Here is a 114102-nt window from a genome sequence, read left to right as displayed (position 1 = left end):
GGGCTGGGATCCCGATACCGCGGTGCTCTGCGTGGCGCCGGGACTGGAGACCCAGCAGGTGCTGGGTTTCCTCCGGCTGATCGACGGACTGAACAGCAAACCCGCGATCATCTGGCGGGCCCGCTCGCTCGGGTTGGAACCCGCGCAGGCCACCGCCCTGTTCGAGATGATCGATACCGCGGGCCTACTGGTCCACCCGCCCCGCCCGGCCGGTCGTGTGCGGTCGATCCGGGTGCACGGCATCGGTCCGCTCACCGACGCGATCACCGCGGGTCTGCGTGATCTGGGAATCCGCCCCCAGCGCTCGCGCGACTACCGCGGTGAGATCGACGGCCGGGCCCGGCCCGCCGACCTCGTGGTGCTCGCCGACGCCCTGATCCCGGATCCCCGGCTGGTGCGCGATCTGTCCCATGCGCGGACCGCCCATCTCGTCGTGCGGCTCCGTGACGGGAAGGGGATCGTCGGACCGCTGGTCCAGCCGGGCCGGACCAGCTGCCTACGCTGCGCGGACCTGACCAGAGTCGACCACGACGCGGAATGGCCGCGACTGGCCGCGCAACTGCTCGGACGGACCGGGCATGCCAGCCCCGCCGGAATCGCCGCGGTGGCCGCGCTCGCGCTGGGCGAACTCGAGACGATCATCGCCTGCGAGCCGCGTTTCCCGCCGGAAACGCTGAACAGAACCCTCGAGCTCGATCTCGATAACCGGTCTCTCGATCGCCGGTTATGGGCGCCGCATCCCCGCTGCGGTTGTCTCGGAAGCACAGTCGGCGAGACCGTGTGATGACATTCACATTCGGTGACGAGGGTAATTCTCTCCGGTTTTCCGTGGCAGTGAAGCGGGGTTGTCGGCCATTATGGGGGAGTGTCTGAGATCGTGCGCCGGCCCATGTCCCGCAATGCGAAGTTGGCAAAGATCCCGCTGGGAGTAGCGGGGCGCGCCGCGGTCGGTTTCGGCAGGAAGCTCGCGGGTGGCGATCGTAAAGAGATCAACACGGAGCTGAACCAGAAGGCGGCCGAACAGCTGTTCGCCGTACTCGGGGAACTCAAGGGCGGCGCGATGAAATTCGGCCAGGCCCTCAGTGTGATGGAGGCCGCGGTACCGGAGGAGTTCGGCGAGCACTATCGCGAGGCGCTCACCAAACTGCAGGCCGCCGCGCCCCCGATGCCCGCCGCCACCGTGCACCGCGTCCTCGACCAGCAGCTCGGTACCGATTGGCGTAAGCGGTTCCAGTCGTTCGAGGACACCCCGGCCGCGTCGGCGAGTATCGGCCAGGTACACCGGGCGGTGTGGTCGGACGGGCGGCCGGTCGCGGTGAAGGTGCAGTACCCGGGAGCCGACGAGGCGCTGCGCGCCGATCTGCGCACGCTGAACCGGATGACCGGCCTGTTCGCGAAGGTCATTCCCGGCGCCGATGTGAAACCGCTGCTGGCCGAGATCACCGAGCGCACCGAAGAAGAGCTGGACTATCGCAACGAGGCCGCGAATCAGCGGGCGTTCGGCAAGGCCTATGACGGGCATCCCGAATTCGTGGTGCCCAAAGTGGTCGCCAGCGCGCCGAAGGTGATCGTGAGCGAATGGCTCGACGGCACTCCGGTTTCCACGATCATCAGCGCCGGCCAGGCCGATCCGGAGGGGACCCGTTCCCTGCGCAACCGGGTGGCCGGCCTGATGGGCCGGTTCCATTTCTCCGCTCCGGAAACGGTGGGTCTGTTGCACGCCGATCCGCATCCGGGCAATTTCATGATCACCCCGGAGGGCAAGCTCGCGGTGATCGACTACGGCGCCTGCGCACCGCTGCCGGGCGGGTTCCCGGAGCTGCTGGGCCGGATCCTCGCGCTGGCGGTCGCCGAGGAGTACGGCGAACTCACCGAGATTCTGCACGCCAACGGCTGGGTGCAGCCGGGCCGGACACTCACCGAAACCGAGATCGAGGAGTACCTGCGCCCGTTCACCGACCCGATCCGCACCGAATCGTTCCACTTCACCAGGCGCTGGATGCAGCGGGTGGCGGGTAAGGCGACCGATTACTCCTCGCCGGAGATGAAGACCGCGCGGGCGATGATGTTGCCCGCCGAATACGTGATGATCTTCCGAGTACTGGGTGGGTCCATCGGTATCTGCGCCCAGCTCGATGCCGAGGTGCCGTTCATGCAGTTGGCCGCCACCTGGCTGCCCGGTTTCCGGGAGCAGCGGGACAGCGCCTGAAAAGTATTACAGCGCCGGACTTTTCCTGATCCCGGCGATCACCGCGCGCATATCGTTACCGGTACAGAAGCGAACGAGCCGCTCATCGACGAAGCGATGAGCGGCTCGTTTCCGGTGTGGGTGGATGTCCGCGAGGGACACGGCGTGCCGGTCAGACACAGCTGGCGACCTTGCGCGGCCGGCCCCGCGGGCGCTTACGGGCGATGACGACCCCCTGGTCGAAGATCTCGCCGCCCCAGACGCCCCACGGCTCCCGCCGATCGATGGCCGCGGTCAGGCAGCCCTTACGGATCGGGCAGGACGCGCACAGCGCCTTGGCCTCTTCCAGCTGGACCGGGCTCTCGGCGAACCACAGGTCGGGATCGCCCGCTCGGCAGGGCAGGACGCGCTGCCGCTGGCCCCCCGGATCGGTTGCCACGGTGCTACACGCCACATCAGTGGTGGCCGACGGCCAGCTCTGGGTGGTGGTGACCACGTCGTTCTCCTTCAGCTTGTTGTGCAGCGGTTCGGTGTTCGTGCTGCGAAACCGATGCCTTGTGGGCTGAAGGCCAAAAAAATTCTGGCCACGGTTTCGCATCTGCGTCCCGTGGCCAGGAGGTGTGGGGTTGATCCCTACCTTGGTCGGCTGTGGGGCCGCCTGTTCACGGTCGCTCGGTGTCCTTTGCGAAGGCTTTCCGGTCGCTTATCTGCCACTGCGGGTGCTGCGGCGGGATCGATAGCGAAGGAGCCGACGGCTGCCAGAGCAGCCCCCGGGTGCCAGTTCACGATGGACTGGTCCTGCGATTCGACGATGTTCGGCTGATGCGAATAGCGGATACGTGCCTGCTCACCGGCAATATCGAGGCAGGACAGGCCGGTCCCCTGCAAAGCGAGGAACCCCCGGGAAGCAGCGGACGACCGCATATTCGGCGCTACGGTGACGAAGCCGTAGTTCGTTGTGCCGTTCATCTGACTGCCTCCCTCCTGTACTCGTGGTCGTGATCTCAACTGTGTGTCAACTGTGCGCGTGGATGTACCCTCCCGAGCGCGATTTCCACCTTAAGCAATCTCGCGGGAGTCGACAACCTATTTTCTACCTGCAGTTTTGCCGATTTGTGGTTACCGGCCGGCGATCGAACGGCGCCGGGACCGGATGATGGCCAGCACCTCGGCCCCGTACTTGCGCATCTTGCTCTCGCCGATACCCAGTGCGGCCAGCGCGGCTTCGTCCTCGGGCAACTGCTCGGCGATCGCGGTGAGCGTGTTCACACCGAGGATCCCGCGCGGATCCACGGCGAGTTCGGCCGCCTTCTCCCGGCGCCAATCCTGGAGTGCGCCGAGCAGTTCCGTATCCGGTTGTCCCACACAGTTCTTGCACCGGCGCAGCAGCAGTGTCTCCGAATCGAGCAGCGCACGACCGCATATCCGGCACGCCGGCCGGTCGGCGTCCGCGGCGGGTCGCGCCGGGGCGGCGATCCGGGAGGCGGGGGAGCCGTCGGGCACCAGCCCGGCGAGGAACCGGGAGCGCCGCCGTGGCCGGCGGTCACCGTCGCCTCGGCTCAGCGCCCACGACAACCGCAGGTGGACCCGGGCCCGGGTCACCCCCACGTAGAGCAGCCGGCGTTCCTCCTCCAGTGCCGCCACATCGGCGACCGACCCGTCACCGTTGAGTGCGTAGGAGATCGGCAGGGTGCCGTCGGTGAGCCCGGCCAGGAACACCGCGTCCCACTCCAGGCCCTTCGCCGCGTGCAACGAGGCCAGGGTCACACCCTGCACGGTCGGTGGATGCCGGGCCTCGGCCCGTGCGGCGAGTTCGCGCAGCAGCCCGGTCCGTTCCAGACCCGGTTCGTGCTCGACGAGTTCCTCGGTCAGCCGGACCAGCGCCGTCAGGGACTCCCAGCGCTGGCGGGCCTGCGCGCCCGCCGGCGCGGACGTGGTGAGGCCGATCGGTGCCAGCGCGGCTCGCACGAGGCTCACCAGGTTCTTCCCGGAGCGCGACGCCTCGGGCAGATCGTCGCGGGCCGCCGCCTTGCGTAACTCCTGCACCGCCTGCCGTACCTCCGGCCGCTGGAAGAAACCCTCGCCGCCGCGAACCTGGTAGGCGATCCCGCGCTCGGTCAGTGCCTGCTCGTAGGCCTCCGATTGCGCGTTGATCCGGTACAGCACCGCGATCTCGGCCGCCGGGGTGCCACCGGCCAGAAGTTCCTCGATCCGGCGGGCGATATCGGTCGCCTCCGTGGCGAGCTCGTCGTATTCGGCGAACTCCGGCTCCGGTCCGTCCGGCCGCTGCCCGATCAACTGCAGCCGGGTCCCGGCGATCCGGCCCTGCGCCATCCCGATCACCCGATTGGCGAGATCGACGACCTGTGGAGTCGACCGGTAGTCGCGTTCGAGCCGCACCACGGTCGCCTCCGGGAACCGGCGGGAGAAGTCCAGCAACTGGCCGGGCCCGGCTCCGGTGAACGAATAGATGGTCTGGTTGGCGTCCCCGACGACGGTGAGATCGTCGCGGTCCCCCAGCCAGGCGTCCAGGACCCGCTGCTGCAGCGGGGTGATGTCCTGGTATTCGTCGACGACGAAGCATCGGTAGCGTTCCCGGAACTCGTCGGCGACCGACGGATAGTCCTCGAGCGCGGCGGCGGTGTGCAGCAGCAGATCGTCGAAATCGAGCAGCAGACCCTCCGGCGTGGTCTTCACCGACTCGTAGGCGGCGTAGACCTCCGCGACCCGGGCGGCCGCGAACGGCGTGTCCCGCCGGTGGGCCTCGGCTGCCGCCGGGTAATCCTCCGGCGCCACCAGGGAGGACTTTGCCCATTCGATCTCGCCGAGCAGATCCCTCACACTCTCGGTCCCGGAAGCCAGCCCCACCCGGTTCGCGGCCTGCGCGACCACTGGGAACTTGCTGTCCAGCATTCGCCACGGCACCTCCCCGACCACCTGTGGCCAGAAATACCGCAGCTGCCGCAGCGCCGCGGCATGAAAGGTCCGGGCCTGCACGGTCGAGGCGGCCGCCCCCAGCCCGAGCGCCCGCAGCCGCGCCCGCAACTCCCCGGCAGCCCGGGCGGTGAACGTGACGGCCAGCACCTGATCCGCCCGCACCTGACCCGCCGCCACCAGATGCGCGATGCGATAGGTGATGGTGCGGGTCTTCCCGGTACCCGCGCCGGCCAGCACACAGACGGGCCCGCGCGGCGCGCGGACGGCGGCGGCCTGCTCCGGGTCCAACTCGGATAGATCGACTGCGCCCACCCGGGGAAGTCTATGCGCGGGCACGAGTGCCCGGTCGGCGGCGCCGCGAAGTACGGACATGACGGGGCAATAAACGTGGGCCGATGCGTGTTGCTCTGTTCGTGACTGACGTGACCCCTGATCTGACCATGTACTCGACCACCTGGTGCGGTTACTGCCGGCGGTTGAAGACCCAGCTGAAAGAGGCCGGGATCAGCTATGTGGAGATCGATATCGAGGACGATCCGGCGTCGGCGGAGTTCGTCGGCAGCGTGAACAACGGCAACCATGTGGTGCCGACCGTGAAGTTCGCCGACGGTTCGACCGCCACCAATCCGTCCCTGGCCGAGGTGAAGCAGGCGCTCGCGCGTCTGGCGTGATCTCGCCGGGCCCGGACGGGGCCGGGTGGTGGGTGATCTCGTGGATCGCGCGCGTGCCTGTCCCGCATTGTGCGGGAGCCGATGGCTAGTGTTGGCCGGGTGAATCGTCGGATCATCACGCTCCTGGTCGCCCTTGTCCCGGTTGTCTTGTTCGGTGTGGTGGGCAGTGTGTTCACCGTGCCGTTCGTGGCGCTGGGGCCCGGGCCCACCGTCGATACGCTCGGCGAAGTGGACGGTCTCGAGGTCGTGCAGGTGTCGGGGGCCGAGGTCGATCGGACCGCCGGGCATCTGAACATGACGACGGTCGCGGTGCGGGACGGGCTGACGATCTTCGAGGCGCTCGGTTTCTGGGTGAGCGGCCGGCACGGGATCGTGCCGCGCGCCGAGGTGTATCCGCCCGGGGTGTCCCGGGAGGAGGTCGACAAATCGAACGAGCAGGAGTTCACGACCTCGGAGAGCAACGCCGAGGTCGCGGCGATGCGTCAGCTGAACCTGCCGACGGCGGTGTTCGTGCACAAGGTCACCGAGGGCGCTCCGGCCCAGGATGTGCTGCGGGCCGGGGATCAGCTCGTCAGCGTGAACGGTAAGCCGGTGGCGACCACCCAGGATGTGCTCAATGAGGCGTCGAGCCGGGCGCCCGGGACCGTGGTGCCGGTGGTGTACCGCCGCGACGGCGCCGAGCAGACCGCGAACATCACGCTCGGGGCCCGGCCCGACGATGCGGCCAAGGGGTTCCTGGGGCTGACACCCACCGAGTCCGCGGCGCCGCCCATGCAGATCGATTTCAATCTGGCCGATATCGGCGGTCCGTCGGCCGGTTTGATGTTCAGTCTGGCGCTGGTGGAGAAACTGAGTCCGGGCGACCTCGACGGCGGGTCCTTCGTGGCGGGGACCGGCAGCATCGACGAGGACGGCAAGGTGGGCGCGATCGGCGGGATCCAGTACAAGATGATGGCGGCCCGGGAGGCGGGCGCGGAAACGTTCCTGGTTCCGGCGGGTAACTGCAATGAGGCGAGTCAGCGGGTCCCCGACGGTCTGCGGCTGGTGCGGGTGGAGACGCTGGCGGGCGCGGTGCAGTCGCTCGAGGACCTGTCGGCGGGGCAGGAAGTCGTCGGCTGCGGCTGAGGCACCCGAGGATGGCGGAGTTCGTGCGCCCGGGCCCGCGGGCCCGGGCGTTCTCCGTTCAGTCGGCGGATTCCTCGAGCGTATGCCGCAGCGCGTCCACCAGGTTGGGCGCCAGGTTCGGGTAGGTGCGCAGGTCGAGGTCGGCGCCGTCCTCTTCGCCTTCTTCCGGCCGTAGCTGCAACAGGCACAGACTGTTTCCCGAACGCAGCACGGCCGCGAAGAGCCGGGCCTCGCGCCGTCCCGGGTGCGCATGGGCGGCGGCCCGGCCGGCCGCGTCGGCGGCGTCCGCGTCGGCCAGCAACGGAGTGAGGGCCTCGTCGAGATCCTCCTCGGCGTCCGGTGGGAGCACCACGATCTCCTGCACCAGGACACAGCCCGCCACCGCGGGGGGCCAACTGGTGGTGGCGAGGAATTCGTCGAGTGCCATCGACCCGCCGGCCACGTGATCGGGCAGGGGGTCCTGGGCGATCGGTGTCAGTTCGTCCGCGGCGTCGACCTCGTCGATGAGCGCGGGTTCGGCGGCCACCAGATCCGCGGTTCGCACCAGCGCGAACATCTGCGGTGATCTTCCCCAGCCCTCGGCGTCCACGAACTCCGCGACTTCGTGGACGGAACGGGCAAGGACGATTTCGGCATGCAGATCGGCGCTCACCCGACCATCCTCGCATCCGCCGCCGCGACACCGCCCGAACCCTGCGGTCGCGAAGATGTCCGTTTTCCGTAGAGTGGGCCCAGAGGGTCCGTACGGGCCCGACCTCAACAATTCGGACTGCGGCGCAGCGGCCGGTGGCGCTACCGGCTCACTCGTCGCCGGACCCTGGAGAGTGGCATCGTGGGCATGCGCCCCCCCGCCGGTTTACCGTCGCTGTCCCGGCGCAGCCGTCTGCTGCTGGTGGCTGCGGTGGTGCTGGCCGCACTGCTGTTGGTAGGGCCCCGGCTCATCGATACCTATACGAACTGGCTGTGGTTCGGGGAGGTCGATTTCCGCGGCGTCTACCTGACCGTGCTGCTGACCAGGATCGCGGTGTTCGCGGTGGTCGCGCTCTTGGTCGGGGTGATCGTCTGGCTCGCCCTGTTGCTGGCCTACCGATCACGCCCGGTGTTCGTGCCGACCTCGGGCGCCGGTGATCCGATCGCCCGGTATCGGACGACGGTGCTCGGCAAGCTGAAGTTGTTCGGGCTCGGTATCCCGGTGTTGCTGGGTGTGCTGTCCGGGCTGGTCGCCCAGTCGAACTGGGTCACCGTGCAGTTGTTCCTGCACGGCGGTTCGTTCGGCCGCACCGATCCGCAGTTCGGTCTCGATGTGGGCTTCTACGCCTTCGATCTGCCGTTCTACCGGATGGTGCTGAACTGGTTGTTCGTCGCCGTGGTGATCGCGTTCGTCGCGAATCTGGTGACCCACTACATCTTCGGCGGTTTGCGGCTGACCGGGCGCGAGGGCGTGCTCACCACTCCGGCGCGGATCCAGCTCGCGGTGCTGGCCGGGATCTTCGTGCTGCTCAAAGCCGTCGCGTACTGGTTCGACCGCTATCAGTTGCTGATGAGCAGCCGGAAGGAACCCACCTTCAACGGTGGTTCGTTCACCGATATCAACGCGGTGCTGCCGGCCAAGCTGATCCTGATGTCCATCGCGATCATCTGCGCGCTGGCCTTCTTCGCCGGGATCGTGCTGCGTGATCTGCGGGTGCCCGCGATGGCGGCGGCGCTGCTGGTGCTCTCCTCGGTGCTGGTGGGTGCGGTGTGGCCGCTCATGGTCGAGCAGTTCTCGGTGCGCCCGAACGCGGCGGAGAAGGAGAGCGAGTACATCGAGCGCAATATCGCCGCCACCCGGGAGGCCTACGGGATCACCGACGACAAGATCGAATACATCGACTACAAGGGGGAGAGCAGCAAGAATCCGGTGAATGTGCCGGTGGACCATGCCACCATCGCCAACGCTCGCCTGCTGGATCCCAATATCCTGTCCCCGACGTTCACCCAGCTGCGGCAGCTGAAGAACTTCTACGGCTTCCCCGAGGCGCTCGATATCGACCGGTATTCGCTCAACGGCCAGGTCCAGGACTACATCGTGGCCGCCCGCGAACTGTCGCCGGCGACCCTGAGCGGTAACCAGACCGACTGGATCAACAAGCACACGGTCTACACACACGGCAACGGGTTCGTCGCCGCGCCCGCCAACCGGGTCAACCGGCCGCAGTCCGAGGATCCCAACGCCGCCGGCGGCAGTAGCGATTCGGGTTATCCGATCTTCCTGGTCAGTGATCTGTTCACGCCGAAGGATCAGCAGCGGATCAAGGTCGATCAGCCGCGTATCTACTACGGCGAGCTGATCTCACAGTCCGATCCCGACTACGCCATCGTCGGCGCCGAGGAAGGGCAGAACCCCCGGGAGTACGACACCGACCAGGCCCGCTTCACCTATGACGGCGCCGGGGGTGTGCCGATCGGCAACTGGTTCAACCGGCTCGCGTTCGCGGCAAAGTACGCCGAGCGCAATATCCTGTTCTCCTCGGCGATCAGCGGTGATTCGAAGATCATCTACAACCGTTCGCCACGCGACCGGGTGGAGAAGGTCGCGCCGTGGCTGACCCCGGACGGCAACGCCTATCCGGCGGTCGTGGACGGGCGCATCGTCTGGATCGTGGACGCCTACACGACGCTCGACAGCTACCCCTACGCCCAGACCACCTCGCTCGAGGGTGCGGTCGAGGACAGCGTCGATCAGCGCACCGGCCGGCTGCTGCCGCGTAAAGAGGTCAGCTATATCCGCAACTCGGTGAAGGCCACGGTCGACGCCTACGACGGCACGGTCAAGCTGTACGAGACCGACCCCAGCGACCCGGTCCTGCAGGCCTGGCGGGGAGTGTTCCCGGACGCGGTGATCCCGGAGAACGAGATCAGCCCCGAGCTGCGCGAGCACTTCCGGTATCCGGAGGATCTGTTCAAGGTGCAGCGCGAGATGCTGACCAAGTATCACGTGGACGATCCGCGCGAGTTCTTCACCAACAACGCCTTCTGGTCGGTGCCCGCCGATCCGACGGTGGAGGGTGTGTCGGCCAGCCAGCCGCCGTACTACGTACTGCTCGGCGATCCGGAGACCGGTAAGCCGGTGTTCAATCTGACCAGTGCGATGGTCGGGTACAACCGGCAGTTCCTGTCCTCCTATATATCGGTGCGCTCCGATCCGGACGGTTACGGCAAGTTCCGGATCCTGCAGCTGCCGACCGATACGCAGACCCAGGGTCCGCAGCAGACGCAGAACACGATGACGACAGCGCCGCAGGTCTCCCAGGAGAAGACGCTGCTGTCGAACTCGAACAAGATCAGATATGGCAATCTGCTCACCCTGCCGGTGGCCGACGGTGGCATCCTCTATGTGGAGCCGTTCTACAACGAGCGCAATACCGGCCAGAACACCGCGACCTTCCCGCAGCTGCTGCGCGTGCTGGTCAGCTACCGCGACCAGGCCGGCAGCGTGAAGGTCGGTTACGGTTCGACGCTCGCCGACGCGTTGAACCAGGTGCTTCCCGGCTCCGGCGCATTGGCCACCCCGTCCGGCGGTGATCCGGCCACCAGACCCAACCCCGGCACTGCGCCGCCGCAGCCCCAGGGCGATAATTCGCAGGATCAGGGCGCGTCGACTCCCAACGGTTCGACGCCGCCGCCCGCCGCTACCGGTTCGGCCGCGCGGGATGCCGCAGCGGCGGAGCTGGGCCGCAAGATCGAAGAGGTGCGCGCGGCCATGCGTACCGGCAACTTCGAGGACTTCGGCCGGGCGCTGGACGAGCTGGACGCCGCAGTGAAGGCGTATCAGGACGCCGGCGGGGGTAGGTAGCAGCCGGGTCCCGGCGCGGAGCCGATCCCGGTCGGCTCCGCGCGGTGAGCGGCCCGCGGGGCTTCGGTCGGATTCCGGGCCGGAAAGCAAAGAAGAGGCGCTGCCATCCGGATGGATGGCAGCGCCTCTTCGTATGCGCTGGATGGCGACGCGCTCAGAGCGCGCCGGGCCGGGTCACAGGTACTGGCCGCACACCGGCCACGCGCCGGGGCCCTGAGTGGCGAGAACGTTCTCGGCTACGCGGATCTGCTCCTCACGGCTGGCGTGCGCGGCGCTGCCGCTACCGCCGTTGGCCTCCCAGGTGCTCTGGGTGAACTGCAGGCCGCCGTAGAAGCCGTTGCCGGTGTTGGTGGACCAGTTGCCGCTGCTCTCGCACTCGGCGACGGCGTCCCAGTTGCCCGAGGCAGCCGAAGCGGTGGCGGTGGAAAGACCGAACGGTACGGCAACGAGGGCCCCGGCGATAGCGGTCATGCCGAGAACGCGGGTGCTGAACTTTCGGGTCTTGGACATATGCGAATCCCTGCCTGTGCCCACCGGCAGCGCGTTGGAAGCTTGCGTGCCCCTGTCCCCAGGTGATGTGTCGGGGTTTGATCCGAACCGTGGGACAGGGTTGCCGGCGTTCTCCGGTTCGGTCGGCCCGTCCCGGTCTGGTCGGGGCCTGCGAACGACGGTAACGAAGAAATCTCGTCAGATCACGTATCGATAACTATCAATACGTCGATTGGTGCGAAGGGGGAATATGTGGAAAAGTCCAGGTCATAAATGGATTTCTCCCGTACCCATGGCGGTCGGCGACAACACGGAAATGTGACCGGGATCACCGAGAATAGGTAATTCGTGTCACTCGTATAGCGATCGGGACAACCGGCAATCGCACCGTTAACGTTCTGAGCCCTGTTGACCGGTCGCCGCTGCGGAGCCCGGGGCGCCCGAGGGCCGATGGTTGCCGAGGCGGTCCGGTGCGTGCCCGGCGGCCGCCGGCTCGGCCTGAGGGTTCGCCGGCCGATACGCACGTTGAGCTGGCGATTTGGCAGTCTTCGGGAGCCGTGTGTAATGTTGTGTTCACCCAACGCGGGGTGGAGCAGCTCGGTAGCTCGCTGGGCTCATAACCCAGAGGTCGCAGGTTCAAATCCTGTCCCCGCTACTAACGGAGAAGGCCCCGGAACCACGGTTCCGGGGCCTTCTCCGTTTCTGTGCTCCGCCCGGGTATTGCCCGGGCCGGCCGGGCGTCGCGGGCCGGCTGCTCGGGGGTCGCCGCCGCGCGATCGGACGCCACCTCGGTTGCTCGGGGCCGCCTGCTATCGACGCAAGGCCAGCTCAGCGGCATGTTTTGGTGTTGCGGCAGGTAGTGCGTAGTGTTGGAGACACCCAACGCGGGGTGGAGCAGCTCGGTAGCTCGCTGGGCTCATAACCCAGAGGTCGCAGGTTCAAATCCTGTCCCCGCTACTACAGGGAAGGTCCCGGAGAGATTCTCTCCGGGACCTTCCCTTTTCTGTGTCGGGGCATCGCCGCCCGGTGGCCGCTTCCGCTGTTGGGGCCGAGCCGACCGGGGCCGCCGTGGAGCTCGCCGGCTGTGTGGGGTTCTCCGTGGTCTGATCCGCCGGCGGTAGTGGCATAGCCGAGCCGAGCCGGCAACCAGCTCTCGCGCGAGCTATCGTCCTGCCCGAATCGTCTTGGGTCGGCGGGTGTTCGGCGCGCGGCCCGGGGCGGTGGGCCCGCCGGTGGCCGGATGTGTTGCCGCAGCAGAAGAATGGGCAATTATGTGGCTATTCCATCAAAGAAAGTGCCTCTGGGCCGGTTACGGGCAGCGAATATCGTTCGAAATGGGTGGTCGAAACGCATTTACGATCGGGTGAATCATTGATAGCGGATATGCATCTCATAAATTACATCGGTGCAATTCAACGGCCTCGCGGGCGGCGATGCCGATGATGCGCAGCCGCCCGCCGGCTGCCCTCGATGGGCATTGGCGTGATCGGATTCGAGTACTCCCGGGCGGGTTTCGACGGCGGAACCCGGTGGCGTCACGAGCTCCGGGGGTAGCGGTGACCCCCTCCGGCGGAGGGCGCGACGTTGCCGGACGCCGACCGAGCTGCTTTGCTGGATCAACTGCCGCGAACCGGAGGGGATGAGCTGTCGTGCCATCTGATTTCACGCTGAAGGCCGTCAACGCCGTGCATCGAGCTCTGCTGCGTATCAGCTTCGGCCGCCTGGGCACCGAATACTTCGGGATGCCGGCGCTGGAACTGACCACTGTCGGCCGTAAGAGCGGGCAACCGCGCTCGGTCATGCTGACGGCTCCGGTCGTCGAGGGCGACGACTACATCATTGTCGCGTCCCGGGCCGGCGACCCGACCCACCCGGCGTGGTACTGGAACCTTCGCGACAATCCTGCCGTCGAGGTCTCGTTCCGCAACGGCCCGCGCCGGTCGATGACCGCACAAGTCCTCTCCACGGAGCAGCGGGCGCCGCTGTGGTCCCGGATCGCCGCCGCCTATCCCGTATACGGGGATTATCAGAAGCGCACCGACCGGGAGATCCCATTGGTCCGGCTCACGCCCACAGCGGAAAACACTTAGCCGCGGGCGGCCGCGACGAGTATCTCGATCAGGCGAACCGATTCGACGGGTGTCCATGTGCGGGTGTGGCGATGCCCGGGTCATACCCCGCCGGATCGCGTCGGTGCCGGATCACCGCCGCGGTGCGCCCAGGTGCCGGAGTGTATGAGGACACGGCGGTTCGCGGGGAGTCCGGAGACCGCGGGACGTTGCCGTCGGGGGCGCGCGACCGCGGACTCTCGTCCGGCGTGGTCGATCGTCACCGAGGACGGGCGGGCGATTCGAATTCCACCTGGCCGATCCGCCGCGGTGGAGTGCGGGGTGCCGGAGGGTTCCGGCGGCTCTCGCCGAGGGCGACGTGGGCCGACCCATCCGGCGGCGTGACCCGGTGCGATCCGCGGATCCCGTCGCCGCGGCCCCGCGAGAAGCTGCACTCTCGCGGGATCGATCCGGGGACCCGGCCGCCGGCAGCGCTGCCCGGGGTCGGCTCCGTCGCCGTCACCTCCGCCGTGGGGCACGCCGGGATGTTCGAGCGACTGGTGGACGTGGCGAACGAACCGGTGCGCGGTATCGCCTGCTGGTCCGGTGCCGGATGTCGGCGCGTTGCGGCGCCGGGTCCGGGGGGCCGGCTCAACCGTTGCGAGTGAGGCTCGGAGGCGCCGGTTCGGACTCCGCGACGGGGGCCGCGGCGGTCGGATCGGTCATGATGTCGCGCCACCAGGAATCCAGCCGGCTGGGCTCCGGCCAGATCACGGGTGCGTGCTCGGCGGTCGATTCCACGTCGTTCTCCTCGGGGCCGGTGTTGTCGGGCATCCTTGCCTCCTGTACGCGTGGTGCGCCGGCGGGTCGCTGCGCGTATGCGTACGCTGCTCCGATTGCGCCGCCCCCCGTAACCGGTGTCGCCGGGAATTCCCGCGACCGAGCAACGTAGTGACAGCAGATCGCCGGACCCGCCCGGTACCAATGTGCCGCAATTCTAGCGTTTTTCGTACCGGCTGCCCATGGATTGGAATCCGTGGGCAGCCGGTGAGTTATTCCTGGTGGAACCATCTGTCCGCGCGGTATTCTGGATGTGTCTGTGCGAGAACATCTTCCGATGCTACGCGACGCCGCGCCGCTTCCGGAGTCGACAAAACGACCGGTTTGTAATATATCGCGAATGTATTGCGTAATGTATCCGCGCAATCCCGAATTAATGCCGGTGTAAATGTACTTTCATTTGATCGTGCAGAACGGGGCGGCTTATGAAATCCCGGTGAAGAAATCCCCGGTCGGGCGGTCGGTGGAGCGGAACGCCGCGGGAGCGGCCGCTCCCGCGGCGGTGCTGAGTACACTGCCAGACATGTCGGTGGCGTCGTCGCGATCGCGGATTCCGGGGGAGGTCAACGGATACGAGGCGCGCTGGGAGCAGCACAATACCGAGCGTCAGTTGCGCATCCTGCGGGCCGCGGTCGAACTGCTGGAGGAGAAGCCACTGGGCGCGGATGTGCCCGTGCGGCAGATCGCGGAACGGGCCGGGGTCGCCAAATCCGTGGTGTACCGGCAGTTCAGCGGCCGGGAGGATCTGGACCGGCGCATCCGGTCGTACCTGATCGACGATCTGGGGGCCGCGCTGGACGCACAGCTGGACGTCTCGTCCGGCTCGGTGCGCGAGATCATCACGCGAACGGTTCGCGCGGTCGCGGACTGGATGGGCGACCATCCCAATCTGGCCGCGTTCGCCCGGACCGGCCCGCCCGTCGGCGGGGCCGACAGTGTGGACGCCATCTCCAGCCTGAAGATCCGGATCGCCGAGCGGTCACGCGAGCTGATCGATGCGATCGCCCGCATCATGGAGGTGGAGTCGGCCGCGCTGGAGCCGGTGCCGTTCGCCGTGGTGACCATGGTCGAAGGGGTGCTGGCCGCATGGGTCGCCGATCCGGTGCCGAGCCGGACACGAGCGGAAATGGTCGCGGATCTCTCCGGCTACGCCTGGTACATCCTCGACGGCGCGGCCCGGACGGTCGGTGTGACGGTGGACCCGGACCGGGAACTGGCGCAGGTGGTCGCCGGACTGCGTGGTTCGGCCCCGTGAGTGTGCGGGGTCGTCGACCGGACCGAACGTCGTCGGTCGGCCCGGCCGTCCCGGGTCAGGCCACCGAGGCCCGAACCCGGCGTTCCGGTTCGCTGCGGTAGCGCGAGCGGTCGCCGTCGATGCCGAGTGCCCGCCACAGCCGGGAGGTGACCGGGTTCATCAGGCCGAGCTCGTCGGCGAGGGCCCGCATATCGCCGAAGTAGCCGGACAGGATCCGCCGCGAGTGCGGGCTCCGCCAGAACGCCTCCGCGATGACCTCGCGTGGCACGTCGAAGCGGCGCGCGAACTCCGGCGGCGGCGCCATGATCTCCCCGGCCAGCCAGCGCAGTGCCAGCGGGAAGGACAGCCCGCACAGCGCGGTCGAGACCGGGCCGAGCTTCGCGATATGCGCGCGCAGGAATTCTCCGGCGAAGGAGATGTGGCGCGCCTCCTCGGCGATATGGATCTCCATCGTCCGCACCACCAGCGGCGGTAGGTGCGCGCCGTTGCGGATCATCGCCTTCTGGTAGTGGTCGATCGGCTCCTCGCCGCCGAGGATACCCAGGAACAGCACCACATGCGCGTAGCCACCGGCCACCCCGATGAACGGGGAGAGCGCCCGGAAGATCGGCCGCATCCCGGGGACGTCGTCGCCGATCCGGTTCACCAGCTCCTGGAACATCTGGATGTGGTTGCACTCTTCGGTCATCTCGTGCAGGCAGTAGCGGAACTCCGGCGACCCGTTGGGCAGTTTCGCGATGTACTGCATCATCCCGCGGATGAGCACGGTTTCGAAGGCCGCGCCGACCTTGATGGCATTGGCGATACGCCAGCGGCCGATCTCGATCTGTTTCGCCGGCGGTAGTTCCCGGTACCAGCGGGTGGCGCCGAGCGGATCGTAGTCGGGGGAGAGGATCCATCGGGGATCGTCGCGGTCGAGTGCGAATTCGGGCGCATCCCAATCGATGTCCAGATACGGATCGAACCGGCGGCGCACCGAGCCCTCCGACAGTGTTTCCAGCGTCTCACGGTACCGGGTGTCCAGCTTGGGAGCCCGCGGCAGAGTCGACGGCGTCATCGGTGCCTCCTCGTGCGTATGGCGTACATCTCTCTACGGATGAATTTACCGGGACTCGGCGTCTCAGTAAATAGAGCGGGCGGAGCCGGTGCGCAATCGTGCCCTGTGGGGATAAGTGCGGATATGTGCCCCGGGGGTGTGCGCGAATGTGTCACCGGGGGTGTGCGCGAAGGCTGCGCCGCAGGTCGTACCCCCGTCGCGCGGGGGATGCGCGCCGTGGCGCGATGCGGTGCGCCGACCGGGCGGCGCGACCTGGAGTGCCGATATCGCCGATACGCAGCCACCCCTGCGCGTCGAGTGCCTCCGCGGTTCTCTCCGGCATACCGCGGTAGCCGTAGGTGACGATCTCGCCGCACACGAGAACCTGGCCGCTACCGCGCGGCGACAGTGTCCGTGTGTACCCGCAGGGTCTCGATCCGGTCCAGGGCGGGGTGGAAGTCCAAGATCAGCAGCGCCGGACCTGTCGGCAGATCGGCGCTGATCGTGACCGAGCGACCGGCCGCCAGTGTTTTGCCCTGCCGCAGGCCGCGCGCTCGTACGGCCAGCTCCGCGCTGCCGATCGATTCGCCCGCCCACAGCACCACCGTGTCGCGGTCGCCGGTCAGCGCGGTGACCGTCGCGGTATCGCCGGCGGCCGCCGCCGCGCACAGGCGGTGCGCGATCCGTTTCCCGGCGGCGCCGATACCGGTGCAGGCCCGGGCCATACCCGTCAGGCCGCGCACGCCCTGATTGCGCAGCAGCAGACCACCGAGCCGAGTGCCTGCCCGCCACCCTTTCGGTCCGGTGCCCATGAGCTGCCCGACCATGGGCACCAGTTCCCAGTACGCGGCCAGATATCCGATTCGCAGGGCGCCGTCCTGCTCGACCACCTCGTACCGCAGATGCATCGGCACCCGGACCCGGGCGCCGGTCGACATCGTGATGGTGATGGTGAGATCGCGCAGCACGGTCGCCGGCCCGGCGAAATCGTGGGCGACGTCGAACACGATGTCGTTGGGCGCGATGAAGGTGTCGTAGAACCGGGCGATCGCGTCGTAACCGGTATGCGGGTCCGAGCCGACCGGATCGTTGACCACCGCGCCGGTCGCGAACAGGCCCACCCACGCCGCCCGGTCGTGGGCGGCTACGGCGCGAGGAGATGCGAGAACGGCCTCGCGCAAATCCGCGGCGGTCGGGTCCAGCGGCACGGTGACTCCCTTCGGGTGGCCGGAATTCGCTCCCACAATAGAACACGTTCTACGGGTGGCCGAGTGTCCTAACCCTGCCTGCTTGTGAAAATGTCGGTGCGGTGCGGCATCATCTGTGCACGCAGCTATTCGACGAACAAGTGAGATTGCCCGGAGTGCCCCATGCCGTCGCGAACACCAGCGAACGCGAAGCCGAAACCCCTGTCCGACAATGACCTCGAGCAGATCGCCGCGGAGATCGAAGCGGGGCGCCCGCCGATGGTCTGGTTCACCGCCGCGGCGGTGGGGGTCACCGAGGGGCGGTCGGGCAAGGTGGTCTCGCTCGGCGATCCCGCCGACGGCGACTTCCTGCAGATCCGGCCCACCGGGTCCAAGGATGTGCTGTCCTTCGGCCCCACCGAGGTCACGATGGTAAAACCCCAGCGTGACAAGCCGGCTGCCGCGCCCCCCGCGTCCCCTCCCGCCCCCGAGAAGAAGGAACCGCCCGTGACTCCCGCCGCGTCCCCGTCCACCTCCGCCCCCCCGGCCGCGGAGCGGAAACCGGCGCCCGCCCCGGCGAAGAGTGCTGCCGCCGAGACGAAACCGGCCGCGGCGCCGCGAACCCCCGCCGCCGCCAAGGCGACCAAGGCACCGGCCGCGCGCAAGGCCAAGACGCCGGAGGTCACCGTCATCATCAACGGCACCGCCGACGGTGAGTGGACTGTCGATGTCACCGCGGGTAAGAAGCGGACCGCGCGGGCGATCCCGGTCACCGGTACAGCCGTGGCGCAGGCGGCGAAACTGTTGCCGCCGGAGGTTTCCGAGGTGGTGGACGGTCTGCTGGACTCGGTGCGGGGCGCCCAGGAAGCGAAGGTCCAGCAGCTGCAGGCCGAACTCGAGCAGGCGCGCAAACTGCTGGAAGAACTGACGGACTGATACGAAGTCGCCGGTAGGCCCGTCCCCGGAGTCGACTCCGGGGACGGGCCTACCGGGTTCCGGAGCGCGTGCAGGCGAACGTCCAGGGACCGGCGACAGTCGAGCACTGATGGTGTTGTGGGCCTATCCGGGTTTGCCTGGGCATGCGGCAGCGGGTTCTTACACCGCTTCTCCGGATGTCCTGTGTTCCGGGTCGGGCGGGTCCGCCCGCCCGCACGGCGCCGGCGGCAGTGCAGCTCACACAGCTGTTTCCCGCGGTCGCCAGCCGTGGCGGCTCGGTTCGGCCGGGGTGTACCGGATCGAGTCGTGGAACATATAGCCGAAGCCGCGCCGTTTCGCCTGGTACATGGCTGCGTCTGCATCGCGGATGAGATCGTAGATACTGGCGTCGATATCGCGGGGGCCCCCACAGGCCAGCCCGATACTGGCCGTCAGCGGTACTTCGCCGGTACTGAGCTGGAACGGCTTCATGAACACCCCGAGCAGGCGTTCGGCCATTTTGGTCGCTTCCATCCGCTCCAGCGGCGCCAGGACGACGAATTCGTCTCCGCCGTAGCGGGCCACCACATCGTCGCGGCGCACGGTGGAGCGGATCCGGGTGGCGGCCTCGGCGATCAGTTCGTCGCCGACGGTGTGCCCGTAGCTGTCGTTGATCGCCTTGAACTCGTCGAGATCGATGAACAGCAGACAGAGCGCGCGTTCGGCCCAGTCCCGGTGCTCACGATGCAGTACCCGCAGCAGCGCGGAGCGGTTGAGCAGTCCGGTGAGCGGATCGTGGTCGGCCTGGTATTGGGCGCGCCGTTCGCTGCGGGCGCTGTGGCCGATCGCGCGTTCGCTGCGGATCAGCAATCCGATGAGCAGCAGGGCGAGCACCGAGGACACGATGATCTGGTCGAGCGGGCTCAGCGGGGCGCGGGCCACCGGCACCAGCGAGGAGAGCACCAGGGCGACGGCGATGACGCTGGCGCGCTGGCGGGAATGATGGATCCGGATCGTGCGCGGCGCACCCAGCGTCACCATGGTCGGGTGCAGGGCCGCCGCCCCGGCGGCCAGGTACGCGCCGATCAGCGGAAGGACCAGCACTTCCGGCGCCGTGTCCAGGGTGCCGGCGGCGACCAGCCGGTACCCCAGATCGGTCGCCAGCACCCCCGCCAGGGCTGTGTGCAGCAGGCGCAGCGAGGTTTCCGAGCGGCTCGAGGTGGCCAGCGAATGTGCCAGCAAGGTGAGCAGCAACGCATCGCAGACCGGCAGCGCCACCGCCGTGACCGTGTTCACCCCCGGGGTCTCGGAGTGCAGGACGGGTGCGATGAGGAAGATCCAGGACGCCAGCAGCGCGCCGAGCCCGATCAGTCCCGAATCCAGGATGACATCGGGATGGGCCCGGGCCTGCCGCGGCCGCAGCCACATCAGAGCCGCCAGACCGGAGCCGAGGTAACCGGCGAGTGTGCAGATCTCGTCGAGAGGGGTGGACGCGTAGCCGGTGAGTTCCCGCAGCACGGTTCCGGTCGCGAAGGGGAGCGCGGCCCCGGCCAGCAGATACCACGGCAGCGGATGTGACGGGCGGTGCCGGCGCAGGCCGAAGCCGATCATGACGACGGTGCCGGCGGCCGCGATCAAGGTGGCCGCCACCGACAGCGGACGGGACCCGAGTATCAGATGCACCAGGAGCGGCGCGCCCACCATCACGGAAAACGCTGCGCCATACCGTATCCGGTGGATACCGTGCCGCCCTGCTCCCTGCGGTTCGCTGATGATCATCAGCCCCCCTTTGATCGCTCCATTCCCGGTGAAATCGAGCCGCGTCGCAGGCCTGGGTCCTTATCTGTCTGTCGTGCTCTACCTGTCCATCGAGCGGCGGCTGACGCAAACCGAGTGTTCCTGTACGAGGGGATGTCCGAGCCGTCCGCGGTGCGTCCGGCCCACCAAACCTGGACTATGGATCCGATGATGACACGCACTGTCGAATTTGTCGCTCTCTTGGCGCAACAACGTCGTAACAGGTGTCTCGATGGTGGCGGCGCGGCGGATCTCGGGCACCGGCGGGCGGCTCGTACGGTGGTCCGGTGACCGAACGCGAGGAGTACATCACGCCCGGCGGGCGTCGTCGATGGTCGGCGCCGGGCCGGGTCAACCTGATCGGCGAGCACACCGACTACAACGACGGCCTCGTGCTGCCGATAGCGATACCCCTGGTGGTCACCTGCGAAGGTGTCCGGCACGCCGACGATCTGGTCCGGGTGGGCTCGCGCCAGCGGCCGGGCGAACCGGTGCGGCTGCCGGCCGCGGCGCTGGCCACCGAGCGGGACCTGCTGCCGGGCTGGGCGCGGTACCCGCTGGGCGTCGTCGCGGAGTTCGGGCGCCGGGGGCACGGGATCGAGGGCTTGGAACTGGATTTCGACGGCGCGGTCCCGGCCGGGGCCGGGCTCTCCTCGTCGGCGGCGCTGTGCTGCGCCGCCGCGGTGGCGGTCCGTGATCTGTGTGCGCCGGAGGTCGGCGACCGGGAGTTGATCGATATCGCCCGGGCCGCCGAAAACGACTATGTGGGCGCGCCCACCGGGATCCTGGATCAGGCGGCGTCCATCCTGTGCACCGCGGGACACGCCCTGTACCTGGACGTGCGTGCCTTCGGTGCGGCCGATTCGGGTGGTTTCGAACAGATTCCGTTCGATCTCGCGGCCACCGGCCTGCGGCTGCTGGTCATCGATACGGGGCAGACCCATGAGCACGTGGCCGGGGGCTACGGCGCCCGGCGCGCCGAATGCGCCGCCGCCGCTGCGGCGCTCGGGGTCGCATCGCTCCGCGATATCGATGACGCGGGGCAACTGTCCGGGCTCACCGATCGGGTGCTGTACCGGCGGGCCAGGCATGTACTGAGCGAGAACGACCGGGTGCGCACAGTGGCGGAACTGCTGCGCTCGGGCGCCGACCCGCGCGAGATCGGTCCGCTGCTCGATGCGGGACACGATTCGCTGCGTGACGATTTCGAAGTCTCCACCGAGGTGCTGGACGAGGCGGTGGACGCCGCTCGCGCGGCCGGCGCCTACGGGGCACGGATGGTCGGCGGCGGTTTCGGGGGCAGCATCATCGCCCTGGTCGATACCGCTGCCGCCGGACGGGTCGAGCGGGAGGTCCGGGAACGTCTCGCGAGCAAGGGTTTTCCCGACGCGCGGACCATCGAGGCCGTGGCCGGTCCGGGAGCCGGCCCGGTCGGTTGAGGAGGCTCGGTCGGGCGAGAAGGTTCGGTGCCGCGGCGATCACGACACCGAACCCACTTGCTCAGGCCGCCGGACGCGCGCGGCGCAGGGCGCCGACGAGGACGTCGACCACGAGGAAGGCCAGCAGGCTCAGGCCGAACACCGGAGCGAACCAGCCGATCAGGGCGGCCGCGCCCAGCGCCGGCACCGCCAGGACCGCCGATCGGCGCAGCGCCCCGCGGCGCGGCGGCCGGCCCACCGCCAAGATACGGGCCGTCGCGGTGGGCCGGCGCTGCCACCACATGAGATATCCACGCACGATCACCGTGATCAGCCCGATCGCCGCCGCCAGCAGCAACAACTGGTTGAGCACGCCGAACATCAGACCCATATGGAGCTGGATGCCCCAGTTGGCCATCTTGGCCATGAACGGCCACTCGGAGTAGGGGAGCCGATCGGTGACGGTGCCGGTGGCCCCGTCGACGGCCGCGGCATCGGCGGTCAGCGTGCCCGACAGCCGCCGTTCCTTCACCGCGAACGCCGTCCCGTCGCCCGCCGGGATCGTGATTTCCGCGGGGCGGGTGACTCCGGCCGCGCGTGCCGCGGCCAGTACCCGGTCCAGTTGCTGGATCCGGTCCGCCGGCACCGAGTGGCCGGCCGGCCGGCCACTGTGATGGTCGCCGTGCCCGGTCTCGGCCGGCGCCGCCGTCCCGGGCAGCGCGGTCGTCACGGCGGGGGTGGTCCAGCCGAGGTTCTCCCGCAGTGTCTCGATATTGGCGCCCGCATAGGTCGACCAGGTCAGGCCGGTGGCCGAGAGCAGCAGCGCCGCCGGGAGAATCCACACCCCGACGACCGCGTGCCAGTTCAACCGGCGTTCCCGCGCGTTCGCGAGGTTCGGGACGAACAGCCATCGCGCCGCATCGCGCTGCCGTCGGCCGCGTACCCGCCGGATCCACAGGGCGAGCCCGGCGAGAGCGATCAGCCACAGCCAGGACGCCGCCAGTTCGGAGTACAGCCGGCCGGGTTCACCGAGATGCAGGTGGCGGTGTACCTGGGACACCCACGCCCGGAACGGCAACGCACCGGAACTGCCGTACACCACCGATTCGCCCACCGGCTGTGCGGTCACCGGGTCGACGAAGACGGCCCGCCGCTCGGATTCGCCGAGGGCGGGATCGCTGAACAGCACCCGGGTGGTGTCACCCGGTGCCGGCGCGGGCGCGACCGCCACCAGGGTGAGGTCCGGCCGGACCGCGGTCCCGGCGGTCACCTGTTCGGCCAGGGGCCGCTCGGGTCCGCGGGAATCCACGGTCAGCAGATCCCGGTTCACGAAGGATTCGATACTCGGTGCGACGGCGTAGAGCCCGCCGGTCACCGCCGCGATCAGGAGGAACGGCCCCACGAAGAGGCCGGCGTAGAAATGCAGCCGCAGCGCGAGCGCGCGGAACGCGCCTCTGTTCGGCCGGGGTGAACTGGTCGCCGGGGTAGCGCTGTCGGGCGCCGCGGGGACCTCGGTGGTACTCATCGGTGTTACCTGCGTCCTGTGCCGGCCCGGCACCCGTCCCGGAGGCGGGCGGGTGCGCGGGGACGCGGCGCGCACCGAGAGCTCGGGTCGCCGCGCTGAAAGAACCGGTCGGGGCCACGGGCGCGGGCGCGGGCGGAGATCACTGCGGCGCGCCCGGCCGTGACGGCCGGGTGGGAGATCAGATCAGCACGGCCCGGGGCGGTGCCCGGGTGCGGCCGGTATCGGCCGCGAGGATCCACGCGACGACCCGGTCGCGATGCAGCAGGCGCAGCGGCGGCGGGTCCGGGAGAGCCGGTGGCGGAGGCGCGACCGGCACCAAGCGCGCGAGGGCGGTCGCGACGACCCGGTAGGCGAATTCGGCTCCGCGCACGACCACCGCCGCGGCGCAGGCGACGACGACGTGCGCCGCGAACATGGCGGGGGTCGGCTGGAGATCACCGTGGTGCAGATGTCCCGAACCCCAACCGAGACTCAGATGGCCGAGCAATTGCCCGGCTGTCAGTGCCGTGGCGAGTCCGGTGGTGCCGGTGCGCAGTGGGCGCAATCCGGTGACCAGGGCACCGACCGCGGCCGCCGCCAGTGCCAGCAGAACGACCGCTGTTCCGTCGGGCGAGCTCGTCCGGTCCGCCCAGCCGTGTGCGGCCACCGAGACGGCCCCCGAGATCAGGCCGGCCGCCGCACCGCGGACGCGGGCGGCGCCGAGCTGGTCCACCACATGGGTGGAACCGAACCTGATACGCACCAGGGGATGATATCCGACCCCGCCCTGCCTGCGGCGCCGCCGATATCCGGTCCGGCCTGCTCCGGGGGCGCGTGCGTAACACCGGGCGGGGCCGGCGTCGCCCGATCACGCCGGCGAGGGACCGGTGCGCTCGGAACTCAGCTGCCGGGTTCGAGTTCCATCAGCGGTTTCCGCAGCAGTTTCCCGGTGGCGTTGCGCGGCAGTTCGTCGAGGAACACCACTTCGCGCGGGACCTTGTAGCGTGCCAGATTCGCCTTGACGTAGTCCTTGATCTCCTGGGCGTCGCGTGTGGAATCCGGCCCCGGGACCACCACGGCGCGCAGCCGTTTGCCGAACTCCCGATCGTCCACGCCGACCACCGCGGCCTCGAGTACATCGGGGCGTTCGGCGATGAGGTGTTCGACCTCCTGCGGGAACACGTTCTCGCCACCGGAGACGATCATGTCGTCGTCGCGGCCGTCGATGAACAGCAGGCCGTCGGAATCGAGATGCCCGACATCGCCGCTGGACATCATGCCGTCGACGGTCTCCTTGGTACGCCCGTCGGTATAGGCCTTGAAGGCGTGCGGGTTGTCGATGAAGATCGTGCCGGTGACATTCGGCGCGGTGATCCGCTTGCGGTTCTCGTCGTAGAGGGCGATCCGCACCCCGACCGGCGCCCGGCCCGCGGTGGTCGGCGACTTCTTCAGCTCCTGCGGCGTCGCCACGGTGATCACCGCGCATTCGGTCGAGCCGTACAGGTTGTACAGCACATCTCCGAAGTATTCGCCCGTGCGCACCACGACATCGGGCTGGATGGCCGAACCCGCCGCGAAGATCACCCGGAGCGAGGAGACGTCGTAGCGGTCGAGCACCTCTTTCGGCTGGTCCAGGATGCGTTGCAGCATGGTGGGCACCACGACCAGCGAATCCGCCCGATAGCGGGCGATATTGGCCAGGGTGAGCTCCGGGTCGAACCGGCGCTGCTGGAATACCACCCGGTTGCCCAGCGCCAGGCCCAGGGAGAACTGGGACAGTCCGGTGCCGTGGAAGATGGGCGCGGCCATCACCATGGTGCCGTCGGTCGGCAGCGGCACCCGGTCGATGAACTGGGCGGTGATGAACGGGCTGACCTTGTCGCGCGGGGCGCCCTTGGGCGTGCCGGTGGTACCGCTGGTCAGGATGACCGTCCCGCCCGGTGTGGCGGGTGCCGCCAGCGGTGCGGTGGACCGGCCCGCCGATACTGATTCGACCGTCGGGATCGCGGGGTCGGCACCATCGGATTCGTCGACCCAGGTGAGGATGCGCGGGATCGTGGCGGGGATGGCGCTCATCAGGTCGAAGAACTCGCTGTCGTGCAGCACCGCTTTGATCTTCTCGCGTTCGGCCACGTCGGCGAACTGCGGTTTGGCGAAGCCGGTGTTCATCAGGACCGCGCGCAGGCCGAGTTTGCCGGCCGTCAGCATACTCAGCACCATGCCGCGGTGGTCGCGGGCCAGGACCGCGACCACATCGCCGGGCCGCAGTCCGCGTTCGGTGAGACCGCGGGCGAAGGCGTTCGAGCGGTCGTCGAGTTCGCGGAAGGTGAGTTCCCCCGCCTCGTCGACGATGGCGGGCGAGTCGGGGCGGGTCTGCACGGCATGCATGACCACCCCGGCGAACGGGCCGTACTTGGTCGCGTTGCTCATCGACCGGAGGGCGTGGTCGAGCCGCAACGGGTCGAAGAGACCGCGTTTGCGCATCACGTTCACGGCCGAGGCGATATCGCCGGCTCTGCGAATGGGGCCGGGCAGCGACAATGTCATCGGCGACAACCTTCCGCGGTGTACCGCCGGGAACGGCGGCTACCTCCTCGAACTCCTGTGCACCGCCCACCCTAGCAACCATCGCGGGGACTGCCGGCCCATTGTCTCGGACAGTAGGGAAACCGGGACACTACTGTGAGATTTCCCGGTTTCGGCGTCGAGAAAGGTTGTCAGACCTCGTATTCCACCAGCACCCGGCGCAGCAGTTTGCCGGTCGGGTTGCGCGGCAGATCGTCGAGGAAGACGACCTCGCGCGGCACCTTGTACCGGGCCAGGTTCTCCTTGACGTAGGTCTTGATCTCGGCCTCGTCCGGAGTGTGCCCGGGCTCGGGCACGACGAACGCGCGCAGCCGCTTCCCGAACTCCACATCGTCCACGCCGACCACCGCGGCGTCGAAGATGTCCTCGCGCTCGAGCAGCAGGTTCTCGACCTCCTGCGGGAAGACGTTCTCCCCGCCGGAGACGATCATGTCGTCGTCGCGGCCGTCCACCATGAGCAGGCCGTCCTCGGTGAAATGGCCAACGTCGCCGCTGGACATGTAGCCGTCGATGATCTGCTTGTGCCGGCCGTCGGTGTAGCCCTCGAAGGGCGCGCCGCTGCGGACGAAGATCCGGGCGGTGACATTCTTGGCGGTCACGGCCTTGTCGTTGTCGTCGTAGAGGCGGACATCGCAGGTGAGCGGCGGGCGGCCGACCGTGCCGGGGGCCTTGGCCAGGTCGGCCGGCTGGGCCACGGTGGCGATGGCGACCTCGGTGGAGCCGTAGAGGTTGTACAGCACGTGCCCGAACGTCTCGGTCGCCTTGACGCACAACTCCGGCGACAATGCCGAACCCGCCAGGATGATCCCTTTCAGCGAGGACGTGTCGTACTTCGCCCGGACCTCGGCGGGCAGTTCCACCATCCGGTGCAACATGGTCGGCACCGCGACCAGCAGCTGGGCCTTGTGGTCGGAGATCATCTTCAGCGTGGCCTCGGCATCGAACCGGCGCCGCATGACGATCTTGTTGGTGAGACCGATGCTCACCAGGTACGTGCCCAGACCGGTGCTGTGGAAGATCGGCGAGACGATCACGACGGTGCCGCGCTTCGGGAACGGCATGCGGTCCAGGAACTGCGCGGTAGCCACCGGGCTGGCCTTCTCCCGCGGCGCGCCCTTCGGCAGACCGGTGGTGCCGCTGGTGAGGATGATGAAACCACCCGGTTTGGCGGGTACCGGCAGTGTCTCGGTGCCGTTCTCGGCGATCAGATCGTCCAGCGTCCGGGCGCCCGCGGGGACCTCGGTGCCCTCGTCGACCCAGGTGAGGAAGCGGGGCATATCCGCGGGCAGCGCGTCGAGCAGGCCGAGGAATTCGCTGTCGTGCAGGACCGCCTTGACCTGCTCCCGTTCGCACACCTCGGCGAACTGCGGTTTGGCGAAGCCGGTGTTCATCAGCGCGATCTTCACGCCGAGCTTGCCCGCGGCGGCCATGGAGAGGATCAGTCCGCGATGGTCCCGGGCGAGGATGCCGATCACGGTGCCCTCGGTGATCCCCGCGTCGCGCAGCCCGTGGGCGATCTTGGTGGACTGCTCGTCCAGTTCGCGATAGGTCAGCTCACCGCGTTCGTCGGCCAATCCGGGCGCGTCCGGCGCGATGCGCGCGGAGTGCATGATCAGGGTGGCCTGCGGGATGTAGGTCTTGGAATCCTTCAGCGTCCGCAGCGTTTCCCCCGGATTCTTCAGATCGATGAATCCGCTGGACTGCAGCAGCCCGTATGCCTTGACGACTTCCAGCGTGTGCGCCAGGTTCACCTTCGAACACCTCCACAGATCCTCGCGTCGGCACTCGACCTAGCGATTCCGAACGGCATATCGGTGGTCACCGTAGCAGTGAAAGTGTATTCGCTCACAACGTACGCTCCGGACAAAAAAGACATCCTCGAGCGCCCGCCGAGATGGCCGGTGCGGGCGGGCGTCGGATATTCGACGCGCTCGCAAGCACCGGCCCCCGGCGCATCGGGTCAGTTGTAGATCGAGCCGAGTGACGGGAAAGTGATGTCGCCGCGCACATACTGGAACCCGTCCGGATGCTCCTGGCTCACCGGCACCGGCCAGCGGTGCCACAGGTTGCCGTACACCGCGGCGACGATCAGGCCCGGGCCCGGATCGATCGGCCGGGTGCGGATCGTGGTGTCGGCGATGATGTCCCGATGCTCGGTGAGCTGCTCGATACCGCTGCGGCCGTTGTTGAGGTTGAGCCATACGACATCCAGCCGCGCGCCCGTCTGATTCGGGGCGATCGTGCCCGGTCCGCCGAAGAACGCGAACCGGAAGCCGTCGATGTTCAGCGACAGGCCCGAGCCGTACATTCCCGGACCGCCGCCGCGGCCCACAGTGGATTCGGCCGGGATCTGGAACGGCTGGGCGGGCAGCGCGGCATCACGGGCGGCCGCGGCGACTCGCGCGTCCCCGAGCAGCCGGGATACCGCCTGTTCGGCGGCCGGATCACCGCTCGCCGCGGTGTGCAGGGCCTGCGTGGCCGAAGCCCAATCGACCTGGGCGGGCTCGGCGGTCGCGTGTCCGGTGAACAGAACAGTGGCCGCGGCGGTCCCCACGGCAGAGGTGAGGAGCCGACGGGTAAAGGCCGATATACGCATAACCAGTCTCCTTGCAGGGGTGATATCCGGGGTACTGCTCAGTGACTCGGTGTGGATGCTGCGTGGTGGTACTCGTGCCGGCGCGGCGGGAGAACGGATCCGGCGGCGCGGCACCGATCGGGACGGGCCGATCGAACAAACACTGTCACTCGGCCCCGGTGGTGTCCAGGACCGCCGCGCGGCCGGTCGGTCGCGGTTTCGTATCCGGTTCGCAGCTCATTCGCTCGGCCGGTTCGCGTCCTCGGGAGGCGACCACGACCGTGCCCGGTCGGCGCGGGGGCGGCGCAGCCGGGTCGACGATCTCGCGGCGACCGGTGACCTGGCCTTCGGGAATCATTTCCCCGATATCGTCTTCGGCACGGTCGCACGGAACGGTGCCGGAGAGACCTCTCGGGTGCCACTGCCCTGACCTACGGTCCCGGCGCTTTCGGCATCGGATGGCCGGATCGATGGAGTGGTGGGCGCTTCGTACCGCTCCGGATACGGGGGAGCGCGGTCACTCGGTCGAGACAGAACTCGTTGCCCTCGATGTCCTGCATCACGAGGCACGACTCGTTGTGTTCGTCGGCGAGCAGTACCCGCACTCGTACCGCGCCGAGCGCGACCAGTCGTGCGCATTCTGCCTCGAGTGCGGCCACGCGCTGTGCACCAACGAGCCGGTACCGACCCGCACGTCGAGATGCAGCCGATTCTTGACGACCTTGCCCTCGGGTACGCGCTGGAAGTACAGGCGTGGGCCCGCACCCGAGGGATCGACGCATGCCGAACCCTGATGCTCGTAGCCCAGCACCTCGGACCAGAATCGAGCGACGCGCTCGGGTTCCGCGCAGTCGAAGGTGACCTGGATCTGTTTGACCGATGCCATCGGTCCACGATAGAGGCGGTATTCGTCGTCCAGACGGTTCCGGACGCGAAACCGTCACTCCGGCAGGTCGATATGAGTGGCGCAGCGGCGAAAATCGCAACGGTGTCGGCGGTGCGGCCGGCGCGGTTGCGGGCAATCGTCCGGGAGCCGGCCGAGGCACTCGAGCCGAACAGACGGAACCGGTGTGATCCCCCCAGCGGACCACACCGGTTTCTCGCGTCTGACCTGCTTATTTGAGTTCGGCGCTGGTCTTGCCCAGGACCCGGCGGGCGACGATGAGCTGCTGGATCTGCTGGGTGCCCTCGAAGATGTCCAGGATCTTCGAGTCCCGGCCCCACTTCTCCAGCAGCAGCCGCTGCGAGTATCCGACCGCGCCGGCCAGTTCGACCGACTTCAGCGTCACATCCGTACCGGTGCGCCCCGCCTTCGCCTTGGACATCGACGCCTCGAGCGAATTGGGCTTCTTGTTATCGGCCATCCAGGCCGCCCGCAACGCCAGCAGGTAGGCGGACTCGTAGTCGGCTTCCATCCGCAGGAACTCGGCCGCCGCCGCGTGCTGGTTGTTGGGCGGGGTGTCGTAGGAGATCTCGATACCCGCGTCGGTGAGGATGGTGCGCAGTTCCTCGAGCGCGGCGCGGGTGACGCCGATGGCCATGGCCGCGACCATGGGGCGGGTGTTGTCGAAGGTCTGCATGACCCCGGCGAAACCCTTCTCCACGTTCACTTCCGGGCTGCCGAGGATATTGTCCTTCGGGATCCGGCAGTCCTGGAGCAGCAGCACCGCGGTATCGGAGGCCTTGATACCGAGCTTGTGCTCGAGCCGGGCCACCGACAGGCCGGGAGCGTCCCGCGGGACCACGAACGATTTGATGGCGGCGCGGCCGAGACTGCGGTCCACCGACGCCCACACCACGATATGGGTGGAACGCTGCCCCGCGGTGACGAAGATCTTCTCGCCGTTGAGCACCCATTCGTCGCCGTCGAGGACAGCGGTGGTGGTGACCGCGGCCGAATCGGAGCCGAAGCTCGGTTCGGTGATGGCCATCGAGGCCCACACCTTGCCGAACCGTTCCAGCTGTTCGTCGGTGGCCACCGCCGCGATCGCGGCATTGCCCAACCCCTGGTAGGGGATGGACAGCATCAGCCCGACATCGCCCCAGGAGGTTTCCAGGGCGTTGAGCAGCGCCGACATATTGCCGCCGTTGGCGTTGAGGAGCACGTCGGTGGAGGGCGCCTCGTCGTCGGAGCGCCCGCCGCTGGCCCCGCTGATCTTCTGCGTGCCCGAATCGCTGAGCCCGTCGACCATGGCGGCCATGGTGTCGAGTTCGACCGGGTATTCGTGCTCGCCGAGGTCGTATTTGCGCGAGATGGGCCGGAAGATCTGCGCGGCCACCTGGTGCGCCTGGTTGGCGCTGGCCCGCAGCTTCTTGGGAAGTTCGAGATTGATCATGAAAGTCTCCTGGTGAAAGAGCTGTGACGACGCCGAGAACTCAGACCAGCACCACGCCCTCGGCGACCGCGATACCCCTCAGATCGCGGTACCAGCGTTCGACCGGGTGTTCCTTGGTGAAGCCGTGGCCACCGAGCAACTGGACGCCGTCCAGCCCGAAGCGCATACCCTTGTCCGCCGCCAGCTTCTTGGCCAGCGCCGCTTCCCGGGCGAAGGTGAGGCCCTGTTCGGCGCGGGCGGCGCCGCGCAGCGTGACCAGGCGCAGACCGTCGAGTTCGATCGCGATATCGGCGACCATGAACGCGACCGCCTGCCGGTGGCTGATCGGTTCGCCGAAGGCTTCCCGCTCGTTGACGTAGGGGATCACGTAGTCCAGTACGGCCTGCCCGGTGCCGGTGGCCAGCGAAGCCCAGCCGAGGCGGGCGAGCTGGACGGCATCGCGGTAGTCGGCCGCGTGCTGCGCGGCATCGCCCTCACCCAGCACGGCGTCGCCGGCGACGGCCACATTGTCCAAGACCAGCCGGCCCAGCCCGGCCGCGCGCAGGCCCATGCTCGGATCGGCTTCCACCGACAGGCCCTTGGCATCGGATTCCACCACGAACAGGGCCGGGCGTCCGTCGAGTTCGGCGCCCACCACGAAGATCTCGGCGTCGGCGGCCGCGGGGACCAGGCTCTTGACACCGTTCAACCGGTATCCGCTGGGGGAACGCACCGCCTTGGTCTGCAGGCTGAAGGGGTCGAACAAGGCCCGCGGTTCGCTGATGACCACGGAGGCCTGGGGCACGTTCTCGCCGGTGAAGGCCGGCAGATAGGTCTGCTGCTGGGCGTCGGTGCCCCACTGGGACAGCGCGACCGCGACCCCGCTCGGCGCGAGCAGCGGCAGCGCCAGACCCATATCGCCGTGCGCGAGCGCCTCGGCGACCAGCGCATTGGTGACCGCGCCGCGTTCGGTGGCCGCGCCCTCGAGCTCCTCGGGCACGTTGATGAGGGTGATACCCAGTTCCGCGGCCCGGCCGAGCAGATCGGCCGGCGCGGCGGCCGCCTCGTCGGCGTCGTGCGCGGCCGGGCGCAGGATCTCGGCCGCGAACTCACGCACCGTCTCGACGATCATCTGCTGTTCGTCGGTGGGGGTGAGGTCGAAATAGTCCTTGGTCTTGGACTCGTTGTCCGGTAGCCGCTTGGGCGCACCACCGCCCGCGACCTTGTTGAAGGCCCGGGTGGCCGCGCCGAGGGTGCGGAATCCGGTTTTGGTGCTCTGGTAGGTGACCCGGTCGATCGGCTTGCGCAGGTTGTATTTCTCGGCCAGCTCCGAACCGGTGATGGTCGACATGACCCGCATGGCGGCGCCCATCCAGTCCCGTTTGGGTTGGTGCAGGCCCACCCCGTTCTCCTGGCGGGCGCCGTGGTGCGACCGCCGCTCGGTAGCGCTGTCTCGAATGCTCATCATCACCTGTTTCTCGCGCGGGGGTGAGGGTCGGACCCCGGGGATCTTACTGCGGAGTAAGGCTATCTTACTGCGGAGTAAGAAAGGCGTCGAGTGGTCCTTACGTCCTGGTGAGCGGACGGGTGCGCGGAATCGGCAGGTGATGAAGCCGAGAACGCCCGCCCCGGAGTCCGGGGCGGGCGTTCTCGGTCACCGGAGTTACCGCGGGTGGGAGTTGTCGTCACCCGGGCCGCGGACTCCGGCCGGCTATTCCCGCACGTACCAGCGCAGGGTCGCGTAGGCGGTGAGACCGGCGAACAGTACGCCGACCGGCATCACCATGAGGGCGGTGGTGAAGATGTCGTCGAAGGTGATCTGCGGAAACACATTGCTGGCGAACAGATCGCCCAGGGCCCGGTCGATCACCAGTGGCCGGGCCACGAACAGGCCCACCGTGGCCAGCAGGCCGCCCGCCAGCGCGGCGGCCACCGCTTCCAGGAGGAACGGCAGCTGGGTGTACCAGCGGGTGGCGCCCACCAGGCGCATGATGCTCACCTCCGTACGCCGGGTGAAGGCCGCGATCTGCACCATGTTCGCGATCAGCAGCAGTGCGGCCACGGCCTGCAGCAGCGCCATACCGAACGCGGCATTGCGGAGTCCGTCGAACAGGCTGACCAGCCGGTCCACGATGTCCTTGTCATTGCGGACCATGCCGACGCCGGGCCGCTCGTAGAACTGCTCGTAGATCGTCGGGTACAGCGACGCGTCGGTCATCTTCACCCGCAGTGAGGCCGGCAGCGGCGTCTCGCTCACGTACTCGGCCAGTTCCGGCTGATCCTTGAAGGTTTTCTCCTTCGCCTCCCGGACCGCCGCGTCCCGATTGAGGTACTGCACGTTCTCCACGCCGTCGACGGCCTCGAGATCGGCCATGAGGGTTCGGCACGGATCGTTCACACAGTCCGGATCGGTGGCGGAGACGTCCTCGGTGAGGTACAGCCGCACCTCGAGCCGGTCCAGGAAGTACTGCTCGGTCTTGTCGGCGATCCGCACCGCCAGCAGACCGCCGCCCAGCATGGTCAGCGAGACCGCGGTGGTCAGGATCATCGCGATGGTCATGGTCACATTGCGGCGCAGCCCCTCGGAGACCTCGCCGAACAGGAATCCCGCCCGCATTACCGGCGCACCTCGTAACCACCGTCGGCCTGATCGCGGACCAGATGGCCGTCGTAGAGTTCCACCACACGCCGGCGCATACCGTCCACGATCAGCGGATCGTGGGTGGCCATGAGCACGGTGGTGCCCATCCGGTTGATGTGCTCGAGCAGCAGCATGATCTCGTAACTCGTCTCGGGGTCGAGGTTGCCGGTGGGTTCGTCGGCCAACAGGACCAGCGGCCGGTTGACGAAGGCCCGGGCGATCGCGACCCGCTGCTGTTCGCCGCCGGACAATTCGGTGGGCAGCCGGTCGGCCTTGTTACCCAGCCCGACCAGTTCGAGCACTTCGGGCACGGTCCGGTCGATGAACTGCCGGCGTTTTCCGATCACCTCCAGGGCGAACGCCACGTTCTGGGCTACGGTGCGCTGCTGCAGCAGCCGGAAATCCTGGAAAACACACCCGATTCGCTGCCGCAATCGCGGCACCCTCCGCCCCGGCAGCCGATCGACCCGGAAATCCGCGACCGAGATCTCGCCCGCGGTCGGTGTCTCCTCTTTGAGCAGCAACCGCATGAAGGTCGATTTGCCCGAACCCGACGGACCGATGAGGAAGACGAACTCACCCTTGTCGATATGGACGTTGATGTTTTCCAGCGCTGGTCGCGTAGCGGTCGGATACGACTTGCTGACGTTGCGCAGGGTGATCACGAGGAGACAGTGTAACCATTCGATAACGAAGCGGCCCGCGGGCCGTGTCGCCGCCGCTACCGGACGGGAATCACCTGGACAGGGACCTGATGGACGGCGGGTACGGCGGGAGCGGGCGCCGGCTTCGCGGGGGCGATCTGATCCGGCTTCACGAACAGGTACAGCACGAAGGTCGCCACCCAGCCGCACGCCAGGACCAGCGTCGATCTACGGGCGCGCATTCAGGCCCTCCCGGCGCATGGCCGCGGCCACGCGCACCCGTAGCTCGCGACTCACCTCGAACTGTTTACCCGGCAGCGTCCGGGCGACCATCCGAATGTTCATCTGGTCCACGGTCAGGTCCTCCACACCCATCACCGTCGGCTCGTCGAGCAGCAGTGGTTCGAGGCGGGGGTCCTGGTAGGCCTGGCCGCCCACCTCGTGCAGCACTTCGTTGATCCGGATGATATCGGCACTGGCCGAGACCGGGACATCGATCGCCGCGCGGGCCCAATCCTTCGACAGATTGGTGACTTTCACGATCTGGCCGTTCGGGACGGTGATCACCTCACCGTCCGGGTTACGCAATTTGGTGACCCGCAACGTCACATCCTCGACCGTGCCCTCGGCCGGATCCTGGATACCGGTCACCGCGATCCGCACCACATCGCCGAATCCGTACTGCCGTTCGGTGATGAGGAAGAACCCGGCCAGGATGTCCTGCACGATGCGCTGCGCGCCGAAACCGAGCGCGGCACCCAGGACCGCCGCCGGCGCGACCAGGCCCGACATCGAGAAGCCGATCCGCCCCAGGACCTCCATGGCGACCAGCACATAGGCCACGGTCAGCACCACCCAGGTGAGCACCTGCGCCAGCGCGTGCCGGTGCTTGGCCTCCTCGGAGCGGACCAGCGCGTCACCGCCGCGGAACCCGGAATCGATCTTCTGCGTCACCCGGTCGCGGACGTAGGTGGCGAAGCGGGCGAACAGCATCGCGCCGAGGACCAGCAGCACGATCTCCAGGCCGGACGACCGCAGCCATGAGGTGACCTCCGAGGATGCCGCCAGCGACAGCGCCAGGGCCTCCGCCCCCTCCGAATGCATCAGACCACCTGCTCTCCCGTGCATCACCGAAACGGCTTGCGGCGACCCGGAATCGGGACCGCTAGCTCTCCTGCAGCACTGTACTCATCCGCCAGCGGATTCCGGATTCGATGAATCCGTCGATATCGCCGTCGAGTACCGCCGAGGGGTTGTTGACTTCGTAGTTGGTGCGCAGATCCTTGACCATCTGGTACGGGTGCAGCACATAGGACCGCATCTGGTTGCCCCAGGACGCGCCCTCGTTGGTCTTGAGCGCATCCATCTGGGCGCGCTCCTCCTGCCGTTTGCGTTCCAGCAGTTTGGCCTGCAGCACCCGCATGGCCGACACCTTGTTCTGCAGCTGGGATTTCTCGTTCTGGCAGGTCACCACGATCCCGGTGGGGATATGGGTGATCCGCACCGCCGAGTCGGTGGTGTTGACGCTCTGGCCGCCGGGCCCGGAGGATCGGTAGACATCGACCCGGATATCGGTTTCCGGGACCTCGATATGGTCGGTGGTCTCCACCACCGGCAGCACCTCGACCTCGGCGAAGGAGGTCTGGCGGCGGCCCTGGTTGTCGAACGGGCTGATCCGGACCAGGCGATGGGTGCCCATCTCCACCGAGAGGGTGCCGTAGGCGTACGGCGTCTTCACCGCGAACGTGGCGCTCTTGATGCCGGCTTCTTCGGCGTAGGAGGTGTCGTAGACCTCGACCGAGTACTTGTGCCGGTCGGCCCAGCGGATGTACATGCGCATCAGCATCTCGGCCCAGTCGGCCGCGTCCACGCCGCCCGCGCCGGACCGGATATTGACCAGCGCGTCACGTTTGTCGTACTCGCCCGACAGCAGGGTGCGGACCTCGAGGGCCTCCACATCGGTGTGCAGTGCGGACCGCTCGGCGTCGGCGTCGGCCAGTGCGCTGGTCTTCGCGTCGCCTTCTTCTTCCTCGGCCAGCTCGTAGAGCACCGGCAGATCCTCGAGCCGCTGCCGTAACTCCTGGACCCGGCGCAGTTCGCCCTGGGCGTGCGAGAGCTCACTGGTGACCCGCTGCGCGTGATCCTGGTCGTTCCAGAGCTCGGGATCGGCGGCCTGGTGCTCCAACTCGTCTATGCGGCGGCGCAGCTCCTCGATATCGAGGACCGATTCGACGGTCTTGAGGGTCGCGTCGAGTTCGGCGAGGTCGGCGGTCACGTCTGGATGCACGGTGTTCAAGGCTACTAGGAGCGTCGGCCGGGGTGTACCGCGCGGCCCGCGGAGACCGCCGCCGGTCAGCTCGGGACGGCCCGCAGGTTGCCGGGGTGGTGGCCGGCCAGGCGGTCCAGAGCGGCGGCCGTGGCCGGATCGGCGGGCAGGTGGACGATCAACTGCTGATCGTCGTCGGCGAAAAGGTCCAGGGTTTCGAAGGCCAGCCGCAACGTCCCGGCGGTGGGGTGCGCCATCCGGGTCACGCCGGTGGCGGCGGGCAGATTGGGCACCGTGGCGACCCGGTCGGTGAACGCCGCGCCCGCGGTGATGGTGAGCTGGTCGGCCAGCGCCGCGATCTCCGGGTCGGCGCGGAAGGGGCCCTGTTTGAGGGTGGCGACCAGGTGGTCGGCCAGATGACCCCAATCCGGGTAGACCTCTCGGGCCCGCGGATCGGTGAAGGTGAAATGAGCGAGATTGGACCAGTGCTCGCCGTCCAGCGCGCCGGTCGGCTCCATCAACCTGCGGTAGCCCTCGGTGCAGGCCAGCACCTCGGTCAGCCGGTTGACCACGACCGCTGCCGCCGGTTCGAGCTGATCGAGCAGCGCCCGGATCGTCGGCCGGATCTCGCGACCCGGCCGGGCCCGGCCCATGCAGTTGAAACCGGTATCGGCCTTGGTCAGCCGGTACAGGTGGACACGCTCCGCGGAGGTGAGTCCCAGTGCGTCGGCCAGCGCGGCGAGGACCTGGGGCGAGGGATTACGGTCCCGGCCCTGCTCGAGCCGGGTGATGTATTCGACGCTGACCCCCGCCAGCGTGGCCAGTTCCGCCCGGCGCAGTCCGGGCGCCCGGCGGCGTGCCCCGGTGGGCAGCCCCACCTGGGCCGGTGTCACCGCGTCGCGCCTGCTGCGCAGGAACAGGCCCATCTCGTTCTCGCTCACGGTCCCACGGTAGCGGCGGGCCGGCCGCGCAGGGTGGCCGTGGCAGTACCACTCTCGGCGCGGTCTCCCACCGCGGCGTCCGGCGCGGCAGATTCGACCTCGGGCGGCCACCGGGCCGCCGGAGAAGAACGGAGCAACACCATGACCACAATGCCGCTGCGTCTCGCGGTGATCATCGGCAGCGTCCGCGAGGGCCGCTTCGGACCGGTCGTCGCCTCGTGGATCGCCGCCCAGGCCGCCCGTGACACCGGGTTCGAGATCGACGTGATCGACCTGGCCGAGGCCGAGATCCCGCTGGCGCTGCCGGCTGTTCCGCCGGCGATGGAACCGAACCCGCCGCGCCCGGCCGGTATGCGGGACCTCTCCGAGCGGCTCGGCGCCGCCGACGCGTTCATCATCGTGACCCCCGACTACAACCGCAGTTTCCCGGCCTCGCTGAAGGCCGTCATCGACTGGCATTTCACCCAGTGGCAGGGCAAGGCCGTCGCGTTCGTCGGCTACAGCGGCGCCAGCGGCGGCCTGCTGGCCATCGAACAGTTGCGCCAGGTGTTCAACGAACTCGACGCCCACACGGTGCGCGAGTACGTGTCGTTCCCGCGCTATTACCTGCTGTTCGGGGAGGATGGACAACTGCACGCGCCCGAGGAGCCCGAAGCACAGGCGCAGGCGATGCTGGACCGGTTGCGATGGTGGGCCGAGGCGCTGACGGCGGCCCGGGCGGTAGCGGCCTGACCCGGGGTGCGCACAGCGAGCGCGACGGCACGGCGCGCGGCCGCATCCGGACCGACTCGATAGTGTTCGGGTGTGGCTGCTCACTCCTCTGACCTCGAACTCGCATTGCGGCTGGCCGACGAAGCGGACGCGATCACCCGGGAACGGTTCCGCGCGCTGGACCTGAAGGTCGATGCCAAACCGGACCTCACTCCGGTATCGGATGCCGATCTGGCCGTGGAGGAGGCGATCCGCCGGATCCTGCGGCACGGCCGCCCCGAGGACTCGGTCCTCGGCGAGGAATTCGGCGGCACAGCCGAGTTCACCGGCCGGCAATGGGTCGTCGATCCGATCGACGGCACCAAGAATTTCGTGCGCGGCGTCCCGGTGTGGGCCACTCTCATCGCCTTACTGGAGGACGGTGTGCCGGTGGTCGGTGTGGTGAGCGCGCCCGCGCTGGCCCGCCGCTGGTGGGCCGCGACGGGGCAGGGCGCATGGTCGAGTTTCCATCCCGGCGCGCCGCAACCGATCACTGTCAGCGCCGTCTCCGATCTCGGCTCGGCCAGCCTCGCGTTCTCCAGCCTGTCCGGCTGGCGCGACCGCGGCCTGCGTGAGCAGTTCATCGATCTCACCGACGATGTGTGGCGGGTCCGCGGTTACGGCGACTTCTTCAGCTACTGCCTGGTCGCCGAGGGGGCGGTGGATATCGCGGCCGAACCCGAGGTGTCGCTGTGGGATCTGGCCGCGCTGGACATCCTGATCCGCGAAGCCGGCGGTACTTTCACCGCCCTCGACGGTCGCGACGGCCCGCACGGCGGGGACGCGGTGGCCTCCAACGGGCGGCTGCACCAGCAGGTTCTGCTTCGTCTCCGCGGCTAGTCCGCCGCTCCCGCTCGCGACCGCACACCGCCGTACGGGCTCGGCACCGTGCTCCGCCCCCGGGCCGCGCCGGTGGACGCGAGCTGCGCCGAGGGCCGACGATGGGTTGATGTCGCTCAGTACGCACGAAGCCGACCTCTTCGAGGGCGCCCGGGGCCGTCTGGAGGCGATCGCCTACCGGCTGCTGGGGTCGGCCGGCGATGCCGAGGACGCCGTCCAGGAAACGTTCCTGCGGTGGCACGCGGTGGACCGGGAGCGGATCGAGACACCCGAGGCATGGTTGACGAAGGTGCTCACCAACCTGTGCCTCAACCAGCTCACTTCCGCGCGGGCCCGGCGGGAGACCTATGTCGGACAGTGGCTTCCGGAGCCGGTCCTGGCGGGGAACCCGATGCTCGGTCCCGCCGAGACCGTCGAGCAGCGCGAGTCGGTCTCGCTCGCGATGCTCACCGTGATGGAGCGGCTCACCCCCAACGAGCGCGCGGTGTACGTGCTGCGCGAGGCATTCGGATACCCGCATCGGGAGATCGCGGAAATCCTCGATCTCACCGAATCGAATTGCCAGCAGATCTACCGGCGGGCCGCACAGCATCTCGGCGGCCGGTCCCGGACCGAGGTAGACGCGGGGGCGGGCCGCGCGGCGGATCGCCGAGGAATTCCTCGTCGCCGCCCTCAGCGGCGATACCGAGCCGCTGGTCCGGCTGCTCACCGGTGACGTGGTCAGCGTGGCCGACGGCGGCGGCGCCGTTCCGGCCCGTCGGACCCCGGTGATGGGGGCGGCCGCGGTGGCCCATTACCTGCGCAATCTATTCCGTCCGACCGGCGCCGAACGCGCCTTCGTCGGCGCCGACCTCACGTTCTACGCGGCCGTCCTCAACGGCGATCCCGCGATCGTGATCGAGGCCGGCGGCCGGGTCTACGGCGTCCTGTGCCTCGAAATGGCTCCCTCGGGGATCGCCGCGTTGCACGTACAGGTCGCGCCCGCGAAGCTGGCGCATCTGACCAGGGAATGGGTGGCTGCCGGGCCCCACTCCCCGCTCGACGTACGGTGGTGACCCGCCTAGCCCATGGTCTTGGCGCCGTCGATCGCCTCGCGGATGATGTCCGCGTGACCCGCGTGCTGCGTGGTCTCGGCGATGATGTGCAGCAGCACCCGGCGTGCCGACCAGTGGGTCTCCTGGAACCAGGGGGCCTTGGGCAGCGGGCACTTCGTGTCGAGATCGGGCAGGGTGGCCACCATTTCGTCGGTCCGCCGTGCCACCTCCTCGTAGGCCGCGAGCACCCCGGCGAGCGTTTCGCCGGGCAGCATGCGGAATTCGTTGTCCCGGGCCGCGAAATCCGCGGCGGTCATATCGTCGAAGTCCTTCGAGACCGCGGCGCCCGCCACGAAGAAATCCGCCCAGCCGCGTTCGACGCCGGTCACATGCTTGATCAGGCCGCCCACGCACAGTGCACTGGGAGTGGGGCGGGCCGCGGCCTGTTCCTCGGTCAGCTCACGGGCGGTGAAGCGCAGGAAGAAGCGCGCGGCCCGCAGTTCGGCGAGCAGGTCGGCGCGTTCGCCGGACAGGGTCGCGGCGGTATCGGTCCGGGGGAGGGTGGAGTTCTCGCTCAAGGTCATCGCCTTCCGTCAGGGGTTCGGTGGATTCCGTGCTCGAGAAGCACCGTATGACCCCTAGCGGTCACTTTCCGACCTCAATTGAGCCGGTAGTGCGGATTGTCCATAAATTGGCTCTGAGCGGGCAATGTGTATCAGCGCCGAGTGGCGTCGGCTGGTGTGAGGTCGACACCCGGTGGCGGGCTCAGCCGCCGCAACGCCCCATCCATCCCGGTCACGAACAGTGCCCACGATCCGCCGTCGCGGGCGATCCGCACCGAGGTGGTGCCATCGGGCACGGTCCGGACCGGGTCGGGCCGTCTGATCAGGCCCGTGATGATCGCGCATCCGGTCCCCGTGGCCGGGTCCACCCGATAGATCGCGCCGACTCCGTGATCGGCGACGTACAGGTCACCGGCGCGGGTGGCCTCCATATCGTCGGGAACGGTGAGCAGGTTCGGCGGCCCCGCGACCACCTGGGCGTCGGCGGGCGAACCCAGGGGGATCCGGAAGATCCGCATGGTGAGATTGTCCGTGTAGATCGACTGCCCGTCGGGAGCCAGAGCCAGGCCGTTGGTCAGCGGGAGCGGTGACCACGATTCGGTGAACTCGCCGGTCGACGGCCGGTACCGGGCGATTCCGGTGGGCGCCCGCGAAAGCCCGATCGTGCTGATCAGCAGGTCCCCGTCGGGAAGCAACAGCAGGCCGTTCGGGCCGTTGAGCCCGGTGCGGAGCACGCTCACCGCGCCGGTGTCGAGGTCGTAGCGTTGTAGTGTGCCCGGCGGATCGGTCACCCCGTCGCCGGTCAGGAAGTACACCGAGCGCCCGGCCACGCGGACGCCCGCCGGATGCTGCAGCCCGGTGACCAGCTTCTCGAATTTCCCGTCGGCCGATACGTGGGCGAGGTAGCCGTCGACGAGGCCGGTGACATAGAAGCCGCCGGCCCCGTCGGAATCCAGGTTCTCCAGATTGCCGACCCCCTCGACGATCGTGGTCGCCTGCCAGCCGTCGGCGCACATGGCCGGGAACTCCTGTGCGTGCGCGGGCGCCGCGCTCACACAGGCCGCTGCTGCCGTAATGGCGGTGACCATCGCCCACCGGGCACGCGATCGCATTCTGGATGCCATATCGGACAACCTAAGTGATCGGCGGCGGTACCGCGGGATTCGCGCGGCGCGTGGTCACGGTGTCGGCGGCCGGAGCGGGACCCGGTTCATCCACATGTGTGCACTACGCGCGCGACCTCGGCGTCCGCGCCGGACGCCCCCCGGGTTGTCCGGCGGTGCTCGTAGGATGGGCCGCGTGGAAGCCCCCGAAGCCCCGACCGTGCCCGTTGCCGAGTCCGGTGCCGAATCCGATGCGGCACAGCGGATTCTGAACCGGGTCTTCGGTTACGACAGTTTCCGGGGCGAACAGCGCGCGATCGTCGACCAGGTGATCGGCGGCGGCGACGCACTGGTGCTCATGCCCACCGGCGGCGGCAAATCGCTGTGCTATCAGATTCCCGCGCTGGTCCGCGACGGCGTCGGAGTGGTGGTTTCCCCGCTGATCGCGCTCATGCAGGACCAGGTGGACGCGCTCAGCGCGCTCGGGGTGCGGGCCGGCTTTCTGAACTCCACCCAGTTCCCGGACGAGCGCCGCACCGTGGAAGCGCAGTTCGCGGCCGGCGAACTCGATCTGCTGTATCTCGCGCCGGAGCGGTTGCGCATGGAATCGACCGCCCAGCTGCTCGACCGGGGCCGGATCGCGCTGTTCGCGATCGACGAGGCCCACTGCGTCTCGCAGTGGGGTCACGATTTCCGGCCCGACTATCTGGCGCTGTCCATGCTGCACGAACGCTGGCCCGACGTGCCCCGGATCGCGCTCACCGCGACCGCCACCGAGAAGACCCGCGACGAGATCATCACCCGGCTCGACCTGGGCGGTGCCCGGCGCTTCGTGGCCAGTTTCGATCGGCCGAACATCCAATACCGCATCGAACCGAAGAACCGGCCCGATCGGCAGCTCCTAGAGTTCCTGCGCGCCGAGCACCCCGGCGATGCCGGCATCGTCTACTGCCTGTCCCGCAACTCCGTCGAGAAGACCGCTGCGTTTCTCACCGAGAACGGTATCCGGGCGGTCCCGTACCACGCGGGCCTGGACAATCGCACCCGCGCCGAGAACCAGGCACGCTTCCTGCGCGAGGAAGGCCTGGTGGTGGTGGCGACCATCGCCTTCGGTATGGGTATCGACAAACCCGATGTGCGTTTCGTCGCCCACCTCGACCTGCCCAAATCGGTCGAGGGCTACTACCAGGAGACCGGACGGGCCGGGCGGGACGGGCTGCCGTCCACGGCCTGGATGGTCTACGGCCTGCAGGACGTGGTGCAACAGCGCAAACTCATCGAAACCTCCGAGGGCGATGCCGCGCACCGCCGCCGGTTGCAGCTGCACCTGGACGCGATGCTCGCCCTCTGCGAGACGGTCGACTGCCGCCGGGCCCAGCTGCTGGCCTACTTCGGTCAGCCGCCGCAGCCGTGCGGGAACTGCGACACCTGCCTGAACCCGCCCGAATCGTGGGACGGCACCGTCGCCGCGCAGAAACTGCTCTCGGCGGTACTGCGCCTGAAACGGGAGCGCGGGCAGAGCTTCGGCGCGGGTCATCTCATCGATATCCTGCTCGGCAAGAAGAACCAGAAGGTGCAGCAGTACGACCACCACGAACTCAGTGTGTTCGGTGTCGGCACCGATCTGCGCGATACCCAGTGGCGCGGGGTGGTCCGGCAGCTGCTGGCCCAGGGGCTGCTCGCGGTCCACGGGGATTACGGGGTGCTCACGCTGACCGAGGCCAGCGAAGCCGTCCTCTTCGACGGCCGCACCGTCGCGCTACGCCGCGAACCGGAGCGGCCCACTCCGGCGCGGGCGGCGCGCAGCGCGAAAACCGGCCGGGCCGCACCCGCCGATCTCGATACCGCCGACACCGCGCTGTTCGAGAAACTGCGGCAGTGGCGGGCCGATACCGCCAAGGAACAGGGTGTCCCCGCGTACGTGGTGTTCCATGACGCCACGCTTCGCGATATCGCCGCCCGCAAACCCGCCGATCTCCGGGAACTGGGCACGGTGAACGGCGTCGGCGAGAACAAGCTGGCACGTTACGGAGAGCAGGTTCTGGAGGTGCTGGCGGCCGGATGAGGCATGGGCGGGCGGAAGCCGCTGTGGCAGAACCGCTTTCATCCGATGATTCCTCCCGTCAGTGACGATAGGGGCCTGGACAGAGGACCTAACCTGGCAGTATGTCCAACAAGCACACTCCGTGGTCGCGGTCACGCCACCGCGCGGGCTTGTCCGCCGAGCAGTTCGGCGGTGTGGACCCACGGGTTATTCGGGCCGCGACCAATCGCGCGCCCCGGAATCGCCCGGCGGTTGCCGGGGCCCTCGGATCGGTGCGGCTACTCGGAGCCGCCGCGTACGACTCGGGTCTCGGGGCCGGTATGTGGGACGAGGACGTCGCGTCCGACAGCGAGGACGATCTATCCGAATGTCCGCCCGGCCGTGCGCCGGCCGCCGCGTCGGGTGGATCACCCACGGCGGCCGGGCGACCGGAACCCTATCCGGAAGGATCTGGGTCCACGGATCGTCCCCCCGGCCCCGCCCCGGAGAGATACCGGCCCGCGGAACCCGCTGCCGACGACGGCGGCCGGCGGTGGGTTGTGCCCGATCCGCCGGCGGGGCACCCCGCACGCATACCGGCCACCCCGGCGGCGAGCGCGCAGAGCGCCCATTACGCGGCTCCGCCTCCCGCGCCCGCGAATCCGGCGTGGACCGTACCGAAGACCCAAGTGCCGGAATTGCTTCCGGTCGGGGGTCACGCACTGCTCGGCCTGTGTCTCGGGATTGCCGTGCTGCTCGCCGTGGGGTTCTTCTACCTCGGGCGGACGACCGATACCGACCAGGCCGCCGCCCCGACCGCGGCCATCGCCGCCTCGACCATGGCACCCCGCGAGAGCGAGGCTCCGACTGCGAAATCCCCCGATATCGGGGCCGGTTTCGTCTGGGGGAAGGTGCTGACCAACGACGGCACCACCCTTACGGTGAAGAGCGAGATCAGCCATTCCGAGGTCGTGGTGCACACCGACGACCACACCAAGGTCTACGTGCTGATCGCCACCACCATCGAGGCAATCGCCGAGGGTGCCCCGATCATCGTCTACGGCCGTAAGCACGCCGATGGCTCGGTCTTCGCCGACACCATCACCGGCGTATCACTCCGGGCGCTCGGAACACACTAGCCGGGGCGCGGGCGGCCGGAATCACCGTGAATCCGTGCCCTCCGGCCGGGCCCTCCCCGGAAAATACGGAACCAGCGGCCATTAATCGACCGCAATTCGAGAACAATCGACGGTATGGCCAATACGAGCACGCGGACGCTGCGTCTGCTGTCGCTGCTGCAGACCCACAAATACTGGCCCGGCACCGAGCTGGCGCAGCGGCTGGGAGTCTCGCCGCGAACCCTGCGGCGCGATATCGACCGGCTGCGCGACCTGGGGTATCCGGTGGAAGCGCAACGCGGTGTCGACGGTGGCTACCAGCTCGCCGCGGGGGCGGCGCTGCCGCCGCTGATGGTCGACGACGACGAAGCCGTAGCGCTCGTGGTCGGACTGCAGTTCGCGATGCAGGGCATGGTGGAGGGTGTTGCGGAGTCCTCGGTGCGCGCGTTGGCGAAGGTGGTGCAGGTGATGCCGCCCCGGCTGCGCAAGCGGGTGGAGGCGATCCGGGCCATGACGGTGCCCGCGGACTGGGAGGGCGGCCGTTCCGCTGCCGCCCTCGATCCGTCGGCTCTCGCCGCGGTGGCCCTGACCTGCCGTGACAGTGAGCGGTTGCGTTTCACCTACACCGCCGCCGACGGCCGCCGCAGTGAACGGCACGTCGAACCGCACCGCCTGGTCGCTCTGGGCCGGCGCTGGTATCTGGTGGCGTTCGACCTGACCCGCCACGATTGGCGCAGTTTCCGGGTCGACCGGCTCACCGACCCGGCAGGCGACGGAGCACGCTTCCGCCCCCGGGAACTGCCCACCGCGGACGCCGCGGAATTCGTCCGTTCCGGCGTGGACAATATGCCGCATCTGTATCGGATCGAAGCGCTGGTCGAAGCCCCGGCGGAGTCGGTCCGGCAGCGTCTCGGACGCTGGGGCAGTGTCGAGGCGATCGACGCGGGCCGCTGCCGGATCGCCATGACCACCGACTCGCTGGACTGGCCCGCCCTGACACTGGGCTCGCTCGATGCCGAATTCCAGGTTCTGGAACCCCCGGAACTGATCGAGCACATCCGAGTCTGGGGCGAACGCTTCTGTCGCGCCTCCCGGCGACCCGCCACACCGTCCGCCCCGTCGTGAGCGGCCCGGCGGAGATCAGTCGGTGCCGGTGGCCCGGACGGCCCGCAATCGGCGGGACGGCTGCTCGTCGGCCCGCGGTGCGGTGGTCCCCGCGGCGACCTCACCGGTGCGCAGCGCGTCCACGAATTCCGTGGTGGCGGTGGCCAACAGCTCCGGATGGGAGAACGGCATCCAGTGCCCGGCCGGTACATCGCGGCGCCACAACCGCGAGACCCACCGGCCCGTATCGTCGTAACCGGCGGGCCGCACCGCGATATCGCGACCGGCGACAATGAGCTGGACCGGTACGTCGGTGGTCCGTTCGCGCGGGTTCAGCAGGTGCGCGAGGATATTCGCCCGGTAGATGAGCAGACCGTCGACCATATCCCGCTTCAGTGTCGGGGCGAAGAAGATCGTCGAGGGTGCGGTGTCGTTCATGAGCTGGATGACCCGGCGCCAGCGGTGCTCGGTGGCGAGCAGGCCGAACGCCAGCCGCGGCAGACGGGGTGTCATGAAGAACCCGGTATAGGCCGAGGACAGCAACTGGGTGAACGGCTGCCAGATATTGCGCGGGCTGGGCCGGCCGAGCCGGTCGCGTACCCATTTGCCCAGGTGGTCGAGGTTGGGGCCGGAGACCGAGGTGAACGAGGCGATGCGCCCGACCGCCCGCGGCTCGCAGACCGCCTCCCAGACCTGGACCGAACCCCAGTCGTGCGCGAGGACGTGGACCGGCCGGTCGGGGCTGACCGCGTCGGCGACCGCGAAGAAGTCCGCGGCCAGTTCCGCGAGCCGGAAATCGGCGACCCGGCCGGTGCGGGTCGAGGCCCCGTGACCGCGGGTGTCGTAGGCCACCACGTGGAATCGCCCGGCCAGCAGCGGGATCACCCCGTGCCAGAGGTGGCTCGTATCGGGCCAACCGTGTACCAGCACCACGGTGTCGGCGGCCGGGTCGCCGTATTCGTAGACCGCGAGGTCGAAGGCGCCGCTGCGCACCGTGCGCCGGGTCGCGATGGGTTCGTTGCCGGATTCGGTCACGCTGTACTCCTCGGTGCTCACGGAATGCTAGAGGTCGAGTACCAGACGGTCACCCGCACAGCGTGATACGCACGCCAACAGGTCACCGGCGGCACGCTCGGCGGGGGTCAGGACGGAATCGCGGTGGTCGGGTGAACCGGCCAGGACCCGTACCCGGCAGGTGCGGCAGAAACCCTGGCGGCACGAATACGGCTGGTCGGGACGGTGCGCCAGCAGTACGTCCAGGGCGGACCGGTCGGCCGGGACGGCGAGTACCGCACCACTGCGGGCCAATTCGATCTCGAACGGCGTGCCGTCGACGATCGGTGGTGCCGAGAATCGTTCGGAATGCAGTTCCACACCGGAGATCCCGCGCAGGGCGGTGGTGACCGCGCCGACCATCGGTGCCGGACCACAGCAGTACACCGCGGTACCCGGGCGCGCGCCGTCCACCAGTTCGGCGCCGGTCGGCAGCCCGGACCGGTCGTCGGTGCGCACGGTGACCCGGCCGCCGAAGCGCTCGACTTCGTCGAGGAAGGGCAGGGTCTCGCGGGTGCGTCCGGTGTACACCGCGGTCCAGTCGATGCCGAGGGAGTCGGCCAGTCGGATCATGGGCAGGATCGGGGTGATACCGATACCTCCGGCCACGAAACGGAGCCGGGTGGCCGGAGATCCGTGGCCCGGTACCGCGAAAGGGAACGCATTACGCGGGCCCCGCACCGTCAACGCGGACCCGATGGTCAACGCCCGGTGCACCTCCTCGGAGCCTCCGCCACCGCCGGGGATGCGCCGGACCGCGATGCGGTAGGTGCGGGTATCGGCCGGGTCCCCGCACAGCGAGTACTGGCGCAGCCGCCCGGAGGGCAGCTCCACGTCCAGATGTGCGCCCGGCCGCCATCTCGGCAGGTCCCGGCCGTCGGCCGCGGCCAGGCGCAGACTCACTACGTCGTTGTCGTGCGCGCGGATCCGCCGCTCGACGACGCGGACACCGATCCGCCCGTCGTCCGCGCGTGCGCTCGGCTCGCGCCGATTGGTGAGGGCGGTCCAGCGCATGCGGGCGTCCACCACGGCGTCGAGCAGACGCAGGGTCCGGTCGCGCCGCGGTCTGCCGTACAGATCGGCCGGCAGCGGAAGCGACGCCCCCGGAGGTGGGTCGGCGATGGTCACGAGGCCGCCCGGGCGGCCGGGGACTGCGCCAGATAGGCGATCGCCTGCGCGGTGGAGCCGACCGATTCCGGGCTGTACCCGGGCCGGAACGTCGACAGCGCGCTGATCAGCAGGGCGGGGACACCGGGTAGCGCGCCGCGCCGCATCGCGCCGAAGATCCGCAGCAGTAGCCGCGGATAGCCCGGATCGGGCAGGGACGGGTCCCGGTGCACCAGGAATTTCGTGCCGCGTACCAGCAGTATCAGGAACGACGGGAAGACCAGCAGCATCAGTGCGCCGCGCCGGAAATAGCCCACGCCGAAGTATTCGGCGACATCGTGGGCCACATTGCGGTGTTCCACTTCTTCGGCGCCGTGCCAGCGGTACAGATCGAGCATGCGCGGGTCGGCGCCGAACTGTTCGAGATCGCTGTTGAGCACCCAGTCGCCGAGGAACGCGAAGAAGTGTTCCAGCGAGGCGATGACCCCGAGCCGGTCGACCAGCTGCTGCCGCCCGGCCCGCGTCCCGGTGCTCTGCCGGGGGCCGACGGTCTTGCGGAACAGGTATTCCGCCTGCCGCAGGAACGGCAGCGGATCGATACCGTTGGCGGTGAGCAACATGTCGTGGGAGCCGGCGTGGGTTTCGGCGTGCATCGACTCCTGGCCGATGAAGCCGAGCATATCCTCGCGCAGTTTCTCGTCCCGCACGAACGGGAGCGCCTCGCCGAAAGTGGTCAGGAAGCTGCGTTCGCCTTCGGGCAGCAGGAGGTTGAGCGAGTTCATCACATGGGAGGCGATGGGTTCGGCGGCCATCCAGTGCAGCGGGATATCGGCCCAGTCGAAGCGCACATCGCGTGCGTGCAACGCGACGTCTCCCGGATCGGTCGCCCGGGTGGGGGCGGAATTGCCGAACAGCCTCATCGATCCTCCTCGATCGTCACCGGTACCAGCGGCGACGCGTCGCGGCGGGCGGTTCACCGGCACCTGTGATGATACACATTAGTGCGACGATGAGTTACAGAAAAGATGGGTAACAGGAACGCCTGCCCGGTCAGTCCGGCGGCTCCCAGTCCGCGACCAGGTTCAGCAGGCCCGGGAACCGCGCGTCGAGATCCTCGACGCGCACCACATTGCGGCGTTCCAGGCCGTGTTGCCACTGCCGGATCAATCCGGCCTCGCGGAGTACCCGCCAGTGGTGGGTACGCGTCGATTTCGGCCGATCGATCCGAAACCAGCCGCACGACTGCGGTACACCACCCGAATCGAGGTAGTACGCGCGCACGATGGCGAGTCGCAGTGGATCGCTGAGTGCGGCCAGCACGGTTTCCAGGCGTAATTCCGCGCGCGTGGGCTCGGGAAGTAACTCGCCGGGTGTGTCTGTGCGGCCCGGCGAGGTGGTGGTATCCGGCACGGTTCTCCTCGGCTCGTCAGCAAGTACGACAATTATCGTACTTGATGCTACAGTTCGACTCTGTTCGTACTTGTTCGAAAAAACTCGTACTTGAGTCAGGAGCGCACTATGGCCGTAACCGCCGCCCTCGTCGCCCGCCCGCCGGGGGAGCGCCGCACCCACCTGCGTATCTGGTCGGCCGCCTGGCCGATCGCCGCGGTCTTCGGCCTCGCGAATGCGGCCACCCCGCTGTATGTGCTCTGGCAGGACGAATTCGGTTTCAGCAAGAGCACTCTCACCGCGGTGTTCTGCTGCTACATGGCCGGTATGGCCCTCGCCCTCCTCGTCGCGGGAGTCACCTCGGACCGGCTGGGCCGGAAAGCGGTGCTGGTGCCCGCCCTCGTACTGGCGATCGCCGCCGGGCTGCTCTTCGCCGCCGCGCCGAGCACCCTCGCCCTGTTCGTGGCCCGCACCCTGACCGGTATCGCCAGCGGCGCCATGGTTTCCGCGGGCGTGGCCGCGGTGACCGATATCGCGGGCCCGGTCGGCACCCGATCAGCGGCGCTGGCCGGTGCGGTCGGAATCGCGGTCGGTACCGGGCTGGGCCCGCTGCTGGGCGGGGTGCTCTCGGAAACCGTGCCCGGCCCGACCGTGACCGTCTTCTTACTCGAAACCCTGTTCCTGCTGGTGGCGCTGGCCATCGTCGTGCTGGTGCCGATTCCCCGCACCGGTGCCGGGGGCAGCGCGGCCTGGATCCGGGTGCCCCGGGTGCCGCACCCGAACCGGCGGCAACTGCTCGTCGCCGTCACCGTGGCGGGTGCCGCGCTGACCACGACGGCGTTCATGCTTTCGCTGGCGCCGTCCCTGCTGTCGGAACTGCTCGGCACGACCAACCGGATCGTCGCCGGTGCCCTGGCCTGCCTGACCTTCGCCGTCGCCACCGGGAGTCAGTTCGCCCTGCGCGGTCTGCCGGTGCGCCGGCTGCTGCTGATCTCGGTGGCCGGCACTATCGCATGTGTGGCCACGCTGGTCGTCGCGGTCGACACCTCCTCGGTGGCCGGTCTGACCGGCGCCGCGGTCCTGGCCGGGGCCGCCTACGGTCCGGGAATGCTCGGCGGACTGGCTCTGCTCAATGCCGATATCCCGGCCGGCCGGCTGGCCGAGGCCAACGCGGCACTCAATATCGGCGCCTACGCCTTCGCCGGTCTGCTGATCCTGGCCCTGGGCTTCCTCAGCGACCGTCTCGGTTTCGCCGCGGGTGTCACCCTTTTCGCACTGGTCGCCGCGACCGTCGCGCTGGCCGGCGGGTCCTTGGTGGCGGCCGGGTTGCACGCCGGACGCGAGTAACGGGGAGGCGGGTCCCGGCCCGGCCGGGCCCCGCCTCAGCGCCTCGGGGGTCCCCGCAGGGATGCCGAAGCTGTCAGAACATGCCGTGCGGAATCCGCTCGCTGTCGGGCACCGGCTGGACCACATCCCAATGCTCCACGATCTGATCGCCGACCAGCCGCCAGATATCGACCACAGCAGTGCCGCGCGTGTCTTCCGGTGTCGTCATGCGGTAGTGCAGCACCACATAGTCGTCGTCGGCGATCACCCGCCGTAGTTCGAGCCGGGCGCGTGCCACCGGGGCGGCGGAGATGAACTCGATGAAGGCATCGCGTCCGGACGGATTGCCCGGACTGTGTTCGACGAAGTCCTCCCGCAGGAGAGTGCGCAGTATCTCGGTGTTCCCGGCCGCGAACTCGGTGAATCCGTGGACGACGAGTCGCCGGTTGCGCTCGGCTCGGCTGTCGGGGTGCTCGGTCATCCTCCGACGCTCGCACGCCGCGGCCGGGCTCGTCGATTACCTGGGTGGTAGTGGCGACGCGCCGCCCGGGCCGGAGATACTTCGAGATGTGAGCGAAGACAGGCCCGTAGGTGCGCTGCTACGGGAATGGCGGCACCGCCGCAACCTCAGCCAGCTCGACCTTGCGATCCGGGCCGATATCTCGGCCCGCCACCTCAGTTTCGTCGAGACCGGGCGCACCGTCCCCAGCAGCGCGATGGTGCTGCGTCTGGCCGAACACCTCGCGGTACCGCTGCGTGAACGCAACCGCCTCCTGGTCGCGGCCGGACACGCCCCGGTCTACCGGCAGCGCCCGTTGGGCCACCCTGATATGGCAAGGGTGCGGCAGGGACTCGAACAGTTCGTGCGAGCCCACGAACCGTTCCCCGCACTCGCGGTCGATCACCGCTGGAATCTGCTGCTCGCCAACAACGCGGTCGATATCCTCCTCGACAGCGTCGACCCGGCGCTGCTGCTGCCACCGGTGAACATGATGCGGCTGGGCCTGCACCCGCGCGGCTTCGCGCCCCGGGTTGCCAACCTGGCGCAGGTGCGGGGTCACCTGCTGCCACGATTGGCCCGCCAGGCCGCGCAGAGCGGGGACCCCGAACTGGGCGCACTGCACGACGAACTGATGGCCTATGGGCCCCCGCCCGGCGATCCGCAGCCGGACCCGGCCGAGATCGCCCTGCCGATCCATCTCGAGTATCGCGACACCCGCCTGTGTTTCATCAATGCCGTCACCACCTTCGGCGCCGCCTTCGATATCACGCTCGCCGAGATCGCCGTCGAAACCTATCTGCCCGCCGACGCCGCGACCGCCCGTTTCCTGGTGGGTGAGGCAGCTACGGGAGGACGGGCGCCGCGGCTGTCCGGGTGAGCGAGTCACTCGGAGCCGGGAAACGGTCTGCCGAAAGAAAAGGCCCGCAGGTCGGTGACCTGCGGGCCTTCCGTGGAGCTGCCGGGAATCGAACCCGGGTCCTCCGCCGCTTCATCAAGGCTTCTCCGTGTGCAGTTCGCTGTGCCTCTACTCGGATCTCCCGGTCTCGCGAACAAGCCGGGATGACGATCCCAGTCGCTGTGGGATGTCCCGCACTACTCCGCGACCGAGTCGCGCGGTGAGCCCTCTAGCTGATGCCGGCACCGAAGCCGAGGGCGAACCTCGGGCCGACAGAGACGCTATCGCTTAGGCAGCGAGAGCGTACTCGCGCTGATTGGAATCGGCGCTTAATTGGTTGCAACGACGCTTACGGTGGTCTCTTGCCTGCACCGACACGCTTCCCCTGAATCTACGTACGCAGTCGAAACCGTTCAGCCCCGTACGTCCCGGCACCTTGCCGGGCTAGTCATGTTAACACCTGACCCACCGTGGTTCATTCCCTTTTTCCGGCGCCGCCGGGGCTGCTCAACGCATGCCCTTGATGCGGCGGCCGAGCTCGCGGGTGACCTCGCGTTCGGCGGTCCGCCGGGCCAGATCCTGCCGTTTGTCGTAGTCCTGCTTACCCTTGGCGAGGGCGAGTTCCACCTTCACCTTGCCGTCGGAGAAGTACATCGACAGCGGAACGAGGGTTTGATTGCCCTCGCGCGATTTGCCGACCAGGCGTTCGATCTCCCGTTTGTGCAGCAGTAGTTTCCGGACCCGGCGCGGTGCGTGGTTGGTCCAGGTGCCGTGGCTGAACTCGGGGATGTGCAGACCCCGCAGCCACACTTCGCCGTTGTCCACGGTCGCGAAGGCGTCCACCAGTGAGGCCTTGCTCTCACGCAGACTCTTGACCTCGGTACCGACCAGCGCGATCCCGGCCTCGTAGATGTCCAGGATCGTGTAGTTGTGCCGTGCCCGGCGGTTGGTCGCGATGACCTTGCGCCCGTTCTCCTTCATAACGACAACCTTAAGCGGCCGCGACAACCGGATTATTCCCGGTCGCTGGTCAGCCGGGTTGCAGGATCAGATACAGAACCAGCACGCCGGCGAAGGCGAGGACGAGCAGGACGGTGGAGAGCCGGGGCCTGCCGGCGGGATGCGGCCGGAATCGGCGATCGAGCCAGTTGCTCTCCACCGCCGGGTCCGCGCTCCGGCCCCGTGGTGGACCGTCTGCCGGTTCGCCGGGGGAGCCGCCCCCGTCTCCGCCGATGGTGTCGTCGGACCCGTCCCCGGATACCATGCTCGCAGACTAGCCGTGCGGGCAGATATTCGCGGGCGGGGCACGCGAATTCGGGCTGCCGAGCTTATCTGAGGATCCGCAGCGTGATGCCGAGGCCAAGGAGAATGCTGGCGGTGGCGACCAGCGCGGTCGCGAAGGATTGGGTGATAGCGGCGATGCCGGTGCTGAAAATGAGGCACGTGGCGAGGGCCAGCAGCGCGGTGCCCCATTCCATACCGGCGATCCGGGTGGGTCGGTTACGCAGTGCTGTCATATCTTCCGTGTACCCGGCGGCGTGGGTTATCAAACCGTGACTGCCGTAATCGCTCGGAATATGGTATCCGACCCGCTGGTCCGCCGTACGGGGAATGCGGTGGTGAGCCATGGCAGAACCTCCGTTTCGGTGGCGGTGTGGATGTGTTAACAGTAACGGAGAAATCTCCTCCTGGATACCGCTCAGCAAATCGAGAGATGGCCATCACAGCTCCGTCGGTGAGATCGGGCAATTGTGCGATGAGCTCGTGATCTTTCGGTAAAAATGCCTGTTAAAAGACCTGGGGTCGGTTTACGGACAGTTATCGCGACCCGAAGATTCCATGGCGTTCGGAAGCCGAATCGGAATACAGCAAACTGTTTGCCAACGATTAACTGTGGCCTGTTCGAAGACCGTCGCGTGCCGTGCGCGGTGCCGGCTGCCTAAGCTCGTGGCATGTGCAATCCAACCCCTCGGGTGACGCCGCCCCGCGCGGCGCGCGGCGGGCCGGAGGCGGGGCGGTGACCGACTGGTACGCACGCACCGGCCGTATCGCCGCACTGACCGGCGCCGGAATCTCCACCGACAGCGGTATCCCCGACTTCCGCGGGCCGCGCGGAGTCTGGACCGAAGACCCCATCGCCGAACTGCTGTCGACCTACGACCACTACCTGGCCGATCCGGCGCTGCGCGAGAAATCCTGGCTCGCCCGCCGCGACAATCCCGCGTGGGCGGCCGAACCGAACGGCGCCCACCGTGCGCTGGTGGATCTCGAACGAGCGGGCCGGGCGCTCACCATCGTCACCCAGAACATCGACAGGCTGCATCAGCGTGCCGGATCCGCACCGCAGCGGGTGGTGGAGATCCACGGCAATATGTTCGACGTCGTCTGTGTGCAGTGCGACTACACCGCCACCATGGCCGCCACGCTGGAGCGGGTGGCCGCCGGGGAAGTGGATCCGCCCTGCCCGACATGCGGGGGAGTCCTCAAGGCCGATGTCATCATGTTCGGCCAGGCCCTCGATCACCGCACGCTGATCAAAGCGACGCTGGCCGCCGAGACGGCCGAGATCTTCCTGGCGGTCGGTACCTCGTTGCAGGTGGAGCCGGCGGCCTCGCTGTGCGGGCGCGCGGTATCGGCCGGCGCCGATCTCATCATCGTCAATGCCGAACCGACGCCCTATGATTCGCTCGCGACCGAGGTCGTGCGCGAACCGATCGGCACCGCGCTACCCGAGCTGGTCGACCGCATCCTCGGTCGCTGACACCGGGCCGAGGACCCGGTCCAGATAGACGTTGGCGAACCGGCCGTCGGGGTCGTAGCGCCGGCGCACCGCCGCGAACCGGTCCCAGTCGGGATAGCGGCCGCGCAGTGTCTCCGCTGTCTGATAGTGGCGTTTGCCCCAGTGCGGGCGGCCGTCGTAGCGATCGAAGATCGCCTCGCATGCGCGGAAGAACGGCCCGTGGTCCATGCTCTGGTACTGGTGCACCGCGATATAGCAGGTGGCGCGCCCGCCCGCGGGTGAGAGGAACGCGTCGTCACCCGCCACCCAGCGCACCTCGATCGGCATCGGGCTGTCGAAACGCCGGGCGGTCTCCTTGATCTCCCGGATCGCCGCGACCGAATGCTCGCGGGGGATCGCATATTCCATTTCGGTGAAGCGGAACAGCCGGGGGCTGGTGAAGACCCGGTAGGACCGATCGACCTGGCGGCGGTAGCTGCCCGCGTAGGCGGCCCCGCGCTGGATCCAGGGAATGAGTCCGGGCCGGCGGCGGGCGAGCCGGCACAGTGCGTCGAAGGCGTGATTGGACAGCAGGATGTCGGCGAACCAGTCCACCGGTGCGGGTCGCGGCGCGGCGGGGAGATCGACGCGGTTGTTGCGCTTGGTCATGGCGATCGGGCTGTGCGCGAACATGTAGAACTCGAAATGGTCGTTGCCGTCGATATAGGAGTCCAGATCGGCCAGTACTTCGTCGACCGGGACCGGACGTTCGACACCTTCGAGGACGAACGAGGGGACGAGTTTCAGAGTGAAGGCGGTCACCACGCCCAGGGCGCCCAGTCCGACCCGGGCGGCGCGCCAGGCCTGCGGGTTGGACTCCTCGGTCAGTTCGACGATATGGCCATCGGCCGTCATCAGCTCCACCGCGTGCAGGGCGGCGGAGATATTGGGCAGCCGGCCGCCGGTGCCGTGGGTGCCGGTGGCGGTGGCGCCCGCGATGGTCTGGACATCGATATCGCCCAGGTTGGGAAACGCCAGGCCGTACTCGTCGAGCCGGGCGTTGAGTGCCGCCAGGGTCGTCCCCGCCTGCACCCGGGCCAGCCCGGTCGCCGGGTCCGCTTCGAGGACGCGGTTCATCCGGGACAGGTCGAGTAGCACGCCGTCGGTGAGGCAGGCGTCGGTGAACGAGTGACCCGAGCCCGCGACGCGGACTCGATGCCCGGCCTCGGCCGCGCGGGCGAGTTCGGCGGACAGTTCCGCCTGATCGCGCGGCGCGCACAGGCGGGCCGGTGTGCACTGCTGATCACCGGCCCAGTTCACCCATAACTTGGTCACGCGTCCAACTCTAAGGGAAGAGTGCGGCCGATGGGGAAGAAGGGCGGAGAATCGACACGCGCGGGTCAGCGGCGGCGGATCGGCATCGGGCCCGGTTTCGCGGCCTTGGCCTGCTCGACCTCGGCCAGGCCGAGTGCGTTCACCGTCAGCGGCTGCGGGGGCGAACTCTCGGCCACCGTCCCCACCCCGACCCCGGCGCGTTCGGCCACCTCGTCGAGCGTGATATCCAGTCCCCGAGCGGCGAACAACTCGCGTGCGGCCTCGACGATCCGCTGCTGATTACGCGCCGCATCGACCCGGAGCCGGCGCGTCCGGGGCGTAGTGGTGGCGAGATTCACATCCGGGATGGTAGCAACCTACGAATTAACCGGAATCTCTTTCGATCCGGCCGAATCGATCCCGGCGCGCTCGGGACCATTTGCGGGGCCGCGTATTCGGCGGTTCCCCCGCGGCCGGACCCCTCCTGCCGATAGGACAGTAGTTGCTGGTCACCGGCATCGAGGACCACCTCGGACCCGCCGTCCGGTCTTCGGTGCCGCACGAGCGGCGGAGTTCACCACCCTTTCCGGCCATCCCGGCCGGGTTCGTACACTGCTCGGACCGGTAGCCGCCGGTGTGGGGTCTCCACCGAGTAGTGGTGTGCCGATCCTGCTGTCGTCGTGGCCCGGTCCGGCCGCCCGCGAGATGGCCGGAAGGCACGGCATGGCAACGCAGTACGGCACGAGCTGAACGCAGTACGGTACGAGCGAGAGGGGTCGGGTCATGATGGTGTCGGGAAGGTCCGGAGCACCGGACGCGGCCGCGGGGCCGTTCCGGTGATCACGATGACCAGCCGCGTGCGGCCGACCACGAAGGGAGACCCGAGCATGGCCCACAATCGAGCCGGACGGCCCGCCCGCCCCGGCGATCTGGTGGATGTTCCGGGGCTGGTGACCGCGTACTACAGCCGGGTGCCCGACCCGGCCGAACCCACTCAGCGGGTGCTCTTCGGTACCTCCGGGCACCGCGGTTCGAGTCTGGACGGCACCTTCAACGAGGCGCATATCCTGGCCATCACCCAGGCCGTCGTCGAATACCGGGCGACCCGGGGCATCACCGGACCGGTCTATCTCGCCCGCGACACCCATGCGCTGTCCGAACCCGCGTGGACCACGGTCCTGGAAGTGCTGGCCGGCAACGATATCGGCGCCGTGGTCGATTCCCGGGGCCGCTACACTCCCACGCCCGCGCTGAGTCATGCGGTGGTGCGCCACAATCGGGACGGCGCCCGGGCCCAGGCCGACGGCATCGTGGTGACTCCGTCCCACAATCCGCCGCGCGACGGTGGCATCAAATACAACCCTCCGCACGGCGGCCCGGCCGATACCGGCGCCACCGACAGCATCGCCGAACGTGCCAACGAACTGCTGCGCGGCGGGCTGGCCGAGGTGAAGCGCGCTCCGCTCACCCGGGCCATGGACTCGGTGCAGCGCTACGACTACCTCGACCACTACATCGCCGACCTCCCCGCGGTACTGAACCTCGACGCCGTCCGCGGCGCCGGGATCCGGCTCGGCGCCGACCCTATGGGCGGTGCCAGCGTCGACTACTGGGAGGAGATCGGGCAGCGCTACGACCTCGATCTGGAAGTGGTGAACCCGAGCGTGGACCCCACCTGGCGGTTCATGACGCTCGACAGCGACGGCCAGATCCGGATGGATCCCTCGTCCCCGCACGCCATGGCCTCGCTGGTGGCGATCCGCGACGACTACGACATCTCCACCGGCAATGACGCCGACGCCGACCGGCACGGCATCGTCACCCCCGACGGCGGCCTGATGAACCCGAACCACTTCCTCGCGGTGGCCATCGAATACCTGGTCGCCAACCGGCGGGGCTGGGACGCGCTCACCAAGATCGGCAAAACCGCGGTCACCTCCTCGATGATCGACCGGGTGGTGAGTGTGCTGGGCCGCGACGTGTACGAGGTGCCGGTCGGGTTCAAATGGTTCGTCCCGGGACTGTTCAGCGGCAGTCTCGCGTTCGGTGGTGAGGAGAGCGCGGGCGCCTCGTTCCTCCGGATGGACGGCACCGTATGGACCACCGAGAAGGACGGCATCCTGCTGGCCCTGCTGGCCGCCGAGATCGCCGCGGTCACCGGGCAGAGCCCCTCGACCCGCTACCACGAACTGGAACGCCGCTACGGCAGCCCCGCCTACGCTCGTATCGATGCTCCCGCCGACCCCGCACAGAAGAAGCTGCTCGCCGGTCTCAGCCCCGAACAGGTGACCGGCGACGAGATCGCCGGCGAACCCATCACCGACATCGCCACCCGGGCCCGCGGCAACGGCGCCGCGCTGGGCGGACTCAAAGTGAGCACCGAGAACGCCTGGTTCGCCGCGCGGCCGTCGGGCACCGAGAACAAGTACAAGATCTACGCCGAGTCCTTCCACGGCGCCGAACACCTCACGCAGGTGCAGGAGGCGGCCCGGGAGATGGTCGGGCGGGTACTGGCCGACGGGTAGTGCGCGGCCTGGGCCGCTTCAGGTCGGCGCGGCCCAGGGCCGGTCCGGGAAGGATCCCCGAAGCCGGGGCCGGTCGACAGTACGGTCCCGGAGGCCGGGACCGGTCCCGGATTGGAAGCCTGGAGCCGGGGCTCGGCCGACGGGGCGTTACGAGAACCGGTGGGCAGGGGCCGACGGGCCGGGTTGCCGAGTCGGGGACGGTTGGGGGATAGACGTCCCGAACTGAATCGGCAAAACTTCCCGAACTGGATCGGCGGACGGGAACGGCCGTCGCGCCTACGCGGGCCGATTCGGCCGCGTCGGCCCGGCTCGGTGAACCCCGCGTCGGCGCGGGGAATTGTCGGGTCCACCCCGGCGTTGACTGCCGGGGTGAGTGGTGAGGCCCTGGCAGACGATCGACCCGGATCCGGGAATGTGTACGGAACGGGTGGGCAGGCCACAGCGCGAACACCGAGACTCCGGCGCCTGCTCCCGGCCCGCCGCCGCGTGAACAGCTCGGGCAAACCGCCGCTACCCAGCGAGATATGGGTGCTGGTCGGCGCCGCCTTCTGTATCGCCATGGGGTTCGGCCTGGTGTCGCCGGTGCTGCCGCAATTCGCGCTCAGCTTCGGGGTGGGCGTGGCGGCCGCGTCCGCCATCGTGAGTGCCTTCGCCGCCATGCGGCTGCTGTTCGCGCCGGTCAGCGGCCGGCTCGTACAACTGCTGGGGGAGCGGCGGATCTATCTGGTCGGCCTGCTCATCGTGGCGATCTCCACCGGGGCGAGCGCCTTCGCGCAGACCTACTGGCAGCTCATGGTGTTGCGCTCGCTGGGCGGGGTCGGGTCGACCATGTTCACCGTCTCGTCGATGGCGCTGGTGATCCGGCTCTCCCCGCCGACCGAACGGGGACGGGTCACCGGATTGTGGTCCACCTGTTTTCTCATCGGCGGCCTGTCCGGCCCACTGATCGGCGGCGCGCTGGCCGGCTTCGGTCTGCGCGCCCCATTCCTCATCTACGCCGTGGCGCTGCTGCTCGCCGTCGCGGTCGTCTACTTCAATCTGCGCGATTCCCGCCTCACCGAATCCGATACCGGCCGCGATATCGCCACTGTGAGTTTCCGGCAGGGGCTGGCGCGCCCCGAGTACCGGGCGGCACTGTTCTCCAATTTCGCCAGCGGAGCCGCGGTGTTCGGGGTACGGATGGCGCTCGTTCCGCTGTTGGTGGTCGAAGTGCTGGGTCAGTCGGCCGGGATGGCCGGAGTCGCGCTCACCGTGTTCGCGGCCGGCAACGCGACCGTGCTGTTCTTCTCCGGGCGGTTGTCCGACCGCTACGGCCGCCGCCCGCTGCTCATCTCCGGTGCGCTGGTGTGCGCGGTCGGCACCACCGGCCTCGGCCTGGCGCCCACCCTGACCTGGCTGCTGGTCACCTCGTTCGTCGCCGGTATCGGGTCCGGCCTGCTCACCCCCGCCCAACAGGCCGCCGTCGGCGATATCATCGGCAACCGCGCCCGCGGCGGCACCATGCTCGCGGGTTTCCAGATGGCCCAGGACCTGGGCACGGTGCTGGGCCCGATTGTGGTCGGTGCCATCGCCCAGCGGTTGTCCTACGGCGCCGGCCTGGCCGTCACCGGTTCGCTGCTCGCCGTCGCCGCACTGGCCTGGCTGATCGTGCCCGAACCGATGGATCGCGCTCCCGCCGCGCCGGAACCCGGCAACGCCTCCGCGCCCTCCGGCGTCTCCATGCCGAAGACCTCGGCCGCCGGCCCCGCCGACTCCGCAACCATGGCGAGCAACCCGGAAAACCGCACCTGACCGCGGCGTGAGTGATTCGTGCGTGACCGGTTCGCCCGGATGCGGCAGAGTGGTCGCGTGAGCAACAAGCCGTCCGATTACACCCCGCGGCCGATGTCCAACCGGACCACCTACGCCCTCGGCGCGCTGGCCCTGGTTCTCATCGCGCTGATCGTCGTGTTCGCCTACCGCTGGGGCGGCGACCAGCAGGCCGAGGTCCGGAATGAGGGATACGGCACGGTGCGCAACGAGGCCGTCACCGCCGCCCTGCAGAGCGACGGCGGCGTCCGGCTCGGCCGCCCCGAGGCGCCCAAGACGATCGAGGTCTACGAAGATCCCATGTGCCCGTCCTGCGGCACCCTGGAAACCCTCTACGGCCAGGAGATCGCGCAGAAGCTGGACGAGGGCAAACTCGCCGTCCACTACCGCTTCGTCAACTTCCTCGACCCCAAATCGTCCAGCGGCGACTACTCCACCCGCGCCATCGCCGCCCTCCAGTGCGTCGCCGACACCGGTTCCGGCGTCATCTACTCCAGGTTCCATGACGCCCTGTTCACCACCCGCCAGCCGGCCGAAGACTCCGAACTCACCGACGATGAACTGCTCACCATCGCGACCGAATCCGGCGCCACCGGCCCCGCCCGCGACTGCATCACCGGCGGCGCCCGCCGCGGCCAGGTGACCGACCAGGCCGCCGCCACCCTCGACGCCCTGACCGCGGCCCTCGACGGCGCCGCCGCCACCCCGAGTGTGTTCGACGGCACCACCAAGATCGACGTCAACGAGCCGGAGTGGGTCCAGCAGCTGGCACCGTGACCTGGCCGTTCACCCGGAATCCAGGCGATTTGGCTCCCGGCGTCCCAGTGGTGTAACTTCGTTCAGGCAGCCGGGGAACCGGCGGCAGACATCCGGGGCTATGGCGCAGCTGGTAGCGCACCACACTGGCAGTGTGGGGGTCAGGGGTTCGAGTCCCCTTAGCTCCACAAAAGTAGCAGGTCAGGCCCGGTCTAAGACCGGGCCTGACCTATTTATTGTGTTTGACCCCGCGGTTACCCCCCGTTTTGGTCTAGTTTCGATTTGCCGAAATCGACGCGATCGCGTGTGTAGCTGTATCCGCCGAGACCGGACCGGCGGATTCGATAGCAATCGTCTTACCCAACCGCCCTGATGCCGCGTGGCTGCGATGGAGCTGTCGATTGTCGTCGAGGGACGGTCGTGCCACGGTTGATCGCGCTTGACACGGCAGTCGACCTGGGCCGTGCCCAATCCGATGTACGAATGCAGACTCAACCATTCCAACGACGTGCGCCCGACACTGTGCTGACCTTCCGCAATCGTTGTCGCAGGTCGGTGCCCTCGGCAGGGCACGTCGAAGATAGGAACGCGGTCGGCCCTGGGGATCCGCTCTGGTCAGCTGGAGGTAGAAGGGGATTTTGCCCTCGGCTGAGCGAGAGACGCTGGCTGAAGACCCACGCATCGGAGTGTCGTGGAGCGCCGAGACAGGCCTGGGAGGTGGCTGCGGTCCGTTGTTTTCCTCGTTGGATGCCGAGTTGCTCCCTTCGTCGCCTTGACCGGTCGTGACAGGTGCTTTGAGCCGGCGACGATGCTGATCATCGACAGGATCGTGGTGAGGAAACGCCGACGAGTACCTCGCGCGTGTCGCCTTGGCAGTGCTCTCCCGTTCCGCTGACCGCTGTTCGCGGAGAAAATCGCAGGAGGTGCCGGACCGCTCCGCATGGTTGTTCCTCGGTCACGCTGCAATGTGTAACGGTTTCCCGTCCAACGGAACAGGGGATCGACGGCCGCCCATGCTTTCCACGCGGCCACTGCGATATCCGGAGAGTTGGGCATGTTGTTGATCGACCGATTACTGACCGAGAACGAGCAGGGCGGCCTGTTGCGGAGGGAGACCGCCGCAGGGTTGTCCGTACGGCCGCCCCGGCTGCCGTCCCGGTTGCTGTTCGACCATCGTGGTATCCGGTTGCGGCAGGATATGGCGAGGTTGCCGCAGTTCTATACGGCCCGGTGTGAATCGGAAATCCTTGCCACGCGTGCCGCGGCGATCGCGGGTGCGACCGGCGCGGTCACATTACTCGAACTGGGACCACGTACGCCGGAGGTGTCGCGGATGTTGGTCGCGGGGCTCGCCGCAACGCTGCAGGTCTATACCCCTGTGGAGCAGAGCCGGGAGGCCCTGGTGGCGAGCGCCGCCTCGATCGCCCGGCACAATCCGCGACTGGCGATCCGGGCGCTGGTGGCCGATTTCGCCAGTGAGGTGCACCTGCTGCCCGCGCGTGGTGGCCGGCTGATCACCCTGCTCGGCGGGACATTCGGCGGTATGACCGCCGGCGAGCGTCGCGATGTGCTGCGTCGGCTGCGTGACACGATGGAATGGGATGATGCCCTGTTGATCGGGGTCGATATGGTGCGTGACCCACAGCGGCTCGTCGCGGCCCGTATCGACGAGTTCGGGGTGAATGCCGCATTCACCCGCAATATCCTGCACGTGGTTGACCGGGAGTTCGGCGCGAACTTCGTCCCCGAGCTGTTCGATCCCACCGTGGCGTGGAACCCGGAGCCGGCACAACTGGAACTCGGGCTGCGCATCGGCTGCCGACAGCGGGTTTCGATCGACGCGCTCGGTATGACGGTCGAGCTGCCCGCGGGCACCGAGATTCGCACCGAGACGGTGGCAACGTTCGGGCCCGGACAGCTCGAATCCGAGTTCACCGCGGTCGATCTCGAGATAGACCGGATGTGGATGGCCTCGGGTGGTGACTACGCACTGGTACTCGTCCGGCCCCCGGGATGAGCCGAGGTCAACGACGAGCAAACGTATCCCCGGTCGCGGTGAAGTAGGTTTCCAGGCGGGACCGGACGGTGGCACGGGCGCGATGCAGGATGACGCGCTGGTTACCCGCGGTGATGCCGAGCAGCGCGCAGACCTCGTCGGAGGAGTAGCCTTCCGCGTCTCTCAGCGTCAGAACGATCCGGCTGCGATCCGGCAGTTCGGTCATCGCTGCCGCAATGACCGAACGTATTTCGGTGCGTTCGGCCTCGTTCTCCGGATCGGATCGCCGGTGCGGCTCCCGGCCGCTGTGCCGGCGTCCGGGGTAGTGGTCGTCGGAGGTCTGGAAACGCGTGGGACCGGCTGCCGGGCCGCTGTCCTCGGGGATCAAGCTGGTGAAAGGAATGGTCCGGCGTTCCTTGATGCCGCGTTTCTTCGCGGTGTTCACCAAGATGCGGAATACCCAGGTCTTGAGTGCGGCGCGGCCTTCGAAGCCGTCCAGGCCGCGAATGACTGCTATCCAGGTGTCCTGGAGAACTTCCTCGGCGGAGGCGGGTGTGGATACGAACGATTGCGCCAGTCGCAGCATCGACCCCGACCAGGTATCCAGGATCAGTGCGAACGCGGCTTCGTCGCCGCTTCGCAACCGGTTGACCAGAATATCGTCGGCAGGGAGGTCGGCGTCGGTGGTCACGGACTCTCCTCACGCTGGAGTGGACTCGTGGCCGGTTACAGCCGGCTGCCCGGCGCAACCATCAGACGGGCCGTCACGGCACTGAAGTGACCGCCGGATACGGCGGCGACGGGCGCGATGTCGTCGATATCGTCGACATCGGTGAGCGTCGTGAGCAGGTCGATATCGAACCCGTTGGCGGCCAGCGCATCTCGGGTCATTTGCCCGGTGTGGTGAGTGGACATGGGGACGTCGGCCAGCAGCCGGGCGGCGCGCGGATCGGTGAGTCCCAGTGCCCACCAGCCGCCGTCGGTGGCCGGCCCGAGGACCGTGCCCCGGCCGGACAGCAGTGTGTCCGCGGCGCCGGCGAGTAGTTCTGGTGTTATCTGCGGAGTGTCCATGCCGATCTGGAGTACCGGCACGCCGGAACGGGCCGCGTCGGCGTGCGCGTTGGCCAGACGTTCGCCGAAGGTGTGCCCGCGTTGCGGCACGACCTCGAAATCGGTCAGCGCACGCGCGATTTCGGTCGAGCACTCGGCACGGGCGAGATCACCGGTCCAGGCGACGACCGTGTGCCGCGCGCCGCTGCCGCGCACGGCGGCAAGGGTGTCGAGCAGTGCGGCGGCGGCCACTGTGGCGGCGTCGACCGGTCGCAGCGGCGGGGTCAACCTGGTTTTTGCGAAACCCGCGATCGGTGCCTTGGCGACCACGAGCACCGTCGCGTCCACGACGTGTTCGCCGTTCACCGGACACTCCAGAAATCACGGGCAGCGCGGAGAGCACCGAGCAGTGATCCCGAAACCTTGGACACCCCATGGCTTCTCGGACGGTAGGTGATATCGCGTTCGATGACGCGCCAACCCGCCGACGCGGCTCGGGCAAGGAGCGCCAGCGGATACCCCGATCGTGGATGCAGCGGTCCGAGCCCCGCCAGCTCCGCACGGCGGACAACGCGCATGGCGGCGAGATCGCGGACCTCGAGGCCGTAGCGGCGGCGCAACCAGGTGGCCAGGATCCAGTTGCCGAACCTGGCATGCCACGGCCAGGCACCGGGCACCGGCCGGCGCCGTCCGGCGACCATGGTGACTTCGGGCGTGAGCTCGGCGATGAGACCCGGCAATTCGGTGGGATCCATGGACCCGTCACCGTCGAGTACCGCGACCAGCTCTGTTGTCGACGCGTCCACCCCGGCCTGGACGGCGCTGCCGTAGCCCGGTCTCGCTTCGGTGATCACGCGGGCGCCGCCGGCCTCCGCGACAGCTGCCGTCGCGTCCGTCGAACCGTTGTCCACGACGATCACCCCGTAGTCCATCGGGATCGCCGCCAGGACGCCGGGCAGCGCGCCTGCCTCGTTTCTGCAGGGCAACACGACGGTCACCCGCCGTAAGCTTTCTCCACCGTTCACCTCATCGACCGTAAGGCCGACCCGGCGGAAAAAGCCGCGGCAACCGATGACGAAACGGTGACGCCGGGGAATCACGGGTGTGCGGCGTGGGCAGCGGAACCTACCGTGAGGCGGTGCGGAATCCCACTGATCTCCCGGTGCTCCGGCCGCGTACCGGGCGGGCCGATCTCTATGGCGCGCTGAGCGCCGCGTTATTGGTGGCACTGGCATTCCTGGTCCCGCATCTCGCGGATGACCGGTGGCGGGACAGCCTGTACGCGGCCGCCGCCCCCATCTTCGGCTCCTGGGAGCCGCACTGGGGCTGGGGTACGGGTCCGGCGATCGCCATCGGCGTACTCGTCACGCTGTACGGTCCCGGTCTCGCGGCGCGAATGCCCTGGCGACAGCTGTTGCCGGCGATCTGGGTCACGGCTTTGGCCTGGTCGTTCGCCCTGGCCATGGTGGACGGATGGCAGCGCGGTTTCGCCGGGCGGCTGACGACCGGGCACGAGTACCTCCATGAGGTCGGCGGCGTTTCGGATATCAGCGATATGCTGCGCGGCTTCGCCGGCCGCATTCTCGATTTCCAGCCCGATTCCTGGACCACTCACGTCTCCGGGCATCCGCCAGGGGCGCTGCTGACGTTCGTATTGCTGGATCGGGCGGGATTGGGCGGGGGCACCTGGGCAGCGCTCATATGCACCGCGGTCGGTTGTAGTGCGGCGGTCGCGGTGGTGGTGGCACTGCGTGCGCTCGGGGCGCCGGAGCGGGCCCGCGCCGCGGCGCCGTTCCTCGCCTTGGCGCCGGCCGCGATCTGGCTGGCGGTCTCCGCGGATGCGCTGTTCGCGGGCGTGACCGCCTGGGCGGTCGCCCTACTCGCCCGCGCGCTCGAACCCGGTAAGCACCGGCCGCTGACCGCTTTCGGGGCCGGCATGCTGTTCGGGTACGGCGTGTATCTCAACTATGGCCTCGTGTTGATGGCGATTCCCGCAGCCGCGGTGCTCGCGGTACGCGGCCTGCGTGGTGTGTGGCCCGCGGTGGTGGGCGCCCTGCTGGTGGCCGCGCTGTTCACAGTGTCCGGATTCTGGTGGCTGGACGGCTACCACCTCGTCGTCGAGCGCTACTACCAGGGCATCGCCACCACGCGGCCGGCGTCGTACTGGGTCTGGGGCAACCTGGCGGCCACCGTATGCGCAGTCGGCCTGGCTACCGCCGCGGGTGCCATGCGGCTGCCGGCCGCGCTCGCACTGCCGCGATCCCCGCGGTTTCCGGCGGGCCCCCGGGCGGCGTTGCAGGACTGGCGCGGACGTGTCGACCCCGCCGCGGTGATGGCGGCCTCGGGGTTGCTCGCCCTGCTGGTCGCCGATCTCAGCCTGCTGAGCAAAGCCGAGACCGAGCGGATCTGGCTGCCGTTCGATCTCTGGGTGCTGGCCTGCACCGCCCTGCTGCCCGCGCGGACGACGCGGCTGTGGCTGGCGGTGCAGGTGATAGGCACACTGCTGGTAGCCCACTTGATCCTGGCGAATTGGTGAACCGATGCGCATCCTGATAGCCGACGATGACCCGGTGGTCCGTGAGGTGGTGCGCCGCTATCTCGAACGGGACGGAATGGAGGTCGTCGAGGCGGCCGACGGCCGTGCCGCGGCGACGGCACTGGACGGCGATATCGACCTCGCGATTCTCGACCTGATGATGCCGCCGCCCGACGGTATCGCCCTGTGCCTGGACGTGCGTGGCGGGGCTCGGCCCGATATGCCGATCATCATGCTCACCGCGCTGGGCGAGGAGGATGACCGGGTAATCGGGTTGCGCGCCGGCGCCGACGACTATCTCACCAAACCGTTCAGCCCCCGTGAGCTGGCCTTGCGGGTGGCGTCGGTGCTGCGGCGGACCCATTCCGCGGCGCCGGCGGGTGAATTGGTATTGCGCAGCGGCCCGGTCGAACTACGCGGGGCGGCGCGCACGGTCCATATCGAGGGAACCGCGGTCGACCTGACCGCGCGGGAGTTCGACCTGCTGGCTTTCCTGCTGGCCAACCAGCAGCGTGTGTTCAGCCGTACCGAACTGCTCGCGCAGGTCTGGGGCTGGACCTTCGGCGACCAGTCGACGGTGACGGTACATATCAAGCGGTTGCGCGCCAAGCTCGGCAGCGCACACCGGATCGATACGGTATGGGGGCGTGGTTACGCCTGGGGCCGCACCGAGGACGGAATCTGAGCTGGTGCCTGCTGATATCTCCGGCCTGATCGGCCTCGCGCTGGCGGGGTCGCTGCCGGTTGTCGTGGTGGGCGCGCTGCTGTTGCGGCTGCTCCGAAATCGGATGCTGGGCTCGACCCTGGTGATCCTGGTCCTGATCCCGACGGTGGCCACGCTGACCGGTTTCGTCGCGGTGAGCGGATTGATGTTCACCGATGCACTCGGCCGCGTTGCCGTGGTGCTCACCGTGGTCACGGCGGTGACAGTTCCCGCGGCGGTGCTGCTGGGCCGCGCGCAGGCCCGGCAGCTGGTGTGGGAAAAGCAGATGCTCGAACAGGAACGTGCCGCCGAGCGCTCCCGGCGGGAGCTGATCGCCTGGGTCAGTCATGATCTGCGCACACCGCTGGCCGGTATCCGCGCCATGGGCGAGGCATTGGCCGACGGCGTGGTGGATCTCGACGCCGATATCGCCCGGTATGGGCGGCAGATCGTGCGCGACACCACCCGGCTTTCGGCCATGGTGGGAGATCTCTTCGAAATGGCGAAGATCAACGCCGGGGCACTGCACCTGCATCTGGAGCCCGTCGACCTTCGCGAACTCGTCGACGAGGTGTGCGCGGCGAACGAACCGGCGGCACAGCGTGCCCGGTTGACGCTATCGGCGCGGCAGCCCCCGAACCGGATCATGGCGGCGGGTAGCGATCAGGCGCTGACCCGTGTGCTCACCAATCTCGTCGGCAATGCGATCGCACATACGCCGCCGGGCGGCCGGATCGAGATCACCGCAGGCGCGGACGACGGCCTCGCCTGGGTCCGGGTGGACGATACCGGGATCGGTATCGCAGCCGGTGATCTGCCGAGGATCTTCGAGGCCGGGTACCGGGGTACCGCGGCACGCTCACCCGTCGGTGACTCCGGAGGCAGCGGTATGGGGCTGGCCATAGCCGCCGGCTTGATGGAGGTGCACTCGGGAACCATTATCGCGACGAATCGGGAACCGGGCGCCCGATTCGAGATCCGGCTACCGCAACTGATCACCGGCCAGTGACCGCTCACCACGTCGGTGTTCCCGCACCGGCGGTGGCACGCAGCGGCGCATGGGCGAATTCGGCCAATCCGGATTCGGGTCCGACCTCGGCGGTGAAACCCAGCAGTTGCCGAGCGCGTACCGGGCCGGCGACGATATGGCGGACATCGCCGGGCCGGTATTCGCCGGTGACGACCGGATCGGGACCGCCGTGCGCAGCGGCGAGCAGGGCGGCGACCTCGCCGATGGTGATCGGCCGGCCCGAGGCGATATTCAATGCGACGAATCCTTGCATCGGCCGTTCGGCGGCGGCGAGATTGGCCGCGGCGATATCTCGGACATGCACGAAATCACGCATCTGCGCGCCGTCTTCGAAGACGCGCGGCGCGACGCCCGCCTCGAGTGCCGAGCGGAAAAGCGCCGCGACACCGGAATACGGAGTATTCCTCGGCATGCCGTCGCCGTACACGTTGTGATAGCGCAGGGCGGTGACTGTCGAATCGGTGGCGGTGGCCCAGGCCGCGGCATAGTGCTCCTGCGCGACCTTGCTCGCCGCGTAGATACTGCGCGGACGCACGGGCGTATCTTCGCCGACCGGTTCCCAGTCGAGGGGCTCGCCCGAACCGGGATCGCGGTGCTCGAAGAAACCACGATCGAGGTCGGCCCTGCTGCGCGGTAACGGGTCCCGGGCTGTCGCACCTCCGGCACGGTAGCGACCTTCGCCGTACACCACCATCGAGGACGCGAGCACCAGCCGCCGGCAGCCCGCGCGTGCCATCGCGGCCAGCAGTACCGCGGTGCCGAGATCGTTATGGCTGGCGTAGGCCGGCGCATCCTGCGCGCTCACCCCGGCACCGACCACGGCGGCCTGATGGTTCACCACGTCGATGCCGGCGAGCCGGGCATCGAGGGCGTCCAGATCGCGCACGTCGACCCGCTCGACACCGTCCGGTGGGGTCGGCGCCGCGCCGTGTGCGGCGGTGAGCATCAGATCGATCGCGACCACTTCGTGTCCGGCGTCCTGCAGGGCACGCCGGACGTGGGATCCGATGAAACCGGCCGCACCGGTCAACAGCACTCGCATGCCGTCGAGTCTGGTGCCCGGTCTCCGGAATTCCCAGCCGATCGCGGGTCCCGAATCAATCCGTAAGAATTCCGTCACAATTGCTGCGCGCCCGCCGACGTCAATGTTTCGTCACATTTGCGCGGTTCCTCGGAACAGCTTTGTACGGAATGCTGGGAACGCACCGCCGAAAACGAACGAAATACAGGGAGGCCGGAATGTCGGCAACCGTTGCCGAGCGTGTTCGGCACCGTGTCGAGCGGTTCCAGGGCGAACGCCTGGAGCGCGAATGGGACGGTCGTTATCCGCTGCACAGTCGGTCACCTGGTTCCGGCGATATCGTTCTGAACAGCAATGATTATCTGGCACTCGGCCGGGATCCGCGGATCGCCGCGGCGGTGTGCGCGGCAGTGCTCGCCCCTGCACCGGGACACGACCACCGGGCGCGCGCTGAACTGGAAGCGGCGCTGGCGGCATATGCGCGCACGCGGGCCGCGGTGTTGTGCCAATCGGGATGGGAGGCCAATATCGGCCTGCTGCAAACGATCGCCGACCAGGAAACACCCGTTTATGTCGATGCCCGAGCCCATAGGTCGCTGCATTATGGAGCGCGGGCAGCGGACGCGCCGCTTTTTTCGTTCGGGCACAATGCACTCGGCGATCTGCGCGCGCTGATCGCCGCGCACGGCCCGGGCATCATCGCCGTGGACGCGATCGACAGCACCGCGGGCAGCCGGGCCGAGCTGGCGTCGTTGTGCGCCGTGGCCGAGCAGTCCGGTGGCCTGCTGGTCGTGGACGAATCGCATGCGCTGGGTGTTACGGGCCCGGATGGGGCGGGCCCGGTGGTGGCGCTCGGTCTCGCCGACCGGGTGGCGTTTCGTACCGCGAGCCTGGCCAAGGCATTCGCCGGCCGCGCGGGAATCATCTTCACCAACGATCCCGGTTTCGCCGACTATTTCCGGATGGAGGCGGCACCTGCGGTGTTCTCCTCACCTTTGCGCGACACCGATATCGCCGCGCTCACCGCGACGCTCGCGGTGATCACCGAGGCCGCGCCGCAGCGGGCGCAGCTACGGCAGGTGGGGATGCGTATCCGAACAGCCTTGAACGCAATGGGTTTCGAGCTGTCGGGCGGCGCCGGTCATCTCATATCGCTGCCGACCGGTCCGGCGTCGCAGGCGATCGCGGTCCGCGACCGCTTGGAGGAGCACGGCGTGTTCGGTTCCCTCTTCTGGCCGCCCGCGACTCCCGACGCGGCCACCCTGATCCGTTTCACGCTCCACGCGGCTCTGACCGATGCACAGGTAGACCGCATCATAGGCGCTTGCCGGAATATCGCGGACACGGTCGGGCCGATACCACCCGGCGCATCTGCGTCGCGGGTCGTGCGGTCGTGATCCGCCTCGCGCGCAGCTGAGATTTCCGGACGCTGATTACGGGCCGTGTAACGAGTCGCACTGTCCGATCCACTGGGCCCATGGCACGTATCCGCGACGAGACGCGTGCCGAATCGTTCACAGAACGGAAGAACTCATGGCCTTCACTCCTGCCCGGCGCCGTGTCCTCTCGGTGCTCGTGCTGGGTCTGGCCGTCATCCTGGCGGTCGGCCTCTACCTGTTCCAGCCCTGGCGGGTGTTCACGAACGTCCGCGTCGACGAAGCCGCGATCGTCGCCCCCGACGAGGGCACGGTACGTACGATCGCCGCGGGATCATTTATCTCGCAGGAGCATTCGACCTCGGGGGCGGTTACACTCCAGGAACTGCCCGACGGCGAGGTCGTACTGCGGCTCACCGATCTGCGCACCTCGGATGGTCCCGCCCTGCGCGTGTGGCTCAGCGATCAGCCGGTGCAGCCAGGACTGGGCCGCAATCTCGACGACGGCGAATATGTCGATCTCGGCGCGTTGAAGGGCAACGAGGGCAATCAGAACTACGTCGTGCCCGCCGAGGCCGATCTGACGATTCTGCGCACGGTGACTGTCTGGTGTGAGCGTTTCAGCGTCTCGTTCGGCGCCGCCGCGCTCGATCCCGCCTGAGACGGGTGGCCCGGTGACCGCCGGGCGAACTGATGAGGGGTAGTTCGTCCGACGGTCCCGGCAACCGCGGTGGTAACTGTGCCGACCGGCACGGTGTCTTACCGCCATCGCGTCGCACTGCGGCCGATACGAGCCGGGCGACCGAGCACTGTGTCGATCCCGGCCCGAAGCGTTACGAGGTCGGCCCGCGATGATCGAACCGCCGGTGCGTGGCTGCCCCCGACGGACCGCGATCGGCCCGCGGTCACCGGCGCGCGCGGTACCACCGCCGGCCGATATCCAGGGCTACCAGTGCCCATACGACGCTGATCGCCACCAGCAGGCCGGTCCCGAAATCGCGGTCGAGGACGGTGGGGTTCGCCGGGTTCGCGCCCGCACGTCCCACCACGGGTATTGCGAGTACGGCCAGCGTGAGCGTGCAGACTGCGCCGACGGTGGCCGGCGCCCACCAGTTCGCGGGGAGGATACGCCGGGCGGCCAAGCCGAGGCCGGCACACAACGGTGCGATCACCGCGTCGTGCAGCAGGATTCCACCGGCGAACCACCAGGCCAGCGAGATCTGGTCGGCCGGTCCCAGCTCCAGCACCAGGGTGATCCCGTACCAGCCGAGCCAGATTCCGCCGAGTAGGAGCAGTACTCGTGTGGCCGTCATGCCCGCACCTCGATCGCCGAGAGCCATTTGGTCTGGAGTACGCCGGGTCGCGTCGGTGCGATCAGCCGGCACGGATAACCGTGGTCGAGGTCGAGTTCCTCGCCGTTGAGCCGCAGTGCCACCAGCGTCGACGCATCGACCACATGGGTCTGGGGGAGCAGGGACCGGTTGTAGATTCCGCTGGGCTCGAGCGAACGGAATTCGACATCGCCGCCGCGGTAGTCGCCCACCGCGGCGAGTAGATCGCGCACCCGGATACCGGACCACTGCGCCGAGACGCTCCAGCCCTCCACACATGCCAGCGGAACCTCGGCTTCGGTCTGAGGCAGTGCCACCAGCTCGGCGTAGGTGAATCGGCGTGTCCGGTCGCCCACAATGACCTCCAGGCGGTATCCGGCATCCTGTGCCAGCTCCAGCACGCCCGCCTGATTCGCCGTGCGATTCACCGGAAGCCCCTGTGGCCCTTCACCACTGCGCGGTGCGAGGACCGAGATACGGCGTAGTAGCGGCACCGATTGCCCGGCTATGGCGACTCCGGCGACGACGGCCGCGGCGCCGGCCGCGACCAGCACGCTGCGGCGGGCGGCGATACCGGCCTCGTCCGGCGGCGGCTTCTCGCTTCCGGAGTCCGGCCGGGCCAGCGCGGCGCGTACCACCGGAAGCTTGACTGCGAGATGGACCGCGAGCGCGCCGACGGAGACGAAGGCCATGGCGTAGTGGGTGGTGGTGAAGAAGAACTTCCAGGGATAGAACTGGGCCGTGTTGAAAAGGCCGGTGATCAGCTGGAAGATCATCGAACCCACGAGTACGGCGATGGAACCGCGTTCGAGCAGGTGCAGCGGGTTTCCGATGAGGGGACGCGCGAACAGTCTGGGAAACACCGCCCACAGCTTCACCAGCAGCAGGGGAATCGCCACCACACCCGACACCACATGCGCCCCCTGCGTGAGCCGATACAACCACACCGGGTTGGCCGGCCACCAGAACCACGCCGGTGGGTGCTGCACCCAATGACTGATCAACCCGGTGAGGAAACAGATCGCGACGGCGACACCCAGCGCGATACCCACCCGGGACGCCACGGCCGCCGAACGCGCGGGCGAGATCCGGTCGGTGACGACGCGGGGTAACAGCAGACCGGGCTCGGGCGAGCTCTGTTCCCGCTCCACCGGCGGTTCGGCCGCGGGCGCGGCGCGGTCGGGCTCTTTCATCGGACTGCTCCATTCCTGGGGTGTAACGCGGTGGCCGATCGGCACCACTGGTCGGCAACTGCCCATATCGACCCCGCACCCGGCCGATTCGTTACGTGCCGCGGCGAACCCGATCCCGGAACCTCGAAGGAAGCACAAGTCATGACCCACCTCACGACCTCGCGCCCCAGGAAAACTCACCGGAGATGGACGGATGTCTCGCGCGTCCGGCGAGCGGTGGCGCCGTCGACCGCTCGCCTGTCCTGGATGCGTTGTTCGCGATGATGCCGGTGATGACGACACCGGCCGGTGCGCTCACGCCGCCCGGCCGGCTGGTCGCGGGCGCAGTGAGCGGTGCGGTCGCCGGTGTACTCGTCGCGGTCCCGGCCGCGGCGGCAGAACAGGGCTGGTTGTCCTGGACGGTGCATGCGGTGGTGCTGGGGGCAATCCTCGGCCTCCTGACGGGGGCCCATCGGCAGAGCCTCGGGTCCTCTTTCGCGGTCGGCGTGCTGGCCGGTCTACTGGACTGGGCCGGGTGGCAGCTGACCGCAGTGCCGTTACTGGCGGGCACGATCCCTCGCTGGTCCAGCGGTGACGCGGCGGCTACCTTCGACGACCTGATCCGTGCCACCCTGCTGGGCGCGGTGGCGGGGATCGTGCTGTTCCGGGCGACCGCACTGCTGCGCCGACGGTCACGCACCGCCGAAACGGCCCCCCGGCGGCCTCATATCGTGGTGGTCGGAGGCGGTTTCGGCGGTCTCGGTGCAGGCCGGCGGCTGGACGCTCTGCTGGCCCGCGGCCTCCGGGCCGAGGTGACGGTGATCAGCGAATCCAACTTCCTATTGTTCACGCCGCTGCTGGTGGGTGTCGCCTCCAGCGCGCTCGAAGCCCGGCACGTCAGCGCGCCGGTGCGCGCCGCCCTGCGGCACGCGACTTTCCTGCACGGGCGGGTCGAGTCGGTGGATACCACTGCCCGCACGCTGGAGGTCGCCGCCGGTAATCGCGGAAGGCGGCAGGTGCCCTACGACGCACTGATCCTCGCTGTCGGCGGGGTGGCCCATTTCTTCGATCTCCCGGGCGTCGCCGAACACGCCTTCGCGATGAAATCCATCGACGATGCCAACCGGCTGCGCGACCATGTGCTCGCCGCGCTGGAGCAGGCGGATCGGGAACCGGATGCCGTCGAGCAGCAGCGGCTGCTGACCTTCGTCGTGGCCGGTGGCGGTTTCGCCGGCACCGAACTGATCGCCGAACTGTATGACCTGGTGCACGACGTGCTCCACTATTATCCGCGCCTGCACGATCTGTCTCCGCGCTTCATGCTCGCGCATTCGGGTGATCGGTTGCTACCGGAACTGCCCGCGGAACTCGGTGATTACGCCCGGTACACGCTCGCCCGGCGCGGAATCGAATTCCGGCTCGGCGTCCGGGTCACCGGCGCGGATGCCGGCAGTGTCCGGTTGTCCGACGACGGGGTGGTCGCCACCGGCACCCTCGCGTGGACGGCCGGTAACCGGCCCAACCCGCTACTCGGCAGTATCGTCGCCGGCCGGACCGGGCCGCTGGCCGTGGACGAGTACCTGCGGGTGCCCGAACTGGACGGTGTCTGGGCGATCGGTGACTGCGCGCGCATTCCGGACACCGGGGACCCCGGCGCCTTTCATCCGCCCACGGCACAGCACGCGATCCGAGAGGGGAAGGTCGTGGCGGACAATGTGGCCGCCGCGATCACCGGCGGCCGGCCCCGGCCGTTCCGCTTCGGCGGGCTTGGGGTGCTCGTCTCGCTGGGACACCGGCGGGCGGCCGGCCTGGTGTGGGGTCGGCCGGTATCGGGACTGGCCGGCTGGGTTCTGTGGCGGGCCGTCTATTTGAGCAAACTGCCCGGCACGGAGAAGCGGCTGCGTGTACTCGCGGACTGGCTGCTGGATCTGGGTTTCCCGAGGGATATCGCGCTCACTTCGTCGGGCACCGCGACGGTCCCGGCCACGACAAAGGATCACCATGTCTGACCCGGCCCTGTTGCCCGCCACCGAGACCACGAACAGCATCGACACACCGGCCGGTGTCCGGGGCGCGGAACTCGGCGCGCGGACCGGCGCAGGCGTCGGCGCACTCGCCGGTCTCGCCGGTGGACTCGCCTTCGGTGCGGTGATGATCTCGATCGGTTTTCTGCCTACCGTCGCCGCCATCGTGCGCGCCGATTCGCCGATCGTCGGCTTCCTGGTGCACCTGGTGATCGCGGCGATCATCGGCGCGGGTTTCGGTCTCCTGGTGCTGCGGCAGCGGACTGCCCCGAGCGAACTGCTGTTCTGGGGACTGATCTACGGGGCCGTGTGGTGGCTCGCCGGGCCGCTCACCATCCTTCCTCTGGTGCTCGGTGAGCCGGTGCGCTGGACGATCCTGGACGCACAGCAACTGCTCCCGAGCCTCGTCGGCCATCTGCTGTACGGATCGGTCACCGCGGCCGTGTTCGCGTTGGTGGCGCGCCGGATCGCCGATGCGCCACCACGCACCGTGGAAACCCGCACGCTGGTAGCGGCGGTGACGGCCGGGATGATCGTCGGTGCGGTCCTGGCCGCCGTCTTTCCGTCGATGCGGGAGTCCGGCTACACGTCGGTGATCGTCGGGTCGTTCGCAGGCGCGGGGTATGCGCTGCTGTTCGGCGCCCGGCCGGAGAGCACCGGCCCCGCGCTGATCCGCGGCGTGGGGTACGGATTCGTCTGGTGGATCACCGCCGGCCTGACCCTGCACTCACTCCGCGCGGGCGACCGGCTGGACTGGTCGATCTCCGCGGCACGTGCGGCGATGTCCACGCTGCCCGGTTATCTGCTGCTCGGTGCCGGCACCGCGGCGGTGCTCGGTGCGATCGAAGGAATCGTGCGCCGGATACGGGCCGACGATGTGCGGGCCGAGCAGGCAGGCCGCCTGACCACCGGCGGTATCCTCCCAGTTCTGCACGGGATCGTTGCCGGTACGGCGGGCGGCGTCGTCTTCACCGGGGTGATGGTGGCGGTGGGCTTCTTGCCGCGGGTGGCCGCCCTGGTGGAATCGGGTTCGGCATTCGTCGGGTTCATCGTGCACGTGATGATCTCGGTTTTCATCGGCATCACCTACGCGATCTTCTTCCGCGGTTGCAGCTTCGACGCCGCCTCGGGCATCGGTTGGGGCGCCTCGTACGGGTTCCTGTGGTGGGTGCTCGGCAACCTCACCCTGCTGCCGCTGCTGCTCGGCTCGGCACCGGATTGGTCGGCGCCCGCACTCGCTGCATCCTTTCCCTCACTGATCGGGCACGTGGCGTACGGGGCGGTCCTCGGTATCGTCTATCAGCGCTTGGAGCAGCGTGTTGCCCCTTGGTATCTCACCCGCAGCCGGACGGCCCGGGAACGGGTACTGGCCAGGTACGAGCAGGTGCTCGGCACCGCACCGGCGTTGTGGAGCCTGATCGCCTTCCAGGTAGCGCTGATCCCGGTCTTCGTCGCATGACCGCCCAGCCGCGGCGGTCGGCGCCGAGGTGTAACGATCGGGCCCCGCATCGGCACTGGTCGCTATGAATTCGGGGTCGACTACAGTGGCCGGCGCGCGGTGAACCGCGAACGCGTGTTCTTCGACGGCGCCACCGGTACCAGGCTCGCCGGGCTGCTGGACCTTCCCGAAACGGGAGAGCCGAGGGCGGTGGCACTGTTTGCGCACTGCTTCACCTGCGGTAAGAACGCGGCGGCCGCGATCAGTATTGCGCGCGCACTCGTCCATCGCCAGATCGCTGTACTGCGTTTCGATTGCACTGGTATCGGCGCCTCCGGCGGAGATTTCGCCGATACGACCTTCGGCACCGATATCGGCGATCTCGTCTGCGCCGCAGCGCATCTGCGCACGGTCCTGGCGCCTCCCGACCTACTGATCGGGCATTCGCTCGGTGGTGCGGCCGTTCTCGCGGGTGCGGGCCTGATTCCGGAGGTCAGGGCGGTCGCCACGATCGGAGCGCCCGCTGAACCTCGCCATATCGAGCACCTGTTCAGCGCTGAATCGGAGGTGATCGAGGTCCTCGGTGAATCGATGGTCTCGGTGGGTGGCCGGGAAATCCGGATACGCCGGGAATTCGTCGAAGATCTGCGTCAGCAGAACCAGCCGGCCCGTATCGCACGATTGCGCCGTGCGCTGCTGATCCTGCACTCGCCGCAGGACAGCATCGTCGGCGTGGACAATGCCCGGCAAATCTACGACAGCGCCGCCCACCCGAAGTCGTTCGTATGCCTCGACGGCGCCGACCACCTGCTCACCGATCGCGCCGACGCCACGTACTGTGCGCAGATCCTCGCGACGTGGGCCGGGCGGTATATCGCCGCCGATCTACCGTCCGCATGACCCGAACCGGTCGGGAAGGTCGTGGTGCACGGCAACTGATGCCGCCCCGATCAGGGCGCCGGTGACGAGTCCGGACCTGTGGTCTGCGCGCGAATCCCGTTCTGCTCGTCATCGCTTGGCCCCCTGCCGCCCAGAACGCCGTACCGGAAGTCGGCGACGAGCGCGCGGTATGACCCCCTGGTAACCTCCCGGAGTCGGGTGCGCGACGTGACTCCGGAACCCTGGGCTGTGTATGCACCCGAACTCGGCGCCGACCGCCGGGTCCGGACAGTGTGCCCTGCCGGACCCCCGAACTGTTCCGATGAGACATTCGGTGACGGGTGGGGTATCGACAGGCTCGAAACGGTGCGTATCGAGGAGAACAGGTGGGTCGCGACAGCCTCGTCACACCGGAGGGTGATCTGGCGGACCGGCTCCGCAGGGGCGACGAAACGGCGTTCGAAACGATTCTGGACCAATGGTCGCCGGCGATGTTGCGGTTGGCGCGGTCCTTCGTGTCCACCAATGCTTCGGCCGAGGAAGTCGTGCAGGACGTCTGGGTCGCGGTGATTCGCGGCATCGACGGGTTCGAAGGCCGCTCGTCGCTGAAAACCTGGGTGTTCAGGATTCTGGTGAACACCGCCAAAAAACGGGGTATTCGTGAGCGTCGCACGATCCCCTTCGGCAGTTTGGTAGGTCCGGACGAGGGGCCGACTGTCGAGCCCGGCCGGTTTCGTGCGGAGGACGATCCCTACCCTGGCCATTGGCGAGCCGGGCGGGAACCGCACCGGTGGTCGGAACCGGAGAGTTCCGCCGAGCGTGCCGAGGTCCTGCGCGTGGTCGGGGAGTCGCTGTCCGAACTTCCGGAGCGGAGCCAGGTCCTGCTCGTGCTGCGCGATATCGAGGGCTATTCCTCCGAGGAGGTCTGCGAGTTGCTCGATATTTCGCCGGGCAACCAGCGAGTTATCCTGCATCGTGCCCGGGCGGCCGTGCGTGCGAGACTGGAGGAGTATTTCGGAGCGACCGGGGAGGTGCGGCGGTGAACTGTGACGAGTTGGTCGAACTGGTCACGGCATTCCTCGACGGCGCGCTGGACCCGGCCACCGAGCAACGTTTCGTTGCGCACCTCGCCGAATGCGACGGATGCGAAACCTATATCGCGCAGTTCCGGCAAACCATCGCGCTCGTCGGCGAGTTACCGCCACCGGAGACGCTGCCCGCGAATGTGCGTGCGGACCTGTTGACCGCGTTCCGGAACTGGTCTCGCTGATCGAACGCGATATTCCGCCCGCGTCGCTCGTGATCGGTCAGCGTCGTTCCCAGAACGGTGTAGCGGCACAGCCGGCCGCCGGCGAGACGCGTGGCAGCGTCGACAAGGTTGCTGGTCCGTTCAGCGGTACTCAGGATTCTCGAAGTCGAATCGACAACCCGCGTCCCATTCGGTGCGCTGGTTTCCGCGGGCGGGTATTCCGCCATTGTCCGCCAGCAGACGAGCGAGGTGCATCAGGTTCCACGTCATGAATGTGGTGTTGCGGTTGGTGAAGTCGTTACCCGGGCCGCCGGAACCGGGGTCCAGATAGGACGGCCCCGGTCCGGCTTCGCCGATCCACCCCGCGTCGGCCTGCGGCGCAATGGTGTACCCGATGTGCTGCAAGCTGTACAGGATGTTCATCGCGCAATGTTTGACACCGTCCTCGTTGCCAGTGAGCAGGCAGCCACCGACACGGCCGTAGTAGGCGTACTGACCATGGTCGTTGAGCAGCCCCGAGTTCCCGTACAACCGTTCGATGACTCGTTTCATCACCGAACTGTTGTCTCCCAGCCAGATCGGTCCGGCCAGCACCAGGATGTGGGCGTCCATCACCTGACGTTGTAGCTCCGGCCACTCGTCGACAGCCCAGCCGTGCGCCGTCATATCGGGCTGGACACCCGTGGCGATCTCGTGGTCGATGGCCCGGACCTGCGTGACCTGCACGTCGTTCTTCGCCATGATCGCGGCGCTCGCATCGATGAGTCCCTGGGTATTGCTGAGTTCGGGGGACCGCTTCAAGGTGCAGTTGATGAACACGGCTCGCAGGTCGTCGAAATCCGTCATGTCGCTCAGTGCCGCGAACCGGTTTCACCGTTACATCCGATACCCGGTGTAACCGACGGTGGTTACACCGGACGATTCGGGTCGCGGGTTGTAACGGTGAACCGGTGATCGACCACTGAGCTGAGTCGAACCGATACCACTGGAAGGAAACCGATGGATAGCATGTCCGAGAGCGAGGCCGGCGGCAGCGTCGCACCACAGCAACCGCCTGTGGGAGCGGCAATGATACAGCTGCTCGGTGGTTTCCAGATCTCGCAGGCACTGTATGCGGTGGCCGCACTCGATATCGCCACTCAACTCGACAACGGGCCTCGTACCATCGACGAACTCGCCGCCACCTGCGGTGCACGGCCCGAACTGGTGCGCCGGCTCGTCCGGAGTCTGGCGCCGCTCGGGGTCTTCCATGACCTGGGCGACGATACGGTGGAGACAACGCCGCTCGGCGCGACTTTGTCCGCCGAACGCCCGGGCTCGGTCCGGGATATCGCCCTGTACTGGATGGAGACGCACTACCATCCATTCGGCGAGCTGCTGCACACCGTCCGAACCGGTGAAACGGCCGCCCAGCGGTATCTGGGTCAACATTTCTTCGACTGGATTGTTGCCACCCCCGGGATGGCCGAACTGCAGAATCGGGCGATGGCCGCGATCACCAGCGGGCTACGCGATCGGATGTTCGACGGCTACCATCTCCCCGCCGGCGACGTCGTTGCCGATATCGGTGGGGCCGACGGCACCATCCTGGCTCGCCTGCTGGAATCCGAGCCCACCCGCAGGGGTGTTCTGTTCGATCTCCCCGAGGTGGTCCCGGGTGCGCAGAAGAAGATCGCGGAGGCCGGGCTGACCGACCGGATCGCGGTCGTCTCCGGGGACTTCTTCGAATCCGTGCCGCAAGCCGATGTGTATGTATTGGCCGCCGTGCTGCACGACTGGGACGACGAATCCTGCGTACGTATCCTGCACTCCATCAAGAATGCCGCGACGTCCGGCGCCCGGCTCGTGGTGATCGAGGGTGTCGTACCCGCCGGCGACGAACCGCACGCCACCAAACTGATCGATTTGATCATGCTGGCCATCAACGGAGGCAAGGAGCGCAGCGCCACCGAATTCGCGGCGCTGCTCGCCTCCGCCGGGTTCACGCTGGATCGGATCGTCCCGACAGCGGACCAGTACTCGTTCCTCGAGGCGCATCTGCCGTGACAACCGCCCTGCTGTCAACCGGACAGCTCCTAAAGGCCAGCAGCGGCACGGACGGGGCGCCGGGGGCAGTGGAGACGACTGCGGTGGCGGAGGCGGAGGAGGGGACTGAGCTCCTCCGTCCGGCACTCGAGCATGCCCCAGATGGTGAGAGCTTCAGGAATACTGGTGGGCGGTGAGGAGTAGGTGGTCGAAGACCAGCTACCTCGTCCCGGGCCCACGCGAGAAGGGACCCATCCACTGAGCGGCCTGAGGGGAGATCGATGAAGGACTCGAGATCATCGAATCCTGCCGCACTCATGGCGACGACGGTATCCGCACCGGACCGCGACCACGCCTGAGCGCACCAGCGGCTCCGCAGGCTCAACAGGATCCGGGTGCGGGTCGGGTCGGACAGGGCGTGCCCGAAGCGGGCCAGCGGCGCCGACTCGAGTCGGCCCCCCTATAACCCCGCGCTTTCATCGTCGATATGACGTCGGCGTCGGGTGCCTACCGGGGCAGGACTGCTCGTGGAGCCGAAGGGGCGTCACCGGTCGAATGGAATTCCCCCTGCTCGGTCGTCTGCACGGACGTAACGGAGCTTCTCGGGCGGAGCGGTCCGGGATGCTGCGTTGCCGCCGGTTGACTTGACGTTCTGACGACCGGTCATCGAGGGTCGAGTCTCTGTTGTGGAGTGCGTTGGGGGTAGTTCGGCGGGGAGGCCGTGCAGTTCGGTCCTGGGGCGCTTACCTCGATGTGCGATGTAATTCGTTGCGGACGAATATATTTCGCCGCCTTCACAGTGGAACGATGCGGCTGTTCTCGTTGCCATCGCCGGGGTGATCGTGGGTGTCGGTGCCGAACGTCGATGTCTTGCCAGACCGAACAGTCTCATGAACCTCTTTGTGGGGGTCAGGGGTTCGAGTCCCCTTAGCTCCACCTAAAATCCCAGGTCAGGCCCGGTCTAGTACCGGGCCTGACCTGTTTCTTTTGGACCAACCCCGCGTTTACCCCCCGTTTTGGTCCTAGATCCTGTTTGCCGAAATCGATGCGGTTGCGTATGCGTGGTGTCCCCCGGGACTGGACCGGCGGATTCGATAGCAATGGTCTTGACCAACCGCCCCGGTTGCAGCATGGCTGAGATGGAGCTGCCGCCGTCGTCGAGGGACGGCGGTCGTGCCACGGTTGATCGCGTCCTGTGCCGTATCGCGATTCGGGTCTATCGGCACCTGCGTCGGCTGATGAGGTGCCGGCGTGCGGCACCGTCCGGGTCGCCGATACCGCTGGCCGAGCCGACTTTCTCGCAGAGGGGCACGGCCGAGGGGCCGACCATGGGAAGTCAAACCACACCGCCTGGCGGGTGTCGCCCGCAGCGGTGGCGGTGGGACCGACGCTTCCCGTGAGTAGCTCGTTCAAGAGGTGCGCTGACGCATCGAGGATGTTCGCCCTCCTGCAGCGGATGTCGGCGCGCTGTTTGCGGGTCATCGATGTCCGGACGTCCCGGATGTTTCGCCCCGGCCGCCACATCGAGCATGAGGCCATTGTTGACGAGGCCGGGTCGCTGCCTCGTGCACCCTCCGTGTCCGGCAGTGCGGTAGGCCCCGCGCTGGACCTGATGTAAACATATGTTTACTATAGTGAACATGCGTTCACATGTGGATGATCGTACAGCGAGGGCCAGGATCAGAGACGAGGCTTTGCGGCTGTTCGCCGAGCGTGGACCCGACGCCGTGACGGTTCGCGCCGTGGCGGCGGCTGCGGGGGTTTCCCCGGCGTTGGTGATGCGGCATTACGGTGCCAAGGCCGGGCTGCGCGAGGCGGTGGACGAGTATGTCGCCGCGGTGTTCGAGTCGTTGTTACAGCAGACGGTGTTGGCCGACGCGTCCGGCCCGTGGGCGCCCGGCGCGGATTCGGGCCTGGCGGCGCAGGTGATCGCGCGGCTGCCCGCCGATTCTCCGGTTCCCGCGTACCTCGGGCGCATGCTGCTGGCCGGGGAGCCCGCCGGGTCTGCTTTGTTCCGACGTTTGTACGCGGTCAGTCGGGAAGTGCTGGCCGGGATGGTCGAGCGAGGCTTCGCCGATGCCGGTACCGATCCGGATATCCGTGCCGCGTTCCTGCTCGTGAACGACCTCGCGGTCTTGACCTTGCGTCCTCACCTCGGCGCCGTTCTCGGGATCGATCTCGGGTCCGAGGATGGTATGCGGCGGTGGGGTGCCGAAGTGTTGTCTATCTACCGCTCGGGGTTGAGAGGGGGCGCCGTCGAACGAAATCAATGACCGATTTCAAGCAACCGCAGCCGTACAGGATCGAGGTACTCATGAATCATTCTTCCGCTCTTCCCGCTCCGGCCGCCGGCGCTCTCGTCGGCATCGCGTCTCGGGCGCTACGCTCCCGCCGCTTGATGCGAGCACCTGTGCGGCTGTATCGGGCACGGCTCGGTTTCCTGCTCGGGACACGAACGCTGATGCTCGAACACATCGGGCGAAAGACCGGTGCTCGCCGCTATGTGGTCCTGGAGGTCGTCGATCGCCCCGATGCGGATTCGTATGTGGTGGTCTCGGGTTTCGGTACCCGGGCGCAGTGGTTCCGTAACGTGCGAGCCGATCCGCGGGTCCGGGTCTGGCTCGGCGGTCGAGGGCCCGCCGAGGCGCGCGCGAGCGTGCTCGGCCCGGACGAGGTCGCTGCCTCGTTACACGATTACGCGGCCAGGCACCCCCGTGCGTGGGCAACCATGAAACCGGCGATTGAGAACACGCTCGGTACACCGATCGACGAACGCGGCACCGGCCTGCCGATGGTCCGGCTCCGCCTCACGCGGGAGTAGGTCCTATCCGGGACTCGGGGCTCCACGGCCGGCGCGGTAGCGATGTTCTCTCGGGTTCGGAGGTGCCCGGTTATCCGAATTCCACACGGTAGGAGGGCAATCCTTGACCCTCCGGCCCGGCTACCACCACCCGAATGTGAGCTACGTACTCGAGGTCGTGGGTTTCGCCTTCGCGGAGGATCACGGTGTCCCGGCGAGAGGCGGTGGTCGGATCGGCTCGCGTCGAATCTCCGATCTCGGTCCGGGGTGCGCCCACCGTTGCATAGATCCGGTGGATGCCGGGAAGGAGCTGAATCCACATTCGAGTCCAGCTCGCCTGGACGGCGGTACCGTCGATGGCCACACCGGGAGCGGGTACCCATGCCTGCTCACCCGGTATGTCGACCTCGCCGGTGCTGTTCGCTCGCCACCGGCTCGTCGGGCTCGGTGGATGTTTCGGTCTTCCCGTCGTCGGGTTCGGCTCCTCGGGTGTGTGGACTTCCAGCTCGTAGCGCAGGTGCAATGACAACGCCGACCATCCGGGCCCGGGGTGCGGATGGTCGGGTGTGTCGATGCTGTGAGCCTCGGGTCGAATGTCGTCGGCCAGGAGGGCGGTCGACGGCAGTAGCGGTGCGGGTCGGCGGGTGTCGACGACAGTGCGAGCGACGAATATCAGTCCACCGCAGACGCCGGCCCCCACGGCGCCGAACGCGAGCAGGGCGCATATCGGTAATCGATCCATGGTCGCCGGGCCGAGAACCCCGGCCATGATGCCCAGGAGGGTCGCCACTGCGATTGCGGTGACCATGGCCCACAACGTCATGGCGACTCTGCGGTCGCTGGGCGCGGAATTGTCGATGGCGATGACGAGCGCAGCGATACCGCTGATCGCCGCTGTGCCCGCACCGGCAGTCATCATCGCGGTCGCGCAGGTCATGTACGGATCTCCACCGGGGTTGGAACCGCAGCATGCGAATTCATCGGCCATCGGGCCGAAGTTCTATTGAGAGCTGGTTCGCCGACGGGCTCTTCGAAGCGCGAACGGCCGAGGTGGTGTCGATTCGTGCCGGGTGGAACCGGGTTCTGAAAGGTATTGCCGCCCTGCAAGAGTGCTCCCGTGGTCGAGTAGACCCGACCCGCTTCGGGCCGGGCTGCCGACCAGACTTCCCGGCGCACCATCGGTAAAGGTGCCGGAAAAGGCGCCCCACTGCAACTCCGGCTGCCACTCGAACCTGTTGTTGCTGCGGAACCGTCCGCCTATTCCCGTGAGGGAGAACAATTTACGAATCGATGGACCATCGTCTATCGTACCGTCATCTAACGGCATATTTTTGGGGTGTTTGTCGCATTCACTACCGGTTGTCGCCGGGTGTCTGTGATACCGCTACGACGGGAGTAGGTGAGTATGTCACCAGAAGTAATCGGCTTCGCCTTGCTGATGCTGGGCGTGCTGATGTTGATCGCGAAGATCATTCGAGTGAAGTGGAAGCTTGCGCAGAAACTGTTCATACCCAGTTCGATCATCGGCGGTGCGCTCGCGCTGTTGATCGGGCCGGATGTGTTCGGGCGCATCGCGTCCCTGTTCGGCAACGACAGTTTCACCGACTCCGGTCTGCTGACGCCGGAGATCATCGAGGTGTGGAAAACTCTGCCGGGACTGTTGATCTCGCTCGTGTTCGCGGGCCTGTTGATGGGGCACAAGCTGCCTTCTCCGCGGCAGGCTTTCCGGGTGGCCGGTCCACAGATCACCTTCGGTATGACGGTGGCCAGTGGTCAGTACGTGTTCGGCCTGCTCCTGGCGATCCTGGTGCTCGGTCCGGTGTTCGGTCTGCCGGCGATGGCGGGCACGCTGATCGAGATCGGTTTCGAGGGCGGGCACGGCACCGCCGCGGGCATGGCGGGCACGTTCGAGGAATTCGGCTTCCCCGAAGGCCAGGACCTGGCATTGGGTCTGGCCACGGTGGGTGTGCTGTCCGGCATCATCTGCGGGATCGCGTTGATCAACTGGGGTGTGCGCACCGGTAAGACCACCGAACTGCGTTCGGACGCACAGCCTTCGGTGGCCGAGCGCGCGGGCCTGGTGGAAAAGGAGCGCCGTCGTTCCGCGGGGACCTTGACAGTGAACCCGTCCTCGATCGAGCCGCTGACCCTGCACTTCGGGTTGCTCGCGGTAGCGGTGCTGATCGGGTGGCTGATGCTGGAGGGGATCCAGTGGGTGGAGTACAAGTTGTGGGCCGACAGCTTCGAATTGTTCGCGCATGTGCCGTTGTTCCCGATCGCCATGATCGGCGGGATCATCGTGCAGGGGCTGATCCAGGCGTTCGATCGTGAGGAGATCGTCGATGTGCAGATGATCGAACGCCTGCAGGGTTTCAGCCTCGACGTGCTGGTCATCGCCGCCCTGGGCACGCTGTCGCTCACGGCGATCGCGGCGAATATGGGCCCGTTCATCCTGCTGTCGATCACCGGCCTGGTCTGGACAGCGGGTGCGTTCATCTTCCTGGCCCGGCGCATGCTGCCGGACTTCTGGTTCGAACGCGGTATCGCCGATGTCGGGCAGGCCATGGGCGTGACCTCGACCGGCCTGATCCTGCTGCGGGTGGTCGACCCCGACCTGAAAACCCCCGCGTATCAGGCGTTCGGGTACAAGCAGCTGATCATGGAACCGTTCTTCGGTGGCGGTCTCGTCACCGCGGGTGCGATCCCGATCATCGCCAACTTCGGAGTCGGCTGGCTGCTCGCGGGCATGCTCGCACTGTTCGTCGGCGCGCTGGCCGCCGGGCTGCTGTACTTCGGCCGGCGCCCCGTCGCCGCCGCGGCGGAGGAACCGGCACCAGCCGCACCGTGACGTGATGAGCGGGAACCGAGTTCACCCCTGGTGCGGCACTCGCACCGGGGTGAACTCGGTTCTGGGCTGTACCGAAGGCCGGACGTGGGTTCGATCGAAGTTCGTGATGCCGATCGTTGTGTACGCGTAATCGGATGTCATGCCGGTTTTTCTCGGTGGCCGACAATAGGTGGGTGGACCGCCGAAAGTATTTCCGAGGGCATCGCGATGTGGTGCCCTGCTTGTGATGTGGTTGTTGTGCCTGCCCGTTGCTTGGTTCTTCGGGCATCTCATCGCCGATATCCCGGTCCGGAGTGCCGTGGTGGTGGCCGCCGGTCTCGACTGGGCCGGGGAGCGTGGCACCACCACGGTCACTCGCTCGGAGCGCGTCTTCGAAGGGGGTGGGCGGGGTGGTGGACACCGAACTACCTACTGCTTCGGTGATTTCATGCCGGAGGGGGAATCTCGGGTTCTCCGTGATATCCGTGTGCACGCAGAGGGGCCTTGCGAGAAGGGACGTGTGCTCCCGGCCAGGCTGGTACGGGCCGATCCGTCGAACTGGCTCGATGGGACGGACCGGGATCAGGCCTATGCTGGCGCCGGGTGGGGGTCGGCGTTGCTTGTCGGCTTGTTCATGGGAGCATTCCTGTTGCTCGTCGGCGGGATCCCGATCATCTGTGCTGTTCTGTTTCCGGTAATGCTGCTGCGGGGCCTGTACGACAGGTTCCGGGAAAGATCCTGAACGAGCGGTCGGGGTGGGGCAGGAATCCGGACCAGGCAGTGCGGCGGATCCTGCTCGTACTCGTCGCCAGGCCGCGGAAGCCCAAAGACGCCAGGTAGGTGCAGAAGAGAGCGCCGGCACCGAAAATCAGGCTCACGATGAAAGCCTTCATGGGTCTCCCCGGGTTCTCGCTCGACCAGTTGCTGTCGGCCGATCGCCGCTTCGTTCGGGGGGCGGCGAGTTCGACCTCCGAACGAGCGGCGCGTTCGGTCGCCGCGAGAGCCTGACGACAGCCGTTCCCGGAACTGGCGGATCATTGCCGCGCCGAGCACAGCCAATGCCACCAGAACGACAGCCATCACGAACACATCCTTCGTGGTTCGCGCGACTTCCACACCCGCGACCGATAGGGCGATGAAGGCGATCATGTTCGGAAGCGGCGTTGAGCGTTCGGTCAACTACTTCCCTCTATGTTCGGCCGCGCTGGTATCGGTCCGAGGTCGCGCGGTGAGTGTTTCGCGGTGGCAGGCCGCCGCGTGCGTTCACGAATCAATCGGTATCCAGGTCGCGCTCCCGGAAGCGGTACGCGCCGACGATCGACGCAGCAGCCGTGATCGCGGTGAGCACGATCAACGCCGGCCAGCGGAGCTCTTCCATCGGGATGCGGGCGATGTGCTGGAACGGGGACAGATCATGGATCCACTGTGGCAGGTTCATGATCGGGCCGAAGAACCCGAGGATCAGGGCGAACCCGAACAGCGCCCATGTCGCGCCGATCGCTTGCGGGAGGACACCGTAGAGCAGGGCGGCGATCGCGAGGATCAGCAGCACCGCGGGCGCGAACACGAGGTGGGACACAACACCGTCGACGACGTAGCCGGCGTCGCCGACCGACAGCGCCAGCGCGATCCCGAAGGCCAGGCCCGTCGTGGCGAGCAGGGCCAGCGCACCCAGGGCAGCGACACCGATATATCCGGTGAACCAGCCGATCCGGCCGGTCGCGGTGGCGAGTACCGGTTCGGTGCGGCCGGTGGTTTCCTCGGTGCGCAGGGATTGCACGGCGAGGATCGCGAAAACGGTGACCAGCAGGGCGTCGAAGAAGGCCATGGTGCCGAGGTAGCCGTCGAGCATGCGGCTCGCGTCGCCGCCCATGACGTCCACGACCTGGTCGGGCAGGTCATCGAAGGAATCGACGATCGTATTGCCGATCCCGCCGTAGAGCGCTCCGCTCGCGATCAGTGCGCAGGCCCAGCCGATGAGCCCGGCTCGTTGCAGGCGTGCGGCCAACGCCACCGGCGTGGCCAGCCAGGCCGGCGCCTCCCGGTGACCGGGACGTGGCGGTACCAGCCCGGCACCGAGGTCGCGGCGCGAAGACAGGAAGTAGGCCACCGCGGCGACCACCAGAACCAGCGCCACCGAAAGCAGCAACGGCCACCAGCGGCCGTCGGCGTAGGCGCGGGTCTGCTGCGACCAGGCCAGCGGCGACAGCCACGACAACGCGCTGCCGCCTTCCCGGATGGCATCACCGGCGGCGCGGATGACGTAGGCGATGCCCAGCGCCAGGCCCGCGAGTCCGGATGCGGCCCGGGAGTATTCGGTGACCTGGACGGCGACCGCGGTGATCGCGGCGAAGACCAGCCCCGCCGCACCGACACTGGCGCCGAACAGCAGCGCATCGGAGGTGTCGAGTCCGGCCGTGGCGTACGAACCGGCGACCAGCAGTGTCACTGCGAGGTTCGCGATGACCGCGATGACGAGTGCGGCAGTGAGCTGGGCATGGCGCCCGACTGCATTGGCACGGACGAGTTCGGCACGTCCGGTCTGTTCCTCGACGCGAGTATGCCGGGAGATCAGCAGGATATTCATCAGCGCGGCCAGCAGCAGGTAGTACAGGCCGTAGACGGCGACGATCACCGATTCGATGGTGGGATCGGTCAAGCCGTAGCCGGGGCCCGAGATCAGCGCGCCGACGACCCCCTCGCTGAACTGGCTGACAGCACGCAGGTCTTCAGGAGTTGTGTAGACCTGCTGCAGCGCCGAGGCGTAATAGACGCTCATCAGGGCGATACCGAGGACCCACGCGGGGAGCTTGATCCGGTCCCGTCGCAGATCGAGCCGCACCAGGGCGCCGGTACCGGCCAGCGCGTGACGCCACGTGGTCGGTGGCGGGCCGACCGGAGCCGCGTCGGGCGTGCCGGGATGTGTTGCCGTGGTCGTCATTTCCCCGCTCCGTTGCCGACGGCGGCGAGTTGGTCGCCGTAATGACGCAGCATGAGCTCTTCGAGTGTGGGCGGGTGGCTGGTGAGCGCGCGGATCCCGGCGCGGCTGATCGCGGCGATCGCGGCGTCGAGTGCGTCGGTGTCGACATCGAAACGGACCCGGCCGTCCTCGGTGATCACGTTGTGGACGCCGGTCAATGCGCTCAGGTCGCCGATCGGGCGTTCGGTCACGGCTTCGACCGTGGTGCGGGTCAGGTGCCGGAGTTCGGTGAGGGTGCCGGTTTGCACGACCTGTCCGCTGCGGATGATGCTCACCCGGTCGGCGAGTTTCTCCACTTGCGCGAGGATGTGGCTGGACAGCAGGACTGTGCCGCCGCGGGCCTTCACCTCGGCGACCACGTCCTGGAATACCACTTCCATCAGGGGGTCGAGTCCGGCGGTGGGTTCGTCGAGCAGGAACAGATCCGCGTCCGAGGCCAGTGCCGCGATCAGCGCGACCTTCTGCCGGTTGCCTTTGGAGTAGGTGCGGGCCTTCTTCGTGGGGTCCAGGTCGAAGCGTTCGATCAGCTCGTCGCGCTGGTTTTTGTTTACCGTGCCGCGCAGCCGGGCGAACACGTCGATCGCCTCGCCACCTGTGAGATTCGGCCACAGTTCCACATCGCCGGGGACGTAGGCCAGGCGGCGGTGCAACGCGACCGCGTCCCGCCAGGGGTCCCCGCCCAGTAGTTCGACCGAGCCGCTGTCGGGGCGTAGGAGTCCGAGTAGGACCCGGATGGTAGTGGTCTTCCCGGCACCGTTCGGGCCGAGGAAGCCGTGGACCTCACCGCGCCGGACGTCGAGGTCCAGGCCGTCGAGCGCGGTGGTGCGGCCAAAAGTCTTACGCAACCCGGAGATTGCGACGGCAGTATCCATACACCTCAGCGTACATATCTTTCACAAATGTGTGAATAGTTTGAAGGCTATGATGTAGCTGAACGTGTCGATAGGGGTAGAGGAGGTCTGTGTGGACGAGCAGGACCAGCAGGAGCAGGCGGTCCTGCGGTTCGTCGAGCAATTCGCGCTGATGCTCGCGGACTCGGGCACGCCACGGATGGCGGCCCGGGTCTTCGCCTACGTCCTCGCCGACGATGCCGAGCGCTACACCGCCCAGGAACTCTCCACGGGCCTACAGGTCAGTCCGGCCGCAGTCTCGGGAGCCGTCCGCTACCTCGTCCAAGCCGGGTTGCTCGGCCGGGAACGCGAACCCGGGGCGCGGGCCGACACCTATCGTGTGTACGACGAGGATGTCTGGTACGCGATCACCGCCCAGCGTCAGGAATCGCTCGACCGGGCGTTGCGGTTCCTCAGCGACGGCGTCGAACTGCTCGACGCGGCCCGTCCCGGCGGTCGTCGGGTCCGCGAGACCCTGGAGTACTACCGGTTCATGCGTGCCGAGCTCCCCGAGATGATGACCCGCTGGCAGAAACACCGCCGCGAGATGTTCCCCGACACCGAATGACCTGCACACCGCCTGTGGTTGGCTGCATCCATGACAGGGCGGCGGTTGTCCATCGATTCCGACGGCGGTCGGGCCGGTTTCAAGATCGAGTGTCCGTGAATTTCGATGGCACTGAGCGTTCGCCCCTCGCGTTCCGGCAGCACGGCGGCGAGGTTTCTGGTCCGGCGGAGCGCGACTTTTCGGTCCAGCAGTCGGGATTCCTTGTCAGCGCGGTCCCGAGTTACCGTCCGCGGCGAGGATCTGCTCAACCAGGATGTCGGCATGCCCTGCGTGGCGGGCGAGTTCCTCGATCATGTGTGCGCAGATCCAGGAGAAGCTGACCGTGCCGCGCCGGTAATGCACGAAGACCTCATCATCGGACACGGTCCGCGCGATCGCCCGGGACCGGGCCGCGGCGCTCTCGTACTCGGCGATGACCTGGGCCAGTGTCTGTTCGGGCGGGACCATCCAGCCATAGTCATCACCGCGTGCATAGCCATCGCACCGGGACTCATCGAGTCCGTCGATGGTGCGCTGGAACCATACCCGCTCAGCGGCGCCGCAATGTTTGATCAGCCCGATCGGAGTGGTCAATGACGGAACCATTCGTCGGCGACTTTGTTCGTCGGTGAGAGGTTGCACTGCGCGGATCAGAGCTCGCCGGTTGGAATCAAGGACCTTTTCCCACTCGCTGCGCACCACACCGGTCAGAATAAGTGTCCGAGCCACCCGACTATCGGATCCCCCGGACCGGGAAGGAATTCGACATCGAAGCCAATCGCCGAACCGGCCCTGCCCTCCATGTATGTGGTTCGCGGAGCTGGACTTGCCCGTCCCGATCCCGCAGCCGTTGAGCACGCGACCTCACCAGGTGAAAGGGGGTCGGCCGGCGCTCCGGCCGGAGGCCTCGCTCCTTGGCAGGCCCGGCCGGCATCACAGGCGTCCGGTGAGGTCGTCGAGCAGCTCTATGACCGCGGTCGGGTTGTCGTCAAGGGCCAGGTGGCCGCAGTCGGCAAGTACGCGCAGTTCGGTTCCGAATCGGTCGCGCACGGCGGGTTCCAGGCGGCCCCGGGGCAGGAAGATGTCATGCGCTCCTGTGGCCACTACACAGGGGACCGACCGGCAGCTGTCGAGTAGTTCGGGTGCCAGTGGCGCGGGTGCCAGGGTTGTCCGGCAGTAGCGGGCGACCAGGGTCATCCATTCGACGAGATGTGGGTCGGCGGCATGTGTCGGTGCTGTCATCAATTGCAGAAGTCGGTCGGTGCGCTCCGGTGAAGGCGCGGCGAGCCAGGCCAGGGTCGCGGCGAGCAGGCGCGGCGGCACCGCCAGGCGAACAAGTCCGGCCGGCGCAATCAGTACCCGGCCGACGACCCGTTGAGAGGTGGCGGCGAGTGCGATCGCGCCGCCCAGTGAATGTCCGAGTAACACGGCAGTTTCGGGCACGGTCTGCGCGAGTACCTCGTCGAGCCACCGCGCGTACCAGGTCATCCGGTCTCTGCGCGGTCGCTGGGATGCGCTGAGGCCGGGCTGGCCCGGGATATCGACAGCGATGACCCGGTATCGCGTCGCCAGCTCCGCAAGAAACGGCAGGCAGGCTGCGGTGTTCATGTTCGTTCCCGGGACCACCACGACCACGGGCCCTGACTTGTGAGCATGGCCGAGAGCGACCATGCGGGTGGGCCCGGCCGAGGTCGCGATGGTCCATCGCCGGTGGGTGGTGCGCCAGTTCTGTAGTTGCTCGGTACACCACAGCCGGATCACCTCACCGCTGGCGGTATTGACGTAAGCCGAAGCCATCCGCCGACCGCCTTTTTCCGGTGTGGGCTCTGAATCGAAAGCAGACGGCATGGCTATTTCCCTTGCTGGTAGATGTCGGGGACGCCGTCGTTGTCGTCGTCGCGGGCTTCTTCTTCGGCGATGCGGCGATAGACACGATTGCGCAGCCGCAACACGATGGCCGCCAGCAATGCTGCGGTGAGGGTGCCGACCAGGACGCCGATGCGGACATGGTCTTCCCATCGCGGTTGGCCGGCGAAGGCCAGTTCCCCGATCAGCAGCGACACGGTGAACCCGATACCGCCGAGCAGGGCTACCCCGATGACATCGACCCAGCTCAGATCGGAGTCCAATTCGGCGCGGGTCAGTTTGGCAGTGGCGAACGTGGTGGCCAGGATGCCCAGTGCTTTACCGGCCACCAGGCCCACGACGATGCCGAGGGTGACCCGGTCGGTGAGTGAATCCACCATGCCGTCGAGCCCGCCGATGGTGACCCCGGCGGCGAAGAACGCGAAGATCGGCACCGCGATTCCGGCGGACAACGGCCGGATCTTGTGCTCGAACCACTCGGCGAGCCCCGGATCCTGCGCCGTGGGATCGCCCTTACCCGAGCGTGTGGTTAGCACCGGCACGGTGAAGCCCAGCAAGACCCCGGCGACCGTGGCGTGCACACCGGACTCGTGCACCAGCCACCACGTCAGCATCGCCAGCGGCGCCAGCACCCACACCGACCGGACTCCCCGCTGCACCGCGACAGCAAAGACTGCCAGCGGTATCAGTGCCAGGCCCAGGTAGGGCAGCTGGAGTTCGTCGGTGTAGAAGATCGCGATCACTGTCACCGCGAGCAGATCGTCGACCACGGCGAGGGTGAGTAAGAACGTGCGTAGCGCGGTGGGCAGATGCGAGCTCACCACCGCCAGTACTGCCAGCGCGAACGCGATATCGGTGGCCGTAGGAATCGCCCACCCCCGTACGGCGTCGCCGTTACCGGCGTTGACTGCCAGGAAGATCAATGCCGGGCCGACCATGCCACCGACCGCGGCCACCACCGGCAGCGCCGCCCGGCGCGGATCGCGTAGATCACCGGCGACGAATTCGCGTTTGAGTTCCAAGCCGACGACGAAGAAGAACACCGCCAACAGGCCGTCGGCGGCCCAGGTCTCCAGCGACAGATTCAGGTGCAGGGCCGACGGCCCTAACTGGACATCGCGCAACGCTTCGTAGGCGCCCGACCAGGGAGTGTTGGCCCAGATCAAACCGATGGCCGCGGCGATGATCAACAGCACGCCCCCGGCGGTTTCGGTGCGCAGAATGGCGGTGATCCGCCGCGCTTCGGGCCAGGAACCGCGAGCGAACAAAGTGGGGCGGGAGCGGGGAGAACTCATCAGCGAGGGTCGTCTTTCGTCGGCGGCGACCCCGGCCCGAATCCGGGCCAGGTGCGCCGACCAGACTTCCCGGCTCTCCTACCGCAAAGATGCCGTATAGACCGCGGCGAACGCAAACCGCGACCCGGTCGGGCGCCGTCCTACTGCCTTCCGATACAGGACGGCACCGCTTTCTACGCCGCGGAGCCTGCCGAGTCAGGCCGGCCAGGGGTGCTCGGCGCTGTATCGCTCGCGCCAGCGCTCGATCAGCGGCACGAGTTCGTTGAGCATGAAGGTGTAGAAGTCCCCCATCTCGTGCAGACGCCGCGCGGTGACGGTGTCGGGGCCGGTGGCGTCGATACCTTCCTGCGCCGAATCGCGCATGGTGACCAGCATTGTGTTCTGCTGCGACATCAGCGCGGCCCAGGCGCCCACGCGGAAACGATAGTGATCACGGCGGCTACCCGGCGCGGGAACCCGTTCGATCAGTCCGACCGGGATCAGGTGTTTGATCGCGGTCGAAACCGCACCGGAACTGATCGACAACTCCGCGCACAGATCGGCGGCGGTCATCGTGTCCTGCTCGGTGTAGAGCAACGCCGTCAGTACGCGGGCGGTGGATCGCTGCATTCCGCCGCCGGCCGAGAGTGTCAGGGCCAGTTTCTCCGCCGCGTCCCGCAATCGCACGTTGGTTCCCATATCTACGAAGGTATCAGAGCTGCGAATTTTCTGAGTGTTTACAAATCTTTGAAACCTGGATACTTTCTCTCTCATGGTGAAAGCAATCGAGCTGAACGGGCTCACCAAGACCTACGGCTCGTCGCGAGGTCTGGTGGAGTTGTCACTGTCGGTAGAGCGAGGCGAGGTCTTCGGGTATCTGGGTCCCAACGGGGCCGGGAAATCCACGACCATCCGGCTGCTGCTGGACTTGATCCGCCCGACCAGCGGCACTGCCCGCGTGCTGGGCATGGACCCGCGCGCCGACGCCGTCGCGGTGCATGAGCGGATCGGCTACCTCGCCGGCGATTTCGTCGCTCCTGGTCGGCAGAAGGTCGGTGCGGCCTTGCGGTTTCTGGCTGCGTTGCGCGGGGGAGTGAGCTCGAGCTCCGCTCGGATCGACGCCCTGTGCGAGCGATTGGAACTGGATCAGAGCAAGCAGATCTCGGCGTTGTCGAAGGGCAACCGCCAAAAAGTCGGACTGGTGCAGGCATTCATGCACGAACCCGAACTGCTCATCCTCGACGAACCCACATCCGGCCTGGATCCTCTGGCGCAGCAGACCTTTCTCGACATGGTCGGCGAGGCCGCCGCGGCCGGGCAGGCGGTGTTCATGTCCAGCCACATCATGAGCGAAGTCGAAGCCGTCGCCGACCGCGTGGCCATCATCCGAGAAGGCTGCCTGGTCGCACTCGACACCGTCGCCGGTTTGCGCGCCGACGCCGTCCGAGACGTCGAAGTCACCTTCACCGGTACCGTCGACACCACCGCCTTCACCAACCTGGCCGGAGTCACCGACGTGCGGATCGAGGGCTCGACCCTGCGCTGCCAGGTGACCGGCAGTCCCGACGCCCTGCTGCGCGCCCTGGCCGGGCACCACGTTGCGGGACTTCTGGTCACTGAACCCGCGCTCGAGGACCTGTTCCACAGCTACTACACCGGAGAAGCCGATGCTGCCTGACATCTACACGCGCACTCTCGCCGACAACCGCCGCGCGCTGCTGGCCTGGACCATCGGCACGACGGTGGTCGGCGTGATGTATGCCGCGTTCTACCCGCAAGTCGGTGGCAGCGGCGGAATGGCCGAAACCGTGCAGAATTACCCCGAAGCCATGCGCGAAGCGCTGCGAATGCAGGACATCGGCTCAGCGGAGGGATACCTCGGGTCGACCGTTTTCGGGCTGTTGCTGCCCTTGCTGGTGATGGCCTTCGGCGTCACGTTCGGCGCCCGCGCCCTGGCCGGTGACGAGGAAACCGGTTATCTCGATCTGCTGCTCGCGCATCCGGTCGGGCGGACCCGGCTGGCCGTAGAGCGATTCGCCGGACTGGTCACCGGTACCGTCGCCATCGGGGTTCTCGTGTTCGTCGGCATGCTGGCCATCCGCTCCGGTGCCGAACTGGAATCGATCGGGATCGGCGAGTTCGCCGCCCAATGCATACAGTTGGCGCTGCTCGGTATCACTTTCGGTGGGCTGGCCATGGGCTTGGGTGCCGCCTTCGGCCACCGAGGTCAGGCGCTGGGGATTTCCGTCGGTATCGGGGTGCTCACCTATATCGCGGGCAACCTCGCCGGGGCGATCGGCGCGGAGTGGCTGAAATACCTTTCGCCGTTCCACTACTACATCGGTGGCGAGCCGTTGCGTCATGGAATGCAATGGGCCGATACCGCGGTACTGCTGGTGGCCGGCGTGGGACTCGTCTCACTGGGGTTCCTTCGGTTCGATCGGCGCGATCTGCGCTCCTGAACTGCGCCCCGGGCCTGGCCCCGCGGTCGCAGCTGGCTGCGGGCCAGGGCCCGTGCTCTGGACGCACCTCGGTACTCGCGCTCGGCGCAGTGCCATCGCGAAAGGCAGGAGGGGCCGGGCACGACCCGAGTTCGCCGAGGAGGGGTGATGCACGCTTTTACCGTCGGGTCGATTCCTATCGGTGGCCGTGCTCTGTGCTTTCGTGGCCTGGAAAGGATTCCGGGGAGTCGCGACGAGCCCGAGCGAGGGATACGGTGAGAAGATCTCCGACGCGACCCTCACCGATCCGGCCCGCCGCGCGAAGGCGAACAAACTGGTCGCCTGGGGAGAAACTCTCGCGGCCGTACTCTGCCTGCCTCCGGCCGCGTACGCGCTGTGGGTCGCCCTCGACCCCGAATGCCGCATCCCGCTTCCGATACTGCTCGGACTGGCGGTCTACGGAATCCTCATCTTCTCCCTCGCGGGCTACCCCCAGAAAGGATCAAGCAATGAAGCGAAAAACCCTCCGCGACTGCGGCGACCGAGTTGGGAGGCTCGACGGATTCGCGAACCGGAAGTCCGATGCCGCCGCGCGACCTTCCCGAACCGATGCCGGGAGACGGCAGGCAGAATCTGGATCTTCCGCTCGCACGAGGGAAAGCCTGCACTGGCATGGGCCCGCAGTTCCCGGACTCCTCGATCTCGGACACCCAGTCCTCGTTGCCCACGAATTATGCAAATAGCCAGTGTATTTAATATACGAACACTAGATCCTGTTTGCCGAAATCGATGCGGTCGCGTGGGCAGCTGTGTCCACCGCGCCGCCCTGAGTCCGGTATGGTGCCTGCCCCTGCCACTCGTAGCTGCTGTCGACATCATCGATCTCCAATCCGAGCGCACTTCCACGCTTCGACCGGACCACCGCCGCTCTGCGGATTTCCTATACAAGCAGCACGTCCAACCAGTCGAAGGTCGGCCGTCTACACCCTGAATCGGAGCGGAACCGACTGTCACACAGACGACTCCGATAGCGGACACCTCGCCGGACCCTTCAGTTTCCCGTCGGCCGAATCCGCGATGCCGTATACGCGTTCGGTGAGTTCGGGGATCCTCCCCGGGTCGGCACCCGTCCTGGCTGGTAAGCCGGGCGGCGGGCTTTCGTCTTCCAGGTGCGGCTACTACAGGAGACCGGTTCGGTCGGCGTTGGGGCCGGCAGCCGCCACGCGTGCCCGCCAGGCATCGCAGATCCGGCGGATTGCCCACTTCTGATCGTTGCCGTCGATACGGCATCCGTCGCGCGTATAGTCCCACCGGTCGTAACCGTCCTCGTTGTAACCGTCCTCGTCGTAACCCCACGTGTCGAAGCCGGCGCGGTCATAGCCATCGCGGTCATAACCCCACCGGTCGTAGCCGTGGCGGTCATAACCCCACCGGTCGTAGCCGGAGGAGTCATAGTCATCGGAGACAAGGGCGAGGTGCGTCGTGATCGGACCGATCCCTGGTTCCGCCGACGCCGGCGCCGCTGCCAGGGCGGGGGCAGCGAGTAGCGCACCGAGCAGCGCGATCCGAAGCGAGGTGTAGCGCAATCCGTGGCGCGCCACAATGGTAGTCGACATGATCGATCTCCTATCCGGAATACGGTTCGCGTATTCCGGATGATCCATCGCCTCTACCCCTTGACGGGTTACAAACCGCAGATGAGTGTCTTGGCGAAATCTTTCGCGTCCGAGGGAGTTCGGATTCTGCGCCGGTCAGCTCCGCCGGGCCGCCCCCGGCGGAGCGCAATCGTTGCCGCTGTTCGGCCACCGCATCCCATGGGCCCATTAAGAATTCAGGTGTTCTGCGATCGTCACTGACGGAGCCGGGAGGATGCCGCGGCCTCCGGCCCGTTCAGAGCGTATGCGTCACGGGAGCTGAGCCGGACCTCTTTGATGCTGTCCTCCAGGCTTTTACCCGGCCAGGTCGGCACCTCGGCGAAATCCTTGTCCTGGGTTCGCCTTGCAGTGGTCAACCGCATCGTCATTCGGTGGCACGATGCTGCTCGCAACCGAGCTGATGTCGACACCGCTCCATTACCTCGAGGAGACCACGGCTTGAGGCGAATCGCCCGTCGCCGCGCAGGGGGTCGACCGGCCGATGCCCGCCTGGTGGATACCGTGATTGCTGTGCGCATGGCCCGCGGAACCCACGCCGGGGGCTCACGGGTTACAAGAGGCTTGGACGCTCACCGCTTGACCGTTTTCGCGAGCCGGAATGCACGACAGTTCAGTTGCAGGTTACCGGCAGCAGTTGGGGTCGAGGACCACGCAGAGTGCTGCCAGCGCGTCGCGGTGGACGCGGTGGATGACGCTCATGCCCTGACGTTCGGAGTTCACGAGCCCGGCCTTGCGGAGCTGGCCGAGGTGGTGACTGACCGTCGACTCCGACAGTCCGACCGCGTCGGCGAGTTCTCCGCCGTTGCGGCCTTCCTCAGGGCTTGCCAGCAACAGCGACATCAGTTTCACCCGGACGGGGTCGGCGAGGGCTTTGAGCCGGAGGGCGACGTGTAGGGCGGCCTCGTCGTCGACCGGGCCGGCCGCGACCGGTGGGCAGCACAGCGGGGTGGTCATGTCGATGGCTGGTAGCGCTTTGGGCATGAAATCCATCCTACTTACGATATTGACTTATGTCGAAAAGGTGGCAGACTGGCCGCTGTCAATCCTTCGATATATGTCACATAGGTGGTGGTTATGATGTCACGTGTTCAGCTCGCACTCAACGTCGACGATCTGGAACAGGCCGTCGAGTTCTACTCGACCCTGTTCGGCGTACAGCCGGCCAAACGCAAGCCCGGGTATGCGAACTTCGCGGTCGAGCGGCCGCCGCTGAAGCTGGTGTTGATCGAGAATCCGGGCCAGGGCGGCAGCGTGAACCACCTCGGTGTCGAGGTGGAGTCCTCGGAGCAGGTGCACGCCGAGATCGCGCGCCTGTCGGAGGCCGGACTGTTGACCGAGGAGCAGATAGCGACGACGTGTTGCTTCGCCACCCAGGACAAGGTGTGGGTGACCGGCCCGAACTCCGAGCGGTGGGAGGTCTATACCGTGCTGGCCGATACCGAGCACTTCGGTACCGAACCGAAGTTCGCCGGGAAGGATGACGGGGAGGCGGTGCAGGCGTGCTGCGGCACCGGCGGTGCGGAGCCCGCCCCCGAGGAAGAGGCGGAGTCGACGGTTGCGTGCTGCGCCCCGGCCGCCGCCAAGTAGACGCCCGGGTTTCGGGGTGACCGATGTGCAGACCGCGCCCGCGGCAGCGGTTGATGGCTTGCCGCGGGCGGGGCGCCGCCGGGTGTTGGCGGTGCTGTGCCTGACCCAGATCTCGAGTTGGGGGATCCTGTATTACGCGTTCCCGGTGTTGTCGGCCTCGATCACCGCGGACACGGGGTGGTCTGCGCCGACGATCACCGCGGCGTTCTCGCTCGGGCAGCTCGCGACCGCGCTCACCGGGATCCCGGTCGGTGCACTCATCGACCGGACGGGCCCGCGACGGGTGATGACCGCCGGATCGGTTCTCGGTGTCGCAGCGCTGGTCGCGATCGCGGCCGCACCGAACCTGGCCGTGTTCTATCTCGGGTGGCTGGCAGCGGGGGTAGCGATGGGTGCGGTGTTGTACCCGCCGGCATTCGCCGCGTTGACCCGCTGGTGGGGTGCTGAGCGTGTGACCGCGCTGATGATCCTCACCCTGGCCGGTGGCCTGGCGTCCACGGTGTTCGCGCCGGTCACTGCCGCCTTGGATGCGCATACCGAGTGGCGCGCCACGTACCTCGTTCTCGCCGTGGTCCTGGCGGTGCTGACGGTGCCGGTGCACTGGTTCGGGTTGCGGGCGATATGGCCGGATCCACCGGCCCCGGCCGAGCCGGCGCACGCCGACCACAGCGGGATCGCGCGCAGCCCGCGTTTCGCTGCGCTGGTCGTGACGATGTGTTTGGCGGCGTTCGCGAGTTTCGCCGGCATCTTCAACCTGGTCGCGCTTCTGCGGGAACAGGGGTTCAGTCCCGGCCTGGCCGCGACCGCGCTCGGGCTCAGCGGGGCCGGGCAGGTGCTGGGCCGGATCGGGTATCTGCCGCTGGCCCGCTACACCGGCGTTGCCACCCGCACCGTGCTGGTCCTGGCTGCTCTTGCCGCCTCCACCGCACTCCTGGGCGTGGTGTCGGCAGTGGTGGTGTTGATCGCGGTGGCGATTGGTGTGGGGTTGGTGCGTGGGGTCTTCACGCTGATCCAGGCCACTGCGATCACCGACCGGTGGGGCGCCACCCATTACGGGCGTCTGAACGGGTTGTTGTCGGCGCCGGTGGTGATCGTGTCCGCGTTGGCGCCGTGGGCGGGCACGGTGCTGTCGGCGTGGACCGGAAGCTACGCCAACGCCTATCTCGTCCTCGGTGCCGTCGCGGCCCTCGCCGCAGTGATCGCGCCTCTCACCGGTATCACCGTTTCGAAGAAAGAGATGTTGTGAGAAACGAATACGACTACGACGCGGTGGTTATCGGCGGCGGCCAATCCGGCCTGGCCGCCGCCCACCACCTCACGGGCCAAGGCCTGAAAACCGCAATCTTGGAAGCCACCGGAGAGTCGACCGGGTCCTGGCCCCACTATTACGACAGCCTGACCCTGTTCTCACCCGCCCGCTACAGCGCCCTGCCCGGCCGCGTATTTCCCGGGGATCCAGATCGGTATCCGCGCCGCGACGAAGTGATCGACTATCTACGCTCCTACGCCGCTGCACTGGACACCGATATCCACACCGACACCCCCGTCGAGGCCATCACCTCCACCGGCAGCGACGGATTCACGATCACCACCGGAACCGGCGCAGTGTTCACGGCGCCGCGAGTGATCGCAGCGACCGGGTCGTTCGGTTCCCCATTCGTGCCCGCGGTCCCCGGGCGGGACGAGTTCGCGGGCCGGACCCTGCACGCCAGCAGCTACCGCAACCCGGCCGAGTTCACCGACCAGCAGTTGGTCGTGGTGGGGGCGGGGAACTCCGCGGTGCAGATCGCCGCCGAGCTGTCCGGGCACGCGCAGGTGGTGCTGGCAAGTCGGGCGGCGGTGAAGTTCGTTCCGCAGCGCCCGCTGGGCCGGGATGTGCATTTCTGGTTCTCCCTCACCGGATTCGACGCTGCCCCGCTGGGCCGGATCGTCACGCAGGCGCCGACACAGCCGGTACTCGATGACGGCCGCTACCGGACCGCGCTCGCGGCCGGGCAGCCGCAGCGGCGGGAGATGTTCACCGCGTTCACAGCCGAGGGTGTGGTGTGGCCGGACGGCACCCGCACTCCGGTGGATGCGGTCATCTTCGCCACCGGTTACCGCCCGCACCTGCCTTATCTCACCGGAACGGGGGCCCTGACCGAGACCGGGATTCCGCGGCAGCGCCAGGGCCTGTCGCTGACCCATCCAGGGTTGGGTTTCCTCGGGTTGGAGTGGCAGCGCACCCCGTCGTCGAACTCGCTGCGCGGGGTCGGACGGGACGCGGCCTATCTGGCCCGGCGCCTACGGCCGGCGGCGGCACACCGCCGGGAGCCTGCGCGATGACCACCGCACCGGTGGACACGGCCCCGCAGGGGCTGGTTCGGGGTGGTCGCGTGATCTCCGCCGACGGTACGCCGATCACCTATCTGGTCCGAGGCGCGGGCCCGGTGCTGGTGGCGGTGCACGGTGGTTTGGGTAGCGCGGTGAGCATGTTGCCGCTGGCCGGTCGCCTCGGCGAGCACTACACGGTCGTGGCAGTGGACTGTCGCGGCCACGGTAGCTCCGGGGACCCGCGCTCGGCCCCGGATATCGCGTACGAGGCCGCCGATATCACCGCGGTGATCGACGCGGTCGGGCAGGTCGAGGTGGTGTTCGGTTACTCCTTCGGTGCGGTCCTGGCCTTGGAAACCGCGCTGCGCGCACCGGATCGGGTGCCACGGCTGGCGGTCTATGAGCCACCGTTACCGGTCACCTACCCGATCCCGGATCTCGCGACGGTGGATGCGGCGATCGCGGACGGGGACTACGAGCGCCTGATCCTGGACGCCTCCGCGGTATCGGGTGGGTTCTCCCCGGCCGAGTTGGCCGCGCTGCGCGCCGATCCGTTGTGGTGGCACAAGGTCGCCCAGGCTCCGACCCTGGCCACGACGCTGCGGGTACTGGCCGGTGTGGACCCCGACGTAAGTCGCTACGCCGCGATCACCGCGCCGACCACGGTGATCACCGGCACCACCAGCGCCGATTACCTCCTTACCGCCGCGGACCTCCTCACCGCCGCGCTCGCGGATCCGACCCGTACAACGCTGCCTGGCCAGGGCCATCACGTCGACCCTGGTGCGCTGGCTGCGGCCCTGGTTCCTGGCCCGGAAGCCCGGGCGGGTGGCGCGGCCGGCAGATGAGGTGACCGGCCCACAGTGCAGCCTGGGGTGCACCTGCCAGGGTTGTCCGCGGCCTGGCGGTCACGCCGGTGAGGAGGTACGACCGAGTGCGCCGAGGGCGGGGATGCCGACAGGTTCGCCGGCGAGGGCGGGGATGACCGCGTAGCGGCCGGTGTGGGTGGTGACCTGCTGGATCTGATCGAGTTCGGCGGTCGCGCGGCGGCGTAGCAGCGGGTCGGTGGGTGCGGCGGCGGCGAGGCTGTTGTCGATGACCCAGGCCCAGGGATGGATACCGGCGCGTTCCAGATCGTCGCGCAGCTCGGCGGCTTCGAGGACGGGGGTGGTCTCGGGCAGGGTGACCAGCAGGACTTTGGTGGCTTCGGGGTCTTGCAGTCGCATCAGCGGGGTGATGAACCGGGTGCCGGGCGCCATCTGGCGCACGATGTCGCGATGGTAGGAGCCGGTGGCATCCAGCAGCAGCAGGGTGTGGCCGGTGGGTGCGGTGTCGACGACGACGAACCGGCGCCGGGATTCGGCGACGATATGTGAGAACGCCTGGAAGACCGCGATTTCGTCGGTACACGGTGAGCGCAGGTCTTCGGCGAGGGCAGCGCGTCCGGCGTCGTCGAGGCCGGCGCCTTTACCGGCCATGACCCGAGCCCGATAGTCGGCCACGGCCCGGGCCGGGTCGATGCGCGAGACCTGCAGGTGTTCCAGGCTGCCCGCTACGGTTTCGGTGAGGTCGCCGGCGGGGTCGGTGGTCGACAGGTGCACTTCGTGGCCGTGTTGGGCCAGCACTACCGCGACCGCTGCGGCCACGGTGGTTTTGCCGACCCCGCCTTTGCCCATGCACATGATCAGGCACGGTCCGTCGTGTTCGATCTGCTCGATCAGCGCGGCCAACGGCGCATCGGCCACAGCTGCCACTGTCGGCGGGGCTGTCGTCGCGGCGGTGACGGGCGGGGTCGGGTCGAACAGAGTGGTCAAGGCGTCGACACCGACGATATTGGTGGCCTTCAGTTCGACCAGATCACGGGGCAGTTCCCGGACGGTGGCGGGCATGGCCTCGATCGCGGCGCGCTCACGGCGGCGGGTCGCGGCCACGAGCGGGTCCCTGGAATCAGCGGTCTCGGGTAGTACGCCGTTGATCACCACGTACTGATCGGACAGCCCGACAGTGGCCAGTTCGGTACGGGTGCGGGCGATCTCGGCCAGCGTCGAGCGTGACGGGCGGGCCACCAGCACCAGACGGGTACGGTGCGGGTCGGCCAGCGCGGCGGCCGCGTCGGCATAGACGGCTTTCTGTTTGTCCAGCCCCGACAGCGGGCCCAAACAGCTGGCGTCGCCACCGCCGGTGAGGAATTCGCTCCAGCTGCCCGGCAACTGCAACAACCGGATGGTGTGGCCGGTGGGCGCGGTGTCGAACAGCACGTGGTCGTAGTCGCTGGTTTCGTCGGTGAGCAGGGCGGTGAACTCGTTGAACGAGGCCACCTCGGTGGTGCACGACCCCGACAACTGCTCGGTCATCGACGCGATATCGGTCTCCGGCAGCACACCCCGCAGCGGTGCGAGGATCCGTTCCCGATACGCGGCTACCGCCTGTTCGGGGTCGATCTCGAGCGCCCACAACCCCGGCACACCCGAGATCGCGGTCACCGTGTTACCGACCGTGAGACCGAATACCTGCCCCACGTTCGACGCCGGATCGGTCGACACCAGCAGTACCCGCCGCCCCGCCCGCACCAACCCCACTGCCGCCGCACAGGCGATCGAGGTCTTGCCCACCCCGCCTTTGCCGGTGAAGAACATGAACCGCGGATTACCGGCCAGAAACTTCATCTCACCCACCGTGCCCGATACCTCCACTCGAGCCGATACCGACAACCACTCCGGACCTGTGCGCTTCATTCGATCGCACTCCCGCTTCGTGCGGCAGGGCCGAACGTCCCTTCCGGCCCACGCCGCACGGGCCAGGAAACCCGTCCGGGAAAGTCGTAGGGGCCTGGCCGGTCGACCGTGGCTTCGCGTGGTTTCGCATAATCTGGCCGCAGTAGTTTTCCGATCGGGCGGTATCGACGAGCGGCGATACCGGCAGTGACCGAAATGGTGCACCGGTCCTCGATCACGGGTCAGGCACCGGAACACCCCGGTGCCCACGGCCAGGACAGTGATAGTTACGGCCGTGATGAGCCCTGCCCGAGCCGTGTCGTGCCCGGGGCCGATCAAATACACCGACCACCAGCCCACCACCGGCGCCAGCATCACCACCCCGGTACCGAGGATCTCCGCGCGATACCGTGCAGCCGCTCGGTTCCAGGCGCTCGGCGCGGGCTCGGCACCAGCCATCACGCTCCTCGATAATGTTGTGCGGGAAAGGTTTTCAGGCGTGTACGGGCAACAGCTCGGCGATGAGCGCCTCCACCCGCGTACGGATCCGGTCACGGATCGGGCGCACGGCCTCGACCCCTTTCCCGGCGGGGTCTTCCAGGTCCCAGTCGCGGTAGCTGATACCGGGGAACACCGGGCAGGTGTCCCCGCAACCCATGGTGATCACCACATCCGAGGACTCCACGGCGTCTGCTGTGAGGATCTTCGGGGCCGCGGTGGTGATATCGATGCCGACCTCGGCCATGGCCTGCACCGCAGCGGGGTTGAGACGGTCGGCGGGCGCGCTGCCCGCGGAGCGGACCTCGATCGCACCGCCTGCGAGGTGGGCGAGGAAACCAGCGGCCATCTGGGAGCGTCCGGCATTGTGGACGCAAACGAACAACACACTCGGCTTATCGGTCACGACAAGGGCCTTTCAGACGGTGGAGACGCCGAGTTCGGCGAACGCCACGTGCTGGTCGATGGACAGATCCGCGCGCAACGTGGTCACGGGAATGGGGGATTCGGTCATCACAAGATCCGATGCTCGAGAAGGGGGTATGGGGTTATGGATGGTCAGGGGCAAGCAGTTCGGGCAGCAAGGCGTCGACGTGGGCGGCGATATCGTCGCGGACCAGCCGCATTCGCTCGACCCCGTCGATACCGCGCAGCGACGGTTCATCGGTGTCCCAGGTCCTGACCTCGATATCGGCGGCGGTATCGAGGCGGGCTTCCCGGCCGAGGACCACCACCAGGTCCACCGCGGTCAGGAGGTGCGGATCGACCGGTTTCGGGGCCTCCCCGGCGAGATCGGCGCCGAGCTCTTCCACGGCCTGCACCGCCAGCGGGTTCAATCCCGGGCCCGGGTCGGTGCCTGCCGAGTACGCCGTCACCCGATCCCCGGCGGCCCGGCGCATCAGGGCGGCGGCCATCTGGGATTTACCGCTGTTGCGGACGCACACGAACAACACAGAGGGTGTGCTCACCGGGAACCCGCGTCGACCGGGACGGTGGTGGTGTCGCGGAAGCGGTTGCGTAGCGCCAGGGAGACGTAGACGAGGGCTATCAGGACCGGCACTTCGATCAATGGGCCGACGACCCCGGCCAGGGCTTGCCCGGAGGTGGCGCCGTAGGTGGCGATAGCGACCGCGATGGCGAGTTCGAAGTTGTTGCCCGCCGCGGTGAACGCCACTGTGGTCGTGCGCTCGTAGCCCAGGCCCAGGGCCGCGCCGAGGAGGTATCCGCCACCCCACATGATCGCGAAGTAGGCCAGCAGCGGGACCGCGATCCGGACCACATCGAGGGGCTGGGAGGTGATGCGGTCGCCTTGCAGGGCGAACAACACGACGATGGTGAACAGCAGCCCGTAGAGCGCCCACGGCCCGATCCGCGGGATCAACTTCGTCTCGTACCAGTCGCGGCCCTTCGCGCGCTCACCGAACCGGCGCGTGAGATACCCGGCGGCCAGGGGGATGCCGAGGAAGATCAGCACTGATTTCGCGATCTGCGACGGCGACGCCTCGATCGTGGTTTGGTCGAGACCGAGCCAGCCGGGCAGCACCGAGAGGTAGAACCAGCCCAGGACCGCGAACATGATCACCTGGAAGATCGAGTTGATCGCGACCAGCACCGCGGCGGCTTCCCGGTCCCCGCAGGCGAGGTCGTTCCAGATGATGACCATCGCGATACACCGGGCCAGCCCGACGATGATCAACCCGGTCCGGTACTCCGGCAGATCGGGCAGTAGCAGCCACGCCAGCGCGAACATCAGTGCCGGGCCGAGCAGCCAGTTCAGCACCAGGGACCCGGTGAGGAGGCGGCGGTCGCCGGTGACGGTGTCGAGGCGGTCGTAGCGGACCTTGGCCAGCACCGGGTACATCATGATCAGTAGCCCGATCGCGATCGGCAGCGAGATCCCGTCGAGTTCCACCGCGGCCAGCGCCTGGCCAAGGCCGGGGATCGCCCGGCCCAGCACCAACCCGGCCGCCATGGCCACCCCGATCCAGACCGGCAGGAAACGATCGAGTGTGGACAGCTTGCCTGCCACGCCGTGCTCGATGCCGGTGGCGCTCATGCGTTCACCCCGGCGGTCTCGCCGCTCTCCATCAGCAGCGCCTCGGAGAGTTGCTGCAAGGCCCGCGGTACGACCCGGTAGTACACCCAGGAGGCGCGGCGTTCGCTGGTCAACAACCCGGCGGAACGCAGCACCTTCAGGTGGTGGGAAATGGTCGGCTGGGTCACGTCGATGCCCTCGGACAGGTCACACACGCACGCCTCCATCCCGGCCCGCGAGGCGATGGAGCTGAGCAGCCGCAACCGGACCGGGTCCGAGAGCGCCTTGAACACCGAGGCCAACCCGGCCGCCGCTTCCGGTGTCAGAGGCCGGCGCACCCGGGGTGCTGGGTCACATGCCTGGACCGGGATCACCGGCAACTGCGGTTTAGACATGAGTCGATATTGACAGTCATCTATGTCAGGAACCAAGCGAACAGCAGGTGAACATCCCGGTCCCGGCCGAGTCTCGCGACTCGAACAATCAAGCTATTGCGTAGCACTTTCCGATGTATTCCCCATTGACACGGATATTTACAAAGCTTTAGCTTGTTAAATATGGCATCTGAGGGCGAGTCCAGGGCGGCTGACATAGTGTTGGCGGAATCGGTGCGGTGGGCGGTTTCGCGGTTGTCGTCGCGGTTGAGGGCCGAACAGCCCGGCGGCGACAGGCCGTTGACGCGTGTGGCGGCGTCGGTGCTGGCGAACCTTGCGCACAGTGGTCCGTTGACGGCATCGAAGCTCGCCGCGATCGAGGGGATGCAGGTTCAGTCGTTGACCCGGGTGTTGAACGAGCTCGACGGGTCCGGCCGGATCCGTCGAGCTCGCAGCGCGGTCGATGCCCGGCAGCACGACATCGTCATCACCGAGGCAGGGCATGAGGCGTTGCGGGAGCATGTGCGCGACGGGAACCTATGGTTGGCGGCCGCGCTGCGGGACTCACTGACCGATGCCGAACGCTCAGTGATCGAGATCGCGGCCGGACTGTTGCGCACTGTCGCCGAATCGACGCGCGCCACCGGTGTCCCAGCGGCCTCGCCGGTGCGTGGCGACGGTGCGGCACCGGCCCTGTGACCGCTGAGCGCACCGGCGGCCACGGCGAGGCTGCGGTGACGAGGCTGCCGGTGCGGCGGGGGCGGTTTCTGGTGGTAATGGCCGGTCTCAGTGGTGCGGCGCCGTTGGCCACCGATATGTATGTGCCCGCGCTGCCGGAGCTGGCTCGCTCTTTGGGTACCGATACTTCCGGTGCTCAGGTGTCGCTCACTGGTTTCCTGGTCGGGGTGATAGTCGGCCAGTTGGTGTTGGGGCCGCTGAGTGACGGGTCCGGTCGGCGGCCGGTGTTGCTGTCGGGGGCGCTCGGGTTTGCGGTGTTGTCGGTGGTGTGCGCGCTGGCGCCGACGGTGGCAGTCCTGGACGCGGCGCGGTTCGGTCAAGGCGTGGCCGGGGCGGCGGGCATCGTGGTGTCTCGCGCGGTGGTCGCCGATGTCTTCGACGATCATGACATCGCGGATGTGTTTTCGCGTCTGGGATCCATCACTGCCGCCGCGCCGGTGCTGGCGCCGCTCGCCGGCGGTGCGCTGTTGCTGGTTTTGCCGTGGCGCGGAGTGTTTCTCGTTCTGGCCGTATTTGGATCGGCGCTGGCGGTAGGGGTGTGGTTCTGGATCCCGGAGTCGCTGCCACCACACGCGCGCCGCCCCGGTGGCATGGTCGCCGGGTTACGGTCGATCTACGGAGTCGCTGCCCGTGGTGCTGTGGTGGCGCCGGTGCTGGCGTTGTCTTTCGGTGGGGCTGCGGTGTTCGCCTATATCGCGGGCGCGACCTTCGTGTTCCAGGAGGTCTATGGTCTGACCGCAGCGGCGGCGAGCGTGGCCTACGGAGTGAACGCGGTCGGAAATATGCTGGGTAGTCTCGCCTATGGGCGGTTGGCGCGGCGATGGTCCCCGGAAACACTGCTGTGCGGCAGCGCCGTGGCGGCTTTGGCGGGCCCGGTGGCGCAGGTGTCGGTTTCGGTCACGGTCGGGGCCGCGATGATGGTGACGTGGCTGTGCCTTCTGGTGTCGCTGACCGCGTTCGGGGTGTTCTTTCCCGCTGTGGTCACCATTGCCCAGGCCCGGGGACGCAGCGCACCGGGCGCCACGTCGGCGTTGCTCGGCGGTGGTCAGTTCCTGTTCGGGGCCGCGGCTTCTCCGGTCGTCGGGCTGTTCGGTCACCACAGCCCTACGCCTATGGCTGTGGTGATGGCCTTCGCGCTGTCCTGCGCTGTCCTCGCTGCACTGGCTACCGCTCGCCTGGCACCGCGCCGGTAACCCTTCTCAGTGTGCACCGGTCGAGGCAGGGCCGCCGGGGGTACGGGGCGGGATTGCTATTTCGGCGCGGTGAGGTGCGGGCGTGGCGTGCCGCTGAAAGGTCGTGGACAGCACGCCAGGCCGGCTGTGGGCTCGGTGAGGGGTTGCGTGGGTTGCCGATGCCGGTGTGGTGGGCTTGGGCGCTGGTCCACAAGACGTAGTTGTGACGTGGATGCCGTCGAGGCTGACGTAGCGGTTGGCCGAGATCGTCCCCGGTTCGGGGGTCGGCGCCGACGGCGAACATGGTGCCCACCAATGCATTCGCGCGCTCGATATCGGGGCCGTCGAAAACACGGGTGACAACCACAATGCACCCGGTGTGCTGGATCGGCTGATGGGTGGGGGTGCTTCGGCGCAACTGGACATCGGGGTGACGCCGAGACGGTGGATGCCTGGTTCGGCGGTATCGACGCCGCATTTCCAGGTGGTGTCCTGGCCGGTGGCTGCGCGGGGCCGGCGGTTCGGGCGACGTGCAGCAGGTGGCGGACGTCGTCGCAGGCGAGTGCAGAGTGGGAGGCCGGATCCGGACCGGGCCAGGACCGGGACGGCCAGACGGTGGCGATGGTGGCATCTTCATGGTCGGGGCCCTCGGCTCGCCATAGCCTGAATGGGGTGGTAGGGGTGGTCCGGGCAGGAATCGCGTGTGGGGTGGAGTCATTGACGGCGCCTCGTGGTGATGCGTCCGGAGTCGATGTTCGGATCTGGCAGGCTGAGACGTCGGCCACCTTCTGTCCATCCGGCTTGCAACTCTCCCCCAGGGGGAGAGTACTGTCGTGCTGGATCGAGCGAACATCGATCCCCTCATGGGTGCGGCACTGTGGCGGCGCTGTGGTGGTCCCGGTGCGATCGAGCAGATGCTCGACGCTTCCTCTTCTGTGTCTTCCCGTTTGTTCCGGCCGGTGAGCCTCGTGGCGGCGCCCGCGTGCGCCGATATCCTGGACAGGAGTCTTTCCATGGTTTCCGCAACTGACCGGCCCGAGGTGGTCGAGGGTTCGGTGTGGGCGGCGTTGCGCAGCCCGAAACGACTGCGGATCGAGGTTCTGGCCGGGCTGGTGGTCGCACTGGCGTTGATACCGGAGGCGATCTCGTTCTCCATCATCGCCGGCGTGGACCCGCGGATCGGGTTGTTCGCCTCGTTCACCATGGCGGTCACCATCGCCATCGTGGGCGGTCGCCGGGCCATGATCTCTGCGGCTACCGGCGCGATCGCACTAGGGTCTGTGTCGAAGTGGTGAGCAGGGTGGCGGGCTGGCGGCCCGTCCTGCTCAGTCATGGCGGAGCCATTGGTTGATCGCTGCGATGTGGATGGTCGCGAGGTAGCGGACGGCGAGTTTGTCGAATCGGGTAGCAACCGCACGATGTTGTTTGAGCTGGTTGATGCCGCGTTCGACCACGTTGCGGTCGCGGTAGATCACCGGGTCGAACCCTGGTGGCCGTCCACCGGCCGAACCACGGGCCCGGCGGTGGCCGGCTTGGTCGGCCGGCACCGGGATCGTGGCTTTGATCCCTCGACGACGCAGCCAGACGCGGTTGCTGCGGCTGGAGTAGGCCTTGTCGGCGAGTACTCGTTCAGGTCTGCGACGAGCCCGGCTGCCGGGGCGGGGCACCTCGATGCGGTCGAGAACCGCCACGAAGTGCGGACTGTCCCCGGCCTGGCCGCCGGTGAGCAGCATGCTCATCACCCGGCAGCTGTCCTCGCAGGCCAAATGTAGTTTTGTTGTCCACCCACCGCGGGAGCGACCCAATGCGTGATCGCCGGGTTCACACTCGCCGGGCCCGCTCGGCGGTTCGGTTTGACCGTCGGGGTCGCGGCGGGCCCCGCCCGCGTGCTGGTGAGCACGCATGATCGTGGAGTCGACGCTGATCTGCCACCCGATCCGGCCCGCGGCTTCGGCGAAGGACTGCAGCGTCTTCAGGATCACCACCCAGGCTCCGGCGCGCTGCCATCGCCGGAACAGTCCATAGACCGCCGACCAGGACCCGTACTGCGGTGGAATGTCTCGCCACGGGCAACCGACACGGGTCCGCCACCGAATTCCGTCGATGATCTGTCGTTTCGTCCACACGGGCGGACGTCCCGCTTTCTTGTGACGGGGCAGCAGCGGCTGCAGCCGCGCCCATTGCGCGTCGGTCAGATCCGCGCGCCCCGCCACCGCTACGCTGGCCATGAGGTCTCCGGTCGGTCTTCGGTTTTACTTGGTCGTTCAACCGACTTACCGGAGACCTCGCCTATCTGCCAACGCGGACAGCATCTTTCGTGAAACGCCAGGTGGGGTGGCACCGCTGCGCGCTGCCACCCCACCTGCTACTTCGACACAGACCCTAGTCATCGCTCCTGTGGTCGAAGAGCACGGACTGGACTATCTGATCGCCACCGTGCTGCTGGCCGGGGTGCTGCAGATCGCGTTGAGCGTGGCCGGGGTGGCCAGCTGATGCGGTTCATCCCACGCAGTGTGATGGTCGGATTCGTCAACGCGCTGGCGATCTTGATCTTCACCGCCCAGCTTCCGCACCTGTTGGGGGTGCCGTGGCTGGTGTATCCGATGGTCGCCGCCGGATTGGTGGTGATGGTGTTCCTGCCGAAACTGACGACCGTGGTCCCGGCGCCGCTGGTGGCGATTGTCGTGCTGACCGCGGCGACGATGGTGTTCGCGTTGAACGTGCCGGATGTCGGGGACGAGGGTGAGCTGCCGTCGAGTCTGCCGTCGTTCCTCATTCCGGATGTGCCGTTCACCCTGGACACGCTGAAGATCATCGCCCCATATGCGATGGCGATGGCGCTGGTCGGGCTGCTGGAGTCGCTGATGACCGCCAAGCTGGTCGACGACATCACCGACAGTCGTTCCGACAAGACCCGTGAAGGCTGGGGGCAGGGCGTGGCGAACCTGGTGACCGGGTTGTTCGGCGGTATGGGTGGCTGCGCGATGATCGGGCAGACCATGATCAACGTCAAGGTCTCCGGGGCCCGTACCCGCATCTCCACCTTCCTGGCTGGAGTGTTCCTGCTGATCCTGGTCGTGGGGCTGGGCGGGCTGGTCGCGCAGATTCCGATGGCCGCGCTGGTGGCGGTGATGATCATGGTTTCTGTCGGCACCATCGACTGGCATTCCATCGCTCCGAGAACGCTGCGGCGGATGCCGATCGCGGAGACCACGGTCATGCTGGTCACCGTCGGGGTCACGGTGGCCACCCACAACCTCGCCTACGGGGTGATCGTCGGGGTGCTGGTCGCGATGGTCGCCTTCGCCCACCGGGTCGCGCATTTCACCGAGGTGGAGAAGGTGTACGAGGCAGATACCGATGCCGACGGGGCTATCGGCGTGTATACGGTGCGGGGTGAGTTGTTCTTCGCCTCCAGCAACGATCTGGTCTACCAGTTCGACTACGCCGGTGACCCACGCAATATCGTGATCGATATGTCCGATGCGCATATCTGGGACGCCTCCACCGTGGCCACGCTCGACGCGATCACCACCAAATACGCCGCCAAGGGCAAACATGTGGAGATCATCGGCCTCAACCCGGCCTCCGAAGCCCGGCACGGGCAGCTGTCCGGTCACCTCGCCGGCGCGCACTGACCGATGGGCAGCACCCCGGGAGAGACCGGTTTCCTGCAGATCGGGCAGGTCGCCGAGCGCACCGAGTTGTCGATCAAGACGATCCGCCACTACGAAGAAGTCGGATTGGTGATCCCCTCGGCGCGTTCGGCCGGCGGGTTCCGCCTCTACACCACCGCGGATGTGGAACGGCTGCTGGTGATCCGGCGCATGAAACCCCTCGGATTCACCCTGGCGGAGATGAAACAACTCCTCGACGCGTTCGAGGTACTGGACGATCCGGCGGCCACCGGCGAACAACGCACGCAGGCCGCGGAATTCCTTCGGCAGTGCCGTGAGCGAACCCACGACAGTGCGGATCGATTGCGCCGACATCTCACCTACGCCGAGGAATTCGGCGACTTGCTCGCGGCCCGATCGGACTGGGCAGGATCATCCTGATCGTCTGCGGCGGTCTCGATCCCGGTCTCCGCGATCGAGGCTCGCCGCGTCGATAGTGGGATCGGGGATGGAAAGTCGCAGTAGACCGGCCGGGATAGCCGCGGCGATCCCGGCGGCGAGTAGGTAGCCGGTGGTGATGAAGGTGGCGGCCGTGAGCGGCCCGAACACCAGCGGGGACGGCCAACCCGCGCTCTTCGATCACCCGCATCACCGACGCATTCGAAGCCGTCACCCCACACCGCCACCGGCAATTCCCGACATCACCGCCCACATCGGGACCAGACCGCTACCGCGAACCCGAAATCTTCCTGACCTCGGGTGCCGTACGCTACCGCCCGGCTCCGGTGGAAGCTCGGGGGG

The 114102-nt window shown here is 67.8% G+C and carries 107 protein-coding genes, 3 tRNA genes, 1 other RNA gene and 5 pseudogenes (2 of these 116 running past the window's edge); 53 read left to right on the top strand and 63 right to left on the bottom strand.

Annotation, left to right across the window (positions count from 1 at the left end; translation table 11 throughout):
- Both IG75_RS0123535 and IG75_RS0123530 read left to right on the top strand, forming a co-directional pair.
- Positions 1-784, top strand: partial view of a TOMM precursor leader peptide-binding protein gene (locus IG75_RS0123535; protein ID WP_030523428.1) — the 3' portion only. It extends 80 nt beyond the left edge of the window; only the last 784 of its 864 coding nucleotides appear in the window; its start codon lies off the left edge, out of view; the stop codon is at positions 782-784.
- Positions 785-889: 105 nt separating this feature from the next.
- A complete protein-coding gene (locus IG75_RS0123530; protein ID WP_081877075.1) occupies positions 890-2209 on the top strand; it encodes an ABC1 kinase family protein in 1320 nt (439 codons plus the stop codon).
- Between the two features lie 151 nt (positions 2210-2360).
- Here the strand turns inward: IG75_RS0123530 and IG75_RS0123525 are convergent, their stop codons facing one another.
- The 3 genes from IG75_RS0123525 to IG75_RS0123520 all read right to left on the bottom strand — a co-directional run bounded on the left by IG75_RS0123525 (position 2361) and on the right by IG75_RS0123520 (position 5497).
- Entirely contained in the window at positions 2361-2642 is a 282-nt protein-coding gene (locus IG75_RS0123525) for a WhiB family transcriptional regulator (RefSeq protein ID WP_051714877.1), read from the bottom strand.
- A gap of 179 nt (positions 2643-2821) precedes the next feature.
- Positions 2822-3157 (bottom strand): hypothetical protein, encoded by a 336-nt coding sequence (locus IG75_RS39290; RefSeq protein WP_156059084.1) that lies wholly within the window; start codon positions 3155-3157, stop codon positions 2822-2824.
- 150 nt (positions 3158-3307) lie between these two features.
- Complete coding sequence (locus IG75_RS0123520) at positions 3308-5497, bottom strand: ATP-dependent DNA helicase UvrD2 (RefSeq protein ID WP_081877076.1); 2190 nt, start codon at positions 5495-5497, stop codon at positions 3308-3310.
- A 23-nt stretch (positions 5498-5520) separates the two neighbouring features.
- On the opposite strand from IG75_RS0123520, the gene IG75_RS0123515 reads away from it, so the two are divergent.
- A complete protein-coding gene (locus IG75_RS0123515; RefSeq protein ID WP_030523432.1) occupies positions 5521-5796 on the top strand; it encodes a mycoredoxin in 276 nt (91 codons plus the stop codon).
- Between the two features lie 99 nt (positions 5797-5895).
- Positions 5896-6921: a YlbL family protein gene (locus IG75_RS0123510; protein WP_210436835.1), complete on the top strand. Its 1026-nt coding sequence runs from the start codon at positions 5896-5898 to the stop codon at positions 6919-6921.
- Between the two features lie 58 nt (positions 6922-6979).
- Here IG75_RS0123510 and IG75_RS0123505 read toward each other — a convergent pair whose 3' ends face one another.
- Complete coding sequence (locus IG75_RS0123505; RefSeq protein ID WP_030523434.1) at positions 6980-7573, bottom strand: PPA1309 family protein; 594 nt, start codon at positions 7571-7573, stop codon at positions 6980-6982.
- A 180-nt stretch (positions 7574-7753) separates the two neighbouring features.
- Between IG75_RS0123505 and IG75_RS0123500 the strand changes: the two genes are divergently transcribed.
- Positions 7754-10756, top strand: a complete 3003-nt coding sequence (locus IG75_RS0123500; RefSeq protein ID WP_030523435.1) for a UPF0182 family protein — start codon at positions 7754-7756, stop codon at positions 10754-10756.
- Between the two features lie 174 nt (positions 10757-10930).
- Here the strand turns inward: IG75_RS0123500 and IG75_RS0123495 are convergent, their stop codons facing one another.
- Positions 10931-11266: a transglycosylase family protein gene (locus IG75_RS0123495; RefSeq protein ID WP_030523436.1), complete on the bottom strand. Its 336-nt coding sequence runs from the start codon at positions 11264-11266 to the stop codon at positions 10931-10933.
- Between the two features lie 560 nt (positions 11267-11826).
- On the opposite strand from IG75_RS0123495, the gene IG75_RS0123490 reads away from it, so the two are divergent.
- The 3 genes from IG75_RS0123490 to IG75_RS0123480 all read left to right on the top strand — a co-directional run bounded on the left by IG75_RS0123490 (position 11827) and on the right by IG75_RS0123480 (position 13335).
- Positions 11827-11900, top strand: a tRNA-Met gene (locus IG75_RS0123490).
- Between the two features lie 228 nt (positions 11901-12128).
- Positions 12129-12202 (top strand) — tRNA-Met (locus tag IG75_RS0123485).
- A gap of 692 nt (positions 12203-12894) precedes the next feature.
- The gene (locus IG75_RS0123480) at positions 12895-13335 is read left to right on the top strand and encodes a nitroreductase/quinone reductase family protein (RefSeq protein WP_030523437.1); all 441 of its coding nucleotides are present in this window, start codon (positions 12895-12897) and stop codon (positions 13333-13335) included.
- A gap of 609 nt (positions 13336-13944) precedes the next feature.
- On the opposite strand, the gene IG75_RS0123470 is transcribed toward IG75_RS0123480, so the two are convergent.
- Positions 13945-14127: a hypothetical protein gene (locus tag IG75_RS0123470; RefSeq protein ID WP_030523439.1), complete on the bottom strand. Its 183-nt coding sequence runs from the start codon at positions 14125-14127 to the stop codon at positions 13945-13947.
- A gap of 520 nt (positions 14128-14647) precedes the next feature.
- Here IG75_RS0123470 and IG75_RS0123465 point away from each other — a divergent pair.
- The gene (locus tag IG75_RS0123465) at positions 14648-15388 is read left to right on the top strand and encodes a TetR/AcrR family transcriptional regulator (RefSeq protein WP_373863770.1); all 741 of its coding nucleotides are present in this window, start codon (positions 14648-14650) and stop codon (positions 15386-15388) included.
- 55 nt (positions 15389-15443) lie between these two features.
- Here the strand turns inward: IG75_RS0123465 and IG75_RS0123460 are convergent, their stop codons facing one another.
- The 3 genes from IG75_RS0123460 to IG75_RS0123450 all read right to left on the bottom strand — a co-directional run bounded on the left by IG75_RS0123460 (position 15444) and on the right by IG75_RS0123450 (position 17632).
- Positions 15444-16445 carry an AurF N-oxygenase family protein gene (locus IG75_RS0123460; protein WP_030523441.1) on the bottom strand — a complete coding sequence of 334 codons (1002 nt, stop codon included), beginning with the start codon at positions 16443-16445 and terminating at the stop codon, positions 15444-15446.
- A 151-nt stretch (positions 16446-16596) separates the two neighbouring features.
- Positions 16597-16803, bottom strand: coding sequence for a hypothetical protein (locus IG75_RS0123455; RefSeq protein WP_030523442.1), 207 nt, complete (start codon positions 16801-16803; stop codon positions 16597-16599).
- A 13-nt stretch (positions 16804-16816) separates the two neighbouring features.
- Complete coding sequence (locus tag IG75_RS0123450) at positions 16817-17632, bottom strand: nuclear transport factor 2 family protein (RefSeq protein WP_030523443.1); 816 nt, start codon at positions 17630-17632, stop codon at positions 16817-16819.
- Positions 17633-17794: 162 nt separating this feature from the next.
- On the opposite strand from IG75_RS0123450, the gene IG75_RS0123445 reads away from it, so the two are divergent.
- On the top strand, positions 17795-18547 hold the full coding sequence (locus tag IG75_RS0123445) for a DUF6319 family protein (protein ID WP_030523444.1): 753 nt from the start codon (positions 17795-17797) through the stop codon (positions 18545-18547).
- Between the two features lie 237 nt (positions 18548-18784).
- On the opposite strand, the gene IG75_RS0123440 is transcribed toward IG75_RS0123445, so the two are convergent.
- Positions 18785-20305 (bottom strand): GGDEF domain-containing protein, encoded by a 1521-nt coding sequence (locus tag IG75_RS0123440; protein WP_030523445.1) that lies wholly within the window; start codon positions 20303-20305, stop codon positions 18785-18787.
- A gap of 305 nt (positions 20306-20610) precedes the next feature.
- On the opposite strand from IG75_RS0123440, the gene galK reads away from it, so the two are divergent.
- Positions 20611-21762 carry a galactokinase gene (gene galK, locus IG75_RS0123435; RefSeq protein ID WP_245713271.1) on the top strand — a complete coding sequence of 384 codons (1152 nt, stop codon included), beginning with the start codon at positions 20611-20613 and terminating at the stop codon, positions 21760-21762.
- A 61-nt stretch (positions 21763-21823) separates the two neighbouring features.
- On the opposite strand, the gene IG75_RS0123430 is transcribed toward galK, so the two are convergent.
- From IG75_RS0123430 to IG75_RS0123410, 5 genes are all read right to left on the bottom strand, one after another.
- Complete coding sequence (locus tag IG75_RS0123430; protein ID WP_030523447.1) at positions 21824-23266, bottom strand: PepSY-associated TM helix domain-containing protein; 1443 nt, start codon at positions 23264-23266, stop codon at positions 21824-21826.
- Positions 23267-23444: 178 nt separating this feature from the next.
- Positions 23445-24008, bottom strand: coding sequence for a hypothetical protein (locus IG75_RS0123425; RefSeq protein WP_245713272.1), 564 nt, complete (start codon positions 24006-24008; stop codon positions 23445-23447).
- Positions 24009-24145: 137 nt separating this feature from the next.
- Entirely contained in the window at positions 24146-25792 is a 1647-nt protein-coding gene (locus IG75_RS0123420; protein ID WP_030523449.1) for an acyl-CoA synthetase, read from the bottom strand.
- 170 nt (positions 25793-25962) lie between these two features.
- Positions 25963-27582 carry an acyl-CoA synthetase gene (locus tag IG75_RS0123415; protein WP_030523450.1) on the bottom strand — a complete coding sequence of 540 codons (1620 nt, stop codon included), beginning with the start codon at positions 27580-27582 and terminating at the stop codon, positions 25963-25965.
- Positions 27583-27791: 209 nt separating this feature from the next.
- On the bottom strand, positions 27792-28427 hold the full coding sequence (locus IG75_RS0123410; RefSeq protein ID WP_030523451.1) for a hypothetical protein: 636 nt from the start codon (positions 28425-28427) through the stop codon (positions 27792-27794).
- A gap of 19 nt (positions 28428-28446) precedes the next feature.
- On the opposite strand from IG75_RS0123410, the gene IG75_RS0123405 reads away from it, so the two are divergent.
- Positions 28447-28836: a hypothetical protein gene (locus IG75_RS0123405; protein ID WP_030523452.1), complete on the top strand. Its 390-nt coding sequence runs from the start codon at positions 28447-28449 to the stop codon at positions 28834-28836.
- A gap of 1 nt (position 28837) precedes the next feature.
- Here the strand turns inward: IG75_RS0123405 and IG75_RS36540 are convergent.
- The 9 genes and pseudogenes from IG75_RS36540 to IG75_RS0123360 all read right to left on the bottom strand — a co-directional run bounded on the left by IG75_RS36540 (position 28838) and on the right by IG75_RS0123360 (position 37213).
- A pseudogene (locus IG75_RS36540) lies at positions 28838-29292 on the bottom strand (VOC family protein).
- Positions 29293-29521: 229 nt separating this feature from the next.
- Complete coding sequence (locus IG75_RS0123395) at positions 29522-30742, bottom strand: acyl-CoA dehydrogenase family protein (RefSeq protein WP_030523453.1); 1221 nt, start codon at positions 30740-30742, stop codon at positions 29522-29524.
- A gap of 40 nt (positions 30743-30782) precedes the next feature.
- Complete coding sequence (locus IG75_RS0123390; RefSeq protein WP_036514990.1) at positions 30783-32192, bottom strand: acyl-CoA dehydrogenase family protein; 1410 nt, start codon at positions 32190-32192, stop codon at positions 30783-30785.
- Between the two features lie 240 nt (positions 32193-32432).
- On the bottom strand, positions 32433-33338 hold the full coding sequence (gene ftsX, locus IG75_RS0123385; RefSeq protein WP_030523455.1) for a permease-like cell division protein FtsX: 906 nt from the start codon (positions 33336-33338) through the stop codon (positions 32433-32435).
- Positions 33338-34027: a cell division ATP-binding protein FtsE gene (ftsE, locus tag IG75_RS0123380; protein ID WP_030523456.1), complete on the bottom strand. Its 690-nt coding sequence runs from the start codon at positions 34025-34027 to the stop codon at positions 33338-33340. The genes ftsX and ftsE overlap by 1 nt, the downstream gene beginning before the upstream one ends.
- A gap of 56 nt (positions 34028-34083) precedes the next feature.
- On the bottom strand, positions 34084-34248 hold the full coding sequence (locus tag IG75_RS39285; protein ID WP_156059088.1) for an Rv3103c transmembrane domain-containing protein: 165 nt from the start codon (positions 34246-34248) through the stop codon (positions 34084-34086).
- Complete coding sequence (locus IG75_RS0123370) at positions 34235-35110, bottom strand: mechanosensitive ion channel family protein (protein ID WP_030523457.1); 876 nt, start codon at positions 35108-35110, stop codon at positions 34235-34237. The genes IG75_RS39285 and IG75_RS0123370 overlap by 14 nt, the downstream gene beginning before the upstream one ends.
- 61 nt (positions 35111-35171) lie before the next feature.
- Positions 35172-36293 (bottom strand): peptide chain release factor 2, encoded by a 1122-nt coding sequence (gene prfB, locus IG75_RS0123365; protein ID WP_030523458.1) that lies wholly within the window; start codon positions 36291-36293, stop codon positions 35172-35174.
- Between the two features lie 65 nt (positions 36294-36358).
- Positions 36359-37213, bottom strand: a complete 855-nt coding sequence (locus tag IG75_RS0123360; RefSeq protein WP_030523459.1) for a helix-turn-helix domain-containing protein — start codon at positions 37211-37213, stop codon at positions 36359-36361.
- Positions 37214-37354: 141 nt separating this feature from the next.
- On the opposite strand from IG75_RS0123360, the gene IG75_RS0123350 reads away from it, so the two are divergent.
- The 4 genes from IG75_RS0123350 to IG75_RS40385 all read left to right on the top strand — a co-directional run bounded on the left by IG75_RS0123350 (position 37355) and on the right by IG75_RS40385 (position 39858).
- Positions 37355-37945, top strand: coding sequence for an NADPH-dependent FMN reductase (locus tag IG75_RS0123350; protein WP_030523460.1), 591 nt, complete (start codon positions 37355-37357; stop codon positions 37943-37945).
- A gap of 72 nt (positions 37946-38017) precedes the next feature.
- Positions 38018-38803, top strand: coding sequence for a histidinol-phosphatase (gene hisN / locus IG75_RS0123345; protein WP_030523461.1), 786 nt, complete (start codon positions 38018-38020; stop codon positions 38801-38803).
- A 109-nt stretch (positions 38804-38912) separates the two neighbouring features.
- Positions 38913-39518 carry a sigma-70 family RNA polymerase sigma factor gene (locus IG75_RS40390; RefSeq protein ID WP_245713273.1) on the top strand — a complete coding sequence of 202 codons (606 nt, stop codon included), beginning with the start codon at positions 38913-38915 and terminating at the stop codon, positions 39516-39518.
- Positions 39519-39528: 10 nt separating this feature from the next.
- The gene (locus tag IG75_RS40385) at positions 39529-39858 is read left to right on the top strand and encodes a sigma-70 family RNA polymerase sigma factor family protein (protein WP_245713274.1); all 330 of its coding nucleotides are present in this window, start codon (positions 39529-39531) and stop codon (positions 39856-39858) included.
- A 5-nt stretch (positions 39859-39863) separates the two neighbouring features.
- Here IG75_RS40385 and IG75_RS0123335 read toward each other — a convergent pair whose 3' ends face one another.
- Together IG75_RS0123335 and IG75_RS0123330 are read right to left on the bottom strand one after the other, a co-directional pair.
- On the bottom strand, positions 39864-40421 hold the full coding sequence (locus IG75_RS0123335; RefSeq protein ID WP_030523462.1) for a DinB family protein: 558 nt from the start codon (positions 40419-40421) through the stop codon (positions 39864-39866).
- A 131-nt stretch (positions 40422-40552) separates the two neighbouring features.
- Entirely contained in the window at positions 40553-41524 is a 972-nt protein-coding gene (locus IG75_RS0123330; RefSeq protein ID WP_245713275.1) for an SMP-30/gluconolactonase/LRE family protein, read from the bottom strand.
- 175 nt (positions 41525-41699) lie between these two features.
- Here IG75_RS0123330 and recQ point away from each other — a divergent pair, with 175 nt between their 5' ends.
- The 3 genes from recQ (at position 41700) to IG75_RS0123310 (ending at position 45769) form a co-directional block, all read left to right on the top strand.
- A complete protein-coding gene (gene recQ / locus IG75_RS0123320; RefSeq protein WP_030523464.1) occupies positions 41700-43568 on the top strand; it encodes a DNA helicase RecQ in 1869 nt (622 codons plus the stop codon).
- A gap of 647 nt (positions 43569-44215) precedes the next feature.
- A complete protein-coding gene (locus tag IG75_RS39280) occupies positions 44216-44665 on the top strand; it encodes a hypothetical protein (RefSeq protein ID WP_156059090.1) in 450 nt (149 codons plus the stop codon).
- A 114-nt stretch (positions 44666-44779) separates the two neighbouring features.
- A complete protein-coding gene (locus IG75_RS0123310; RefSeq protein ID WP_030525948.1) occupies positions 44780-45769 on the top strand; it encodes a helix-turn-helix transcriptional regulator in 990 nt (329 codons plus the stop codon).
- A gap of 15 nt (positions 45770-45784) precedes the next feature.
- Here IG75_RS0123310 and IG75_RS0123305 read toward each other — a convergent pair whose 3' ends face one another.
- From IG75_RS0123305 to IG75_RS0123290, 4 genes are all read right to left on the bottom strand, one after another.
- Entirely contained in the window at positions 45785-46783 is a 999-nt protein-coding gene (locus IG75_RS0123305) for an alpha/beta fold hydrolase (protein WP_081877099.1), read from the bottom strand.
- 27 nt (positions 46784-46810) lie between these two features.
- Positions 46811-47929, bottom strand: coding sequence for a PDR/VanB family oxidoreductase (locus IG75_RS0123300; RefSeq protein WP_051714854.1), 1119 nt, complete (start codon positions 47927-47929; stop codon positions 46811-46813).
- Complete coding sequence (locus tag IG75_RS0123295) at positions 47926-48828, bottom strand: metal-dependent hydrolase (RefSeq protein WP_030523469.1); 903 nt, start codon at positions 48826-48828, stop codon at positions 47926-47928. The genes IG75_RS0123300 and IG75_RS0123295 overlap by 4 nt, the downstream gene beginning before the upstream one ends.
- Positions 48829-48958: 130 nt before the next feature.
- The gene (locus tag IG75_RS0123290) at positions 48959-49318 is read right to left on the bottom strand and encodes an ArsR/SmtB family transcription factor (RefSeq protein WP_030523470.1); all 360 of its coding nucleotides are present in this window, start codon (positions 49316-49318) and stop codon (positions 48959-48961) included.
- Between the two features lie 108 nt (positions 49319-49426).
- Here IG75_RS0123290 and IG75_RS0123285 point away from each other — a divergent pair, with 108 nt between their 5' ends.
- Complete coding sequence (locus tag IG75_RS0123285) at positions 49427-50644, top strand: MFS transporter (protein ID WP_030523471.1); 1218 nt, start codon at positions 49427-49429, stop codon at positions 50642-50644.
- Between the two features lie 73 nt (positions 50645-50717).
- On the opposite strand, the gene IG75_RS40380 is transcribed toward IG75_RS0123285, so the two are convergent.
- The gene (locus IG75_RS40380) at positions 50718-51104 is read right to left on the bottom strand and encodes a nuclear transport factor 2 family protein (protein ID WP_051714853.1); all 387 of its coding nucleotides are present in this window, start codon (positions 51102-51104) and stop codon (positions 50718-50720) included.
- Positions 51105-51192: 88 nt separating this feature from the next.
- Here IG75_RS40380 and IG75_RS0123275 point away from each other — a divergent pair, with 88 nt between their 5' ends.
- A complete protein-coding gene (locus IG75_RS0123275; RefSeq protein ID WP_245713276.1) occupies positions 51193-52002 on the top strand; it encodes a helix-turn-helix domain-containing protein in 810 nt (269 codons plus the stop codon).
- Positions 52003-52072: 70 nt separating this feature from the next.
- On the opposite strand, the gene ssrA is transcribed toward IG75_RS0123275, so the two are convergent.
- The 4 genes from ssrA to IG75_RS38445 form a co-directional block, all read right to left on the bottom strand.
- Positions 52073-52441, bottom strand: a transfer-messenger RNA (tmRNA) gene (gene ssrA, locus IG75_RS37885).
- An 86-nt stretch (positions 52442-52527) separates the two neighbouring features.
- Positions 52528-53001, bottom strand: a complete 474-nt coding sequence (gene smpB / locus IG75_RS0123270; RefSeq protein ID WP_030523474.1) for an SsrA-binding protein SmpB — start codon at positions 52999-53001, stop codon at positions 52528-52530.
- A gap of 49 nt (positions 53002-53050) precedes the next feature.
- The gene (locus tag IG75_RS0123265) at positions 53051-53284 is read right to left on the bottom strand and encodes a WLR motif membrane protein (RefSeq protein ID WP_030523475.1); all 234 of its coding nucleotides are present in this window, start codon (positions 53282-53284) and stop codon (positions 53051-53053) included.
- Positions 53285-53348: 64 nt separating this feature from the next.
- Positions 53349-53537 (bottom strand): hypothetical protein, encoded by a 189-nt coding sequence (locus tag IG75_RS38445; RefSeq protein WP_081877101.1) that lies wholly within the window; start codon positions 53535-53537, stop codon positions 53349-53351.
- A gap of 437 nt (positions 53538-53974) precedes the next feature.
- On the opposite strand from IG75_RS38445, the gene IG75_RS0123255 reads away from it, so the two are divergent.
- Positions 53975-54781: an SIR2 family NAD-dependent protein deacylase gene (locus IG75_RS0123255; RefSeq protein ID WP_245713277.1), complete on the top strand. Its 807-nt coding sequence runs from the start codon at positions 53975-53977 to the stop codon at positions 54779-54781.
- Here the strand turns inward: IG75_RS0123255 and IG75_RS0123250 are convergent.
- Together IG75_RS0123250 and IG75_RS38440 are read right to left on the bottom strand one after the other, a co-directional pair.
- A complete protein-coding gene (locus tag IG75_RS0123250; protein WP_030523478.1) occupies positions 54746-56074 on the bottom strand; it encodes a D-arabinono-1,4-lactone oxidase in 1329 nt (442 codons plus the stop codon). The two genes, IG75_RS0123255 and IG75_RS0123250, sit on opposite strands and share 36 nt — an antisense overlap.
- 173 nt (positions 56075-56247) lie before the next feature.
- A pseudogene (locus tag IG75_RS38440) lies at positions 56248-56412 on the bottom strand (TetR family transcriptional regulator); the annotation flags it as partial.
- A gap of 528 nt (positions 56413-56940) precedes the next feature.
- Between IG75_RS38440 and pgm the strand changes: the two are divergent.
- The 5 genes from pgm (at position 56941) to IG75_RS0123220 (ending at position 63160) form a co-directional block, all read left to right on the top strand.
- Positions 56941-58578, top strand: coding sequence for a phosphoglucomutase (alpha-D-glucose-1,6-bisphosphate-dependent) (pgm, locus tag IG75_RS0123240; protein WP_030523480.1), 1638 nt, complete (start codon positions 56941-56943; stop codon positions 58576-58578).
- 558 nt (positions 58579-59136) lie between these two features.
- Positions 59137-60369: an MFS transporter gene (locus IG75_RS0123235; protein ID WP_435824644.1), complete on the top strand. Its 1233-nt coding sequence runs from the start codon at positions 59137-59139 to the stop codon at positions 60367-60369.
- Between the two features lie 57 nt (positions 60370-60426).
- Positions 60427-61164 (top strand): DsbA family protein, encoded by a 738-nt coding sequence (locus IG75_RS0123230; protein ID WP_030523482.1) that lies wholly within the window; start codon positions 60427-60429, stop codon positions 61162-61164.
- A 94-nt stretch (positions 61165-61258) separates the two neighbouring features.
- Positions 61259-61331 (top strand) — tRNA-Ala (locus IG75_RS0123225).
- 866 nt (positions 61332-62197) lie between these two features.
- Positions 62198-63160 (top strand): L-histidine N(alpha)-methyltransferase, encoded by a 963-nt coding sequence (locus tag IG75_RS0123220; RefSeq protein ID WP_030523483.1) that lies wholly within the window; start codon positions 62198-62200, stop codon positions 63158-63160.
- Positions 63161-63167: 7 nt separating this feature from the next.
- On the opposite strand, the gene IG75_RS0123215 is transcribed toward IG75_RS0123220, so the two are convergent.
- The 3 genes from IG75_RS0123215 to IG75_RS0123205 are packed head-to-tail and all read right to left on the bottom strand — an operon-like array spanning position 63168 to position 65187.
- Complete coding sequence (locus IG75_RS0123215; protein WP_030523484.1) at positions 63168-63830, bottom strand: RNA polymerase sigma factor; 663 nt, start codon at positions 63828-63830, stop codon at positions 63168-63170.
- A gap of 35 nt (positions 63831-63865) precedes the next feature.
- Complete coding sequence (locus IG75_RS0123210; RefSeq protein WP_218028256.1) at positions 63866-64555, bottom strand: TIGR04282 family arsenosugar biosynthesis glycosyltransferase; 690 nt, start codon at positions 64553-64555, stop codon at positions 63866-63868.
- Positions 64552-65187 carry a glycosyltransferase family 2 protein gene (locus IG75_RS0123205; RefSeq protein ID WP_030523486.1) on the bottom strand — a complete coding sequence of 212 codons (636 nt, stop codon included), beginning with the start codon at positions 65185-65187 and terminating at the stop codon, positions 64552-64554. Before IG75_RS0123205 ends, IG75_RS0123210 begins: the two co-directional genes overlap by 4 nt.
- Before the next feature lie 140 nt (positions 65188-65327).
- Between IG75_RS0123205 and IG75_RS0123200 the strand changes: the two genes are divergently transcribed.
- Genes IG75_RS0123200 through IG75_RS0123190 form a run of 3 tightly spaced genes read left to right on the top strand, consistent with a single transcriptional unit; the run spans position 65328 to position 68437 of the window.
- Entirely contained in the window at positions 65328-66725 is a 1398-nt protein-coding gene (locus IG75_RS0123200; RefSeq protein ID WP_245713278.1) for a hypothetical protein, read from the top strand.
- Between the two features lie 4 nt (positions 66726-66729).
- A complete protein-coding gene (locus tag IG75_RS0123195) occupies positions 66730-67410 on the top strand; it encodes a response regulator transcription factor (RefSeq protein ID WP_030523488.1) in 681 nt (226 codons plus the stop codon).
- A 4-nt stretch (positions 67411-67414) separates the two neighbouring features.
- Positions 67415-68437 carry a sensor histidine kinase gene (locus IG75_RS0123190; RefSeq protein WP_030523489.1) on the top strand — a complete coding sequence of 341 codons (1023 nt, stop codon included), beginning with the start codon at positions 67415-67417 and terminating at the stop codon, positions 68435-68437.
- 4 nt (positions 68438-68441) lie between these two features.
- Here the strand turns inward: IG75_RS0123190 and IG75_RS0123185 are convergent, their stop codons facing one another.
- A complete protein-coding gene (locus IG75_RS0123185; protein WP_030523490.1) occupies positions 68442-69500 on the bottom strand; it encodes an NAD-dependent epimerase/dehydratase family protein in 1059 nt (352 codons plus the stop codon).
- Positions 69501-69697: 197 nt separating this feature from the next.
- Here IG75_RS0123185 and IG75_RS0123180 point away from each other — a divergent pair, with 197 nt between their 5' ends.
- Positions 69698-70876, top strand: a complete 1179-nt coding sequence (locus tag IG75_RS0123180) for an aminotransferase class I/II-fold pyridoxal phosphate-dependent enzyme (protein WP_036515001.1) — start codon at positions 69698-69700, stop codon at positions 70874-70876.
- Positions 70877-71012: 136 nt separating this feature from the next.
- Positions 71013-71516: a DM13 domain-containing protein gene (locus IG75_RS0123175; protein ID WP_030523492.1), complete on the top strand. Its 504-nt coding sequence runs from the start codon at positions 71013-71015 to the stop codon at positions 71514-71516.
- A gap of 244 nt (positions 71517-71760) precedes the next feature.
- Here the strand turns inward: IG75_RS0123175 and IG75_RS0123170 are convergent, their stop codons facing one another.
- Together IG75_RS0123170 and IG75_RS0123165 are read right to left on the bottom strand one after the other, a co-directional pair.
- Positions 71761-72168: a hypothetical protein gene (locus tag IG75_RS0123170; protein ID WP_030523493.1), complete on the bottom strand. Its 408-nt coding sequence runs from the start codon at positions 72166-72168 to the stop codon at positions 71761-71763.
- A complete protein-coding gene (locus IG75_RS0123165) occupies positions 72165-73379 on the bottom strand; it encodes a molybdopterin-dependent oxidoreductase (RefSeq protein WP_081877080.1) in 1215 nt (404 codons plus the stop codon). The genes IG75_RS0123170 and IG75_RS0123165 overlap by 4 nt, the downstream gene beginning before the upstream one ends.
- A 272-nt stretch (positions 73380-73651) precedes the next feature.
- On the opposite strand from IG75_RS0123165, the gene IG75_RS0123160 reads away from it, so the two are divergent.
- The 5 genes from IG75_RS0123160 to IG75_RS0123135 all read left to right on the top strand — a co-directional run bounded on the left by IG75_RS0123160 (position 73652) and on the right by IG75_RS0123135 (position 78969).
- Positions 73652-75367 carry an NAD(P)/FAD-dependent oxidoreductase gene (locus IG75_RS0123160; RefSeq protein ID WP_162183805.1) on the top strand — a complete coding sequence of 572 codons (1716 nt, stop codon included), beginning with the start codon at positions 73652-73654 and terminating at the stop codon, positions 75365-75367.
- Positions 75360-76841 (top strand): hypothetical protein, encoded by a 1482-nt coding sequence (locus tag IG75_RS37500; RefSeq protein WP_051714850.1) that lies wholly within the window; start codon positions 75360-75362, stop codon positions 76839-76841. Before IG75_RS0123160 ends, IG75_RS37500 begins: the two co-directional genes overlap by 8 nt.
- A 99-nt stretch (positions 76842-76940) precedes the next feature.
- Positions 76941-77720 carry an alpha/beta hydrolase family protein gene (locus tag IG75_RS0123145; RefSeq protein WP_030523496.1) on the top strand — a complete coding sequence of 260 codons (780 nt, stop codon included), beginning with the start codon at positions 76941-76943 and terminating at the stop codon, positions 77718-77720.
- 365 nt (positions 77721-78085) lie between these two features.
- The gene (locus IG75_RS0123140) at positions 78086-78742 is read left to right on the top strand and encodes an RNA polymerase sigma factor (protein ID WP_030523497.1); all 657 of its coding nucleotides are present in this window, start codon (positions 78086-78088) and stop codon (positions 78740-78742) included.
- Complete coding sequence (locus tag IG75_RS0123135) at positions 78739-78969, top strand: anti-sigma factor family protein (protein ID WP_030523498.1); 231 nt, start codon at positions 78739-78741, stop codon at positions 78967-78969. The genes IG75_RS0123140 and IG75_RS0123135 overlap by 4 nt, the downstream gene beginning before the upstream one ends.
- A 120-nt stretch (positions 78970-79089) precedes the next feature.
- Here the strand turns inward: IG75_RS0123135 and IG75_RS0123130 are convergent, their stop codons facing one another.
- Entirely contained in the window at positions 79090-79794 is a 705-nt protein-coding gene (locus IG75_RS0123130; RefSeq protein ID WP_030523499.1) for a flavodoxin family protein, read from the bottom strand.
- Positions 79795-80016: 222 nt separating this feature from the next.
- Here IG75_RS0123130 and IG75_RS0123125 point away from each other — a divergent pair, with 222 nt between their 5' ends.
- Entirely contained in the window at positions 80017-80994 is a 978-nt protein-coding gene (locus IG75_RS0123125; protein ID WP_036515096.1) for a methyltransferase, read from the top strand.
- Between the two features lie 352 nt (positions 80995-81346).
- Here the strand turns inward: IG75_RS0123125 and IG75_RS40920 are convergent.
- Positions 81347-81409: pseudogene (locus tag IG75_RS40920) on the bottom strand (transcriptional regulator); the annotation flags it as partial.
- A 1204-nt stretch (positions 81410-82613) separates the two neighbouring features.
- On the opposite strand from IG75_RS40920, the gene IG75_RS0123115 reads away from it, so the two are divergent.
- Together IG75_RS0123115 and IG75_RS0123110 are read left to right on the top strand one after the other, a co-directional pair.
- Positions 82614-83246, top strand: coding sequence for a TetR family transcriptional regulator (locus IG75_RS0123115; protein WP_030523502.1), 633 nt, complete (start codon positions 82614-82616; stop codon positions 83244-83246).
- A 41-nt stretch (positions 83247-83287) separates the two neighbouring features.
- Complete coding sequence (locus tag IG75_RS0123110) at positions 83288-83794, top strand: nitroreductase family deazaflavin-dependent oxidoreductase (protein ID WP_030523503.1); 507 nt, start codon at positions 83288-83290, stop codon at positions 83792-83794.
- Positions 83795-83864: 70 nt separating this feature from the next.
- Here IG75_RS0123110 and IG75_RS0123105 read toward each other — a convergent pair whose 3' ends face one another.
- Positions 83865-84761 (bottom strand): hypothetical protein, encoded by an 897-nt coding sequence (locus IG75_RS0123105; protein ID WP_030523504.1) that lies wholly within the window; start codon positions 84759-84761, stop codon positions 83865-83867.
- A 417-nt stretch (positions 84762-85178) separates the two neighbouring features.
- Between IG75_RS0123105 and IG75_RS0123100 the strand changes: the two genes are divergently transcribed.
- Positions 85179-86621 (top strand): sodium/glutamate symporter, encoded by a 1443-nt coding sequence (locus tag IG75_RS0123100; RefSeq protein WP_030523505.1) that lies wholly within the window; start codon positions 85179-85181, stop codon positions 86619-86621.
- Positions 86622-87188: 567 nt separating this feature from the next.
- On the opposite strand, the gene IG75_RS39275 is transcribed toward IG75_RS0123100, so the two are convergent.
- The 3 genes from IG75_RS39275 to IG75_RS0123080 all read right to left on the bottom strand — a co-directional run bounded on the left by IG75_RS39275 (position 87189) and on the right by IG75_RS0123080 (position 90452).
- Complete coding sequence (locus tag IG75_RS39275) at positions 87189-87779, bottom strand: hypothetical protein (RefSeq protein WP_156059094.1); 591 nt, start codon at positions 87777-87779, stop codon at positions 87189-87191.
- 91 nt (positions 87780-87870) lie between these two features.
- Positions 87871-89541 (bottom strand): ABC transporter permease, encoded by a 1671-nt coding sequence (locus tag IG75_RS0123085; RefSeq protein ID WP_245713279.1) that lies wholly within the window; start codon positions 89539-89541, stop codon positions 87871-87873.
- Positions 89538-90452, bottom strand: a complete 915-nt coding sequence (locus IG75_RS0123080; RefSeq protein ID WP_030523508.1) for an ABC transporter ATP-binding protein — start codon at positions 90450-90452, stop codon at positions 89538-89540. Before IG75_RS0123080 ends, IG75_RS0123085 begins: the two co-directional genes overlap by 4 nt.
- A 91-nt stretch (positions 90453-90543) precedes the next feature.
- Between IG75_RS0123080 and IG75_RS0123075 the strand changes: the two genes are divergently transcribed.
- Positions 90544-91038, top strand: a complete 495-nt coding sequence (locus IG75_RS0123075; protein WP_030523509.1) for a GbsR/MarR family transcriptional regulator — start codon at positions 90544-90546, stop codon at positions 91036-91038.
- A 204-nt stretch (positions 91039-91242) separates the two neighbouring features.
- On the opposite strand, the gene IG75_RS0123070 is transcribed toward IG75_RS0123075, so the two are convergent.
- From IG75_RS0123070 to IG75_RS0123055, 4 genes are all read right to left on the bottom strand, one after another.
- Positions 91243-91719 carry a DinB family protein gene (locus tag IG75_RS0123070; RefSeq protein WP_245713280.1) on the bottom strand — a complete coding sequence of 159 codons (477 nt, stop codon included), beginning with the start codon at positions 91717-91719 and terminating at the stop codon, positions 91243-91245.
- 231 nt (positions 91720-91950) lie between these two features.
- Positions 91951-92814: an alpha/beta fold hydrolase gene (locus IG75_RS0123065; protein ID WP_030523511.1), complete on the bottom strand. Its 864-nt coding sequence runs from the start codon at positions 92812-92814 to the stop codon at positions 91951-91953.
- Positions 92815-92867: 53 nt separating this feature from the next.
- Positions 92868-94178, bottom strand: a complete 1311-nt coding sequence (gene nhaA, locus IG75_RS0123060; protein ID WP_030523512.1) for a Na+/H+ antiporter NhaA — start codon at positions 94176-94178, stop codon at positions 92868-92870.
- Positions 94179-94373: 195 nt separating this feature from the next.
- Entirely contained in the window at positions 94374-94838 is a 465-nt protein-coding gene (locus tag IG75_RS0123055) for a GbsR/MarR family transcriptional regulator (protein ID WP_030523513.1), read from the bottom strand.
- Positions 94839-94929: 91 nt separating this feature from the next.
- Between IG75_RS0123055 and IG75_RS0123050 the strand changes: the two genes are divergently transcribed.
- Together IG75_RS0123050 and IG75_RS0123045 are read left to right on the top strand one after the other, a co-directional pair.
- Positions 94930-95835, top strand: coding sequence for an ABC transporter ATP-binding protein (locus IG75_RS0123050; RefSeq protein ID WP_030523514.1), 906 nt, complete (start codon positions 94930-94932; stop codon positions 95833-95835).
- A complete protein-coding gene (locus IG75_RS0123045) occupies positions 95825-96619 on the top strand; it encodes an ABC transporter permease subunit (protein ID WP_030523515.1) in 795 nt (264 codons plus the stop codon). The genes IG75_RS0123050 and IG75_RS0123045 overlap by 11 nt, the downstream gene beginning before the upstream one ends.
- A 1157-nt stretch (positions 96620-97776) precedes the next feature.
- Here the strand turns inward: IG75_RS0123045 and IG75_RS0123040 are convergent.
- The 3 genes from IG75_RS0123040 to IG75_RS0123030 form a co-directional block, all read right to left on the bottom strand.
- Positions 97777-98214: a hypothetical protein gene (locus tag IG75_RS0123040; RefSeq protein ID WP_156059096.1), complete on the bottom strand. Its 438-nt coding sequence runs from the start codon at positions 98212-98214 to the stop codon at positions 97777-97779.
- A gap of 233 nt (positions 98215-98447) precedes the next feature.
- Positions 98448-98621 (bottom strand): hypothetical protein, encoded by a 174-nt coding sequence (locus IG75_RS39270; protein ID WP_156059098.1) that lies wholly within the window; start codon positions 98619-98621, stop codon positions 98448-98450.
- A gap of 253 nt (positions 98622-98874) precedes the next feature.
- The gene (locus IG75_RS0123030; RefSeq protein ID WP_030523517.1) at positions 98875-99234 is read right to left on the bottom strand and encodes an Rv2640c family ArsR-like transcriptional regulator; all 360 of its coding nucleotides are present in this window, start codon (positions 99232-99234) and stop codon (positions 98875-98877) included.
- A 96-nt stretch (positions 99235-99330) separates the two neighbouring features.
- On the opposite strand from IG75_RS0123030, the gene IG75_RS0123025 reads away from it, so the two are divergent.
- Genes IG75_RS0123025 through IG75_RS0123010 form a run of 4 tightly spaced genes read left to right on the top strand, consistent with a single transcriptional unit; the run spans position 99331 to position 103001 of the window.
- On the top strand, positions 99331-99840 hold the full coding sequence (locus IG75_RS0123025) for an ArsI/CadI family heavy metal resistance metalloenzyme (RefSeq protein ID WP_030523518.1): 510 nt from the start codon (positions 99331-99333) through the stop codon (positions 99838-99840).
- Between the two features lie 16 nt (positions 99841-99856).
- Positions 99857-101086 (top strand): MFS transporter, encoded by a 1230-nt coding sequence (locus IG75_RS0123020; protein ID WP_373863768.1) that lies wholly within the window; start codon positions 99857-99859, stop codon positions 101084-101086.
- Positions 101083-102165 carry a flavin-containing monooxygenase gene (locus IG75_RS0123015; protein ID WP_030525938.1) on the top strand — a complete coding sequence of 361 codons (1083 nt, stop codon included), beginning with the start codon at positions 101083-101085 and terminating at the stop codon, positions 102163-102165. Before IG75_RS0123020 ends, IG75_RS0123015 begins: the two co-directional genes overlap by 4 nt.
- Positions 102162-103001 (top strand): alpha/beta fold hydrolase, encoded by an 840-nt coding sequence (locus tag IG75_RS0123010; protein WP_051714847.1) that lies wholly within the window; start codon positions 102162-102164, stop codon positions 102999-103001. The genes IG75_RS0123015 and IG75_RS0123010 overlap by 4 nt, the downstream gene beginning before the upstream one ends.
- Positions 103002-103061: 60 nt before the next feature.
- On the opposite strand, the gene arsA is transcribed toward IG75_RS0123010, so the two are convergent.
- The 5 genes from arsA to IG75_RS0122980 form a co-directional block, all read right to left on the bottom strand.
- Positions 103062-104819, bottom strand: coding sequence for an arsenical pump-driving ATPase (gene arsA, locus IG75_RS0123005; RefSeq protein WP_030523522.1), 1758 nt, complete (start codon positions 104817-104819; stop codon positions 103062-103064).
- Between the two features lie 541 nt (positions 104820-105360).
- Positions 105361-105771 carry an arsenate reductase ArsC gene (locus IG75_RS0123000; protein ID WP_030523523.1) on the bottom strand — a complete coding sequence of 137 codons (411 nt, stop codon included), beginning with the start codon at positions 105769-105771 and terminating at the stop codon, positions 105361-105363.
- A 142-nt stretch (positions 105772-105913) separates the two neighbouring features.
- On the bottom strand, positions 105914-106333 hold the full coding sequence (locus IG75_RS0122990) for an arsenate-mycothiol transferase ArsC (protein WP_030523524.1): 420 nt from the start codon (positions 106331-106333) through the stop codon (positions 105914-105916).
- Entirely contained in the window at positions 106330-107421 is a 1092-nt protein-coding gene (gene arsB, locus IG75_RS0122985; RefSeq protein ID WP_030523525.1) for an ACR3 family arsenite efflux transporter, read from the bottom strand. The genes IG75_RS0122990 and arsB overlap by 4 nt, the downstream gene beginning before the upstream one ends.
- Positions 107418-107795: an ArsR/SmtB family transcription factor gene (locus tag IG75_RS0122980; protein ID WP_030523526.1), complete on the bottom strand. Its 378-nt coding sequence runs from the start codon at positions 107793-107795 to the stop codon at positions 107418-107420. Before IG75_RS0122980 ends, arsB begins: the two co-directional genes overlap by 4 nt.
- Before the next feature lie 162 nt (positions 107796-107957).
- Here IG75_RS0122980 and IG75_RS0122975 point away from each other — a divergent pair, with 162 nt between their 5' ends.
- The 3 genes and pseudogenes from IG75_RS0122975 to IG75_RS38435 all read left to right on the top strand — a co-directional run.
- Complete coding sequence (locus IG75_RS0122975) at positions 107958-108473, top strand: MarR family winged helix-turn-helix transcriptional regulator (RefSeq protein WP_030525937.1); 516 nt, start codon at positions 107958-107960, stop codon at positions 108471-108473.
- Entirely contained in the window at positions 108470-109705 is a 1236-nt protein-coding gene (locus tag IG75_RS0122970) for a Bcr/CflA family efflux MFS transporter (RefSeq protein ID WP_030523528.1), read from the top strand. Before IG75_RS0122975 ends, IG75_RS0122970 begins: the two co-directional genes overlap by 4 nt.
- Positions 109706-110697: 992 nt before the next feature.
- Positions 110698-110958 (top strand): annotated as a pseudogene (locus IG75_RS38435) (SulP family inorganic anion transporter); the annotation flags it as partial.
- Positions 110959-111009: 51 nt separating this feature from the next.
- On the opposite strand, the gene IG75_RS0122960 reads toward IG75_RS38435, so the two are convergent.
- Positions 111010-111912 (bottom strand): IS5 family transposase, encoded by a 903-nt coding sequence (locus tag IG75_RS0122960; RefSeq protein WP_030523530.1) that lies wholly within the window; start codon positions 111910-111912, stop codon positions 111010-111012.
- Between IG75_RS0122960 and IG75_RS36525 the strand changes: the two are divergent.
- A pseudogene (locus tag IG75_RS36525) lies at positions 111911-113322 on the top strand (SulP family inorganic anion transporter). The gene IG75_RS0122960 and the pseudogene IG75_RS36525 sit on opposite strands and share 2 nt — an antisense overlap.
- Positions 113323-113325: 3 nt before the next feature.
- A complete protein-coding gene (locus IG75_RS0122950) occupies positions 113326-113742 on the top strand; it encodes a MerR family transcriptional regulator (RefSeq protein WP_030523531.1) in 417 nt (138 codons plus the stop codon).
- A gap of 328 nt (positions 113743-114070) precedes the next feature.
- On the opposite strand, the gene IG75_RS0122940 is transcribed toward IG75_RS0122950, so the two are convergent.
- A protein-coding gene (locus IG75_RS0122940) for an MFS transporter (protein ID WP_051714872.1) crosses the window boundary here: on the bottom strand, positions 114071-114102 show its 3' portion. Its footprint extends 1375 nt past the window's final position; the window shows 32 of its 1407 coding nt (coding positions 1376-1407); its start codon lies off the right edge, out of view — the gene reads right to left on this strand; it ends in the stop codon at positions 114071-114073.

This window comes from Nocardia rhamnosiphila NBRC 108938 (assembly GCF_000720425.1).
Lineage (GTDB): Bacteria > Actinomycetota > Actinomycetes > Mycobacteriales > Mycobacteriaceae > Nocardia > Nocardia rhamnosiphila.
This window is presented reverse-complemented; position numbering and strand designations above follow the sequence as displayed.

Excerpts from the sequence above, each read along its gene's own strand:
- IG75_RS0123530 (WP_081877075.1), top strand. The coding sequence starts at position 890 with ATGTCCCGCAATGCGAAGTTGGCAAAGATCCCGCTGGGAGTAGCGGGG.
- IG75_RS39290 (WP_156059084.1), bottom strand. The coding sequence starts at position 3,157 with ATGAACGGCACAACGAACTACGGCTTCGTCACCGTAGCGCCGAATATG.
- IG75_RS0123520 (WP_081877076.1), bottom strand. The coding sequence starts at position 5,497 with ATGTCCGTACTTCGCGGCGCCGCCGACCGGGCACTCGTGCCCGCGCAT.
- IG75_RS0123515 (WP_030523432.1), top strand. The coding sequence starts at position 5,521 with ATGCGTGTTGCTCTGTTCGTGACTGACGTGACCCCTGATCTGACCATG.
- IG75_RS0123495 (WP_030523436.1), bottom strand. The coding sequence starts at position 11,266 with ATGTCCAAGACCCGAAAGTTCAGCACCCGCGTTCTCGGCATGACCGCT.
- IG75_RS0123470 (WP_030523439.1), bottom strand. The coding sequence starts at position 14,127 with ATGCCCGACAACACCGGCCCCGAGGAGAACGACGTGGAATCGACCGCC.
- IG75_RS0123460 (WP_030523441.1), bottom strand. The coding sequence starts at position 16,445 with ATGACGCCGTCGACTCTGCCGCGGGCTCCCAAGCTGGACACCCGGTAC.
- IG75_RS0123445 (WP_030523444.1), top strand. The coding sequence starts at position 17,795 with ATGCCGTCGCGAACACCAGCGAACGCGAAGCCGAAACCCCTGTCCGAC.
- IG75_RS0123440 (WP_030523445.1), bottom strand. The coding sequence starts at position 20,305 with ATGATCATCAGCGAACCGCAGGGAGCAGGGCGGCACGGTATCCACCGG.
- IG75_RS0123430 (WP_030523447.1), bottom strand. The coding sequence starts at position 23,266 with ATGAGTACCACCGAGGTCCCCGCGGCGCCCGACAGCGCTACCCCGGCG.
- IG75_RS0123420 (WP_030523449.1), bottom strand. The coding sequence starts at position 25,792 with ATGACATTGTCGCTGCCCGGCCCCATTCGCAGAGCCGGCGATATCGCC.
- IG75_RS0123410 (WP_030523451.1), bottom strand. The coding sequence starts at position 28,427 with ATGCGTATATCGGCCTTTACCCGTCGGCTCCTCACCTCTGCCGTGGGG.
- IG75_RS0123395 (WP_030523453.1), bottom strand. The coding sequence starts at position 30,742 with ATGATCAATCTCGAACTTCCCAAGAAGCTGCGGGCCAGCGCCAACCAG.
- ftsX (WP_030523455.1), bottom strand. The coding sequence starts at position 33,338 with ATGCGGGCGGGATTCCTGTTCGGCGAGGTCTCCGAGGGGCTGCGCCGC.
- IG75_RS39285 (WP_156059088.1), bottom strand. The coding sequence starts at position 34,248 with ATGCGCGCCCGTAGATCGACGCTGGTCCTGGCGTGCGGCTGGGTGGCG.
- IG75_RS0123370 (WP_030523457.1), bottom strand. The coding sequence starts at position 35,110 with ATGCATTCGGAGGGGGCGGAGGCCCTGGCGCTGTCGCTGGCGGCATCC.
- IG75_RS0123350 (WP_030523460.1), top strand. The coding sequence starts at position 37,355 with ATGACCACAATGCCGCTGCGTCTCGCGGTGATCATCGGCAGCGTCCGC.
- IG75_RS40390 (WP_245713273.1), top strand. The coding sequence starts at position 38,913 with ATGTCGCTCAGTACGCACGAAGCCGACCTCTTCGAGGGCGCCCGGGGC.
- IG75_RS0123335 (WP_030523462.1), bottom strand. The coding sequence starts at position 40,421 with ATGACCTTGAGCGAGAACTCCACCCTCCCCCGGACCGATACCGCCGCG.
- IG75_RS0123330 (WP_245713275.1), bottom strand. The coding sequence starts at position 41,524 with ATGGCATCCAGAATGCGATCGCGTGCCCGGTGGGCGATGGTCACCGCC.
- IG75_RS0123310 (WP_030525948.1), top strand. The coding sequence starts at position 44,780 with ATGGCCAATACGAGCACGCGGACGCTGCGTCTGCTGTCGCTGCTGCAG.
- IG75_RS0123295 (WP_030523469.1), bottom strand. The coding sequence starts at position 48,828 with ATGAGGCTGTTCGGCAATTCCGCCCCCACCCGGGCGACCGATCCGGGA.
- IG75_RS0123285 (WP_030523471.1), top strand. The coding sequence starts at position 49,427 with ATGGCCGTAACCGCCGCCCTCGTCGCCCGCCCGCCGGGGGAGCGCCGC.
- IG75_RS40380 (WP_051714853.1), bottom strand. The coding sequence starts at position 51,104 with ATGACCGAGCACCCCGACAGCCGAGCCGAGCGCAACCGGCGACTCGTC.
- smpB (WP_030523474.1), bottom strand. The coding sequence starts at position 53,001 with ATGAAGGAGAACGGGCGCAAGGTCATCGCGACCAACCGCCGGGCACGG.
- IG75_RS0123265 (WP_030523475.1), bottom strand. The coding sequence starts at position 53,284 with ATGGTATCCGGGGACGGGTCCGACGACACCATCGGCGGAGACGGGGGC.
- IG75_RS38445 (WP_081877101.1), bottom strand. The coding sequence starts at position 53,537 with ATGACAGCACTGCGTAACCGACCCACCCGGATCGCCGGTATGGAATGG.
- pgm (WP_030523480.1), top strand. The coding sequence starts at position 56,941 with ATGGCCCACAATCGAGCCGGACGGCCCGCCCGCCCCGGCGATCTGGTG.
- IG75_RS0123235 (WP_435824644.1), top strand. The coding sequence starts at position 59,137 with ATGGGGTTCGGCCTGGTGTCGCCGGTGCTGCCGCAATTCGCGCTCAGC.
- IG75_RS0123220 (WP_030523483.1), top strand. The coding sequence starts at position 62,198 with ATGTTGTTGATCGACCGATTACTGACCGAGAACGAGCAGGGCGGCCTG.
- IG75_RS0123195 (WP_030523488.1), top strand. The coding sequence starts at position 66,730 with ATGCGCATCCTGATAGCCGACGATGACCCGGTGGTCCGTGAGGTGGTG.
- IG75_RS0123185 (WP_030523490.1), bottom strand. The coding sequence starts at position 69,500 with ATGCGAGTGCTGTTGACCGGTGCGGCCGGTTTCATCGGATCCCACGTC.
- IG75_RS0123180 (WP_036515001.1), top strand. The coding sequence starts at position 69,698 with ATGTCGGCAACCGTTGCCGAGCGTGTTCGGCACCGTGTCGAGCGGTTC.
- IG75_RS0123175 (WP_030523492.1), top strand. The coding sequence starts at position 71,013 with ATGGCCTTCACTCCTGCCCGGCGCCGTGTCCTCTCGGTGCTCGTGCTG.
- IG75_RS0123170 (WP_030523493.1), bottom strand. The coding sequence starts at position 72,168 with ATGACGGCCACACGAGTACTGCTCCTACTCGGCGGAATCTGGCTCGGC.
- IG75_RS0123165 (WP_081877080.1), bottom strand. The coding sequence starts at position 73,379 with ATGAAAGAGCCCGACCGCGCCGCGCCCGCGGCCGAACCGCCGGTGGAG.
- IG75_RS0123160 (WP_162183805.1), top strand. The coding sequence starts at position 73,652 with ATGACGACACCGGCCGGTGCGCTCACGCCGCCCGGCCGGCTGGTCGCG.
- IG75_RS37500 (WP_051714850.1), top strand. The coding sequence starts at position 75,360 with ATGTCTGACCCGGCCCTGTTGCCCGCCACCGAGACCACGAACAGCATC.
- IG75_RS0123130 (WP_030523499.1), bottom strand. The coding sequence starts at position 79,794 with ATGACGGATTTCGACGACCTGCGAGCCGTGTTCATCAACTGCACCTTG.
- IG75_RS0123125 (WP_036515096.1), top strand. The coding sequence starts at position 80,017 with ATGATACAGCTGCTCGGTGGTTTCCAGATCTCGCAGGCACTGTATGCG.
- IG75_RS0123115 (WP_030523502.1), top strand. The coding sequence starts at position 82,614 with ATGCGTTCACATGTGGATGATCGTACAGCGAGGGCCAGGATCAGAGAC.
- IG75_RS0123110 (WP_030523503.1), top strand. The coding sequence starts at position 83,288 with ATGAATCATTCTTCCGCTCTTCCCGCTCCGGCCGCCGGCGCTCTCGTC.
- IG75_RS0123105 (WP_030523504.1), bottom strand. The coding sequence starts at position 84,761 with ATGGCCGATGAATTCGCATGCTGCGGTTCCAACCCCGGTGGAGATCCG.
- IG75_RS0123100 (WP_030523505.1), top strand. The coding sequence starts at position 85,179 with ATGTCACCAGAAGTAATCGGCTTCGCCTTGCTGATGCTGGGCGTGCTG.
- IG75_RS0123085 (WP_245713279.1), bottom strand. The coding sequence starts at position 89,541 with ATGACGACCACGGCAACACATCCCGGCACGCCCGACGCGGCTCCGGTC.
- IG75_RS0123080 (WP_030523508.1), bottom strand. The coding sequence starts at position 90,452 with ATGGATACTGCCGTCGCAATCTCCGGGTTGCGTAAGACTTTTGGCCGC.
- IG75_RS0123065 (WP_030523511.1), bottom strand. The coding sequence starts at position 92,814 with ATGGCTTCGGCTTACGTCAATACCGCCAGCGGTGAGGTGATCCGGCTG.
- nhaA (WP_030523512.1), bottom strand. The coding sequence starts at position 94,178 with ATGAGTTCTCCCCGCTCCCGCCCCACTTTGTTCGCTCGCGGTTCCTGG.
- IG75_RS0123050 (WP_030523514.1), top strand. The coding sequence starts at position 94,930 with ATGGTGAAAGCAATCGAGCTGAACGGGCTCACCAAGACCTACGGCTCG.
- IG75_RS0123045 (WP_030523515.1), top strand. The coding sequence starts at position 95,825 with ATGCTGCCTGACATCTACACGCGCACTCTCGCCGACAACCGCCGCGCG.
- IG75_RS0123040 (WP_156059096.1), bottom strand. The coding sequence starts at position 98,214 with ATGTCGACTACCATTGTGGCGCGCCACGGATTGCGCTACACCTCGCTT.
- IG75_RS39270 (WP_156059098.1), bottom strand. The coding sequence starts at position 98,621 with ATGACGATGCGGTTGACCACTGCAAGGCGAACCCAGGACAAGGATTTC.
- IG75_RS0123030 (WP_030523517.1), bottom strand. The coding sequence starts at position 99,234 with ATGCCCAAAGCGCTACCAGCCATCGACATGACCACCCCGCTGTGCTGC.
- IG75_RS0123025 (WP_030523518.1), top strand. The coding sequence starts at position 99,331 with ATGTCACGTGTTCAGCTCGCACTCAACGTCGACGATCTGGAACAGGCC.
- IG75_RS0123010 (WP_051714847.1), top strand. The coding sequence starts at position 102,162 with ATGACCACCGCACCGGTGGACACGGCCCCGCAGGGGCTGGTTCGGGGT.
- arsA (WP_030523522.1), bottom strand. The coding sequence starts at position 104,819 with ATGAAGTTTCTGGCCGGTAATCCGCGGTTCATGTTCTTCACCGGCAAA.
- arsB (WP_030523525.1), bottom strand. The coding sequence starts at position 107,421 with ATGAGCGCCACCGGCATCGAGCACGGCGTGGCAGGCAAGCTGTCCACA.
- IG75_RS0122980 (WP_030523526.1), bottom strand. The coding sequence starts at position 107,795 with ATGTCTAAACCGCAGTTGCCGGTGATCCCGGTCCAGGCATGTGACCCA.
- IG75_RS0122975 (WP_030525937.1), top strand. The coding sequence starts at position 107,958 with ATGGCATCTGAGGGCGAGTCCAGGGCGGCTGACATAGTGTTGGCGGAA.
- IG75_RS0122960 (WP_030523530.1), bottom strand. The coding sequence starts at position 111,912 with ATGGCCAGCGTAGCGGTGGCGGGGCGCGCGGATCTGACCGACGCGCAA.
- IG75_RS0122950 (WP_030523531.1), top strand. The coding sequence starts at position 113,326 with ATGGGCAGCACCCCGGGAGAGACCGGTTTCCTGCAGATCGGGCAGGTC.